The sequence below is a fragment of the Psychrobacter sp. NC44 genome (assembly GCF_904846655.1).
Classification (GTDB): Bacteria; Pseudomonadota; Gammaproteobacteria; order Pseudomonadales; family Moraxellaceae; genus Psychrobacter.
In genome coordinates, this window is sequence record NZ_CAJHBN010000010.1 from 1 (window position 1) to 114617 (window position 114617).

The following is a 114617-nucleotide window of genomic DNA, read 5'->3' on the forward strand; positions in this document are numbered from 1 at the left end:
CAGAAGTGAAACATCATTGCGCCAATGGTAGTGTGGATTCGTCCATGTGAGAGTAGGTCATCGTCAGCTCTCTATTCAAAGTAAAACCCCCCAACGTTAATTCGTTGGGGGGTTTTCTTTGTTTGCTATATACTACTTCTTTCAGAAATTATTTTTCGTTCAAGAGTTATCCATATCTTAAAGTCTCCTTTACCAACCTATGGGTATACCAATCTATGAATGAAGTATTTGGCGCAACACCTGCATCAGTCCGTATTCGATAGCGTGATGGAGTTGTATGATCCTTTCCTGAACTCAGAAGTAAAATATCGTAGCGCCAATGGTGATGTGGCTCTGGCTATGTGAGAGTAGGTCATCGTCAGTTATCTATTATAGATGGAGCCCCCAACGAATAAACGTTGGGGACTTTTTTTGTTACTAATAACATCTTCAACAATTCTCATTTAATATATTATCAACAAGTGTAGGATTATATATGGTATAACTTCTCCTATAGGATTAATAAACTTTACAATTAATTCCAAATTCATAAAATAATCCTAAACATGTATAGGAAAACTTATGACGCCAATATTTGATCAATATGCAGAGCTATCAGGTTGGTTCGATGGAGAAGATGTTTTTGATTTAAACTTACATTGAGTTGCTTTCTTAAGCGACGGTAATTTCTTTGCGTCGAATTCATTGCAGTGGTTAGGTCCATTTAATAGAGGTTCGCTACTTGATCGCAATGGTAAGCCTGTTTTATGGCTTGATGGGACTACTCCAAGTGGTGCTTTAAAACCATTTACTCCTTTGAGGCCGTTAAAGCCGTTACAACCACTTCGTCCACTGAAACCTTTAAATCTACTTCAACCTCTAAAACCATTAAATCCTTTAGGTGGATGGTCAAAATTAAATTGGAATCAGTGGCTGAATGCTTAGAAAAACTACGTTAATAGATACTTTTTTAATCAGTTATAAATAGTTTCTTTAATAGTTATTTTTTACATTATGATGGTACATATAGAGTGAGAGGGAAAATTGAACGGAATTTATTATAGAAATACGCAAACTAATATACCTAGATGGATAGATAATTTGCATGAAAGAAATGCTCTAGGTTATGCCTACGAAACAGACTCACATTTAGTTCATATTTACGGTAAAAATTATGATTTCAATGTTATTTCTGTCGGTTTGACCGCAATTGAAGGTAAAAGCGGTAGTTTGCGTGATTGGGTAATTAGAGTATTTGGGGCTCAAGATGTAAAACCATTACAATTACCCATTGGTAGTTCTATAGAAAACGTTTGGAGGCCATCCTTATATTATATACAGGACATCCATGACGCTTTGAAAATCAATGCTTTTGAACAACGTTCAGCCGAGCAAGCATTGAGGGTATTGATAGAAAAATTAGATGATTTGTTACTGTACATTGAACCAGATCAAAATGGATTAAAATCTTACGGACATAAATCCAGAGAGCTACTTATTTTGGCATGTACAGAGGTAGAAAACTCATGGGTATCGATTTTCAAAAACTCAGGAATATCACCTCAAAATAATCGAATGTTTACCACAAACGATTATGTAAAATTATTGTCTAAAGCTCGCTTGAATGAATTTCAAATTACTTTCAAAAATTATGATGATCTACGGAATTTTATACCATTTTCTCAATGGGATGTATCTCAACCTACAAAATCCTTAAAATGGTATGACTCTTACAATAAGACGAAACACGATCGCAATTCTTCATTTAACGAAGCAACATTAGAAAATGTTTTAGATGCAGTTTCAGCTAATATAGCTATGTTTTGCGCAAGGTTTAGTCCATTTAGCCTGCTTAATAATAACAATACATTATCTTCTTTAATTAATCAGCATTTTAAAATTAGTCTTATCGCAAGTGATCCATCAACATATTACATACCAAAAATAGAACTTCCTGCTGATACAAGAACAGATTTATTAATCTATGATTGCTATGAGCAAAAACACAATCTTGCTTGGAATATTGTTCCGCTTGTATTGTAAAACTATCTAAAAAGCATCATATTATTTTGAATTTAAACCGTAATATGTATAACTTTAAAACAACTCACCAGTCTCAACCACTTCTTCAAAATCAAATCCTAACTGCTCGTCTTTACGATCTCTCATTTGCTCTATACGCAGCTTACGTCCTGCGATAAGCCTTAGCACATCGCGCTGTTGTTCTGTCGTCATATCATGCCATCGTTGGCGCTCAGGACGACTACGCAGGCAACCGAAGCAATAGCCTTTTTTATTGCTTTGGCAAAGACCAATACATGGATTGGCAATCTCAAACAGCTCAAACTGTTGGTTCATGGCGACTCCATTGCTATTATCGTCATTCCTTTGACTTGCATAAAACTATTATGACAATATTATTATGTCGCAAATACTGACTAATGGTGTGCCGTTTTATTGTTATTATTTTTGTTTGGCGGGTGCTATGCTTAGCGTCACTAGCCTATATAAGATAATCATAACAAAATTAATAAGTGAGATGATACGTGAACTTGATTTATATCCATGGACTGGACAGTGATGCGAACTCTACCAAGGGAATGCTATTAGAAAAATACTGCCAGCATCATCATCCTGATATCAATGTACTGCGTCCCGATTTGAATAAATCGCCACAAGACGTGTTTGATAAACTGATAAGTCTAGTTGAGGAATGGGGCAGCGACTCAAAAGTTGTATTCGTTGGTAGCTCATTGGGTGGCTATTTTCCTACCTTGGTGAGCAATCATACAGGCTGTGCGGCTTTACTATTAAATCCTAGTACTCAGCCACATGTGACATTACAGCGCTTTGCTCATGACTTACTGCTAAATAACGATAGTAATGAAGGTCAAGGCGAAGATGAATTGCCAAAGAATCAAATTCTCTATACGACCACTGGCGGTTGGGATATTACTTCTGCGGATTTGCAATGGTTTGCAGATCATCAGTTATCAGAAATTCATTATCCTAAAAAAATTGCTGTATTTATCAAAGAAGGCGATGAGTTATTAAATCCTGAATTGTCTAAAGCCTTTTATCAACAGCAAGGGAGTACGGTTATTTTACAAGCGGGTGGCGATCATCGGTTTAGTGACTTTGGTGAGCAGTTGCCGATGGTGATAAATATGCTACAAGATTTAGTACGAGCCTAAATTAGTTGACCACTACAAACAGGCGACATTATATGACGTGAGCGATGGACTATTAACCTTAACGTCGCTATTTTTGGTTATAATGGTTGAATAGAATTAATCAGACATGAATCGTTAAGGATGCATTTGTGAGTCAATATAATGCGCAATCGTTAGAAGTTTTAGAAGGGCTTGAGCCAGTACGTCGTCGTCCAGGTATGTATACCGATACCACGCGCCCCAATCATTTGGCGCAAGAGGTTATCGACAACTCAGTTGATGAAGCGTTGGCGGGTTATGCTAAAACCATCAAGGTGCAACTGCATAGTGATGGCTCGTTGTCTGTCGAAGATGATGGGCGTGGTATGCCGACTGATATTCATCCTGAATTTAATCAATCGGGTATTGAGCTGATTTTAACTCGTTTGCATGCCGGTGGGAAGTTTTCGACTTCTAATTATGAAGTGTCAGGCGGTCTGCATGGTGTGGGTATCTCTGTCGTCAATGCGTTATCAACACGTGTTGAGGTGACGGTATGGCGTGATAGTACACAGTTTGATATGGCGTTTGAAAATGGCGCACCAGTTACGCCGTTGACTGAAGCAATCAGCTCAAACAAACGCAAACGTGGTACCAGAGTACATTTTTGGGCAGATGGTCGCTTTTTTGATACGCCTAAATTTAATGTAAAACAGCTCAAGCACAATCTAAAAGCCAAAGCAGTATTGGCCGCTGGATTGACGATTGAATTTGTCGATGATATTAATAATGAAAAGGTGGTTTGGCAGTTTACTGACGGAGTGGTCGAATATCTAAGCGAACAGTTGGATGGTTTAGAAACCTTACCTGAAGCACCGTTTTATTATAATTACGATGCAAAAGCGGGCGAACGTGCTGCTATTACCTTTGCCTTGTCTTGGTTGCCTGATGGTGGCACGCCGATTCAAGAAAGTTATGTGAACCTTATCCCTACGGCTCAGGGCGGTACGCACGTCAATGGTCTGCGCACTGGTATATTAGAGGCATTGCGTGAGTTTTGCGATATTCATAATTTGCTGCCGCGTAGTGTCAAGCTAACGGCAGAAGATGTCTGGGATGGGGTGAACTATATTCTGTCGCTTAAATTTTCTGAACCGCAGTTCTCTGGGCAAACCAAGGAGCGTCTGTCTAGTCGTGAAGCTGCTGGGGCAGTACAGACGTTGGCAAAAGATGCCTTTAGTCTGTGGTTAAATCAGCATGCCGATATGGGTACTCAAATCGCAGAGCTGGCGATTAATAAAGCTGGACGTCGTCTCAAGTCTGCCAAAAAAGTCGCCCGTAAGAAAATCACGCAAGGTCCTGCATTGCCGGGTAAGTTGGCAGACTGTCGTGGTGATTTGCGTGATGGTGCTGAGCTGTTTTTAGTAGAAGGGGATTCTGCGGGTGGTAGCGCCAAGCAAGCACGTGACCGTCATTATCAGGCGATTTTACCGCTGCGTGGTAAGATTTTAAATACGTGGGAAGTGTCTTCTGATACGGTGTTATCGAGCCAAGAGATTCATGATATCGCTATTGCTATCGGTGTCGATCCGGCATCTGACGATTTGTCTGAGCTGCGGTATGACAAGGTATGTATCTTAGCGGATGCGGATTCTGATGGTCTGCATATCGCCACGCTCATCTGCGCTTTATTTGTGAAGCATTTCCCTGCGCTAGTGGATGCGGGTCATTTATTTGTCGCCATGCCGCCGTTATATCGAGTAGACGTGGGCAAAGAGGTGCATTATGCGTTAGATGAGCCTGAGCTTCAGCATATTTTGGCCAATGTGCCGGGCAATAAAAAAGCGCAGATTACCCGTTTTAAAGGCTTGGGTGAAATGAGTGCAGAGCAGTTACGTGAGACGACCATGAACCGTGATACTCGGCGTTTAGTTCAGCTAGATATGGATGACATGGTGTTGACTAATAGCGTGATGGATATGCTGTTGGCTAAAAAACGTGCTGCTGATCGCAAGGTTTGGCTTGAGAATAAAGGCAATTTGGCTGACATATCCTAATGGGCTCGATGGATATGTCCATCAATAGCTATATATTTATATAAGTTTATAAACCGGTAAGCTGGCAAGCAATAAAAGCCTATAAAATTCAATTTAGTTGTATAAGCTTAATGTTATTATGTAGGTATCTTTTATTATGTGGTGCCGTCATGACATCAAAGTTATTTAATCGCTCAAAAGCTGCTGCTTCTCAGTCTGTAAACTCTAAAATATTGCCCAAGCTTAGTAGAAAGCAGCTGGGTATTTTAGTTCCGAAACGCGGTAATAAAATTGCGCCAGTGATTGCCTCAGCTATGCTAAAAGCTGCGGGTTGGCGTACGGTTGGAGAGATTCCAAATATTTCACAAGCTGTAGTTTTAGCGCTGCCGCATACTTCGAATATCGACGGGGTTTATGCGATACCCAGTTTATTTGCCCTAGATTTGAAAATCAGTATTATGGGTAAGCATACGTTATTTAAAGTGCCCGTATTTGCTCAGCTATTAAGCTGGATAGGGGTGATTCCCATTGATCGTAGTGATAAAGGCTCAGTGCTGCAAGCAAGTATTGATAAGTTCAAAACAGGTAAGCCACTATTTTTGGGTTTAGCACCAGAAGGCACTCGTCAATATACTGAAACTTGGAAATCAGGTTTCTATTATTTAGCAGTGGGCGCTGGTGTACCTATTTTGCCGGTAGCGATGGATTACAAAACCAAAGAAATACGCTTTATGTCGTTAGTTTATCCTAGTGGTGATATCGAAGCGGATTTACCAAAAATTTATGCTCAGTATAAAGGGGTGATACCAAGACATCCCGAGCGCTTATCTCAACCATTACAAGATATCAATCATTCAGCTGAATAAAGTTTTTAAATGAGTTATGAGTATCTGTATTATATTAAGACCCCCTGACTGATTAATGTCAGGGGGTCTTTTGTTTGCGGTGATGAGTTTTAAGAATGGCTAAAAAACTAAGCATTGAGTTAGCTGTTGAACGTACTCACCCCACCATCGACAGGTAAATTCATACCAGTAATGATGGCAGCGTCATCACTGGCTAAAAACATCACAGCGGCGGTTACATCAAACGGTGTCGCTGTCTTCCCTAGTGGAGAGTGGGTAATAAATGGATTTGGACTGATATCCGTTGCCACCAATCCAGCAGATACGGCATTAATACGTACATTATTTGGTATATTCTCTAATGCCAGCTTCTTTGTAACATCAGTCAAATTCTTTTGTCTAGCTTTATAGGTCTCTATATTCCAGTCTGCTGATATCTCCGTTAGCGTTGACACATTAACGATATTGCCTTGTGTTTTTATCAGTTCTGGAATAACTGACTGATGAATGCCAACCGCAGTATCTATATTGACCATCACATCAATATGTTTATATTTATCGCGTACATGCTCTATTAATCTTGCCGTTTGGGTCAGATCATTAATATCACTGGTTACGGTAAGGTGGTTACCTGTATTGATCCATGTATGATCCTGTGGCAGCTCCTCGTAGATGTATTCTAAAATATCGTTATTAATACCAACGATTATACAGTTCGCCCCTTCTTGTGCAAATCTAAGCGCCGTTGCACGACCAATATCAGAATCTGCACCTGTTATAATGACAGTTTTTTCTTTAAAGCGCTTCATAACGTTCAATCCTTTTTATTATATGATGGTCATTAAATAATTTTAATAAATGACTCTAAAAAATGTAATCAAAGGCAGCCCATAAGCGATAAGTTTGACTGCAAATCATGCTACTTTGCTATTATCATAACAACTCATTGCCCTGAAAGCGACTGCATTTAATAAGGCTTATTTTGTTAAGTTTTTCGTTGGTAGCCTGTCGTTATAGCAAAAACATTTGCGAATATTCAACATGCTCTAGTGTTATGCTCATCAATAGCAACTTACCATACAACGCGTCCATTCGATAATAAAAGGTTAACACTGTGTCTGACTCATCTATTACCCTATCTGATAATGATTGTCTTGTTAATGAGTTGACCTGCTATTTGCAGAAAGAGGCTGTAGATATTGCTTTGACCAATATGCAGCATCTTGAGCATAAATATGACGCGTATTACCGTGCTCAGCAGTATCACTATCAATTGCCACTGGGTAACCTATCATTACTTGAGCTCATATTGTATTTGCCTGCTAAAAGTAGTCTGGTCGATATTGAAGCTGCGCGTGTGGCGGTAGTAAAGGCCGCGCTCATATGGCACAAGACATATCTCACTCAGTATAAAAATAACGCCAACATGAGCCATAATGTTTTAGTTTTTGATATTCAGCTCACCGATAAAGCTGAAGAAATCAATAAAATTAAGATAAATAACCAGCAACGACAACTTCTAAAACGGCTCACTCATGGTTTTGGTGTCCGCTATTTTATGGAAGATTTGGTTGTGGATATGAGCGACAGTATGCAGCAGCTACAAGTTTTTAGCTGGCATGACTGGCAGGCGATATTAGTAAGCCTACAAGCACCATGCGAGTTATGGCGATTTTTGCATTATCGTTTAGGGCAATTACAGTCTTCAGCCAGTAATCATGTCATTAGCTTTGAATCAGAAGCAGATCTAGTCACTCAGTTTTTACATAGCCCGACTTTATTTACGGATGCTATCGCAGTAGATAATGCACTCATCAAGTACGAGGTGCAAGATGAGCCCAATCCTGCATTAGTCGCTATGACACTTGCCTACAAAAACAAAAGCACGACTGCGCAGATGTATCATCAGCATATGGTGCAAGCGGCAGCTCTGTGGTCGCAGCTAAGCACCCAAATGATAGAGATGCTCGATGAAGAAGTACTAGACAATGCTGATAAAGAGACACTAGGAATAAAACGCTGTTATTGGCAACAGCAGCTATTGGACGAGTCTTTATTTTCGCGCCATGAGCTGGTTCGAACTCTATATAGGCATCCTAAACAAGCACATGGTCTGCAAAAAGAAGGTTATGTCGTCCATCAGCACTCTTATGAGAGCTTGGGACGGCATTATGTATTGATCTTCTATGGGCAAGATGTTGAGAGCCAGCACAGTAAACAGGCTATTCAGCCAAACTTAGCAAAGATTGCACAGGATGTTGCGAGCCGCCTGCCAATAACCGAGCTGCATCATGTAATTGTGTTGGGCATTGATTTTATTGACGAGTCTAATGACACCTTTATTGATATCGATTTATGGATTCAACCGGTTGATCCGATGACCCAGCGTGAGCGGCAGCTGACCAAGCAACTACAGCGCTTAAACCAACAGCATAAAAAGCAAACGAAAAATAACTTATGAGCAAGTAACAATGAGTCAGTGCGAATGCAATTAAATTTGAATATACCTGCACGGAAGACCAAGTCCTGAGTATGATTTTGTAGCGATGTTTTCATAGAAACTAAATTTACGCCATAAAAAAAGACAGCCTAGGCTGTCTTTTTTTCAAATTAAATCGTTAACGATGACTTATTTTAAGTCGTTATTATCAATATCAGTAAAGCCTTTATTACTTGGCGCTAGATTTGAACCAGTGTCGATATCGTCATCACTTGTTTCAACATGAGTGATATCTACATGACCCGTACTAAGATTGTTGGTATCGACAGTGCTAGTAGGGAAGTCACTAGTCATTGTACCTGAAGCAGCAGGAGTGTTCTCTCGAACTGAGTCAGCAACTTTTTCTTGTGTACTTGAGCTAGTATGAAGAGCAGATTTCGCTTTAGCTTCTTCACGTTCTTTGTCCATTTTATCCTGCATTTTACGTAGGAAACGGGCAGCGGCTTCTTGACCACCAAGACCAAATGAAAGGGCAAAGGCTACTGCTACGGCACCTAGTGTTAGACCAAAGGCTAGGTTAACGATAGAATCAGCAATACCCATCGCTTTTAGACCCATGGCAAGTACTAAACCCATGATTAGTACACGGACGATGTTTGCTAAGAATTGTGAGCCTTGCTCAGAACGCTCAACGACACCTGCAATGATATTGGCAAGCCAGAAGCCAATAAATAGGATAATTGCGCCCAAGATAATGTTGGCACCAAACGCAATAAACATGGCGATAATGGCTGAGATAGGCTCAAAACCTAGTAAGTCAGCGGCGGCAATTGAGGCAAATAACATTGCAAAGAAGATAATCGCATAACCAACAAGGTCAGAGACTCTCTTGTCGCCCATCGTTTCTTGTAAACCAACTTTCGCAGGCAATTGGTTAATCTCAGTGTTTTCGATCAAACCTTTGATGATATTGGCAACCATGCGTACCACATAGAAGGTCACGACTAAAATTGCAACTGCCATAAAGATGTTTGGCAATGCTTCCATGATTTTGTTCAGCATGTTTGTCGCAGGACGAGCAATCACTTCAATTTTTAATGCATTTAATGCAGCAATAATAGTTGGAATGATCACTACTAAAAATGCCAATGAACCAGCGATATTAGGTAAGCTATTTTTTTCGCTTAAACCTGCTTTTGTAGCCAATTCTTGAACATTAAAAGTAGAAACAAGATTAGTCACAATGCCGCGTACCACTTTGGCAATGATATAACCGACGACAAAGACAACACCTGCAATGAGGATGTTAGGAATAAAGCTAAAGATTTTATCAACCATGTTAGTCAATGGAGCAAATAAACCATCAAGCTCTAATTTCCCCAATACCATCGTTAAAACAACCAACAAGATGAACCAATAAACCATATCGGCAATCGTGCTACTCATCGGTTTTACACCTGCTTGAGCACTTAAACGCTCATCCATTGACGTTTTCGCCAATGCCGCGTTGATAGCTGTGCGTGCAACAGTAGCCAAGACCCAACCAATAATACCCACAGCGATAGCGCCGATAAGATTAGGGATAAATGCTAGGACTTGATTGACCATATTTGCAAACGGTGTCGAGATTGAGTTCAAATTCAATTGATTCAGCGCCCCAGAAATCGCGATGATAAAGATGAACCAAAATACAATCTTAGAGATAATACCTTCTAAATCGTAGGTCTTACCCGTTGAAGAGTTCATGCGTTGGTTCAGATTGACTCTAGATAATACATTACGAACCAGTGCTGCGATACCCAGTGCCACTAGCCAACCAATAATAAATATTAAAATAGCACCAATAATAGAGCCGATAGGCCCACCAAGATAACCGTTAAAAGATGTGTACATTGGATTCATCTTATCCTCCTTTAATCATCATACGAAAGCCACTCAACAATATCATCAGTACAGCTAGTGTTGAGCGAAACCAATACATAGATGGTTATAATTAATAGTATTTTTAAAATAAGTTATGCGGTGATATTATAATTTTTGATTAGGTAACCTTATCAAAAAACCTTATCAAAAAACGTTGGTTTCCCTCGTGTTGATTACCTTACTGCCAATGTTAATCATCCATGATAAAGACGTACACTCGGTTACTTATCACCTTAACTAATTTAGCTTAGCTGATGTATTAGTGGATTTAAAGATAGAAAGCTTAACGTGTTACTGTATTTGTGTGATAACTTGTTATTATGATGAGAAATATTAACATAGACTGTACATTCGCCCGATAATTTGACGGCAAACATGGTTCCTAAAACTAAGATTTGTTATTATAGGAACATGTGACATCTCGCCACTATCCTTACAATTTGAGAGTACTTTATGAAAAAAATCACTACTTTAAGCATTGGTGCACTTGCTAGTGCTATGTTGTTGGTAACAGGCTGTAGCACAAATAACGGTAACCAAGAGACCGCTGCTAAAAGCGTTTCAATCACCGAGCAAAGCTCAGCAAATGAAAAAGTAGGTTATAGCTTAGGCTTCATGATGGCTGAAGGTAACAAAGAAGCGGTCGGTGACCTGAATCTTGATACCTTTGAAAAAGGCTTCCGTGATGGTTATGAAGGCAATGAATCAGCATTGACCCAAGAACAAATGCAGGAAGTATTAACGACTTATCAAAAAGAGCAAGAAGAAAAGTTCGTTAAAGACATGGAAACAAAAGCTGGAGAAAACAAAACCAAAGGCGCTGCATTCTTAGCAGAAAACGCTAAAAAAGAAGGCGTCAAAGAAACGGCTTCTGGCTTACAGTACAAAGTTATCACCGCAGGTACGGGTAAATCACCAAAAGCGACTGACGTGGTTGAAGTAAACTACGAAGGTAAGTTAATCGATGGTACGGTATTTGATAGCTCTTATGAGCGCGGTGAGCCAATTGAGTTCCCGTTGAACCAAGTCATCGCTGGCTGGACAGAAGGTCTACAGCTGATGAAAGAGGGCGGCAAATATGAGTTTTATATCCCATCAGATATTGCTTATGGCGAAGCGGGTAACGCAGGTATCGAGCCTAACAGCACGCTTATCTTTACGGTTGAGCTGTTAAAAGTAAAATAATACTTAGTACGCACCCTAGTTAACAGTGTTAAAAAATAAAATCATAAAAAAGCCCTCATAATATTATGAGGGCTTTTTTATGACTAGAGATTGAGCATCTAAAGAGTTTTTTGAAAGACTTTAGAATTACGACCATTATGGTATTTTTCTTGACGCGATGCAGGTAACGCGCTGGCCTCGACTTCGGCAAAGCCTTGCTCGACGAACCAATGTGCCGTCCGTGTCGTTAACACAAACAACTTGTGCAGACCATGACTGCGCGCTTGTTGCTCTAAAAATGCCAGTAAGTCTGCACCGCGACTACCGCTACGATAATCGGGATGTACGGCGACACAGGCAACTTCTGCTGATTCTGCATCCAATGGATATAGCGCCGCGCAGCCCAAAATCATACCATCACGCTCGATGACACTATAATTATCAATCTCTTGCTCTAAGCGTTCGCGTGAGCGGCTGACTAATATGCCTTGCTCTTCTAGCGGTGATAATAGCTCAATCAGTCCGACCACATCGTCAATATTGGCACGACGAATCTCTTCGTAAGGGTCATGGCTGATAAGAGTGCCAGAGCCATCACGAGTAAATAACTCTTCTAATAAGGCACCGTCTTTGGCGTACGAGATAATATGGGTGCGATGGACGCCTTGGCGGCAAGCCAAACTGGCGCAATTTAAGAAATAATTGATCTCGCAATTTAAATCACGATCACGTAAGAAGCGATCGACTTCATTAGGAATCATCTCCCTTAGTAAGCGATCATCGTCATTGATGCCTGCTTCTTCGCCCAAGAAGATAAGCTTATCAGCACCCAGTGCCACAGCCGCACTGAGCGCCACGTCTTCAGCCAACAAATTAAAGACTTCACCAGTCGCTGAATAACCCATTGAGCCTAAAATCACAATATGGTCGTGTAGCAGGTTGTTTTTGATGGCTTCAACATCGATAGAGCGCACTTCGCCAGTCATTTGGTAATCGATACCATCACGAATACCGTAAGGACGTGCGGTCACAAAATTGCCTGAAATGGCATCGATGCGTGAACCATACATAGGTGAATTGGCCAGTCCCATCGACAGCTGTGCTTCGAGTTGCAGGCGAATAGCGCCTACCGCTTGTAAAATAGCAGGCATCGCCACGCGCGGTGTAATTCGAATGTCTTGATGCAGTGGGGAGGTAATGTCAGCATCTTTTAAGTTCTTTTCGATTTGCGGTCGCGCTCCATGTACCAATACCAGCTTGATACCTAAGCTATGCAGTAGCGCAAAATCATGAATAAGGGTGCTGAAATTTGGATGATTGACCGCCTCACCACCAAACATAATCACGAACGTTTTGCCGCGATGGGTATTGATGTAGGGGGCAGAGTTACGGAACCAATGGACATATTCAGGGTTAATTTGGGGCATGGCGCTAGTAGTCATAATAAGGGCAATAGTAGTGAGAATAAGAAAAGGGGCGTAGCAAAAAATGCCTATCGCTAAAGAATTACCATAGCAAAAAACGCCGTTATGAGCTATCTTTTATTTCAGTAGTATCAATCAATTTTTATCACTGATCGATGATATACACAACCTCAACACGGGGTTAGTGTACGTACAAACACTTTTTGCTATGCTAAACGCTATTGCTTTACAGGCGATGAACGAAGATAATCAATAAAAATAAAAACTTTATACGCTAAGATTACCAGCTATGACAAGATAGACACCAGCAGCATAGACGTATGCAGCGCTTGCCATTAGCTGTCACTACAATCAGCAGCGATACTAGGTCTGCCAGTACTATAACAGTCGACCATTTATAGTGAGTTATGTTTCTTATAGCATGTTTCTTATAAGTGGGTATGTTCCGTCTAAATTGTGCTGCCTGTAAAAGATTCAATATACACCAAAAGTCATTCAATTTTTACCAGCTGCGTTTTACCGACATATTAACCAGGGATAATGAAAACCATGAAAAAAAGTAACCAATTTGCTAGCCCATTTAGTGCTTGGAGCGGACATCGCTTATTCCACGTTGTGGCTGGTACGCTCATCGGTGCGATGGTAGTGACGCAAGCCTCGGCAATGCTACCGACGCCAGAACAAGCCGTCGATAGTTCGGCAGCTGTACAGACCAATGCTACTAAAAGCAGCAACTCGAGTGCACAAGCCGTCAATAGTAAAATTACCGCGTCATTGATTAGCGTTGATGCAAACGGTCAAGAGGTTTTGGCTCCGGTGAATGCTAGTACGCGCCTGCAATCAGGTAATGTCTTGGAGTACCAAGGTTATTTTACCAATACCAATGCAGATCGCGTCCGTAAAATGACTGTGACGATGAGTATCCCTGAGCAGGTAGAGTTATTGCGTACAGTATCACCTGAGTTTCCATACGGCAGTGCGGACGGCCATACTTTTGCCCGTATGCCATTACGTGGAAAAGTGGATAACCAACTACAAGAAATTCCATTAAAGTATTATAAAGCGGTACGCTGGGATTTAGAGGGTGTTGGTCTTAATGACACCGTAGTGGTTAAATACCGTGCACGTGTGAAATAAGCCAGTCATTTAATATTAAGTATTTTATAAGTGTGATTTATTTAATATCGGCTTAATATTCGTTTAATCATAAAAAGCATCACGGCTCGTTGCTGTGGTGCTTTTTTATGGATTGTTAACAAGAAATTTTGGTACGCCGTTGCAAGGCGCTTAAAGCGTCGCGTATTTCTGGTTAGATTTTTCTTTGATTAATTGCTTGATGGCAGCCATCTGTGCGGTAGTGGCTTGCGAGCCTGCAGCGATGAGAGCACGGCGCTGGCTGGTATCTAGTGAGCTGATATGACTGACCGCAGGCGTAATCAGCACATCAGCACGATCTCGTTCACGCTGCATCGATGAGGCACGATTGGTGCTTGGCGGAGCTACAACATTACTCTCCAAAAATCCCCAAAAATTGCTTAATCCGTTGAGGTTTAATTTTTTATCAAGTGTAGACACACCGCTAGTATTATTAATACCAGTATCTGTCACATCAACGGCAATAACAATATCAGCGCCTAAATCACGGGCACTATCGACAGGTACTAGACTGACCACGCCACCATCGATATATTTTTTACCGACCTTTTCGGGGATACGCGGTGCAATAAAAATATTCGGTACGCTACAGGACGCTTGAACGGCAAGCCCTGCATCACCAGTGGTAAAAATGGCTTTTTTCAAAGTATGCTTCTCCGCCGCGACTGCTGCAAAGCGGATAGGGAAATCCTCTATTACTCGTCCATCGACTTTATCGTTGATAAAGTTCTTGAGTTTGATACCCTCGATGACACCTTGGTTGGATAAGACAAAATCTGTCAATTCGCTATCTGTAGTGGTCAGTGCCAGTTGCTCAAGTTGTACTGGTGTGTAACCGCTCGCATATAGGCTACCAACCAAGCTACCGACGCTGGTGCCAACGATGAGCGTGGGCTTAATACCATTTGCTTCTAGTGCTTTAATCACCCCAACATGGGCGAAGCCTTTGGCACCGCCGCCGCCCAAGACTAACGCCACATTAAGTGGCGCTATTTTTGGTGTTTCAGGTAACGGCTGCGCTGGCGTTAGAGAGCTACAAGCGCTAATAGATAATCCGAGTACGGCAATTAAGCTGGTGCATAGCACTCTCATACTATGTCGCACTCTTAGACTATTAAGAGGTTGTCGGTACTGGGCAGGAGCGAACATAAAAACACCTTATAAAATGACGATAATACGGAAAATAAGACATCAGTTATTGATATGATACAAATGAGCCGTTTGACTTTCAGGCTTTTTGACGCAGTATTACTAAATAGCTGAGCATAAGCAATTGTATTGTCAGCTATAATGAAATGAGTCGGTGTTTTGATGTGTCCTGTTGATGACAGCTGTTTTATAAAAACTGTCATCATATACGGTATATTGAAAATACTTGAATGAGTATATGAAAACTAAAAATAATATCGTTAGGATCTTTGATGTCAGTATCAGTGAACGCTTCTTTAACTAGCCCAACAGAGCACTTTGGGTCTGAGCTGCCACTCTCAGCGCTAGATATGCCAGTGACGGCGCTGGCGGGTGTGGGATTAAAAGTCGCAGAACAGTTGGCACAATTGAATATTAAACGAATATTTGATTTATTGCTGCATCTGCCACGTGATTATGAAGATCGTAGCCGACTGCTGTCTATAGCAGAGGTGGGGCACGGGCAGTCTGCGTTAATTACTGGGCGTGTGGTACACGTTGACACCAAGCGCAGCGGTATGACGGTCGTGGTAGATGATGATACGGGCACCATATCGCTACGGTTTTTTAAGGTTTATCGTGGCCTTGCACAAACCATGAGCTTAGGGACACAGCTGCAATTATTTGGCGAAGTCAAAGTGAGCCGTTATGGTAAGCAAATCCACCATCCTGAACATCAAATTATCAGTAGTAATGAGACGGTAGTAAATACCGGTTTGCAGCCCATTTATCCAAGTGTTAATGGTTTACATCAAAATAAGCTGCGCACCTTAATTAAGCTGGCATTACAGACGGTTCGTAGTGAAGGCTTACCAATGACGCTGTTTACTCCTACAGATTTTGCAGTCGTGGCTGACTTGCCATTAGCGCCTTTTGAACCGACGAAGACAGTAATAACAGAGGCAGAGTATCCAGAAGATATATTCTCGACACTGGCGCGTAGTGTGCCAGATAATACGACTGGTCATAGCGTTAGTAGTGTCAATAAAGCCAATGTCTATGATGCCAATAATAATACAAACAGTGATATCCATACAGTCGCTACTAGAACAGTTAATAACAACGTCTATAATCTGACGATATTTGAAGCCTTAGTATTACTGCATACGCCGCCGACTTATACTGACGCAGGACGACAATATCAGCTACTCACCCAGTTAAGTGCCCGTACTCATGCAGCATGCCAGCGTTTAATTATTGAAGAATTAACCGCCCATCAGCTCAGCTTGTTATATCGTCGTCAGCAACTGCATCAGCATAAAGCACCCAAATGTGCCACTCAAAGTCCATTGGCTGATAAGTTGTTTGCCGCATTGCCATTTGATTTAACGGGTGCACAGCAACGAGTCATGAAAGATATTACGGCTGATATGGCAACGTCCATCCCAATGCTGCGGTTGGTGCAAGGTGATGTTGGCGCGGGCAAGACTCTGATCGCAGCGGGTGCGGCGGGTTATGCGCTTGATAGTGGCTGGCAAGTGGCGGTAATGGCACCCACAGAAATTTTAGCAGAGCAGCATTTGTTTAACTTTAAGCAATGGTTTGAGCCGTTAGGTATCGGTGTCGGCTGGCTTGCTGGGAAACAAACGGCAAAGCAGCGCCGCGAAGCGTTGGAAGCAGTCGCAGAAAACGCGGTGCAAGTGGTCGTCGGGACTCATGCATTATTTCAAGAGCAGGTGCAGTTTGCCAAATTGGGCTTAGTTATTATCGATGAACAGCATCGCTTTGGTGTTGAGCAGCGTATGGCACTAACCAATAAAGGGGTGGCCAATAGCACGCCGCATCAGCTGATTATGACCGCTACCCCGATTCCGCGCACGCTCGCAATGAGCGTTTACGGTGATATGGATACCTCGATTATCGATGAATTGCCACCGGGGCGTACGCCAATTACTACGGTGACCATTGACCGTAATCGACGCGATGAGGTGATCGAACGTATTGCGGTTAATTGTGAAGCGGGTAGACAAGCGTACTGGGTTTGCTCGTTGGTCGAAGCGTCTAGTGTGCTGGATGCGCAAGCTGCTGAAGCCACTTATGAGGACTTAAATGAGCGCTTGAATATTCGCATTGGTCTTGTCCATGGCAAGATGAAATCCGTTGACAAACAAGCCATCATGCAAGAATTTAAAGCTGGCAATTTGGACTTGTTGATTGCCACAACGGTCATTGAAGTCGGGGTCGATGTCCCTAATGCGTCGTTAATGGTTATCGAAAATGCCGAAAGATTAGGTCTATCGCAATTACATCAGCTGCGCGGGCGAGTCGGGCGTGGCTCAACCAAAAGCTATTGCGTACTGTTATACCAAAAGCCATTATCAGAGACAGGTACAGAGCGCTTAAAGGTCCTGCGTGATAGCACTGATGGTTTTGTCATTGCCCAAAAAGATTTGGAATTGCGTGGTCCCGGTGAGTTATTAGGCAAACGTCAAACGGGTAACGTCGGTTATTATTTGGCTGATCTGATACGTGACGAGCAGCTGTTTGCCATTGCTCAGCGTTTAGCCAAACATTTAATTGCAGATCCTACGCGCAAGGCAGATGTCAGCCAACTGATTCACCGCTGGATGCCTGAGGCAAGTCGTTATACCAATGCCTAAGGCGTGTCCTCAATTCAATCGATTATCGTCTAAATGGGCTGAAAATGGCTAAATTAATGGTAAAAAAGAGGACAGCCAACGCTATCCTCTTCTGTTTTTTGACGTAGAGCCATCATCTGGAAACAAAGCTATTTGGCTTTTTTCGACTTTTTCAATGACTTCTTAAGATCTTTGAGGTCTTTCTTTTTCTGCTTAATTTTTGCTTTGGTATCTTTAATTTCTTGTTTAAGCTTCTTTACGTCTGATTTATTAGCCATGATGGATTTCTTTATTAGTAGAGTTATCTTAATAATGACAAATTACCCCATAAATACAAGTCTAAACTGTAGGGCGTATGTATCATTAATTTTTACGAGTGATTGTTCCAACTATAATGGTCGTATCTTAATGCATTCAATATGACAGCATATTTGGTCATTTTTTCATTGGCTGAATAAGTTTTAAGCAAGGGATTTTGTGTGAAGAAGACTTATGCAATGAACTAGGAATACGCTGTCTTTTGTCTTTACTTATCGTTCACCTGATAATCTTTGCTACTAATACCTTTATTAAGTTCAATGTCTTACTATATCTTGATTGTTATGTCTTGATTACTATCAACACTTGACTATGTAGATACTTAACACAATTGACCCAATGACGAGATAGTCTACAATGATAAAAGACTATTTTGACAAGCTCTGCCTGCATCATTTTGTTTCCCTTATATCTTTTACGGCGTTAGTACCGTGCTTATTTATAGAGACCGACTATGAGTGATTTTGAACACCCTAATAATAAGCAAGCACTGACTAGCGAGCAAGAAACCAACATTGAACCACCTCAACCATCTGAGCTACCACCGTATCGCCAGTCTGATACATTGTCTAAAAAAACCGCTTCAAAATTACCATTATGGTTGTTACCCGTATTGGCAGCCGTGCTTATCATTGGTGTGCTACTTGGAAAGTATTGGGGCGGAAGTGATAAAGCCGCGACCGATGAATCGCCAGTTTCTAGTCGTACTTCAAGTGATGGTGCCACTGCAAGCGCTACAAGTACTGAGCAGGCGGTGTTATCAGTAGAGACGGTTAGCCCAAGCCAAGATGATATTGGTAACACACTCAGTGCTGATGGCACCATTGATGCCAAAGATACGGCGAATGTCAGTGCTAAAGTCAATGGCGTGGCTATCGAACGTATATTGGTCGAAGAAGGTGATCGCGTCAAAGCGGGTCAAGTATTGGCGATATTTGATACCGATGCTATGGAGCAGCAAGTCTTGCAAGCAGAGGCAGATGTTGCCGAAGCAGAAGCGACGCTTGCCAATGCCAGCGCTGATGCTGCTCGTGTATTGCCATTGATAGATATTGATGCCATTAGTAAACAAGAAGCCGATCGCTATCGCACTGCAAAACTTCAAGCACAGGCTGCGCTACAAGCCTCCAAAGCGCGTCTGAGCACTCAGCGCTTGAGTGTAGATAATGCAACAGTGGTCGCACCAGTCAGCGGTGTCATCAGCGAGAAAATGGCGGAGGTCGGTATGGTTGCTGGTGGCGAGCCATTATTTACTATCATTAAAGGTGGTATTTTGGAATGGCGTGCAGATATTGATCCCAAGCTTGTCGGTGAAGTCAGTGTCGGAACACCAGTACGGGTGAGCTTACCAGATGGTGATACGGTAATGGGGAAAGTGAGCCGCATAGCACCAACGGCGGACAACAACCGGCAGATTACCATCTATGCGAGCTTGGCAGCCAATGCAAAAGTACGCGCGGGTATGTATCAAACGGGTGAGTTCCTATTAGGCAGTGCCAGTACGCAAACGGTGCCCAATAGCGCTATCGTCAGCAACGATGGCTATGATTATGTGATGCTAGTAACCAATGTGACGACTCAAAATGGTCAGACCATGGGTCGTATCAAGCAACAACGAGTGACATTGGGCGAGCGACTTGGCGAAAACGTGGCAGTGCTAGAGCCATTGCCTAGTGACAGTCAAATTGTCAAACAAGGCGGCAGCTTTTTAAATGATGGAGATTTGGTGCGTATCGTTGATGGTGTTAGCCAAACGAGTACAGCAGCGCAGGCACAACCATGAGTTTAAATGTTTCTGCTTACTCGATAAAAAATCCTTTAGTTGCCATTTTGCTATTCATACTACTGACGTTAGGCGGTATTTATGGCTTTATGAAAATGAAGGTGCAGCAGTTTCCTGATATTGACTTACCTGCAGTCGTGGTCACGGTGACTTTACCGGGTGCCGCGCCATCACAGCTCGAAAACGACATCGCAAAAAAGATAGAAAACAAGCTCACCAGTATTGAGGGTATCAAGCATATTCGCACCACGTTACAAACGGGTGCTGCCACCATGGTCACAGAGTTTGTGTTAGAAAAGGATATTCAAGAAGCGGTCGATGATGTGCGCTCGGCAGTAGGCGAGGTACGCGGCGATTTGCCTGCCGCTGCCAATGACCCTATTATTACTAAAGTTTCAACCGCAGGATTCCCCGTTGTCACTTATTCTGTGGCTGCTGAAAACATGAATGTGGAAGACTTGTCTTGGTTCGTCGATGATACGGTCACCAAGCTTCTTTCTGATATACCGGGTGTCAGTACGGTAAGCCGTATTGGTGGTTTGCAGCGTGAAATTACCGTCGCAGCTGACCCGATTACCTTGAGTGGTCTTAAGCTCTCTATCACACAACTATCCAATCAAATCACGGGTATTCAGCAGGACAGCTCTGGTGGTGAAGCAGAAGTGGGCAAAACCACCCAGACGATTCGTGTCCTTGGTGCGGTGGAGCGGGCAAGTGAGCTCAATGATTTACAAGTGGCAATCCCAGCAGGCGGCACGCAAGCGCTTGGACGTATGGCACAAATCACAGATGGCGCGGCTGACCCAAGCTCTATTGCTAAGCTTGACGGGCAAACGGTAGTGGCATTTAACATCACCCGCTCGCGTGGTGCCAGTGAAGTCGAGGTCATGGAGCTGGTTGATGCAGAGCTTGCCAAGCTGTCAGCCGATGTAGGTAATATCACGATTGAAAAGGTCTATGATCGGGCAACGCCCATCGCTGAAGATTATCAAGCTTCTTTACGGATGCTGATCGAAGGTGGTCTGTTAGCAGTCGTCGTCGTATTCTTATTTTTGCGCAATATTCGGGCGACGATAGTTGCTGCTGTCGCCTTGCCATTATCAGTGATTCCCACCTTTTTAGGTATGTACTTATTTGGCTTTAGCCTCAATATTATATCTTTGTTGGCATTATCGTTAGTGATCGGTGTATTGGTCGATGATGCGATTGTCGAGGTCGAAAATATCATACGGCATTTACGCATGGGCAAGACACCGTATGAAGCAGCGATGGAAGCGGCTGACGAGATTGGCTTGGCAGTAGTCGCCACCACATTTACTTTGATTGCCGTGTTTTTACCCACCGCCTTTATGGGCGGTATCGTTGGACAGTTTTTCCGTCAGTTTGGCTGGACGGCTGCATTATCGATTTTTGCGTCTTTGATGGTCGCGCGTCTTATCACACCGATGATGGCAGCGTATATATTGCGACCAGAGAAAAAACACGTTGAGAAGCAAAGCGCGCTGATGGGTTGGTATCTCAAAATAGTGGCATGGACACTGCATCATCGCTGGCTGACGATGGGTGCAACTTTAGTGTTATTCGTGGCATCACTGATGCTTGTCAAATTACTACCAACGTCGTTTATTCCTGATAATGACATTGACCAAACTCGTGTGGCGATTGAGTTGACACCTGACGTTGCACTGGAAGACACAGAGCGCGTTGCTGCGCTGGCAAGTGAACGTATTTTAGCAATGTCTGAAGTCACCAATATTTTTACCTCAGTCGGTGAGGCTCAGGCTAGCATGGACTCAAACTCTAGTGGTGGCAAAGCCGAAAATATAGCAGGTCTAGATATCGTGCTAGCACCGCGTGCAGAGCGCGGCTCTAAGCAAGAGATTGAACGTCAAATAAGTAGTTTGTTGGCAGAAGTCCCAGGTGCGCGCTTTACCGTTGGTTTGTCGAGTGGTGGAGAGAGTGGTTACAACTTCTCTATGACCAGCACCAATCCGCAATTGCTTGAACAAACCGCTCAGCAAATCATGTCAGAGATTCGAGGGCTGCCCAGTGCTGGCTCCGTGACCAGTGACCGCAGTTTGCCGCGTCAAGAGTTAACGGTGACACCAGACAGACTGGCGATGGCGGATAAAGGGGTGACCACGCAAGACATCGCTACGACGTTACGAGTGGCGACGGTGGGTGACTATGAGCAGCGTTTATCCAAGCTCAATTTGGATACGCGGCAGATTCCTATCGTCATTCGTCTACCAGATGTTGCCAAACAAAATGTCAGTCAATTAGAAGGTCTATATGTACCGAGCTCGTTACCCGCAGGACAGGGTGTACGTGTGGGTGAAGTCGCGTCATTGGACTTTGGCACTGGGCCTGCGCAGATTAGCAGGCTCGATCGGGAACGCGCCATCAGTATCACGGTGCAACCTGCGAGTGGCGAGCTTGGAGATTTGGTACAAGCGGTTAAATCAGTACCTGCCATGCAACAACTACCGCCTTCCATTACCATTATTGACCAAGGTCAAGCAGAAAACATGGCTGAGCTATTCAGCGGTTTTGTGATTGCGATGTCGGTCGGTGTGGTTTGTATTTTAGGCGTACTTATTCTATTGTTTGGGCGTATATTGCAGCCTTTTACCATTTTGATGGCATTGCCTTTATCGATAGGCGGCGCTTTTGTGGGCTTGGTTATTACCAATAGCAGTCTTTCTATGCCATCGATGATCGGCTTTATTATGCTAATGGGTATTGCTACCAAAAATTCTATCTTACTGGTCGATTATGCACTGATTGCACAGCGTCGAGGTTTGGCGCGTTTTGAGGCTATTATCGATGCTTGCCGCAAGCGGGCGCGTCCTATTATTATGACCACCATTGCGATGGGCGCGGGGATGTTGCCCTTAGTCTTCGGTTGGGGTGATGCTGATCCAACCTTCCGTCGTCCGATGGCCGCTGCGGTATTGGGTGGTCTGGTGACTTCGACGTTATTAAGCCTTGTGGTAATTCCCGTGGTTTATACTTTGATGGATGATTTGTCAGGATGGTTTGCTAAATGGCTCGTACCTAGTGGCAAAGAGCAGACAACGACAGATAGTAAAGTATGATTTAAAGGATTTATTTGATCATACTTATCACATAGCGTTAGCAGTGATAATGCTATGTCTAAAATAGACAAGCCTATATTTATTGATTAAGTATGGGCTTGTTGTCATTATATAAGAGAGTAATTATAAGAGCACAATCACAAAGGATGTGATTGCTCTATCATTTATCCAGCAAAGGAATGTTACTATGAATCAAATGTCCCTCTCGACAGTCATACTGTCCTCGCGGAAGCCGCTACTAGCCTTATTCCTAAGCATGTTAGGTATCGCCAGCAGTCAGGCGATGACTTACGATATTGATCCCACTCATACCAATGTACGCTTTGCTATTGACCATTTTAATACCTCTACCAACACAGGTGGCTTTTATAATATCACTGGGCAGCTAGATTATGATCCAGCGGCTAAGACCGGTAATATCTCGCTAGTAATTCCTCTGAATAGCCTAAATACAGGCAATACAGCATTTGATATTACGTTAAAAAGCGCAGATTTTTTCGATATTGAGCAGTTTCCACTGGCGCAATTTGATTCTACCAAATGGTATTTTACGACTGATGGTAGTGGCTCAAATGTCAGCAAGGTTGATGGTATGTTGACACTACATGGCAAGACTAACCCCATTACGCTGACGGCTACCAAGTTTAATTGCTATCTAAACCCAATATTGAAAAAGCCAGTTTGCGGTGGGGATTTCACAACGACCATTGATCGAACGAAATGGGGCATCAGTAAATATACATTATTAGGTATTACTGAAAAAGTTCAGCTAAATATTCAGATTGAAGCTGCAAAGCGCTAACACAATCAATAGAAAGTAATTTTCTATTTATATTATCAAAAAAAAGGGCTGAGACTTAGAAAATAAGTTTCGACTTTTTTAATGAGAGAATCCTTAGATTCGTTAGTTAGTTTATCGAAATTTTCTTTATGCTTTCTTTAGCGTAGCTCATTTTTCTACAGGCTTATTTTTTGCTGAATGATGCTATCGAGTAAGTCGTAAAGTCTCCGCTATCCAATCTCATGTCATACCATAACTTCATTAACATGAATTATATTCATTTTATATTTAAATAGTATCGTTTTTATTCATGTAATAGTTTAGGTATGATTCACCTCATACACAAATTTGGTTTTATCTCAAATAATGAGATTAGATTAGGGTAGCGGATTATCATGAGTAAAGAATTTAGTTGTGCAATTAAGCGCATTCGTTTTGATGAAAACTATCATCCTGCAAATAGCACGCGTCTCACGACGAACTTTGCGAATTTGGCGCGTGGCGAGCATCGTCAAGAGAACTTAAGCAAAACGTTAAGAATGATAAATAATCGTTTTAATGCATTGGCACATTGGGATAATCCCACCGCAGATCGTTATTCTGTTGAGGTTGATATTATTTCTGTCGACATGGATGTGGCAGGAAATGGCGATACTTTCCCTATCATCGAGATGCTGCAAACAACGATTGTGGATCATAAAGAAAACACCCGTATTGACGGTATGATTGGTAATAGTTTCTCATCTTATGTGCGCGATTATGACTTTAGCGTGGTCTTATTAGACCATTTCGATAAACATCCATCATCTGCGCCACCAGTAGATTTCGGTGACTTACATGGCAAACTGTTTCAGTATTTATTGAATTCAGAAGCTTACCAAGCTAATTTCACCAAGAAGCCTGTGATTTGCTTGAGTGTTTCCACCAGTAAAACCTATCAACGTACGACCAATCAGCACCCTTTATTGGGCGTTGAATACAAACAAGATGGCTGCTCTTTGAACAAAGGATCACTAACCGATGAGTACTTTTCCAAAATGGGCTTAACCGTTCGCTACTTTATGCCTACGGGTAGCGCCGCGCCATTAGCATTTTATTTTGCGGGTGACTTGCTGAGCGATTACACCGACCTTGAGCTGATCAGTGCGATTGCTACCATGGAGACTTTTCAAAAAATCTACCGACCTGAGATTTATAATGCCAATTCGGCAGCCGCTCAAGTTTATCAACCTAGTTTGAAGTACCAAGATTACTCCCTAACGCAAATCGTCTATGATCGCGCAGAGCGTAGTCAGATGGCAGTGACACAAGGTAAATTCACCGAAGAGCAGTTCATCAAGCCATACCAAACCATTCTTAATGAGTGGGCAGCAAGCTATGATGTAAATGAGCACGCGGCAGAAGCATGTACGAATAAAGAATACGCTGCCTAAACACGCTCAATCTGGCTGAAATGAGAATACCAATAAATAAGAAGATGAATCGTATGACAATATTATTACCGACACAAAAGTTATTACCGACGTCAACGGCTGGCAGCTTACCGAAACCTTCTTGGCTTGCAGAACCTGAAAAAATCTGGTCACCTTGGGCATTAGAAGGTGAGCAACTGCTTGAAGCCAAACAAGACGCGCTACGTTTGACATTGCAAGAACAAGTGCATGCAGGCATTGATATTGTCAGTGACGGCGAGCAAACTCGTCAGCATTTTGTGACCACCTTTATTGAACATCTGGATGGCGTCGATTTTGAGAAGCGTGAGACCGTGCGCATTCGTAATCGTTATGATGCCAGTGTGCCGTCAGTCGTGGGCACGGTAAGTCGTCAAAAGCCTGTATTTGTTGATGATGCTAAGTTTTTACGTGCACAAACCGATCAGCCAATCAAATGGGCACTGCCTGGTCCGATGACCATGATTGATACCTTGTATGATGGTCATTATAAAAGCCGTGAAAAATTGGCGTGGGAATTTGCTAAAATCTTAAATCAAGAAGCCAGAGAATTAGAAGCGGCTGGGGTGGATATTATCCAGTTCGATGAGCCTGCATTTAATGTGTTCTTTGATGACGTCAACGACTGGGGTATTGCCACGTTAGAGCGTGCTATTGAAGGTCTAAAGTGTGAAACGGCGGTGCATATCTGCTACGGTTATGGCATCAAAGCCAATACTGATTGGAAAAAGACACTGGGTTCAGAGTGGCGTCAATATGAGCAAGCATTCCCTAAATTGCAACAGTCGAATATTGATATTGTCTCTTTAGAGTGTCAAAACTCACATGTTCCCATGGATTTGATTGAATTGATCCGCGGTAAAAAAGTGATGATTGGTGCCATTGATGTGGCAACCAATACCATTGAAACCCCTGAAGAAGTGGCCAATATACTACGCAAAGCATTGCAATTCGTCGATGCGGATAAGTTGTATCCTTCAACCAACTGTGGCATGGCACCGTTGTCTCGACAAGTGGCACGAGGTAAGCTGCAAGCGTTAAGTGCAGGCGCAGCAATCGTGCGTCAAGAACTGACCGCTTAGGGTTCATTGACTAAACTGATGCAAAATTTAGCTTTTATAGGTTGGGTTTTTAACCCCGTCTATACTAGCTTGTTTAAACTCATGAGTGACCTCAGTTATCAATGAACTTAAAGATTTAAAATTTAGGAGTTAAGTCATGATTGAAGCCACCGATTTTAGAGACGGTATGTCTTTGTTAACAACCGCGGTCAATGTCATTACCACAGAAGGCAGCGCTGGTACTCATGGATTTACCGCATCTGCGGTGTGTAGCGTCACCGATACACCGCCAACCTTGCTGGTTTGCATGAATCAGACATCTCGCTCACATGCCCATTTTATTGAAAATAAAACGTTAAGTGTCAATGTTTTAGGCGCACAGCACGAATCAATATCTAACGCTTTTGCCTCCAAATTGAGTTCACAAGAGCGATTTGAATATGGCTCTTGGTCACCGCTTAAAACAGGCGCTCCCGTTTTAGAAGATGCGTTGGTCAGTTTTGATTGTGAGATTGAGGACATTCAGCAAGTGGGCACGCACAGTGTTTTCATGTGCCGGGTGGTCGCCATTAGACAAAGTGAGCAAGAGGAGAGTTTGGTGTATTTTAATCGTGCCTATTCTCGGGTTGGTCAAGTGGATCAAGTAGAAATCGCTTAAGTTGGCTTTTTAACTGATTGATTGTCACTGAACTAAAATAACCATCGTACTAACTCTACATAAGAAGTAAATATCCCGTGGAATTAATCGTTTTTTTAATCATAGGTGCGCTAGCAGGATTTGCTGCGGGGCTATTTGGTGTGGGCGGTGGCACAATTATCGTGCCATTATTATTCATCGTCTTTACGCAAATGGGTTACAGCCCTGACAATATCATGCATTTGGCATTGGGGACGTCACTGGCGACCATCATTGTCACCTCTATCAGCTCGCTCATGGCACACAATAAAAAAGGCGCAGTCATGTGGCCTGTCTTCAAAAATCTGGCACCAGGCTTAGCGATTGGTTGCTTTTTAGGGGCAGGGATTGCAGGGCAGATATCTGGGCTGTATCTTCAACTCATTGTTGGGGTGTTTTTGCTGTGGGTCGCCTACAAGATGTTTTTCGGTGGCAAAAAACAGGTTGTTAATCATGCTACCAATTCTAGTAGTGCCGATGATGCTAATACACAACTGCCTTCAAAACCTAAGCAGCTCGCAGCAGGTGGGGTTATCGGTATCGCTTCTGCCATTTTCGGTATTGGCGGCGGTAGCTTAACCGTGCCTTATCTCACGCGTTATGGTGTAGTCATGCAAAAAGCCGTTGGCACCTCAGCAGCTTGTGGTCTGCCGATTGCTATTGCTGGGGCATTAGGTTTCATGTTTTTTGGGATGCAGCAACGAATTGATGTGCCTAACACCATTGGCTTTGTGCATATTTATGCCTTTTTAGGGATCAGCATCATGAGCTTTTTTACCGCCAAGCTAGGCGCGAAAGTTGCTCATATACTATCACCAGAGCTTTTAAAGAAGTGCTTTTCGGTGTTATTAACGGTTGTGGGGTGTTATTTTCTTTATAAGGGGTTGGTTTAAGTATTTATATTGGCGCGTTTACACTGCAACGTTTAGATCGTTCAAAAGTTTATTTTGAGTGGTTCTCTTATATCAATCTACTTTAAGTGGTCTATTAATGGGTCTAAAGTGTGAAATATCTGGTTCCCTCGGGGTATACTCTTTTGTTTTTCAAAATGATCTTTGGAAAAAGAAAATCATTTGTCCTAAAGTCTGATAGCAACTTAGAGGTTAGTAGCACAAGTGCTGGTAGGTTATTCAAAGAAGGTTTGCTAACCTCTCTTTCTAACCCAAAATCTATCTTATTTTTTATGGCTGTATTTCCGCAATTTATCGATACTGAACAAGCCTAGCTTTCTCAATTTCTGATTTTAGCTTCAGCTTTTTGCCTCTTGGTCTTACTAATCCATTTTTGCTACGCAGAAGCATTTGCTTTAGCCAGTCGATATCTATGGAAAGCTCAAGATAATCTATAGTTAATTACAAAAATAGGCGGTGCAATATTAATGCTCATTGCCGTTCTATTGTGTGTAAGTGTGGTGCTCGCTCTCTAAAAGCATCCTATGGTTAATACGAGATTGTCATAAAATTTTTTTAAATATAATAATCAGCCATAACTTCCTAGGCCAACTACATGACTCCTATATACACTGCATTGGCTGTACTTGTTACTTTTATTTGGGGTGTGAACTTTACCTTTATTGCATGGGGACTTGAAAGCTTTCCACCGCTAATGCTCACCGCCCTGCGTTTTTTCTTTACCGCTGTGCCACTGGTTTTTTTTCTAAAACCGCCCAAATTTAACCGTACATTATTTATCTATGCTATCGGTACGTTTGTCATGCAGTATGCTTTTGTATTTACTGCCATGCACTTAGGGGCATCAGCAGGATTGACGGCACTATTGCTACAAATTCAAATTTTTATTACCGTATTGTTGGCGTATTTTATACTGGGTGAGGCAGTGAGTCGCATGCAAATCATCGGTATGCTGGTCGGTGTGCTAGGGCTTAGCGTCATCGCGTTGAACCTTGGTGGTGATATGCCTCTGGCTGGGTTTGTCTGTATCTTGATTGCGGCCATAGGCTGGAGCTTTGGTAACATTGCTTCAAAACAGGCGTCAACACAAGTGACGCAGCAAGGATCAGACAGGGCTATTATTTCGTCTAATACTGGAAGGAATAAGGCATCCGCGTTGTCTGCTCTCGCTCTCGTGGTTTGGGGTGGTCTGATCGCTTGCGTGATTTTAACGCTATCTTCTCTCATATTTGAGACCGAGGCATGGCAGCTGGCGACGTTTACCGAGGCATCGCTTAAGTCTTGGTTATCACTTGGGTTTATCGTGTATGTCTCAACGCTGATAGGATTTGGACTGTGGGCGCATCTGCTGAGTCAAAATACGGCTTCTAAGGTTATGCCGTTTGCTCTATTGGTGCCAGTATTCGGTATGACAACCTCAGTGCTGCTTACAGGAGAGGTCGTGACATGGTGGAAGATGCTGGCAATGATATTGATATTGTCGGGGTTGGTGCTAGCGAATATAAAAATGAAACTGGGAAGAAAGCGCCAGCCAATACGATATTAGCTGTTCTTATTCCTATAACAGCGCTTACGGCAAATAAAAATCCAAACGCTCATAGCCGAAGGTTCAAGTCCTTACTAGGGTACCGAACCTTCATATCTAGCATCAGTATGTCGACTTCTTTGATATGACTATCTAAGATAAAACCTTACGCTGTTTAATCTTTAGCGCTGTCCACCCAAGAAAACTCTTCTAAGATACGCATCCATTGGTCATCTAATTTAGCTTTTAGCAATAATGGCTCACCAGTGACGGGGTGGCTGAGCGCTAAAGTCTGAGCATGCAGCAACATGCGCGTACAGTCATAATGAGTACGAAAAAATCGTGTGTGCCGTATATCACCGTGGCTAGTATCACCCACGATATGATGGAATACATGTCGCATGTGCCGACGCAGCTGATGCTTGCGCCCAGTCTCGGGTGTCAAGCGCACAAGACTATAGCGGCTCGTGTCATGCTTTTTTGATACGGCAAATGGTAGCTCGACTTGTGCCAAACTTTGCCAATGGGTCACCGCCTCTTGAGCGGGTTTGTCCAAATCAGCAAACTTATCGGCGATGGCATCGGGTTGAAAGCTCAACGCATAATCAACGGTGCCTTGTTCTGACATATAGCCGCGCACCACGGCTAAATACTGCTTGGTAACTTTGTGTTCAGTAAAAGCCTCGCCAAGGCTGCGCGCCACGGCTGAGCTCTTGGCAAACAATAATACGCCTGACGTAGGCTTGTCTAACCGGTGCACCGGAAATACATGACAACCTACCGCATCACGGGTGAGTTGCATGGCAAAGCGCGTCTCGCCTTTATCCAGCCAACTGCGATGCACCAATAGACCAGCCTCTTTATTAATTGCCACCAGAAATTCATCTTCATAGATTATTTCTATTTGACTAGCGATTTGATTGGCGGTGTCGCTTTCGATATCCATGTTCTCATTGTCCATACTGTAGATACAGTAACTATATAAGTGATTGAATTATATAAATTACTGATATTTTTCTATTTCGTTATTCACAAAAAAATCCTTCGCTATCTTATTCGTACCAGATAGCGAAGGACTCGGTGCAAAAAGCAACTGATTGATGATAGTTATATTAAAATCAGATATTTATATTATTCAACAGTCACTGATTTAGCAAGGTTACGCGGCTGATCGACGTCTGTGCCGCGCATTACGGCGACATGATATGACAATAGCTGTACGGGTACGCTATAGACGATAGGGGCAAGCGTTTCACAAACATCAGGCACATAGACCACATGTAATCTGTCTTCTGCGACCATTTGACTAGATTCGCTGGCAAAAACGAACAGCTCACCATGACGCGCGTGTACTTCTTGCATATTGGCTTTTAGCTTATCAAACATGCTGTCTTTTGGCGCTAGTACGACGATGGGCATGTCTTTATCGACCAAGGCCAATGGACCGTGTTTCAGCTCGCCTGCCGCATAACCTTCGGCGTGGATATAAGAGATTTCTTTCAGCTTTAACGCGCCTTCTAGCGCTATTGGAAACTGCAAACCACGACCTAAGAACAAGCAGCTCTTTTTATACTCAAAATGCTCACTCATGGCTTTGATAGGCGCATCGAGGTTTAAGCTGGCATGTAGTTGACCACGTAGTTCTTGTAATTGACCAAGCAAGGTACTCAGGTTTTCGCCAGTCATGCGCTCCTGAACGACACCCACTTTTAAGACCAATAGCATTAAAGCGGCGAGCTGAGTGGTGAATGCTTTGGTAGAAGCAACACCAATCTCGGGACCAGCAAGCGTTGGTAAAAAGATATCCGTCTCACGTACCAAAGACGATGTCGGTACATTACATAAGGCTAAGCTGACTAGACCTGCTGGCGTGTGCTTTTGAATATCACGTAGCGCCGATAACGTGTCTGCCGTTTCGCCAGATTGAGAAATACAAATGACGAGTGTGTTGTCGATGACGACAGGATTACGATAGCGGAATTCACTAGCGACTTCAACGGAACAAGGCACACGAATAAGGCTCTCAAACCAATATTTTGCGACCAAGCCTGAGTGGTAACTGGTACCACAAGCGATGACTTGGACATGCTTAATGCCTTTTAATTGCGCTTCATGACGCTGTAAAAAATCATCACGCAGTTTAGACGGCTCATCGCTATCTACAGCCATCTCAACAGTACGGGCTACCGCGTCTGGCTGCTCATAGATTTCTTTGAGCATATAATGCTTAAACTCGCCTTTATCCGCATTGTGCTGTGCCGCATCAATTTCATGTATCTGACGTTTTACTTCGACACCATCGGCATAAACCTGAATGCTACTGCGCGTCAATTTGGCGATATCACCTTCTTCTAGGTACATAAAGCGATTGGTGACCGGTAGTAAGGCTAACTGATCAGAAGCAATAAAATTCTCACCGATACCCACACCAATCACCAGTGGAGAGCCCAAACGAACAGTAATCAGCTCTTCTGGGCAGTCGATATGTAGAATACCGAGAGCAAATGCGCCATGTAATAACGGAATAACGGCACGAACCGCTTTTAGTAAATCAGGCGTTGTTTTGTAGATATCATTGATTAGATGAGCGACGACTTCGGTATCGGTCTGCGACGTAAATACGTAACCTTTAGCAATCAATTCTTCTTTTAACTCGGCATAGTTTTCAACGATACCGTTATGTACTACAGCGATTTTTCCTGATACGTGCGGATGGGCATTACGCTGTGCCGGCTCGCCATGGGTTGCCCAACGTGTATGCGCAATACCAATGTGACCATCGAAAAATTCAGGATTAACTGCCACAGCATCGACCAATGCTTGCACTTTACCCACTTGGCGCTCGCGATGGAGTTCGCCATCACGAATGACGGTCAGACCGGCAGAATCATAACCACGGTATTCTAGACGCTTAAGACCCTCAAGTAAGATATTAGCGATATTACGCTCAGCGACTGCTCCAACGATTCCACACATAACTATTCCTTAAATTCGATGTTTCATGTTTTGATTTTTAAAGGCTTAAATGTTTCAATGCTTAACCGCTCAAATGCTTTGAGAGGCGATAATGTTCAGTCAATAAATAATAGAAGTCTATACTGGCAGAGCTTTTATACTACCAATTTTGACGTTATAAATATAAGGAAGCAGCATCACAAAAATTGTCATGCTGCTTAGTATTACTTCAATAGATACTGTTCAAAATGCTTGTGATTGACCATTGCTATTTTGACTTTTTGGTCGGACGCTGAAAGTCGTTTTTCTGAGTTTGTCGTGCCCGTCCAAAGGCTAATGCTTTACTATCAACGTCTTTAGTAATCACTGAACCTGCGGCAACCGTAGCGGTATCACCAATAGTCACAGGTGCCACTAAACTTGAGTTCGAGCCAATGAAGGCATTGTCTTCAATAATGGTTTGTGATTTATTGACACCATCATAATTACAAGTAATGACGCCTGCACCGACATTGACATCTGTACCAATGGTCGCATCACCGATATAACTCAAGTGATTAACCTTGCTGCCATGACCTACTGTTGATTTTTTAATCTCGACGAAATTACCAACTTTACTGTTATCAGACAGTACGGTTTCAGGACGCAAATGGGCGAAAGGACCGACATCAACACCTGCCCCAATCTCAGCGCGATCAATCACGCAATAAGGTTTTATGTGGCAGGCATTACCAATGTGTGCGTTTTTGATGACACAGCCCGCTTCGATATAAACATTGTCACCTAAGACACAATCACCCTCGAATACCACACCCACATCGACAAACACATCTTGACCCGCAGTCAAGGTACCGCGAATATCAACGCGACTTGGATCAGCAAACTGCACGCCCGCTTCTTGCAAATCGGCAACCAGTTTGCCTTGCCAAGTGCGCTCTAAGCTAGCGAGCTGTTGGCGGTTATTGACGCCTTCAATCTCAAAGGTATGCTCAGGCTCAATCGCGACAATATTAATGCCTTCAGCGACCGCCATTTTGACGATATCCGTCAGATAGTATTCTTGCTGCGCATTGTCATTAGACAGTTTTGGCAGGTATTTATGCAATAACGCATTATCGACGCAGTAAATACCGCTATTAATCTCTTGGATTTTCTGCTCATCGGCGCTGGCATCTTTTTGCTCGACGATAGCTTCGATATTGCCGTCTTTGTCACGTTTGATACGACCGAGACCAAAAGGATTGTCTACGGTCAATGTCAACATCGACATGCCGTCAGTATTAGCCGCTTGTAGCGTTGCTAATGTCTGGCAGCTGACTAATGGCACATCACCATAGAGAATCAGGCTTTGCCCTTCTTTGGGTAATTCCGACAGGGTTACTTTCACCGCATGTCCAGTACCTAATTGCTCAGTCTGAGCAACCCAAGTAATAGGCAGATGCGCATATTGAGCATTGATATCTGCTTGGACTTGCTCGCCACCAAAACCATGAACAATAATAGTGTCGTCAACCGTTAATTGATGACACGTATCAAGGACATGACCCAATAACGATTTACCAGCCAATGTCTGTAGTACTTTTGGCTTGGCCGACTGCATACGCGTGCCTTTGCCCGCAGCGAGGATAATTACCGAAAGAGGAGATGTCATAATAGCCTACAAATGTAACAAAATATAATTTAGAATTATAGCGCAAACTGTCATTTAACTAAAACGCTATGTCGTGACATCTTTGTAACTTACGTTGCTTGTCATGGGCTTACCATTTACTGGTGGCTTGCTGATAAATTGGCTATCGTCACAAACGCATTACTAAAAAAGTGGGAGAGTTAAAAAAATGCTGGACTATAAACGACAATCGGTTATGAAAGACCGTCGCTTATATAAAAGCGAGGCTAATTTAACAATTAAAGGATGGTGATATAAATAATGATCCAAACGGCTGCTGCCATGATACCTGCGATGATGTCATCAAGCATGATACCTAGGCCGCCTGCGACTTTTTTATCTGCCCAGCCAATCGGTGGTGGCTTAATAATGTCAAAAAAGCGGAACAATATAAAGGCGATAATAATGGCAACAATAGAAGAGGTTTGGGCGATATTTTGCCAAAAATTACCGTCAGCGATACCCATATAAGACAGCGGAAGTAGGGTAAGCCATATGCCTGCCCATTCATCCCAGACGATATGTGGGTTATCATGACCACCCATTAGCTTTGATGTACGACCGCATATCCAACTACCAATCACACAAGAGAGACTAGTAATAATCAAAAATGGCACGAATCCTAAGCTTAGCAATGGTATCGCGATGATTAAGCCACCAACCGTGCCCCAAGTACCGGGTGCACGGCGAGGCAGACCACTACCCAAACCCAACCCAAGCCAATAAACTACGCGGTCAAGCATATTGGCATCGATGGGAAGAGGCGGGCAATCATTGGCTTTACGGATATCAGGCTTAGATAGGTTGTGATCAATCATGGGTTAACCTGCAAAATGTTGGTAACCCGTCAGATTGGGCCAAGTAGTAAAGGGGGCGGGATGGGTAGGTGTGATGGGCTGTCCTTGATAAAAAAGCTCTGGTGGCAAATTTTTGATAGAATCTGGCTCATTTATGGTTATGACTTCGCCGATACAGGTAACAGGCGTGCTGCTACTGTCATTGACAGGTGGTTCAATATGAGCAGGCAAAGTAAAAGCCAATTCATAATCATCACCGCCAGTCAGCTGGCACAACAAGCGCTCGGTTAACTCAGCGTTTGCCAATGCTTTGCTAGTAGGTAGCTGATCAAGATGAATGCGCATACTAACGCTGCTTTGTTGGCAGATATGTCCAATATCTTGAGACAGACCATCTGAGATATCTATCATCGCAGTCGCACCAATTTTTGCCAATGCTGCACCCAGTGCAATACGTGGCGTTGGCATATGTAGACGATGCGCAAGCTCAATACCGATAGCAGTATCAGGATGCTGTAGCGCATAAGCGGCATCGCCAAGCGTGCCTGAGACATAGAGTTTGTCGCCAACTTGCGCGCCTGAACGGTAGACGGCTGGCGTCTCTTTGGTGAGTAACCCTTGCGCGCTGATACTAAGCACTAAATTGTCGCTGCGCGTGGTATCACCCCCAATCAGCGTCACCCCAAATAGCTGGCAAGCATGAAATAAGCCTTTAGCAAATTCACTTAACCAGTGCTCATTTGCCAAGCGCTGAGGTAAGGCTAACGCCAGTAGAATACTATGCGGAGTTGCACCCATAGCAGCAATATCTGAGACGTTCACTGCCACGGCTTTATAACCGATGGTAAATGCCAGCTTATTCACTTGTTGCCAATCGGCGCTGAAGTGTCGACCTTGAACCAGTGTATCAATACAGCTTACCAAGCGCGCGCCTGCAGGCAAGCTCATCACCGCCGCATCATCACCAATGCCTTTTTCGACAATGCCTTTGTCGACAATGCTAGACAATGACTGCGCAGCTTGCATTTGGGAGAATATACGCTCAATCAGCTCAAACTCATTCATGATTAGTCTTTGCTGTCTGCATCAGTGCGGTCTGTTTCAATCGCTTTTTTACTCGCTTTAAAGTCACTAATATTGGCAGTAGCTTTACTAGCACTATTGCGTTTGACAGTAGCATTATTGGCGCTAATACGAGGCTTGTTTGAAGCAGTTGATTTTCCTTCAATGGCAGCTGTATCAGCACTACCTTCTATATCAGCGTTATCGTCAGCATTGGTAGCAGCTTTTATTACAGGTTTAGCAGCCGCTTTTTGTGAGGTGCGTAAATTGGCTTTGCTATCAGCTTCTACTTCAATAGCACGCAGCTCTACCGCCATTTTATCAAGGACGGCATTAATCAATTTATGCGCGTCAGTAGCGCCAAAATGATTATTCAGCTTCATCGCTTCATCAAGTACCACTTTATACGGAATCTCTAAGCGGTTTTGTAGCTCGTAAGCACCAATCAAAAGAATAGCGTGCTCAACGGTGTCCAATTTATCGATTTCACGGTCAAGATGCTGAGAGATAAGGACATCTAGCGCCTCGATTTGCTCTGGAATATCACGCATCATTTCATGATAATAGCCAATATGTACGGTATGCATGGCATTGGTCGCGCGTGTACGAGCGGCGATATCGTGTGGGGCATTGTCTTTCCAGCCAAGCTTACCATCGATATCGAAGCGGCGGTCAGTGACGAGCCATTCGTATAGACCTTGCATCGCAAAGCGTCGCGCTTTACGAATAGCGGTGTGACTGGTCTTGTAAGAAGACTCACTCATATCGAAGATTTGATCACCCGCACTGCTGCTCGCGATGCGCGTGGCTTCAGCTTGTTTATCATTGGTTTGGGCGGTTTTCGCAGCGCTGATAGCGCGCTTGAGTTGGTCAGTCATAGGGGGTCTATACCTAGTTGCTAAGATAAAAAGTTTTTAAGATAAAAAGTTTTAAAATAAAATGTTAAATAGTAGTTAGCTGGCAGGCTTTGCCAGTCGAGTTTTGTAGCGTACTTGGTAACAGTCTTTGTAACACTGACGCTGTGGCTCTCGATAAAAACGAAAGCTCATAAGAACCACAGCGCTCATTAAATAACAAACAGCCTATCAAATGATGGCTTGATTAAGCGTCTTCACTGTCATCTTCAATATCTAACTGTGATAGTACAGCAAGCATTTCCAGTACAACCATTGCCGCTTCTGAGCCTTTGTTACCCGCTTTTGTGCCAGCACGCTCAATCGCTTGCTCAATGCTGTCAGTGGTCAAGACGCCATTGGCAACTGGGATATTATAATCCATAGCTACCGCGCTTAAGCCTTTTGCAGATTCGCTTGCAACGAAATCAAAATGCGGTGTGCTACCACGGATAATCGCACCTAAAGCAACGATGGCATCAAAGCGATCAGACTCAGCGGCGCGCTGTGCAACCAATGGCAATTCAAAAGCACCAGGCACGCGGATAACGGTAATGTTGCTACCCAATACACCATGACGTAGTAGCGCATCAATTGCACCATCTACCAATGATTCAACCACAAAACCATTAAAACGACCGACGACGATACCAATACGAACATCTTTGTTTTGATGTAAATTACCATCGATGTGAGTCACGTCATTGCGCTGCTGTTGTAGATTTGACATAAAAAATCCTTTGCCGAATGGGCTTTTAATTAAAATGTAGGAATAAATAATGCGCTAAATATATCGCTAGGTTCAAATGGCTTATTATCCGTTAGATAATCAGTTAAATGAACGAAAATAAGTGGTTAGCGCTATGATAACATTTTTTTCTGTTTTATTTGTACTTTACGAGCGTACTATAGACGCATTTGTATGCCTTGCGCTGCCATATACGCTTTGGCTTCTTGAACCGTATACTCACCAAAATGGAAGATGCTGGCAGCAAGTACGGCATCGACGCCGCCTTCCAACACCCCTTCGGCTAAATGTTGCAAATTGCCGACGCCGCCTGAAGCAATAACAGGCACATTGACGCGGTTAGTGATTTGCTTCATCAATGCCAAATCATAGCCTTTTTTGGTGCCATCGCCATCCATCGAGGTGACCAGTAATTCACCAGCGCCAAGCTCAGCCATTTTGCTCGCCCAAGCAACGGCATCGATACCCGTTGGTTTGCGACCACCGTGGGTAAAGATCTCCCAACGCGGCATGATAATGCCATCAACATTAATGTCTGCAACGCGTTTGGCATCGATAGCCACGACGATACATTGGTTACCAAATTTCTGCGCCGCTTCACCGACGAACTCAGGGGTAAATACCGCTGCTGAATTAATCGCTACTTTATCCGCACCTGCATTGAGTAAGTTGCGGATATCCGCAATCTTACGCACGCCACCACCAACTGTCAGCGGAACAAATACCGTCTCCGCCATACGCTCAACGGTATGATAGGTGGTATCGCGCTCATCATTGGTCGCAGTAATGTCCAAAAAAGTAATCTCATCAGCGCCTTGTTCGTTGTAGCGCTTTGCGACTTCAACAGGGTCTCCTGCGTCTTTGATATCGACAAACTGTACACCTTTGACCACACGGCCATTATCAACGTCCAAACAAGGAATGATACGCTTTGCTAACATAGGGACTTTCGCCTTATAATCAATTCATTCTATAAGCGCTAGTCTAGCAAAATCACCGCCATCTCAGGCAGGTTTTCGCAAGATTATTATGCTTTTAGCCAAAGTTTGCTCATGCACGGTACAATCACTGTGATTACCGTCAATATTTATCCTATTTACCTTCTTTTAATTGCCATAAGTGAGATGTCATGTCCGTCTATACCCAGTTAACCGATGACCAGTTTGCCGCTTTTTGCCAGCGTTTTGGCGTGTCATTCGCGCGTGCCATTCCGATCACCCAAGGTATCAAAAACTCTAACTGGTTTATTCAGACGACTGACGATGTAGATGGCGCACACTCTTATGTGTTTACCTTGTTTGAAGAGCGTCCACCAGAAGATATCGAAAAAATGGCGATTATCTTAAATCAACTGGACGGTAAATTACCGGTCGCCGCGCCGTTATCATTGCTTGATTTAGGCGCTGATAGCGCAGAAAAATGCTATGTCATACGCTATGACAATAAAGCGATTACCTTAGTGCCATGCCTAGCAGGCTCGCATCCACAGCAAACCACACAAGCGATGTGTCATGAAATTGGCGCCGCTTTAGCGATGCTGCATGAGACATTGCAAGCACTACAACCTGCGGAAGAATATGGCGTACCTTTATATCCATGGGCGGATGTGCGCGATCGTGAAAGGCAGTTTATGCCAGCTGACGAAGCCAAATTGATGAGTGATATTTGGCAGTCTTATACGGATTTGCCGCTTGCGACATTACCAAAAGGCTTGTGTCATTTAGACATGTTTGCCGATAACACGCTATGGAACTTATCGTTAAATAATAGCCAAAAAGGTGAAGAACGTCTGACAGGGTTGTTAGACTTTACCGAAGTTAGCGTCGAGCATTATGTGATGGATATTGCCATTACCATTAATGATTTTTGTACCACGTGGGGCGATGCTGAGCAGGGTGAGTCGGTGAATTTTGACCGCAGCAAAATGGCGGCTTTCTTGCAAGGCTATGAGTCGAAACGCATGCTCGGTGAAGATGAAAAACGCGCGTTACCAGTGATGCTCGCCAAAGCGGCGGTGATTTTTTGGCTATTACGTCTCAACGTTATTCACTACAACCGTACCGAAGGTCGTACGGGCGATAATATCATGGTCAAAAATCCTGACCTGATGAAACGCCTTGCCGCTTATCATTGGTCACATGTTGAAAAAGCGCAAAGTACCGTATTTGTACTAGAGCATGCACGTTATAAAGACGATGATAAAAATAACGATGTCGAAGATTTTAAGATAATCGGTGTGTTTGCGACTGAGCAACAAGCACAAGCTGCTATTGAGCAATTAAAATCACAATCTGGCTTTAAAGAGTATCCAAACGGTTTTCATATTGATGCTTATCCGTTAAATCAAATTCATTGGTCACAAGGTTTCGGTTGCTAATAGAATGATAGCAACGAGTTATATTTATAAATATTTAAAAGGAATTTATCATGACCGATCAAGTTGATAACTGGCACAAGCTGGCACGCTACGACACCAATATGCAAGGTGAACTGCATGCCAATCTGCTTCGTAACAATGGTATTACGGTGTCTCTGCAACCGCTGAGTGCGATGCCCGGTATGAACTCTGGGATTGTGCTGTGGGTACAGGATACTGATTTGGCGCATGCACAGCGCATTTTGGCAAATATTGACACCGATGGGGCAACGCCTTATGAGGTGTTTGATGAAACGTCAGCCGCCAAAATTAACCCTACTTTAAATTCTGCACAAGACGACAATAACGGCGGTGAAGTATAAATGTGTCAACTCTTAGGAATGAACTGTAATACCCCAACGGATATTGGTTTTAGCTTTGCAGGGTTTCGTCGTCGCGGTGGCATGACTGATAGTCATGAAGATGGCTTTGGTATTGCATTTTTTGAGCGTAGCGAATGCACTAATAGTGATAAACCAGAGAATGCTTCAACTGGTCTACGCTTATTCCATGACAATCGCCCAAGCCATTTATCGCCCGTGGCTGATTTGGTTAATAACTATCCAATCAAAGCCATGAATGTCATCGCTCATATTCGTAAAGCGACCCAAGGGCAGAATTGTTTGGCAAACACCCATCCTTTTGTCCGCGAAGTCTGGGGTGAGCAGTGGGTATTTGCGCACAATGGGCAAATGAATAGCGAATTTATCAAACGCTGTCAGCGCTTGCAAGACAACGGCAATGCCTCACATTGCCAGCCAGTCGGTTCAACCGATTCTGAGATGGCGTTTTGCTACCTTGTTAATCGTTTAAAAAGTAGCTTTAAATCGCGTCCTGATGACCAAACGCTGTTTAATTTTTTGACCACCCAATGTCGTTATTTATCTGCCAATGGCTTGTTTAATTGCTTGATATCGAATGGTAGCTGGCAATTGGCTTATGCGGGGAGTTTATTGTTTTATCTCACGCGTCAAGCGCCGTTTGGCGAGGCGAAGTTGGCAGATGATGATTTAGCCATTAACTTTGGCGATGTGACGACAGATACGGATAAAGTTACTATCTTAGTCACTGTTCCGCTCACTGAAAATGAGAAATGGCAGCAGTTGGCTGTCAATGAGTGCTTAATATTCCAAGATGGTGATGTTATTTATAAAGACAGCCCAAGTCAGCGTAAGTTTTTGACGATTGAGGAGGGGATTGCGGTGGCACGGTCAGTTGGGGCGAGCGTTTAGAGTTAACATAGGTTAAATATATATCCCACAACACCGCTTAAATTTCTCACCCGACCCGCAAACACACGGTTGCTTTTGGCTGACAGACATTGAAACAGTTGGATCTAAGAAATACCAGCGTGCATCATTATTGATTTTGTCTGTCACCTTCACAAAGGCAGACAATTCATGATGCGCCTGCACTTTCTCTTCTAAAGTACTTGCATTATTAGTTGGCTTGAAATAAGCCTTAAACTCAACTTGCGCATGGCGTTTGCCTAGCTTTGGCGTGTGCGCTACGATTGCTAGTCCTGCCCAATTTGTCTCTTTTGCCCACGATTCAATCGCCTTGATATCCAATAAGTTTTGCTGTGCTGGCAGGGTGGTCTTGATGATATAGTCTGGCTTAATCAAAACAAAGGCACTATAGCGCGTGCGCATGAGACGTTCGGCTGTCTCCGCTTTTATACCCTCTGCTTTGCCAACTTCACCATTATAAAGAGCATCATTATAAACAGCCTCATGATAAGGCTGACAGCAATCTTTATACAGTAGGGGTGAGCTGATAGCGCTTGATGATGGATGAATTTGGCAAGGGCAAACGTGTAGATTAGGTTGCATGTTTTATTCTCATTTTCGCTTGGGTTTTACTGCTTTACCGTATCTTTATCGCAGCATGCTTTTTATCAGTTCTGGCAATATGCCGACTTTTAGCTGTGCCCATGGTGCTGGGTCGCGCAGCTGCTGCCAAAACGCATCAAACGGCGGGGCAAAATAGACCAACATGGCGAGCAGTGTATATAGTAATAAATACCACCACTTATCTTTAGGCTGATAAAACTTCATCGCTGTACCTGATGAGCGCTTCATTTTCATATTCGATAAGTTAACACTATATAGCTCGTCCAATGTTAAATGCACTAGCGCGCCACCGAATAAAAATAAACCGTAAAACCAGCTTGCCGTCAGTGGAAGGTGCAAGACGTAGTAGCTTAAATAAGTCAGCCCCAAACCCAAAATTGCCATATAAGGCACGGAGTGAATCACACCGCGATGCACGGTCATGTTGGTAAAAATAGAGAAAACCACATAACGCATAAAGCCGTAGCCTGCTAGCCATAATGCAATCAGGGCGAGCAAACTCAGTTCACTGCGCCAATGCATGACCAAACCAAAGGCAAAAATAAATGAGGTGATATTAAAGCCAAGTTTAATCGGTGTCGAATTATCAGAATCCAAATCAGGCAGCAGCCCACCGATAGTGCCGAGCGCCACGCAAACTAAAAACCCCGAATCATCAATCAATCCCGCTTTATAAACCGTCAAACTGAGCGTACCACTGACCATGAATGCAACATTCAGGTGGGTGTTAAAATTTGCCATAAAAACTCATCAATAAATAGCGCGCGAAACGATTGTTTCGAGGCGTTTGCCTAGCGGTAAAAAAGCGCACCATAATAGCATAGCGCAGCCAAACGTCTAATAGATAAGGCTCGTATGCCGCGACCGGTTTACCCACTACCTTTGATTCTAATATTTCTTTGGAAAATATATTGATACTTAATAATAGAGCGTTAAACCCTTGTTACGTTTACGATTATGCCACGATTTGACAACGTCTAGACGTTAACAAAGCGCCGCCGTTTTGTTATGGTAAAAGAGCGTTATTGTTAAGTCCTAAAGAGTCGCTTAGCTATTTTGTTAACTCAACTTTATATTGTATTGTGTCAAATAATAACGATTTTGAATGCAACTCGTACAATCATCTATCTAGCCACCAATCCTCAGCATAAACCTATAACCGTTTAGGCTTAGGATCTATAACAACGATAAGGAAGCTACCATGAGTGATATTTTTAATGTAAAAGACACCATTACGGTCGATGGCAAGGAACATGCCTATTACAGTTTGCCAAAGCTGACCGAAACTTTCGAGCACATCAGCAAATTGCCATTTTGCATGAAAATCGTCTTAGAAAACCTATTACGTAATGAAGATGATGGTCAATCTGTCGGCAAAAACCATATCGAAGCGGTTGCTAACTGGGATGCAGGCGCAGAAGCGTCAAAAGAGATCGCCTTTATGCCAGCCCGTGTGGTCTTACAAGATTTTACGGGTGTACCGTCAGTTGTCGATTTGGCAGCGATGCGTGATGCCGTAGTAGAGCTTGGCGGTCGTGCTGAGCAAATTAACCCATTTATCCCGAGTGAATTGGTTGTCGATCACTCTGTACAAGTCGATGCTTATGGCCGAGAAGATGCACTAGACTTGAACGAAAAAATTGAATTTAAACGTAACAATGAACGTTATGAATTCCTGCATTGGGGTCGTAATGCGTTTAAAAACTTTGTGGTCGTACCACCAGCGACGGGTATTGTGCATCAAGTTAACCTTGAATACTTAGCTCGTGTTGTAATGGCTGCTGATGTCAATGTTGATGGTAAAAGCGAGTTGACGGCTTATCCTGATACGGTATTTGGTACTGACAGCCACACGACGATGATTAATGGTATTGGCGTGCTTGGTTGGGGTGTCGGCGGTATTGAAGCGGAAGCGGCAATGCTTGGTCAACCGTCATCAATGCTGATTCCACAAGTGGTCGGCTTTGAGCTAAAAGGTAAACTCACTGAAGGCGTTACTGCGACGGATTTGGTATTGCGTGTGGTTGAAATGCTACGTGCGCATGGTGTGGTTGGTAAATTCGTTGAGTTTTATGGCGAAGGCTTACACAGTATGCCACTGGCGGATCGTGCGACGATTGCCAATATGTCACCAGAATATGGGGCAACCTGTGGTATTTTCCCGATTGACCAAATGGCGATTGATTATTTGCGTCTATCAGGTCGTGAAGAAAGCCAGATTGAGTTGGTCGAAAAGTATGCCAAGGCGCAAGGCTTATGGCACGATGCCGATACGCCAGCAGCGACTTATTCAAGTAAATTAGAGCTAGATTTATCATCAGTACAGCCCGCACTTGCCGGTCCGAACTTGCCACAGCAGCGTATCAATTTATCCGATATGCACGAAAAATTTGGCGAAGCTTTAGAAAAAATGACCAAAGACCGCAAGTCAGAAGTCGAAGGCAAGGTACGCTTTGATGAAGAAGGCGGCGAGCAAGAGCAAGCGGATAGACTCTATGCTAAGCCTAATGTTTTCTCTGACGTCAATATCGATGATAAGAGCCATAAATTGCGTGATGGTTCTGTCGTTATCGCAGCGATTACCTCATGTACCAATACCTCAAACCCTGCGGTGATGATTGGCGCGGGCTTGGTGGCGAAAAAAGCCGCTGCAAAAGGTCTAAAAGCCAAGCCTTGGGTCAAAACCTCATTGGCACCCGGTTCGAAAGTCGTCACCGATTATCTTGAAAAATCTAAGCTAATGGACGAGCTTGAAAAAACAGGCTTCTATTTAGTGGGTTATGGTTGTACCACTTGTATCGGTAACTCAGGACCGCTCTTAGAGTCGATTGAAAAAGGTATCGAAGAAAAAGACTTAGTCGCTGCTGCCGTGTTGTCAGGTAACCGTAACTTTGAAGGTCGTATCCACTCGCACGTAAAAGCCAGTTATTTGGCGTCACCACCACTCGTAGTTGCTTATGCACTAGCCGGGACAGTGGATATTGACCTGACCACGCAGCCGTTAGGACAAGATCAAGATGGCAATGACGTATTTTTAAAAGATATTTGGCCAACGTCAGATGAGATCAATGAGCTGATTGCCAATAATATCGATGCGGATATGTTCCGCAAAAATTACGGCGAAGTGTTTGACGGTAGTGCCGCATGGAACGCTATTAGCTCAGCCGATAGCCAGTTGTATCCGTGGAGCGAAGCGTCTACTTATATCAAAAACCCGCCGTTCTTTGATGGTATGACCATGGAGCCAGAAGGTATTCCTGATATCGAAGGCGCGCGTATCTTGGGTCTGTTCGGCGATTCAATCACCACTGACCATATCTCACCAGCGGGTAATATCGATCCAGACTCGCCAGCAGGTAAGTACTTGCAAGCGCGCGGTGTAATGCAAGCCGACTTCAATAGCTATGGCTCACGCCGTGGTAATGACGCGGTAATGACGCGCGGTACTTTCGCCAATATCCGTATCAAAAATACCATGATGGCTGGCAAAGAGGGCGGTTATACCTATTACTTTAACGGTGATAGCGCCACGCTTCAAGACGGCGAAGAAATGGCGATTTATGATGCGGCAATGAAGTATAAAGAAGATAAGCGTCCGCTCGTGGTACTTGGCGGTGCAGAATATGGTTCTGGTTCTAGCCGTGACTGGGCAGCGAAGGGTACGATTTTGCTTGGCGTAAAAGCAGTATTGACTAGCTCGTTCGAACGTATTCACCGCTCAAACCTCGTCGGTATGGGTGTGTTGCCATTGACCTTTAAAGACGGTGAAAATGCAGAAACTTATAATCTAGACGGCTCTGAAGTGCTTAGCATCACTGGTCTAGATAATGGCGAAAGCAAGACCGCCAAAGTTACGGCTACACGTGCCGATGGTTCGTCTGAGAGCTTTGATGTCAATGTCATGCTACAGACGCCAAAAGAGCGCGAGTACGTGCGTCATGGTGGTGTATTGCACTATGTGCTACGTCAGTTAGCTGCTGAGAGCAAAAACGCAGCGTAATAGTCAATTGAGCTTAGTATGACAAAAAGCCCAACCCCAGTCAAAGTAGGGGATTGGGCTTTTTTATGGACTTTTCTTCTGCTTATATTTATCGTCTTTACCAATCTCAATTAGTTCAGTATATATATATCTTAATTTACTCTCGTTAACTGAAAGCTCTAAACCTGCTTTATCAAACAATATACAAGTAGAAAGTATAGTGCGGTAAGCTAATTGAAACGGATTAAAATCTAGTGGTAAGCTATATGATTTATATAGACTTCGAGAACCGTGGACCAAGTTTGATCTGAGGTCATATATTTTGCTCAAATCACTCTTCCATCTATCTAGATCACCATGATAAACAGCAATGGTACAAGCTATACGATTACAGAAATTATTTGTTATATCTTTATCAGATAAAGTGACTAATCTTTCCATCGCAGTGACAAGTTTAATAATTTGAGAGTTTTCATTATTATCTTTTGCTGCCTCTCCAAACCAGTAGAATGCGTCAATTAAGCGGTCTGCTAAGCACTCTTTGCTATTGATAGAGCTTGCATGATTAGCAAGCTTGCTTATAACAGTTCCTATATCAGACTTTAAGTCTTCTTCGAATAAATCCCAAAATTCCTTTAAATCCTCATTGAACAAATAGGAGCCTTCAATCCAGTAATCATCATTGCTACTAGCTATATAATGAGTAGTATCTTTATGAAAAGGATGATTCAACAATATTATTTGATCGGCTTTATAGTGATAGGATGTGGTGAAAACTCTAATAACACCATATATGAAATTTGCGACATTCTCTGCTCTGTGCTTACTAAGATTACTAGAGCTCTCTGGTATAGGTATATGTAATAGACAATTGAAGATATCTTCATTACTCTTTATAAAGAAACGATAATGGTCATCCTCTTTGACTTTAGCGTAAATGCTATCTTTATGAATTATTTTTAAATTCCCAATATTTATTTCTTTTTCAGGGCTCAAACCAACTGCATTAAACGGAAAGAAGTAAGTAATCTGCTTCCTACTTCTCTTCGCTCTTTTCTGTGCCCTTGCGAGTAATTTCATACAGCCGGGTGAATCAAAACTACCATTATTCTTTAAATGTATATATATGGAGTTTCTAATCTCAGTTTCTAAATCAAGTACTGTTACACCTTCAGTAAGTCTATATTGCCTTTTGGCTATATTTTCTAATACTTTCTGAGCAGCTGATGAAAAATTGAATTGGATTAACGTGTGATCAATTTCACCTATGTCTTGGGGTGGTTTTAAAGAAGAAACTATACAATCAATATCATTGTAAAAATCACTTTTATATAACTCAGGATCTAGTCTAGATAATTTATTAAGTCTTATTGCTTCAGTTATAATGAAGTTCAAGTCTTCAATATCTTGATTAGCAGCGCTCATAGATTTATACCTTAGCTAATATGGATGACTAGCATGCCTTAACCCACATAAATAATTTAAAAACGTTTATTTAACCCTTCTCAGTCAACAGCCTAATTCCCAAGCCAATAAATACCACACCGCTTATCTTGTTTAAAATGGCTTCGATAGAGGGCTTTTTTCTCAGGTTCTCACTGAATTTTGACGCCAATAATGCTAAGCATAAGCACCATATAAAGCCAGTGACAGCAAAGGTCAGTCCTAAAATGACGAACGACACCATGCTATAAGCATAACTGGCATCGATAAACTGAGGGAAGAACGCCAAAAAGAATAATGCAACTTTTGGATTAAAGGTATTGGTGAGCACACCTTGCTTATATATCTGCCAGTGATCTAAAGGCTGAACGGGCTTTGGCTTCTCGTCATCCTGCAAACTCGCGGCTATCAAAGGCTGTTGTTTACTTATGAGCATTTTGACGCCTAGATAGCACAAATAGCTGGCACCAATATATTTTACGAGCATAAATGCCGTAGGGGAGTTAGCCAGCAACACGGACAATCCTAGCGAAGCCAGTAGCGTATGCACCAGAATGCCTGAAGTAATACCCAACACAGAATAAAACCCTGCCGTTTGCCCCTGCGAAATACTACGGGTAATGATGTACATGCTATCCGTGCCTGGGGTCAGGTTTAACAAAATAGCTGCCATGATAAACCCTAGATAGTTCTCAATCCCGAACATGGTTAAAACGTCCTTGTGTTAAGCCTAAAAATTTTTACGTTATAAAGTATTTATACATTCTATAAAATTCTTATAGGATTGATGGTAGCGAGGATCTTACGGGTTGGCAATAGAATAAATCATTCAATAAATACTGATATTAAAAACCATAAAGCAGGTTATGGCTTCAGTCTTTATCAAAATCAATAAAACGTAAATATCTTATAAAATCGCAGATACCGCAATGTGAACTCTGATAAGATATCAGAGATTAATAAGACATTTGTTGATAATAAGGATTTAAGATGAAACGTTTGGCTTATACCATTGCTGTATCTGTTTTGGCCACGACGGTTGGGATAAATGCCGCGCATGCCGAGAGAGTTTGCAAAGTAACAGATCCGACGGGTACTCCATTAAATATTCGTGATGAACCTAATGGCAAGGTTATTAATAAGCTGCGTAATGATCGCGAGGTGTATGTCACAGATACCACTTATGATAATAAAAATCGTCCGTGGGTATATTTAGAAGGCTATTACAAGGGCGAATACAGGCATTGGGGCTGGGCGATTAGAGAGTTTGTCTCTTGTTATGATCGTTGATATATTAATTTCAGCTTATCCAAACTATAATGAACTGGATATAACAAAACCAATAGACATAAAAAAGCCCAGTCACCGTATGATGACTGGGCTTTTTTATTGTTCGCTTACTAGTCTAATCTGATGCTAAGCAAAAGTGCTAATAAGTGACGCCGAATAGTGGCGTCCCCAGGGGGATTCGAACCCCCGTTACCGCCGTGAAAGGGCGGTGTCCTAGGCCTCTAGACGATGGGGACGCATAGAGTGTTATAACCAATGGTTACAACGGTATTTCACAATATCAGATAGCTTAATAAATAAGCATTGCCTAGGTGCTGATATCGTCCTACTAGCGAGTATTTATGATTACGTTTCAGTAGTACTGAGCGTTGCAATAAATAGTATGGTGGAGCTAAACGGAGTCGAACCGTTGACCCCTTGCATGCCATGCAAGTGCTCTACCAACTGAGCTATAGCCCCTCGCTAAGAGTGTGCGTATTTTATGCAAGACCGGCAGTCCTGTCAACTACTATTTTAAAAATAATGCATAAATATTTGAAAAAAAGCGTTTAAAGCTATTTTAGCTGCTTAATATGCCCAAATTAGCGTGGATTTTGCTTAAGAGAGATCTCTTTGATGGCTTTATCGGTGAAAAACTCTTCTTCGCTGCCATCAGAAAAGATAATAGCACTGCATTCAGTCGGTATGTATTGACCGCCTTTTTCTCTGACGGTTCTTATACCTTTAAAGCCAGTGATGTCAAACTTGCTTAATTTGTCTAGATTATGATTGGTATAACCACAGTAAGTAGTATATATCCATTTCAAATCTTCGAAATCTTGACCCTTTGTCAGGGTAAGCTGTGCATCATAAAGCTCTTTTACGATGGCGTCATAATATTTCTGTGCTTCTTTGAGCGTGTTAAAGACATAATCTTTGCTTTCTATCGTGACGGTTTTGGCGGCCATGTTAGCATCCAGTAAATATTCTAATGTAGTTTGGATTATCGAATTCATAATACTTCTCTTTCGGTAAAGCTATTTTTACAACTATAATTTCACCTAATGATAGTTAGTCATCTTTGACATAGCTAGGATCTCTTCTGCATCGTGGACAAATTATCTCTACATCACCTTCATCAGTCCATACAACTCTTCGTAAATCATCAGAAGGCCATGTGATACCACATATTGTACAATCACTTTCTATATCATCACTATATTCGTTATCGCAGTAAACGCACCGATATCCTGTTTCACTATTCTTTTCAGGTATCATGCTATCACTAGAGCATTCTACACAATATATTATTTGCTCATCATTAGGTGAATGACTCTCGTACCTTTCAAATTCATGGCTCTGTTTGTGGCGTTGGAGTTTTAGAATCCCCTTTATTTTTCTCAAATATGATTCAGATTGTAGAATACGCTCAGCTTGTAGATTACTCTGAGCTTGACTATTTATAAGCTGGTTCAATAGTATTCTTGTTTCACCTGCCTCCTGCAAAGTTTCTTCTGAAACACTCGCTTTTAGGTAATCTCTAGAATATTTAAGGAAAAACTCTGCGTCATACATTAGAAAATTTTTGACTTCTGCATGGTTATACATATCATCAAGTAGTTCAGGTCTTGGCTGTCGATGCTTTGTTTGAGAGTTACCGTTAAATACAGCAACTTCTAACCACCAGTCTGCCTTATTATCATCCGTTACAAAGATAATATCCTTTAGTTCTACTTCTTTTACATGGTCCAATATCTGTTGCCATATAAGATAGTCAGCATACTTTTTCTGATAAACAATTTGATTGTCTACACAAACTTCATCTTTTTTTTCATCTAAATAGCCTGGAGATATTTTTAGTTTATATTTAACTTGAGCATTTTTGTACAAAGTATCTATTTTTTCTTGAGTGTAAGCTGCGCTCCCAACTCTATTATCAAAAATCGTATCTATCTTTTCTTCAAGAGGATCGGCTTCATTAATTTTTTGTTGATCGTTGATAGTGTTATTAATTTCTCTTATTAGTTCATCACCTAACGATTTAAATTTTTCTTTAATATTGTCAACATCAATTGGCGAGTGTACTTTCTTTATCTGTAATTTATTTAATTCCGATACTAAAGTGCTTTGCGATTTATTTATGGCTTCTTTTGCTTCTATAAGTAAATTCGTTCTGCTTCTAATAGTCGTTAATCTATTACGTTTGAATTCGAGAGCTACATGGTGAGGAATCCATATTCTATCATCCAGACTTTCTAGAATTTTTATAAATTCATCTCTACTACTATCTTGGTATCTATAAAGATTGAGTAATATATTGGTATCAAAAATAAATAAAGAATTTTCCCAAATATGACGGTATTCTTGCTCTGTAAAATTATAATCATACTGTTTAAACATATTTTTCATGGCATATTACCTTAACCGATTTTTAATTGAAAAGTAGTATTTTTTATAATGGAGGTAATGAAAGTTTAGAATGCATATTTCTATTATTAGAATATCAACTTCAATAGATAATTTAATTTTTATAAATTTCAGATCTACTTATGATTAATTGCAATATCATTACTGACACGCACCAGAAACTATCTAAAAACGAGAGGTTGTAACTTAGTTTTATTATTAATTAAATATAGAATATTTTATTTAAAATTTTTTTTGGTAAACTAAGTAAGTGTTTACCAAAAAAAAGTTATCCTAATCGTATATTGATTAGGATAACTTGAACAGCTGTTATAAAATTATTTTTTAAATCGACTCATGTATCGCTACTCAGCTGCCAAAAAGTCTGGCAATTCAGCTGCTTGTTTCTCAAGTTTTTTTAGCTTCTTTTTACCTAAGCCGCCAAGCACGTCAACTGCATGGCGCAAGCGAGTCAAGGTCATATCAGCGCCGATAATTGCCATAGAATTCATGACAGGCGTCGATGAGGTGCTACCAGCGATAGCGATAAAGAATGGTGCCATAAAGTCACGCATTTTAATATCAAGATGGGCGGCAAGACCTTTTAAGGTGGCGTAGATATTTTCTTCTGACCACGTTGGCAAGGTTTCTAGCTGCCAAAGCGCTAGTTGCAGCATCTCAGTAATTTGCTCAGGGGTGAGCGATTTATGGGTAAAGCTTTCCGCAGTGATAGCAGGTAAGTTTTGGAAATAGAAGCCACCCCAATTAACTGCATCAGATAACAGCTCAATACGAGGCTGAATCGCCGCTGCGATAGCCGTAAGCTTGTCACTGTTATTTGCCCAATCGAGGATTTTATTTTTTAACTGTTCAGGAGTAAGCGCGCGTAGCCATTCTGCGTTGAGCCAGTTTAGTTTTTCGATATCAAAGATAGGGCCGCCGAGCGACACACGCTGGATATCAAAGCTCGCAATCATCTCTTCTAAGGTAAATTGCTCAGCTTCGTCAGGCATCGAGTAGCCCATACGACCGAGGTAGTTGAGCAACGCTTCAGGGAGCACACCAGCATCACGATAGTAAGTGATAGAGGTTGGGTTTTTACGCTTAGACAGTTTTGATTTATCTGGGTTACGCAGCAGTGGCATATGGCAAAGTACAGGCATCTCCCAACCAAAATACTCATAGAGCAGCTGATGCTTGGGCGCAGAGTTAAGCCACTCTTCACCGCGTAGCACATGGCTGATGTCCATCAAATGGTCATCGACAACGTTGGCTAAATGATAAGTCGGCATGCCGTCGGTTTTTAGCAGCACTTGCATGTCGACTTGTGTCCAAGGAATCTCAACCGTACCGCGTAACATGTCATGTACTTGACAGACGCCTTCGGTAGGCACACGCATACGAATGACATGCGGTTTGCCCTCACTGACCAATTGCGCAGTTTTCTCAGGTGCTAAATGGGCACAGCGACCGTCATAACGTGGCGTTTCACCATTGGCCATTTGCGCAGCTCGCATGGCATCGAGCTCTTCGCTGGTACAAAAGCAGCGGAATGCATGATCGTTTTCTATGAGCTGTTCGGCGTGCTTTTTATAAATATCACTACGCTCGCTCTGACGATAAGGCGCATGCGGGCCTCCAATATCTGGACCTTCCGCCCAGTCGAGACCGACCCAGCGCAGCGCATCCAAAATCATTTTTTCAGATTGTTCGGTTGAGCGCGTTTGATCCGTATCTTCGATACGTAAAATAAATTCGCCGCCGTGGGCTTTAGCAAAAGCTAAATTGAATAGGGCAATATAAGCGGTGCCGACATGCGGAAAGCCAGTAGGCGATGGCGCAATGCGGGTGCGGACAGGGCGCGTGCTGTTAGTTGAAGTCGATGATTGCATCATAAAATTCTCAGAATAGGGTAGTTAATGAATATGGCAGTGAAAAATGAAAAAAATAGCAGTTAAAAATGCTAATGATAAATATGAATGACAAGTTTGAATAAAAAATACGGCACAAACAATAGCCGTCAATGTAGAAAAATAGCGTAAAATATAGCGCTAGTATAACAGAGAGATGGAATATTTTTAACGAAATGCCCGTCTAGCGCTTGACTACCCGTGTATCCTTGCGATAATAATGTTAGACAAGTCATAACTTGTTTATTTTCATCTGATTTTTCACTCTTACTGACCAAAATGGTCGTCATCTACTGAGTCGTTTGTGTCCATATTGAATAATAAGCCAAAAAATACGCCGAATACTAAGCAAGATTCTAAAATGAATTCTTCTTTAGCCACTGTTAATGCTGCATCAGTGGCTGAGCTGTCTGCTGTAGAAAACGATTTTGTGGTAGAGAGTGACTCTACTAATCAGCTGAATCAAGAGTCTGTCACGGATAAAGCCAACTCTGATGAATTGAGCTTTGTCCATGATGCGGTGCTGTTACAAGAAACCGTTGCAGCAGTGCTGGGTGTCAAAGCGCTACCTAAGCAAACAGACGATGCAGAACAAAGCAGTGACAACCAAAATAGCTTGCAGATGAGTGGCGTCTACGTTGATGCTACCTTCGGGCGTGGTGGTCATAGTCGATTATTATTAAGTCAGTTGGCCGATGATGCAACCTTGATTGTTTTTGATAAAGATCCAACGGCGATTAGCGTCGCGCGTGAATTGGCAAAGACCGATAGTCGCGTAAAAGTGGTGCACGATAGTTTTGCGACGTTGACGGATAGTCTAACGGCAATGGGAATCACTCAAGTTGATGGCTTAATGGCAGATTTGGGTATCTCATCGCCGCAAATTGATGATGGCAGTCGTGGTTTTAGTTTTATGCGTGACGGTGCGGTCGATATGCGTATGGACACCAGTCGTGGGCAGTCGGTCGCTGAGTGGCTAGAAAAAGTCGATGATGAAACCTTGGCCAATGTGCTTTATGATTTTGGCGAAGAGCGTCATAGTCGCCGTATCGCCCGTGCTATTAAGCAGATGGACAGTTATGACTCTACTTTGGCATTGGCTGAAGTGATTAAAGTGGCGCATCCTAATTGGCAGCGTGGTAAGCATCCAGCGACTCAGAGCTTTCAGGCGATGCGCATTTTTATTAACAATGAGCTTGGCGATGTTGACGACTTTTTAGAACAAAGCATTCCGATTTTAAAGTCAGGCGGGCAGCTAGCAGTGATTAGTTTTCACTCGTTAGAGGATCGCCGTATCAAGCAGTTTTTGCAGCGTCATAGCAAAGGGCAATATCCAGAGGATGAGAATTTGCCGATGCCGCCGAAGCGTCCACGCTACTTTAGCAAGCCTAAACGCGTGGGTCCAAGCAAAGCTGAAACCAGTCAAAACCCACGCGCGCGTAGTGCGTGGTTGCGCATGGCGACTCGTACTGATACCGAATATCTACCCAGTGTCGAGCAATAGCACAGGTAGCGTGATGTTATAGAGAGGGTGTTTGGCTGCGTTGCTGGTGATTGGTTGCTGGCAATTAGTAGGATAAAAGTCTGAATACTTACGCGGCTGTTAAAAATCTGTAAACATTATCTGCTAGGCTCGGCTGTTCCTTTTTCGTTTGGTTTTACTTTATTGATGGTGCTGTACAAAGCGTCTTACCGCTCTAAAACAGTTGCCAATTTTCATACTTGAAGTCCACTTTTTGAGAGCGTCATGGCAATATCTGACAAACCCGCAAACCGTCGCGCTGCAATGCCGCATAACACCGATATCGGCGAGCTATTTGTGCGCCGATTTAATGTGGTTAGTATCTATGTAGTGGTGCTATTGCTGTTAGCAGTGGCGATTGTGTGGAGCGGTATCAAAACAGCCGAAGGCGTTCAGCAATATCATCAGGATTATAAAACCTTGCAAGACATGAAAAAACAAGAGCGTAATCTGCAAGTCGAACATCAGCGTTTGCTCATTGAACAGCAGACTTTTAGTGCGACGCCGCAAATTGCTAGCCGTGCGGTGGCTGAACTGGGTATGTTTTCACCGACGCTAAAAGATAAGCTCATTATCCAGCCGGGTGTTGCCACAGCACAGGTGCCAGTCGTCGATACTGACTCAGATGAGGATAAGTCTGACGTTATCGAACCACGGGCTTCTACGGATATATCGCCTGATGCTCCTATCACCGATACCACGGTAGCGGAGGCAGGACAATGAGTGATAAAAAACCTAATGCCAATAGCGGTAAAACGACCGCGAAAAATGCGAATAAAAAGCCAACTAGCGGTAAGGTCACTAAGCCCTTACGTCCTGCCAGTGCAGCCAAATCGGGACAAACAGGCAGTACGGCTGAAAAAAAATCCTCTGGCAACCGTAAGGCTAAATTGTTTGATCGATTGAAAAAAAGTGAAGAGCAAGGCGCTTATACCAGTGTCAAAAACCTGAAAAATAAAAGAGGGTTTTTGGGTAAAGCGTCTGGCGCTTCCTCTCGCGGCGGTTTTGAGCAAGACAAAAACCGTTTCCGTACTATTTGGGTCATTGCATTGGTTGTCTTGGGTTTGCTGATAGCCCGTGCTTATTATTTACAAGTTGCCAATGCCCAGTTTTATCAAGACAAAGGTGATGAGCTCATCACTAGCGTGCGCACGCAAAAATCCTATCGAGGTATGATTACCGATCGCAATAATTTGCCACTTGCAGTCAGTGCACCACTGGCGACGGTCTCTTTTAGTCCGCATGATTACGCGCGCGAATATTATGAGCTTAAGCGTATTATTATCACCAATCCTGAGAGTCCACAGCTCGTTGCGCGTATGCAAAAGCGTTTGGATAATATGGATCTGACCACGCTTGCAGCTGCTGCGAATATTTCGGTCACTGAGCTGAAAAAAGTTACTGCTATCGACGATAGTATTGATGTAACCGATGAAGCAGCAGTTAAAGCAGCGCTGCCATCGGGTGCAGGCTCGCACTATTTGCCGCTACTGAATAAAGTAACGCCTGAGATTGCCCAAAGTGTCAGCACCCTTGATTTTCCTGGCGTCTATGAAAAAAACTTTTTCCAACGTTATTACCCGCAGCCACAACCAAACTCGCAGCTATTGGGTTTTATGGGTCAAAATGTCAGCGATCCTGAAGGTGGTTACGAAGGTCGTGCTGGTATCGAACGCCAATATGAGACTGAGCTGGCAGGTGATGATGGCAAAGTGTTGGTGCTAAAAGACGCCAAACAAAACAGTTTAAAAGAAATTAAACAGATTGAACCAGAAATACCAGGTAAAGATGTGGCGTTGACCATTGATTCGCGCTTGCAGTATTTGCTTTATAAAGAACTAGAGAAAGCAGGGCGTTTGCAAAAAGCGCGCTGGTCAACAGGCATGATTGTTGATGTGCAAACGGGTGAAGTGCTTGCCTTGTCAACATGGCCATCTTTTAATTCTAATAACCTGAATGAGATGACTGGTGAGAATCAGCGTAACCGTGCGCTGCTCGATGTCTTTGAACCCGGTTCAGTGATGAAGCCATTCACCGTTGCAGCGGCTTTAGACTCAGGAAAATATACTGCCACTACCTTGATCGATACCAATCCTGGCTCTATTCGTGTCCGTGGTTATACCATTCGTGACCATAATAATTTAGGGCGGATCACGATGGCAACGCTATTACAGAAATCTAGTAACGTCGCCTCGACTAAGATTGCTTTGTCTTTACCAGCTGATGGCATTACCAATATGCAAAAGCAATTTGGTTTTGGTTCAAAGACACCGCTACAGTTCCCAGGGGAAGGTAGTGGGCTGGTTGTCACACCAAAAGAAAAAGAAACATCAAGACGTGCAACGGTCAGTTATGGTTATGGTCTACAGGTAACACTGGCTCAGGTCGCGCAGGCTTATTCGGCGCTGGCGGCAGGCGGTGTGATGCACCCATTGACCCTCATTAAAGATGACAAGCCGCAGCCAAGCAAGCGTATCATGGCACACGAGCAAGCGATGTCTATCGTACAAATGATGGAAAGTGTCACCGAACCGGGTGGTACGGCTAAAGGTGCTGCTATTGACGGTTATCGCGTCGCTGGTAAAACAGGAACGTCGCGCCGTATCAATCCAAAAGGTGGCTACTATACTGACCAATACCGCAACGTTTTTGCGGGTATGGCGCCAGCATCCAACCCTAGGCTGGTCGGCGTGATGCTCATCGAAGACCCACGTGGTCAGATTTATGCTGGTTTAACAGTCGCGCCAGTCTTTCATAATGTCATGAAAGAGGCGCTGCGTTTATACAATGTACCCTTAGATAAGCCGTTAAAAACGGAAGATTTATAGGCTTAAACGTAAGTTTTTTAAATGTTCAGTTTTTAACTATTTGATGTGTTTTAACCGTATAGGATTTGCCAATGACCCTGTCACCCTCGTCGCCAAGCATTACCCCAGTCACCTTGCAGCAGCTGACTGAATCTAGTAGTAGCAATAGCAGGCATGGTGTAGGTATAGAGCAGGCATTGCAAAAACTATCGACTCAAACGACATCGATTGGAACGGATTCAAAACCAATCAATTCGTTTCTTGATATTCCATTCCTGCAGTTTCGTTTAGACAGTCGTCAGCTAGAGCCGAATGATGTGTTTGTGTTATTAAAAAGCCACATACCAAACTGTCAAAAAAGCCGTGACTACCTCTATCAAGCCGCTGAACATGCGGCTTTTATCCTATCAGAAATAGATCTCACGGCTTTACTTAACACGACTAGTGTATCAAATCATGCCGATATCACTTTACCAAATGATAGTACTGCTAAAGCGCAGCAGCAATTAGCAGCACTGCCTTGCCCTGTTTTACATGTGCCCAATATTCGTGATTTTTTAGGGACACTCATTCAAGCACGTTTGCAGTATCAGCAGCCCGTGACTTTGCCAACGGTGGTCGCAGTGACGGGCACCAATGGCAAAACCACCATCAGTCAGTTGGTGGCGCAGTTGACGCAGCTGACAGGTATGAGCAGCGCAGTTATGGGCACGGCAGGTAATGGTAGGCTTGGTGCTTTGGTGCAAGCGAGCCATACCACGGGCGATGCTTTAGCGGTTCAGCAATTTTTATATCAAATGGGTTCAGAGAATGCTGAGTTATTGGCATTGGAAGCCAGCTCACATGGGTTGGATCAGCAGCGTTTACAAGGTATGCCAGTGTCGGTGGCGATTTATACCAATCTTAGCCGTGACCACTTAGACTATCATGCCGATATGGCAGAGTATGCAGCAGCAAAAGCTAGACTGTTTGATAAAGCGCATTTTCCAGATCTAACCCATGCCATTATCAATATCGATGATGAACATGCCCAGATTATGCTCGACACCGCACATGCCAGTGATTTAACGGTCTGGACGTATAGTTTAGAATCATCAAAATCTGCGACCTTTGTTGCGGCTGAAATCAAACCAAGCTTACAAGGTGTTGAGATTAGCCTACGCACTGATTTAGGCGATGGCGAAGTTAATCATTTAGGTATCGTCAGTCCATTACTCGGGCGCTTTAATGTTGCCAATTTGCTTGCCGCCATCGCTGCTGCCGTCGCTTTAGGTATTAGCCTTGAGCGTGTTACCGCAGTGGTGCCGCAGCTACAAGGTGCGATTGGGCGTATGCAGCGTGTGCCGTCTAATGATGGCTGCTTTATCGTTGATTATGCGCATACGCCAGATGCGTTAAGCCAAGTGCTTGCCAGCCTAAAGACCCATTGTAAGGGTCAGCTGTGGGCAGTGTTTGGTTGTGGTGGCGACCGTGATGCGGGCAAACGTCCTTTGATGGCGCAAGCAGGATTGGCAGGCGCGGATAAAGTTGTGTTAACGGCAGACAATCCACGCACCGAAGATCCCAATATCATTTTGCAAGATATGCAAGCTGGTATGACGAGTGAGCAATATCAGCGTACCTATATTGAGCCTGCGCGCCAAACCGCCATTGAATATGCGGTCAATAAAGCAGCGCCTGATGATATTGTCGTTATCGCTGGCAAGGGTCATGAAACCTATCAAGAAATTAACCATGTTCGTTATGATTTTGACGATAGTGTTATTTTGCAAAACGCCTTAAAACAAGCAGGGCGCGTATAGCCTTGATAAATAAATAGTAGCGCCGAACATCCATTTTATATGCTTCTTAAGAAGCATGAGTCGTTAACGATAAAAAATAAATAAGTAGTCATCATATATAAGGTAATCATTATGACAGCCGACAACGATAACAGCATTCAGTCGCAAGGGCTGTATGTTTGGCAAGCAGAAAATCTGCTCGCAGCAACCGCAGCACTCGATGGGCATTGGCAGCTGAGTGACGGAGAATCCGACTCAGAAAACACTTCAGTAGATGATGTAATGAGCACTCGTATCGCCACCGATACCCGTACGATAAAACCTGGTGATATATTTTTAGCGTTATCGGGTGATAATTTTGATGGTCACGACTATATCGATACTGCCATCGCGCAAGGTGCGGTTGCGGCTATCGTCGCCCGCCCTATTGCTACCGCTGATGCAAATAGCATTCCGCAGCTAGTAGTGAGCGACACCCGTTTGGCGCTAGGACAATTGGCTGCGTATCGTCGTCAACAGCATCAAAATTTGACCGTGATTGCCATCACAGGCTCTAGTGGTAAGACTACCTGTAAAGAGATGCTGGGTAGTATCTTTGGCAGACTTGCCCCAACGCTTATCACGCGTGGCAACCTAAATAATGACTTGGGTGTGCCGATGATGTTGCTCGAATTATCCGACCATCATCGCTATGCTATTCTAGAGCTTGGCGCAAACCATATTGGCGAAATTGCTTATACTACCGAGATTGTAAAGCCAGATGTCGCGTGTATCTTAAATATTGGCACGGCGCATTTGGGTGAGTTTGGCAGCCGTGAAGGGATTTGCCAAACCAAGGCTGAGATTTACCATACCTTGAATGACAGCCAATTTGCGATCGTTCCTGATAAAGATGATTTTACCAATCAATTACGCCGTATCGCTGAAAAGTATACGTCACACGTGATTGGCTTTGGTAATACTGATGTCAGTGCCAGCCATTTAGATGTCGAGCCTGAGCGCAGTGAATTTAAGCTGCATATCGGCAATCAAGTCCATGATATCAACTTGCCACTAGCGGGCGAGCACAATGTCAATAATGCTTTAGCCGCTGCTGCTTGTGCTCATGCACTAAATATCGATGTTAGTGATATCGTCGTCGGGCTTGAAAATGCACGTCCTGCTAAGGGGCGCTTGAACAGTCAATTACTGGGTATGCATCGCTTGATTGATGATACCTATAATGCCAATCCGCATTCGGTGCGAGCGGCAGCAAAAGTACTAGCGGCGCAAACGGGCACGCAAGTCATGGTGCTGGGCGATATCGCAGAACTGGGAGAGGCGGCGGTTAGCGAGCATCAAAGCTTGGGTCGTACCATTGCAACAACGGGCATCAATGTACTGCTGTGTGTTGGTGAATACGCGCCTTTTACCGTGGCGGGTGCACAAGAGGTTTCTGACATCAATGCCCATGCGTTTACCGATAAAGACAGTTTATTGGCGTATTTGAAGCCGTATTTGCAAGCGCAGCAGGCGCAGCCTTGTACGGTGCTGTTTAAAGGTTCTCGTTCCATGCAAATGGAAACCCTTATCAATGCGCTAATCGAGGAGTAGGCGGTGTTAGTTTGGTTGTTTGGCTGGCTTGGCCAGTATTACACGCCGTTTTCTGCGGTTTCTTCGTTGACACTGCGAGCGTTACTCGCGGTCATTACCGCCCTCGCATTTAGCATGTTTTTTGGTGGGCGTGTCATTCGACGTCTGCGAGCACTGAAATATGGTCAAGCGATTCGCAATGATGGTCCACAATCGCATTTGGCGAAAACTGGTACGCCGACCATGGGTGGAGTACTGATTTTAAGTGCGATTGGCGTGTCCACTTTACTATGGGCGCGTTTGAATAATCCGTACGTTTGGATTTTGCTCATTGTCATGATTATCTTTGGCGCGGTCGGCTGGGCAGATGATTGGCTAAAAATTAAGTATAAAGATCCCAAAGGCTTAATCGCTCGCAAAAAATACTTTTGGCTTTCTATGGGTGCTTTGTTCGTCGGTGTGTCTTTATATTATATCGCCACCTTGCAGCCAGATATCGCGACCACGCGTGAGATGCAGGATTTGCTGCTACCGATTTTTAAAGATTGGATGATTCCTTTTTCGGCAGTGCCGTTTGGTATTGGCTTTATTATCTTTACCTACTTTGTGATTAATGGTGCTTCTAACGCCGTCAACTTAACCGATGGCTTGGATGGTTTAGCCATTTTGCCCGTGGTCTTGGTCGCGGCAGGTTTGGGCGCGATGGCTTATGTATCAGGTGATGTACGCTTTGCTGATTACTTGCATGTGCCTTATATTGCCTATAACTCCGAGGTTCTCATTGTCTGTGGTTCGATGATTGGTGCAGGGCTAGGTTTTTTATGGTTCAATGCCCATCCAGCCCAAGTATTTATGGGCGATGTGGGGGCGCTTGCTCTTGGGGCGATGCTTGGTACGATTGCCGTTATGACCCGTCAAGAGATTGCTTTTGCAATTATGGGTGGTCTATTTGTCGCCGAAGCACTGTCGGTCATGCTACAGGTTGGCTCGTATAAGCTGCGTAAAAAGCGCGTCTTTCGGATGGCACCATTGCATCATCACTTTGAAGAAATTGGCTGGAAAGAGACGCAAGTGGTGGCAAGGTTTTGGATTATTGCCATTATTCTCGTCATCCTTGGGCTCATGACCTTAAAACTGCGTTAATACAGCCACATCGCTCGAACATTAATATGAATATCATGTATGCAAAAGCCATCTCACTTTAGTTGAGGTGGTTTTTTTTAGTTGCTGATAGTTTGGTTGCTGATAGTTTATTTTTCGCATTTTCTTTCCTGCATTGTTTATCGCGCCTTTTATCACGCAGTAAGCCTGAATTTTGTTAAAATGGCAGCCATATTGCGATGACGTTGAGATACTTGTGAGCTTATTTATTTGTCCCCTTTGCCAATCACCATTACAGCCTGCCGCAGATACGTGGCGCTGCGATGGCAGCTTGCACCCAAAACACATGGCTCATCCATTTGATGTGGCACGTCAGGGTTATGTTAATTTATTGCCCGTGCAACAAAAAAAATCCAAAGCACCGGGCGATAGCCAGCAATCAATCGAGGCGCGCAAACGGTTTTTAAACGCCGGACATTATCAGCCATTGCAGACGCTTATTTGCCAAAAGATGAGGGAGTTGTTGGCGAAAAATGAGTCGGTCGCTGATTCAGCAATTGAGCCGATAACTACAAAGGATAGCAAGGCAATCAATTGGTTGGATATTGGCTGCGGTGAAGGATATTACACGCAGGCAATGGCACAGACAGGCATGGATACTCTCATCGCCGCAGATATCAGTAAACCGGCTGTGGTAGAGCTTGCGAAAACAAGCAAAGCGGCGGGGCGTCTTTGGTATCAGCAAGTTAAAGACAGTGTTACTAATGCGACAGCCAAGTCGGCAGTCATCTATCCGCTTGTTACCAGCGCTGCCCATTTGCCGTTACGCGCGCATAGCATAAAGGGCATTAGCAGTATCTTTAGCCCTATCTTGCCAGACGCGTTCAATGAGGTATTGACTGCAGACGGTTATTTAATCATTGCCAAGCCAGATATCGGGCATCTAGCGACGATGCGCGAAGCGTTATTTGACAACGTCCGGGAGCATGATTCGGATAAGTTTTTGCATGAATTGGCTCCATATTTCACGCTAATGGGTACGGAGCATGTCAGTACCGAGATGACGTTGTCAGCCGCTGATTTGGCTGATTTGATGACCATGACGCCTTATGCTTATCGCGCGCTTAATGAAAAAAGACAGGCGCTACTAGCAGCGGTCGAAACAGAACCCTTTACGACACAAGCTAAGTTTGTCATCTATATTTTGCAGAAGACAGCAGCTGAATAGAATGGCTTAAGGTCATTAGTATTTTTTCATGACATTTATCTCATTTTTAGCCCGTTTAGATATGATCAATTGAATTGAGGACACGCCCTAATAATGGGTTACAAAACAGGTCCCATCGTGGCGACAATGTTATTCCAGATTTTATAAGATAACGGCCAGTTTTCAACTTGCTCACGAGTGACTTCTTCAGAATCAGCGATATACTGGTATTGTCGCTCAATGATGGCCGCTGTGAGCGTTTTATCGCTAAACACAATGTTGTTTTCATAGTTCAAATCAAAGCTACGCAAGTCTAAATTGGTCGAGCCAATCAGACTGATTTCGCCATCGATGGTCAAGGTTTTTGCGTGTAATAGACCGGGTTTATATTCGTAAATATTGACCCCCGCTTCAAGCAGCTGCCAGTAATAACTGTGGCTGGTAGCAGCCACGACTATTGAGTCGTTATTCTTTGGGAAAATCATGGTTACTTGTACACCGCGATAAGCGGTCGCACACAAAATGCTGACGAGCGAATAATCAGGCACAAAATAAGGCGTTGAGATGATCAGGGTTCGCTTTGCCTGACCAATTAAGACACCTAAAAATTGCGGCGTGGTGCTGCGTCGTTGGGTAGGACCATCAGAAAAAACCTGTGCAGCAAAGCCTTTTGGCGGCAATGTGACTGGTAAAGGTGGCGGTGATGTTATTGGTAAAGGCTCATCAGTTTCTGGCTGTGGGGATTTTTGTTGCTTTAGTTGTGGGTCAATAAAATAAGGAAAGCTGTCAAGCGGCGTATCAGGATTTTCAGTCAGCCAATCACTGGCAAACAACATCTGATTCTGTGCCACCACTGGTCCTTCGACCCGCAGCATAATGTCTACCCACGGCGCAAATTTTGGCTTTACACGAAACTCAGGATCGGCGCAGTTGCGACTGCCACAGTAGCCGATTTTGCCGTCAATAACCGTAATCTTGCGGTGATTTCGCAAGTCAATCCGGCTAAACATGAGTACCTTTAAAATATTACTAATTGGTAGGGCAACACTGACTTGTACGCCAGCTTCTATCATTTCCTGCCATATCTTTGAGCCGACCATTTTTCGTGAGCCCATACCGTCAACCATTGCTCGGCATATGACGCCGCGCCTTGCTGCTCGTATGAGCGCTTGAGCAGTATCGATTCCCATACCATCGATTAGCCAAATATAATACAGCACATGAATATGATCGGTCGCTGCATCAAAGTCGGCAATCATACGTTTGCGCGTCTCAGCCGCATCTGCCATTAGCTCTGCGTGATTGCCCACCGTTGTATGATAGCCAGTTGCATTGGCAGAGTAGGCAAAGGCCGCTTGGTATTCAGGTTTGATAGCCTCCGACAAAGCGATGTCATCACCAAGTACTTCGGGACTATGTGCGCTTAATTTATCGATGATCTCTTTACGTTTGCGCGTAAAATCGCGTCCTAGATGCACCTCACCAAACATCCAATAAATTACAACCCCCAGATAAGGCAAAATGAACAATATGACGAGCCAAGCAAGCCGAGCGGGCGAGGTCAGATCATGGCGTGCAAGCACTCGCAAAGAGATCAGTATCAGCAGCATGAAATGAACAGTTAAAAAGATATCCAATAGCATAATGCGCTCCATCATTATTATTTTTATTTGCAGTATTTATCAGTGGTTCTTACTGATTATAACGCACTGTAAAATTACCACCGTTTTGATTGGTAAAAACAGCAATGCGGCAACGCTGGAGCTATGATACTTAGCAGTAAGCTTGTTCAAGCTGGTGAAATATACACCTCCATCAATACTCTCCTAACAGCCAGCCACTGACAAAGGCAAAATACTCGCGAAACCAAGCGTTGTAACGAATGGATAAAGGTGTCGGACTGGCGACGGTGATCGGTTGTTTATAGCCCTGATGTCGCGCAATGCTGGCCGCGCGAATGCTATGGAAATCACTGGTAACGATGGCGATAGGATCAGTGATAGACAGCCCTTTTTCTTCTAACAACGCTCGGCTGTTAGCGAGGTTTTCTTCCGTACTGGTACTTTTACCTTCTTGTAAAATGCGTTCGAATGGCACGCCATGTGCCTCATGCAAATATGTGGCCATGATATCGGCTTCGCTACGTGTACGCTGAAAACCAACGCCACCACTGGTCATCACCAAAGCATCTGGTTGTGTCTCGATAAGGGGCACAGCGGTGTCCAAGCGCTTGGCGAGCGTCGGTGTCGGCTTACCTGCAACCGTGCCTGAGCCTAATATAATAATCGCTGCCACTGTCGGTGCAGGCTGCTGGCTAAGCGTAATCTGCTGTCTTAATGACCAAATAAATAGAGCGAAGCTTAACAACCAAAGTATAAATACAGCCCATAACCCATACCAAAGGCGGTTAAAGCCATAATGTTGGCTGCAAAACCTGCGTATTGCATGCCAAAAAATTCCATGTATGACAAAAACCATGCCGACTAAAAAAGGTACAACCGAGCCGAAATTAACTTTACCGACGACCATCAATGCAGCGCAATCGATGATAAGTATGATGCCGATAACAGATAAGAGGCCACGAGTAACGGAAATTAAACCTTTAGACATAGTGAAAGACGCTTTTATTCAAGTGAATGGAGTTTCTGATAGTGGCTTATAAAAGTAGGCGGTAGTGAGGTATGTTTTAACCCATTATTAATCTATTTTTAACCTGTCTTTATAAAATATAGTGATTCTGGACATACTGAATGCACAGTTCATGAAACGCTTGTGCTGGCGGTGAAATCGTTTTATTTGCCAATTTAAAAATACCAATTTGTCTGTCTAAGGCAGGTTCAAGTAAGTCGAGCCATACCAATTCTGGCTCATTCGACGGAAAGGCGAGCTTGGGTAGGGTGGTTATGCCAAGATCATTGCGTAATAATGAAAATAAGGAAGTAATATTCTCGACCGTGTAACGCGCATTGCGGTTGAGCACCTCGGCGGGTGTGTTTTCGAGCAGTCGACAAGTGCCATTATAAATAAAAGGCTGGGTCATCAGTTGTTGCCATTTAAGCCCTGCTTTTTGTTGGTTTCTTGACGGTTTTACTGGTTGATTTAACGAATTGCTTCTTAAGCAGACCACGCCAATCGGGTCAGATATGAGCAAGGTGAAATCTATATTTGATTGGTCGATACTGGTGCAGTTGCCCAATGCCAAATCGATTTCACCTGCCAATAAACGATTGGCCACACCGACAGAGTTATCATCTATTAGTACAATCTCGACATCAGGATATTTCTTGGAGTACTCAACCAACACGCTAGGCAAGAGTTTTGTCACCAGTGATGGCACGCTTGCAATCCTTATTTTGCCTTTATCGCCAGCGGCTGCTCCTTTTAAATCATCCTCTAGCGCTTGATAAACCGTCATAAACTGCTCGATTTTGGGTAAACAAGTCTCGCCAAAAGGCGTGAGTGTTGCTTTATTTCCTCCTTCAAATAAGCGCTGACCCAGTGTTTTTTCCAATTCCTTTATCGAGGCAGACAACGCCGCTTGCGAGCGATTGGCGCGATCCGCCGCCGCCCGAAAGCCGCCTTCCTCTACCACGCATAAAAAGTGACGTAATTGCTGTAATTTCATAGGCTTATTCTTCACCACTATTAATATATAAGATATCGTCTATGATAGATTAAATCTATCATATTCTAAATTTAATTAGTTAGATTTATCGTTAGTACTTGGGTAGGATAACTCTATAGCAATCGCTGCCCAATCATTGATCAAAGGATATGACGACATGACGACTCATTCAACCAAACAATCCATCAAAACCTCACTTTATGCGTCTAAAGCCCCTCTAGAATGGGCGATCACTTGCAATGGTACGTTGTACACCGCGCAGATTCCTATCGATGAAAATGGTGATGTGGTTGCAGGTGGTATCGAAGCGCAAACCCGTCAAACATTAGACAATCTCAAGCACACACTAGAATGTGCCAATGTTGGTATGGATTCGGTACTACAGGTCATGATCTATGTGACCGATCGCGACTATCTAAAAACGGTCAATCAAGTTTATGCTGAATACTTTGAAGCACCCTATCCAAATCGGGCAGCGCTCGTGATAGCAGGACTGGCTCGTGAAGAAATGCTGGTTGAGCTGGTTGTATATGCCGCTGTGCCTTAAAACTAATTTTAATATTCCATCTTTTAATACTTTATCAAGGAAGCTCTTATGTCAGCTCACACCGCCCAACAGATATTGCAGCAAGACCCAACCAAATCACTTTATATCAATGGTGAATGGCAGGCAGGCGTAAATACCGTTGCCAATATTAACCCATCTGATATCACTGACACTATCGGTGAGTTCGCACAGGCCAGTGGCGATCAAGTCAAAGATGCCATTGCTGCTGCCCGTCACGCTCAGCCAAAATGGGAAGCAACTTCTTTAGAAAAAAAGCAGTCTATCCTACAAGCGATTGGCGATGAAATGATTGCTCGCTGTGATGAGCTAGGTACGCTGTTGTCTCTTGAAGAAGGTAAGCCATTTGCCGAAGGACGTGGCGAGATTTACCGTGCGGGTCAGTTCTTTCATTATTATGCCGCTGAAGTATTGCGCCAAATCGGTGATAACGCCGCCTCAGTACGCCCTGGTGTCAAGGTTGAAGTCACCCGCGAAGCAGTCGGTGTGGTCGCTATTATCTCACCTTGGAACTTTCCAACGGCCACCGCTGTATGGAAGATCGCGCCAGCGCTAGCGTTTGGTAACACTGTCATTTGGAAGCCTGCGAATTTAACGCCAGCCAGCGCAGTAGCATTGGCTGAAATCATTCACCGTCAAGGCATGCCAGAAGGGACATTTAACCTGCTACTGGGTGGCGGCTCGTCAGTCGGTGATGCACTCATCAATTCTACAGATATCGATGCCGTTAGCTTTACGGGTTCTGTACCAACAGGTCGCAAAGTTGCTGCTGCGACGGCACCGAACTTTATTCGCTGTCAGCTTGAGATGGGTAGTAAAAACGCCTTGGTCATCGCTGATGATGCTGATTTGCAAGTTGCTATCGATGCGGCAGTGGCTGGTGCGTTTGGTGGTTCAGGGCAGAAATGTACGGCTTCTTCACGCCTCATCGTAATGGACAGTATTCATGATGCCTTCGTCGAAGGTGTGGTCGCAAAAATGAAGACTTTAAAGGTCGGTCATGCGCTTGATGAAGGTATCTTTATGGGGCCTGTCGTCGATGACAAGCAGCTGGCATCAAACATGGACTGGATCGAAAAAGCCAAGCAATCCGGTGCCAATTTAGCCTTTGGTGGTGAGCGTTTAGAGATGCCGCATGACGGCTACTATATGTCGCCGACGTTATTTACCGAGACGGACAACAGCTGGGATATCAACCAAGAAGAAGTATTTGCGCCGCTCGCTTGCGTCATGCGTGTCAAGGATTTGGACGAAGCGATTGCCATGACCAATGACACGCGTTTTGGTCTGACGGGCGGCATCATTACCCAGAGCTTGCGTAGCAGTGCGATGTACAAAGAGCAAGTGCAAGCAGGTTGCGTGATGGTCAATCTAGCGACTGCGGGAACTGACTACCACGTGCCGTTTGGTGGTCGTAAACAGTCAAGCTTTGGCCCGCGTGAGCAAGGTCAATACGCTAAAGAATTCTATACCATCGTCAAGACCGCTTATCAAAAAGCGTACTAGGCATGTCTTAACAAGCATACTCGCCGCTATCGAAGTGACACGGTGTGAAAAAGCACTTAATAGCCAATGATAGCGGCCACTGATAAAAGTATTAAAGGGAATTGATATGTACCAAGATCATATCGTCATTGACGGATTACAGTATAGCCATTGGGATCGTGACTACTTTAAGATGCTACAAGCCAGTGGTATCAATGCGGTACATGCCACCTTGGTCTATCACGAAGATGCCCGTCAGACCATGACCCGCTTTAGCGAGTGGCACACACGCTTTGAGCAAAATAACGATCTTATCTTGCCAGTGTACTCAGTAGCTGATATAAAAACGGCAAAAGAGCAGGGCAAAGTGGGCATTTTCTTTGGCGCACAAAACTGCTCACCAATCGATGATGAAATTGGTTTGATTAGCGTGATGCGTCGTTTAGGTTTATTGATTATGCAGCTGACTTACAACAACCAGAGCTTACTAGCCACTGGTTGTTATGAGCAGAATGACAGCGGCATCACACGTTTTGGTCAGCAGGCGATCAAAGAGATGAACCGTGTCGGTATGATCATCGATATGTCTCATAGCGCAGAGCGCTCCACGCTTGAAGCGATAGAAATCTCATCGCGTCCGATATGTATCAGTCATGCCAATCCAACCACAGCACACGATGCCCTGCGTAATAAATCGGATACGGTCATCAGTGCCTTGACCCAAGCAGGCGGGTTGTTAGGTTTTAGCTTATACCCGTTTCATTTGCCAAATGGTAGTGCATGTACGCTTGATGACTTCTGTACGATGATTGCTAACTGTGCTGACAAATATGGCGTTGAGCATTTATCCATTGGTAGTGACTTGTGTCTCAATCAACCGCAAGCCGTGCTTGAATGGATGCGTAATGGGCGTTGGTCAAAAGCGATGGATTATGGTGAAGGCAATGCCAATAATTCAGGTTGGCCTGACACGCTGCCGTGGTTTGCTGGCAAGGACGGTATGGAAAACATCTATAACGGTCTGCTCAAGCACGGTTTTAACGAAAGTGATGCTGGAAAAGTCATTGGTCAAAACTGGTTCGATTTTTTAGAGCAAGGCTTAAAGCCTTTGGCTTGAGCAGCCACTTCTAAAGATTTTTTAGCCAGTTATTGTGCGAAACCGCTATAAAATGACAGGCGTTTTATAGCGCACAGCCATTTGAAATAGACAGTTTTGAAATAGAGAGCTTTAAAGTAAATAGCTTTGAAGTAAATAATATGGTGAGGCTATGTGGTTATATCCTCATTGCGATACCTCTGATTTAAAACGCAACATTAGCCTTAGCATATGGAGCCACATCATGGCCGATTTAAAGGGACTTAATCAAGTTGAGCAAGGACGCTCAAACGCTGCCAATAGCACAGCAGATAAGGTCAGCGCTGTACCAGCTGCTGCCGATATTGATGCGTTGGGGCTAAAAAATCCTGCCTTTTGGTATAGTGGCGGGTTTATTACAATTTTTGTGCTCATGGCGATTTTTGCAGAAGCACAGTTAGCAACGATTGTGGATGTTGGTTTTAAATGGTCGGCCAATATCTTTGGCCCTTTTTGGCAAATTTTGCTTCTCGCTACTTTCGTCATCGCTTTAGCGGTTGGTGCAGGTCGCACGGGTCGTGTTATTTTGGGCAACTTACCAAAGCCTGAAATGGACAATTTCAAATGGATGGCTATCCTGTTTTGTACATTGTTGGCTGGCGGCGGGGTTTTTTGGGCGGCGGCAGAACCTATTGCTCATTTCGTGTCAGCGCCTCCCTTATACGGTGAGTCACCAGACTTGCAACAACGAGCATTTAACGCCTTATCACAATCTTTTATGCATTGGGGATTTTTGGCGTGGTCGATTGTCGGTAGTTTGACCGCGATTGTGGTCATGCATCTGCATTATGACAAAGGCTTGCCGCTGAAACCTCGCACACTTCTTTATCCTATGTTTGGTGAGCGCGTACTTACTGGTCAAACGGGCGCGATTATCGATGCTTGTTGTATCGTTGCCGTTGCCGCTGGTACGATTGGTCCTATCGGTTTTCTGGGTCTACAGACCAGCTATGCACTCAATACCTTGTTTGGTATTCCTGATACTTTTGCCACCCAGCTTATCATTATCATATTCGCGATTGGGCTTTATACCTTATCAGCGATCAGTGGTCTTGCTCGAGGCATGCAATTGCTCAGCCGCTTCAATGTCATATTGGCAGTTGCGCTGATGGTCTTTATTTTGATATTTGGACCGACCAATTTTATCGTCAATGGTTATATTCAAGGTGTCGGCACGATGGTCGATAACTTTATTCCAATGGCCACTTTTCGCGGTGATGAAGGCTGGCTTGGCGGTTGGACCGTGTTCTTTTGGGGTTGGTTCTTAGGTTATGGCCCGATGATGGCTATCTTTATCGCTCGTATCTCACGTGGTCGTACGATTCGTCAATTGATTACCACGGTTTGTATCATTGCGCCACTCGTTACTTGCTTTTGGTTCACCGTCGTTGGTGGTTCGGGTCTGGCGTTTGAGATTGCCAATCCGGGCAGTGTCAGTAGCGCATTTGAAGGCTTTAACTTACCTGGTGCACTATTAGCCGTTACCCAGCAATTACCCTTTCCTTTAATTACCTCGATATTATTTCTAATTTTAACCACCGTTTTTATCGTCACGACAGGTGATTCGATGACCTATACCATCAGTGTGGTCATCAGTGGCGAGCGTGAGCCAAACGCCATGATTCGTACCTTTTGGGGCATTATGATGGGGGTGACAGCGATTGTTTTAATCTCGCTTGGTTCAGGTGGCGTGACAGCATTGCAGTCTTTTATCGTGATTACCGCTGTGCCTGTCTCCTTTATCCTGCTGCCATCGCTATGGAACGGGCCACAAATTGCCCAGCAAATGGCGCGAGAGCAAGACTTGTATCGACCTAATCAGGTAGAGGTAAGACATAAAATTAGCGAAGAAAAGCTCGCTAAGGAAAAGCTTACTCAAAAAACTGATTGACTACCAAACGGTCAAGGTCAAAACAACGATCCTAAAAACGGCTGAATACTTATTTACCAATAGATATCATCATTGGCATTATTAACAAAGCTGCTGGCTCAATATATTAGGTAAGGTAGTGAAATTATGAATATGATTCATGCAAATAATGAAAGAATTAATGTCAAGCCGCCTCAACTTAGCACTAAATTTCGTACTCGTGACGTGATTATGAATGCAGAAAGGTTGGGCGCGATGCACCAAACTCGCATTAGCTTTGTGCGCACGTTACTGCGTAAGATTGATAGAGAGCAATGGACGCTCAGTACCCATTTGTGGGATTTGGATGAGCAAGGCTATGGCACGGTTATTTATCGCCTCAATACCCCAGAGCATCTGTATCATCTGGTGGTATTTTGTAATGAGCTGGCTGATGAAGAGCGTAATGATAGGGTGATTGCCCAAAAATGGGATGTGACCTTTGGTTTGGTCTTTGGTGAGATAAGTGAGGAGCTACTGGGTAACCTACAAGCCAACGTACCGCTGCAAGAAGCAGGTCGAAACTCTAATATGGTGATGGTGCTGGCACGAGCAAATAAGAGCGTACGGGTCTTTGATCATATCGTTAGCTCGCTCGCCGTTGGTCAGCAACCAAATTTAGATATACTCGCGCAGGTGGGTTATATATTGCGTACCACGGCGGTCTATGGCAACGGTAAGTTTGGTATTTATGACTTCAAACCGTTAGATCACAGTGCAGATTTTGATCAATCGTTTCGAGCGCAGATGTGTGCCGTGTATTTGCTGCGTGAGTTTAGCTTAGATTGGGTCGATTATTTGGCAAAGCAAAAAGGCGGTAGCAACGCCGCTGCACTGCATCCAGAGATTAAGCGTTACTTGGGAGTTGGTAACGCCACCGGTTTGGGCATGGCACCGTATCTAATCAACCATCCTTGTGTCGTCGATCAATGGCTAACTACCCGTGAAGAAGCGTTGCAAGTGACACTGATCTGCCAGATTGAACCCAAAAAAACCGTATATTTTGCCAGTTTAATCAAACGTGCTATTCAGCATTTTAGCGAGATTGTTACCATCAATGAGTCGCAAATCAAACTCAATGAAGCGGTCGTTGCAGAATTAGCCGTATTACAAAATAATTTGATGGTAACCATTAATCAATACAGTACATGGGCAGAGTTCTTACAAGCTCACCATCATCTAAGCCTTGAGAGCCAAGAAGTGATTATCTCTTGCTTGATGGAGCTTTATCCTGAGCGTGTCGATGCGTTTCAAGAAAAAATAAATGCCGATGAAACGCTGTCGCTACCGAAAGGCAAGGTGATCCAAGATTTAATCGATGTATTAGAGCGATATTATCAGTGGGTGATTAATATTGATTTTAGCCAGCCCGATAATAGCCATTGGTTTTGGTATCGCTCGGTGGATAAAGAAGAGCCAAGGATGGGCGTGCGCGGGCAAGAACCGGGTGCTGATCGTGAGCTTGCATTAGACATCGCACGGCAAGCAAATAAGCTGTATCTCGCGTTGAAACCCACCGATCCAAAGCAGCTCATTTCAGAGTTCATCTTAAATCAGCCAAAATATCGCTCGATTGCGCGCCGCGTTTGGACGATGGGACATAAGCCACTGGGCGATATTCAGATGAATGTCTTGCATAAAACCGCATTACCCATGCACCTGTTACGGTGTAAATTATCGATGTTTGGTGCCACCAAGTTCGATCCCAGATCAGATCGCTGGGTGCGGATCACCTTGTTTCAAGGTGCGCCTTTGTTTGCAGAAGTGCATAGTGATGAATGGCTGTTTCCTTTATTACCCGATTTATCGAAAGAGCAGGGAGGTTTGACTCATGATCGTATCGCATAATGAAATCGTGACGATAGTACACAAAGCCTTTACTGGGATGCACCGTGAAGTAGGCGAAGCGGATGTGATTGCTACCATGGTCGCTGAATTACAGATGGCGGGCTTGGACGGTATCAGACACTTTAACAATGCCAGTCCGTATATCTTAACTGAGCACGATACGCCAATCGATATCGTCCACCAACAAGACGGCGCTATTCGTTTAGATTTGCATGGTAGCAGCTTGGCTTGTCACTTGCCGACTATCATTGACTATGCGCTTGAAAAAATGGGTGATTTGGCGCATTTTCATATTTATTTACAGAACTGTCATAACCGCTGGTTGGCTTATAGCGAGCTGGTGGGGCTGGCTGCCAAAGGCTTTGCTTGCTTGGCTAAATGGGACAATGGCTCTGTGCCCAAGCATACATTATTTACGTTAAATCAAGGTTTTGTGTATCCTGATTTATACTTTTTTGACCAAGCACAAGCCAATTACAATACCAATGATATGATTATTGAAATTGCGACCCAAAATTTTGATATTGAACAGGACATACAGCATTTCAATCATAAAATATCGACAGATGAGCTATTTGAAACCCATCAGCGCGCATGGAAAGAAGGCATCTATGTCGACGATGAACAGTGGGTGATACTCAAAAAAACGGCTGCGGCGATGTTGGTAGAAAATAGCGAAACATCAAGTAAAGGTGCGGGAGGGGCGTAAGCGACAGGAATGTAATAAATAAAAGGTTACAAAATGACATAGGCAAATAGATTAAGCCAGAAAGAGGTTTGTAATTAAAAATTTCAGAAAGTATTTTGGATTAAAAGGTATTTCGGAGTTGTTTGAATAGATGGGAAAAGCTAGAGGCTTTGATTAAGCAGAATAAGATTGGCGGTGAAGGAGGGATTCGAACCCTCGATACGCTATTAACGCATACACACTTTCCAGGCGTGCGGTTTCAGCCACTCACCCACTTCACCGTTTTTAGACGGCTCAGTATAGCGGATACTGTCTAGAATGTCACGACTTGCACCTTATCTTTCTTTATTTACAAACGCCTGCTACGATAGCGTATACGTAATGACAAGCATAGATGGTTGAAAGTTGAATGATAAGTTTCGGTAGGCTCAATGCTCGTTTGAAAAACAGTATTACAATGACCGTGATGGCGGTGGTCGTAAGTATAACTTCAGCGCATGCTGATGACTTTACTCAGTGTAGCGAGTCCTTTTATGGCGGTGTCTATCCTGAGTTTATTAATACCAAGCTAAGCAACAAAACCCAAGCTTTATGCATGGATGGTTTTGCCGTTATGTATTCTGGTGTGTCGCGTACACCGCTTTGGTCAGCAGAATATTTGGATCGCAAGCGTTTACAACAAGCAAAAGAAATTGATCGTGAAGACAGCTTTCATGAAGAAAGTAGGTTACCAAAATCCGCACGCGCCTCATTGTCCGACTATTCAGGCTCTGGCTATGATCGCGGGCATTTAGCGCCCAATGCCGATATGGCGAATCGTAGTCAACAATATGATAGCTTTAGCCTTGCCAATATCGCCCCGCAGTCACCGCGCAACAATCGCTATATCTGGCGTAATATTGAATCAGCCACTCGCTATTTGACCCAGCAATATGGAGAGGTTTATAGCATTACAGGGGTAGCATTTACTGGCAAAACAACCAAGCAACTGGCAGATCGTGTACTGGTGCCCAGTCATTTTTTTAAAGCCGTCTATATACCAGCGATTAATCAAGCAGGGGTCTATTATGCACCCAATGATGAGTCAGAGCGCATAGAGGTTATTAGTGTTGATGAACTCTCGACCAGGATTGGTATCGATGTGCTGCCCGTCTTGGATGCCAAAACCAAAACACAGGCATTTGATCTGCCATTAAAGGCGGGTGAAAGCTCCGAGTTGCCGGATGAGCCAACAGAAGAGCCGGCTTGGATGCTGTTTGTTTGGGCGATTCTTGAGTGGGTAATCGCCCAATTGCAAGCATAATGCCTTTGTGACACAAGTCTATATATAATAAAAGGCACAAAAAATCCAAAAATTACGCAAGGTATTAATAAAAAGGAGAATCAAATGATTGATCCATTTGCCAATGACCACCAAAGCATGCAAATCGGTGAGCTTATCATCGAAAACCAAACAGATAAAATTATTATATATGGCGATATTGATTTGACTCTTGATGCTACTGGATATAAGCAAGCACAACAGTTACATGAACTAACAAGCAAGATTCTTCAGGCATTTGAAAATGATGCTATTTACAATAATAGTCAGCATAAGTCAAAAGAAAAAGATGACCGGCTGGATAAAAATATTGACAATCCTTTTTTATAACTATTTGATATAGTTCAATTTTTATAGAAATAATAAACTATAAAAAAATTACTAGGCAAAAGCTTAAAATTGCTTATAATGAGTCAAGACATCGCTTATGTCGTATAAAATTTTGATGAGCAGTTTTTTTAGATGCGCTAATCACTTCCAAAGAGTAGAAAGTCGCATAGCTGTTAATAGGAATTTTAGCGAAGGATAAGCCTAGGAGATCAGAAACATAACGTTTCGAGTAATCATTGTATGAAGGGAATCAGTCTATGAAATTATTTACCAAAACCACTCTAGCTGTTGCAGGTATCAGTTTAGCAAGCATGGCATTCGCCGCTGATCCTTTGGCCAATACCACGTGGCAGACATTTGATGAAGGTAAGCCAAAAGGTACCGTAAAGATTACTGAGTCAAACGGTGTACTAACAGGTACGCTTATCGCTACCAACTCAGCCAAAGGCAAAAAGCACGTTGGTACGACCATTATTAAAGGTTTAAAGTCTGATGGTGGTGGCAAATATAGTGGTGGTACGATTACTGATCCTGAAAAGGGCAAAGACTATCGTATGACCGCAAACTTGAGTGGCAACACCTTAAATCTAAAAGGTTATATCGGTCCATTCTCACGCAGTCAAACGTGGAAAAAGAAATAAACCTATCGTTTATTTTTAGTATTAGACCTAATATTGATAAATAAAAATCCCGCAATACCTTTTGGTAATGCGGGATTTTTAGTACATATATTTTAATATTGGCTTCAGAGCTTATCTCACAAACTCAGGATATGCTTCCATACCACACTCTGCTATATCCGCACCTTCATACTCATCTTCTTCAGATATACGCAGACCAATCACTAATTTGATAACCGCCCAAGTGATTAAGCTGGCGATGAATACCCAAGTAAAGATAGTGGCTGCACCAGCAATCTGACCTACGAACGATGCTGCTGGGTTGGTAATTGGTACGATAAGCAGACCGAACAGACCGACTACACCATGAACTGAGATAGCACCCACTGGATCATCTATTTTTATTTTATCCAATGCTAAGATAGATAGCACAACGATAACGCCAGCGATCAAACCAAACAGTGTTGCTTGTAATGCAGATGGGGTTGAGGGTTCTGCCGTGATAGCGACTAATCCTGCGAGTGCACCATTTAAGAGCATGGTTAAGTCAGCTTTGCCAAAGATGATGCGTGCTATTATTAAAGCACCAATTGCACCGCCGGCCGCTGCTGCATTGGTATTCAAAAAGACCATAGCAACCGAGTTGGCGCTGGCAATATCACCCAGTTTTAGCACCGAGCCGCCATTGAAACCGAACCAACCCATCCAGAGAATAAGTGTTCCAAGCGCTGCCAGTGGTAAGTTAGCACCTGGAATGGCGCGTATTTCACCATTAGGGCCATACTTGCCTTTACGTGCACCTAATAATAATACCCCTGCTAATGCAGCCGCAGCACCCGCCATATGGACGATACCAGAACCTGCAAAATCAGAAAAACCCATGTCGCCTAAATTGAACATACCAAATACATCATTGCCACCCCACGTCCAGCTACCCTCTAATGGATAAATGACACCAGTCATCACCACAGCAAATAATAAGAACGACCACAGCTTCATGCGCTCAGCCACCGCTCCTGAAACGATCGACATACAGGTTGCAACAAACACCACTTGGAAGAAAAAATCAGACGCAGCGGAGTAAACAGAATCACCATCAAAGCCGTTTTCAGCGGAGGCTGCTAGGGCATCTGCTACCAGCGTTTCATTACCCGCGATACCGCTCAAGAATAGGTTGCCACCATACATAATGGCATAGCCGCATATCATGTACATGGTACAAGCGGTGGCAAAAAGTGCGATATTTTTGGTTAAAATCTCAACGGTGTTTTTTGAGCGGACAAGTCCAGCTTCTAACATAGTGAAGCCTGCTGCCATCCACATGACGAGCGCCCCGCACATTAAAAAGTAAAACGTGTCAAGTGCGTACTGGAGCTCGAAGATTTGATTTTGCATGTTAATTCCCCCTTGAATTGATGCAATACAGCTATCGGTATGATCTATAAATCTGTGTCTATATGGCCTTGAGCGTTAGATAGCGTCAGGGCCTGTCTCGCCCGTACGAATACGAATGACTTGCTCGAGTGCAGTGACGAAGATTTTTCCATCACCAATCTTGCCCGTGCTAGCGATGCGAGTGATGGCTTCGATAGCAGGTTCGACCATCTCATCAATAACAGCCACTTCGACTTTTACTTTAGGTAAGAAGTCCACCACGTATTCTGCGCCGCGATAGAGTTCTGTGTGACCTTTTTGGCGACCGAAACCTTTGACTTCAGTAACAGTGACACCTTTAACACCGATGTCAGAAAGCGCTTCACGTACATCATCGAGCTTAAACGGTTTTAAGATCGCAGTGATTAGCTTCATAAAATATTCCTTATTTGTGTGATGCCGCAGGTTGATAGAAGCATTGTGGTGCATTGTATCGCTGCCATGCTTACTATTAGTCATTCAAGAACTGTGCCAATTTACTCAAGGGGGATAGGTAAGATTGGATTTGTTTGTTCAAAAACAGCCATAGTTATGGCAAAAAATACTGGTTATGCTGCAATGGTATAAACCACCGTTATGAGCATAGAGAATGCGAATTAACCTTTAGCGTTGAACTGACGAAAACTTTATTATAACCAACTTTTTAGGTGCTTGGGGAGACCATCCATCTATTTCCTGTGATGATTTGCTAACCTAGTTTGGTATATGAAACGAATCACTTGAGGAGAAAGTAGGGAAAATTGTGTAATACGGTAAGCGGCAGAGCTTAACATGGATGTATAGGCTCTGCGCTCAAAGAGAGAGGAGTGGCTGTGTAGATCGGCTAAAGCCTATACCTTTGGGAAGAGTAGGTAGGGGGTTTTGGTGCTACCGAGCAGCTTTTTTGTGTCGCTACCTTTTAGAAGTTCACGCAGACGAGATTGGCCAAAGGCACCGGTCATTAGCATACCGATATTATTTTCATTTTGATAATAATTCAAAGCCGAAGTGACATCGCGGCAGTCCAGCAAGGCTTTTTTAGACTTGATGCCTGCTTGTTTGAGCCGCGCATAAGCTTCGCGTAGCGCATCGCAATTTTCAGAATTTTCTTTACCGACCATCACGATATGAACGGTTAATGCGCGCACCAGTGAGGTTTTGCAGAGCCAATTGAGCAATTTATGTGAAGTAGGACTGTTGTCAAAAGCAAATAAAGCGGTCGTAGGGTGCAAAAATGGTGCATGAGTCACCAAAATGGGGCAGTGACTGACTCTAATTAACTGGCTCAATGTCGATTTGCAGGTGACATTGTGACCTATAACGATCAATTGTGCTTTGTCATCGACGTAATCGATACTTTCATTGAGGTGTTCATGGCGATGCAGGGTATATGTTTTTAGTTTTTGTCGCTGCTGTTCGCAATAGGTGGTAGCTTGATGAAGCAAAAGCTTGCCTTGGGCTTTTAGCTCACAATTACTCAAGTGCTCCTTGGTGGTGAATTGCTCAAGCAGCATGTTTTCATCATCGATATTTAGGCAGCCTGAATAATTCACAGCCGCTTTTTGTTGTAAGCTCGGTACAGAATGCAACAGTCCAACAGGTGCTTGTAGACGAGTCGCGGCCCACATGCTGGCTTCTAACACTGCTTGCACGTGGTCTGGGCAGTCCAAGCAGGCAATCACACTATCTGGTTTCAAATTACTCATAAGACCACCACATTATTCCAATATTAAAAAGACAGAATAAAAAGACAGCTGCTTAGCTCAAGGGTGGGGCGATAATGCTTATGCCCAACCCTTTGCACCAATGCAGCTGTTTATTCAACTGTTTATTTATGAGCGGTTAATCAATATTAGCTCAATAAATAGACGTGGCTTTGTTTAATCCAATAAGCCAATATCTCGGCGATCGTGGATAGAGAAGCGATCAATCAGTGTTCGGCTCGCATTATTGAGTCCCACCACTTTGACATCAATGCCCTCACGTTGCAAGCGCATGACCAGTTTGTCCAAGGTGTCTACGGCACTGACATCCCAAAAATGCGCTTGGCTGACATCAATTTGAATACTGTCCAAAGCTTCTTTGGTATCGAAGCTGTTTAAGAACTGAGTCGTAGAAGCAAAGAATACTTGTCCTTGCACATAATAATAACGGGTATTAGTACTCTCATCATACTCACTAAATACCGTTAAGAATTGACCAATTTTATTGGCAAACGCCAGCGCCGATAGCAGCACGCCCACGCCCACGCCATAAGCTAGGTTGTGCGTAAATACTGTGGTCAAAACAGTCGCTAGCATGACAATGTTAAATGACATCGGATGCGTTTTAAATTCGCGAATAGACTGCCAGTTAAAAGTACCAATAGAGACCATAATCATCACAGCGACCAGTGCCGCCATTGGAATTTGACTGACCCATTCACTTAAGAACACTACCATAATGAGCAGTACGATACCTGCCATCAAAGTGGACAGACGCGTACGTCCGCCAGATTTGACGTTGATCATAGATTGACCAATCATGGCACAGCCTGCCATACCACCGAAGAAACCTGATACGACGTTGGCAATCCCTTGACCACGACACTCGCGGTTTTTATCGCTTGGCGTATCTGTCAAATCATCGACGATAGTCGCTGTCATCATCGATTCTAATAAACCAACGATGGCAAGTGCGATAGAGTAAGGCGCGATGATCAGTAAAGTATTTAGGTTCAAGGGAATGTCAGGTAATAAGAACATCGGTAATGAATCAGGCAAATCGCCCATACTGCCGACATTACGAATATCAAGATTCATATACATGGCGACAGCGGTCAAACCAACGATACAGATCAGCGGTGACGGAATCACGCGACCGATTTTAGGAATCAGCGGAAACAAGTAGATAATCGCTAAACCCGCCGCTGTCATGATATAAACCGTCATGCCAACGCGTTCGGTCATGGGATTCAACTCTGGTAGCTGAGCGGCAAATATCAATATCGCGAGCGCATTGACGAAGCCAATGACTACCGAGCGCGACACAAAGCGCATCAAGTTACCAAGCTTTAAAATACCCATTACAATCTGAATCCCACCGCACAATAAGGTGGCAGCTAGCAAATACTGCAAACCATGCTCGGCGACTAAGTCAACCATCACCAGTGCCATTGCCCCAGTTGCTGCCGAAATCATGCCTGGACGACCACCGACGAAACTGATCACGACCGCGATACAAAATGAGGCATACAAGCCGACTTTTGGATCAACACCCGCGATAATAGAAAAGGCAATGGCTTCAGGAATCAGCGCTAAGGCAACAACCAAACCGGATAAAACGTCGCCGCGAACATTGGAAAACCACTCGTCACGTAAGTTATCAATAAAAGATGTCATAAGTAAACTGCATAGGGTTAGAGGCAAAAAAAGTAATCATTACTCATTCATAAAATGATCGCATCGATATAAAAGTAGCTATTCATCTTTCTTTTACGGCAACATGTGCTGTGTCATATTGCGGTATTGAGTTATTAAAGATCAGTAATAAGTAGGTCTATTGATTTACTTACTGGTATCGCTAATACGCTCACCAATAATTGATATGATGATAAATTCAGTGAGATTACCTAAAAAAATAGTTAAAATAAGGTGCTTAAAGCAGGGCGTTTATAAGAGCACCTACAGTAACGAATAGCGTCAGCAATGATATGCTGCGGTAGAGGGTAATAAATAATTTATCAAATAAAAATAGCCGCTCGACATGACCCGTCTATAGTAGTAACTTTGCCAAACAGAAGTGACAATAGCGTGCTAACTGTGACAACATGCTAAACTAAAATGCTTGGGTAAATACCCAGTCACTTACAGATTAAGGCAACTATTATAGCATTAGCCACTTAATATAAAAACAGGCGCATAATAGCACATCGTCATAAAAAACCAGTACCGAAATCTGAACGATACCGTTATGATGCGTCTCATCTTGACGGCATCATTTTGCTTCTTTATATACTAGGTTTGTTTGATGCCATTTTGCTCGTCCAACAGAAGGAATAAATATGACCACCAACGCTGCAACAGACGCCTTACTTCACAAAGGCAGTGGTCTACAAGTCGTGGTCGGTTTGGGACAATCTGGGTTATCAGTTGCGCGCTATTTGGCCAATCAAGGCTATCAGGTTGCTGTTACTGATACTCAGGTAACACCTAGCTTAGCAGATCAACTACCCGCTGAGATTAGTATTCGCCAATTTGGTGCGATTGACGCCGAGCTCTTGCAGCAAGCGGCACGTATTGTTATAAGCCCCGGTATCTCTCTTGCTACCGAAGCCGTCGCCGCTGCTCGCCAAGCGAATATTCCAGTGGTTAGTGACATTCAGCTATTTTGTGAGGCTTGTACCGTACCGATAGTGGCGATTACTGGCTCTAATGCCAAGAGCACCGTGACCACCTTGGTCGGGCAAATGGCCGCGGATGCTAGTGTCAATGTTGGTGTCGGCGGTAATATTGGCGTGCCAGCGCTGACCTTGCTTGATAATCCTGATATGGAGCTGGCAGTGCTTGAGCTGTCGAGCTTTCAGTTAGAGACGGTGACCAATTTGGGTGCGCAAGTGGCGACGGTTCTAAATATGTCACCTGACCATCTAGATCGCCATGGCGATATGCTGGGCTACCATCAAGCCAAACATCGTATCTTTCAGGGTGCTAAGTCCGTGGTTATCAATCGCGAAGACGCATTGACGCGCCCGCTCGTGGCTGATAATTTGCCCAGAGTGAGTACCGGTATACATGCTCCTGATAAAGGTCAATATGGTCTTATTACTACTCCTGAAGGCCAGATTTATCTTGCCCACGGTACAGAAAAACTACTGTCGGCAGATAAACTGTTGATTAAAGGTCGTCATAATCTGCTCAATGCACAGGCAGCCTTGGCATTAGGCGAACTTGCTGGTTTGCCATTGGGCAGTATGTTAAATACCTTACAGCAGTTTACTGGACTTGAGCATCGTTGCCAGTATGTGGCAAATGCTGCAGACATTGATTATTTTAATGATTCAAAAGGCACCAATATCGGCTCAACGATGGCAGCTATCGAAGGGCTGGGCGCAGTCTATGCACCAAAGGATGGTAAACTACTATTGATTTTGGGTGGACAAGGTAAGGGTCAACAGTTTGGTGAATTGACGCCGTTTATCAATCAGTATGTTAGCCAAGTACTGTTTATTGGTGAAGATGCGCCGCTGATTGAACAGCATCTGCGCGCGGCTAAGATAAGCGCCGATGTGGCGTTACATCAATGCCAAACTTTAGAAAATGCCTTTACAACCATTCAACAAGTCACGACAAGCAGCCTATCGCAAGTGCAAGCGGTGCTATTGTCACCTGCTTGTGCCAGCTTTGATCAATATAGTGGCTACGCAGCTCGCGGTGAGCATTTCAGTCAGTTGGTTGGTCAATTAGCAACTGAGTCGTCAGATATGATGACTGCGGAATAAAAGGTTTGGTGATTTAAGCATTTGCATGATAAGTGCTTAGCGAATATCAGCATTTAATAAAGAGCTCATGTATTTAATAAAGAATAAGGGCAATGCAATAGGGTTGCCCTGAATTGACTTTTATGATGCGCGCGCATTTTCTGTATAAATGATTGTTTTGCTTATAGATTGCTGCTACTGTCAATCATAGCCAGTCAGCAACATGAATGGTCAGCTTATTTGCTTAGTAATCTGTCTGGTACTGTCTATTTTCTATTTTTTAAACGGTGGCGTTTAATAGACGCCGTGTTTTTTCGTTCGTTAGTGTATATAAAATTATGGCGCTCTCTTCTCTTTTTCGTTCCTCGTCCCAACCGAAGCAAGCATCTGGCTCAGATGGTATTCTTTCTATGCCGTCAGCACGCGCCATTCTCCTATCGAGTGTTGGCTGTATGTTGGTGCTCAGTTTATTGATGGTGGCTTCCGCTTCTATTCCTTTTGCCCTCAGTCGCGGCATGACAGAGCTGCACTTTTTCAAAAACCAGCTGCTGTATATGATGATCGGTTTGACGGTCGCTACGGTTTCTTATTACAGCGTGTCTTTGCGAACACTATATAAGACTGAAACCCAATTTATCCTATTGGGTATCACTGGCATGCTGCTAGTGGCAACCCTATTCAGTACGCCTATTAACGGCTCCAAGCGTTGGCTGAACCTAGGGGTATTTAATTTTCAGGTGGCAGAGTTGGCCAAGTTGGTGATGATTGTCTTTGTCTCTGATTTTGTGGTGCGTCGCTCTTTTGAAGTTCGTAACGGCTTAGACGGTTTTTTACGGATTATGTTGGTGGTGGCACTCATCACCATGCTGCTATTGTCACAGCCTGATTTTGGTTCTTTTGTCGTTATTTTAGGTACCATCTTTGCGATTTTTTATATCGCTGGTGCGCCTTACAAGCACTTTTTAGCACTGGGCGCGGCTGCCATCGGTGGTGCGGTATTGATGGTGACGACAGCGCAGTACCGATTGGTACGTGTGATGTCATTTATGGATCCGTTTGATGATGTGCAAGACACGGATTATCAGCTGGCACGCAGTTTGATTGCCTTTGGTCGTGGACAATTTACAGGCGTTGGTTATGGTGAGAGCGTACAAAAACTGTCGCATTTGCCTGAGGCACATACTGATTTTCTACTAGCCATTACAGGGGAAGAGTTAGGCTTTGTTGGGGTTACTATGGTACTGGTGCTCGAAGCGCTGATTATCGGTAGCGCGATGCGTATCAGTTATAACGCGCTCAAGCGTCGGCAGATGCGTATGAGTTATACCGCCTTTGGTATCGGTGTGGTGTTCATAGCGCAGACAATTATCAATGCGGCGATGAATATGGGCGCGATTCCAACCAAAGGATTGACCATGCCATTCTTCAGTTATGGCGGCTCTTCGATGTTGATTAGTTTGGTGATGGTTGCGTTATTGCTAAAAATTTATAAAGAAAGCCCTGAAATCGAAAAAAGCCAATGCCGTTATTATTGATAGGTTGAGCATTAGTGATAGGCTCGATGCATCATGACTGGCATTATCCAAAGAAGCGTCGCTAAATAGTGGCGCTTTTTGCTAGCTGGCTTTCTTTTATCCACTGTGCATATTTAACTGTTGCTTGCCTTGTAGCGGCGTACTGTCCCATTGAGCAATGGCTTGCTTTAACATACGAGTAGGTGTGTCTCTATCAACGGCTGGTTGCTGTAATAGTTGTAAAGCATCGGCGATAAGTTTACTTGGATCTCGTGTATCAATTGGTTGTGCTAGGTTTTGCTTGGAGAGTTTTTGTCCATCAGCATGACATATCAGTGGCAAGTGATACCAGTGATTGATGGCAGGCAAGCGTGCGGCATCCATGATGCTGATTTGCGCTGTCGTCATGGTTAGGATATCTAGACCGCGCATAATATGTGTCACCTGTTGCAGTCCATCATCAAGGCTGGCAGCCAAAATATAATTGATCATACCATCTTGGCGACGCACCACCATATCACCCAATGTCTGCTGAGGATTATCCCACTGCAATCCTTGAATACCGTCGTTAAAACCAATCTTATAATTCGGTAGCTGTATGCGTAGCTTATGTTGCTCTCTATCAAGGTCAGCGCTGACGCAGCAGCGTGGATAGCGCTTCCTGTTTGGTTGCAATGGCTTAGCATCATAAGCTGGGCTCAGCTCTTCTTGCGCCCAGTATTGCTCTAAATCTTTACGCGAGCACTGACAACCATAAGTGAGCGGATGCAGGGCTGAGTGTAGATAATCATTATAAATATCAATACGCTCAGATTGATAAATGATATCACCGTCCCAGTACAATCCAAGCGCTTCCAAATCAATCAAGATTTGCTCAGTAAATTGCTGATCACAGCGTTCGGTATCAGTGTCTTCAATACGCAGTAGCCATTTACCACCAATGGATTTTATATGGCAAAAGCTGGCAAGCGCGGTCGTCAATGAGCCAAGATGCAGTTCACCAGTCGGTGAGGGAGCAAAACGACCAATTGGCTGTACTGGTATGATTGGAGTGGGCATAGGAATAAGGTTAGTTTTCAAAGTAGGAAATTATCGGTAAAAAAGGTAGAAGATAGAATAATAAATATATCCGTAAAAAGATATTTGTGAAATGAGTCTGTTTTGTTAGCAAATCAATATAAGCAAGCTTAAAGCTCTGTATCAGCCATGATTCATTGACTAAAAACCAGCCAGCTAAAACGCAATAAGCGACCATATTTTGGTCGCTTATGCTTGCATTCTACTATTGAGATGAGTTGTAACTCGTTTAAGCGCCTTGATTTTGGCGTTCTTTAATCTCAGACAGTGTTTTACAATCGATACATTGGGTAGCTGTTGGGCGTGCTTCGAGACGACGCAAACCAATCTCTACGCCACAAGTTTCACAAAATCCATAATCATCATTTTCAATTTCTGACATAGATTTATCAATTTTGCGAATGAGCTTACGTTCACGGTCACGCGTACGCAATGCGAGGGCAAACTCTTCTTCTTGGGTGGCGCGATCATTAATATCTGGCATAGCACTGGACTCGTCTTGGATATAAGTCTTGGTGCGATCCGCTTCGCCAATCAGTTGGCTCTTCCAATCCAATAATATAGCCTTAAAGTGCTCTAACTGCGCATCAGACATGTACTCTTCGTCTTTGGCAGGCACATAAGGAGTAAACTTAGCTTCACTTGGATTCGTGGTCAGGGTGCTCATATGGGTATCCTACTTTTTTCAAATTAATTCAATAAAACGACGTATCAAAAGACAAGACGCTATCAATGTCATAAACGCTATAATTTGTCCCTTTATAAAACGTTTTACCACTTGGTAACACAAGTAACACAGCGGATCTAATAGTACAGTTATCTGATATGCTCAAAGCAATCTATCAATGGTCAGGTATATGGTTATGCATATTTTTATTTAAATAGCGTTGTCTTAATAATGCGACAAATCACTGACTGTGAAGACTTAGCTGTGATCGATTTAGCCATCCTAGCTATTATAATTCTACCTAATACCAGATACTAGGCAGTCCTCATTTCGTTTTATACGTTGTATCATTGTTTCTGACAATAATGAAGTAATTTTTCATCATCATGTCGTTTTTACCGTGCCAGTCATTGTATTCTGAACTCAGAAATATCAGTCAATAGCTTGCGATATAAGGGCTCACATCAGTATGGCTGCCAATAAATCTGGGCGTCAAGTATCCAGTCTTTCTACCCAGCTTGCAACCTTTCCATTGTTGGCTAATTGCAACCAACGGTAACCGGGCGGGACGCTTTTATCATAGGAGAAATCATTCTCATAAGGCTTGAACTGGTAGCAAGTAGATGGCGTGCTATAGACCGTGACTCCTTGACGATGGCGAACCTGCTCTTGGTGCGTATGACCACTGATAATGACCTTGAGATGGTCAAATCCTAACAGGCGCTGCCAAAAGGCCTCACTATTCTCTGCCATATGCGTGTCAATCCAGTCAGAGTCTACGGGAATGACATGATGATGTAGAGCAATCAGCGCAGGCTTATCACAGGCTCCGAGTCTTTCGTATAACCAGTCAATATCGGTAGGCGTTATCTCGCCCGCGACTTTACCCGTGATGGATGAGTCTAATAACAACAGCTGCCAACGATCAGTCTCAATGACATGCCGGCTTAGCAAGCGCGGGTCGGCAGGTTGAGCAATCAGTTCGCGCTCAAAGAAGGGCAAGTCACTGCCTATCTCATCCGTCACATCATGATTGCCTGCGATGCAAGCAAAAGGAATATGGGTGGCTTGCAATACCTCAAAAATATGATCGTAAATAGCGGGTTTGACTTCATTGACTAAGTCGCCAGTCACGATAATCAAATCGCAGCGAATGTCGCTACTCAATGCTTGCTGTAGTACTGTTTCAAAGCACTGCTGACAGACAGTGGCTTCGCTATTGTTAGTATCGCCATCAACACTAGAAGAAACGGGCGTTGATAAATGCAAATCTGTGATTTGTAGTATGTTTACCTGTTCATCTGGTGTGCTAATGTTATTAACAGGATAGCTTAGCATTGGGTCAGTCCCTCATCGAATCGAAACAAGTGATGCTGTTAAAACGAATGATAAATAAATGTCCTGCATCGAGTAGACTAATGAATTTTGGTCTGACCAATATGTTTTTTGGCTTGACGCCGCTAGTATGTCGATGGTATTAGGGCAAGTTTATAACATAAAGTAAATGAAAGCTCTATCATATTGATGAAATAAAGTTGGATAAGAGGATAAAAAAACCAGCGACTTTATGTGTATGATAATGTGTCTAACGGCGCGCTGACCAAATTTTTGCAGTGCTGAGCTTTGAGAAAATCAGCGCGATAAAAAATAAAATGGCTAATATTAATACGATAGCAAGTCCTGTCTGAATATCTAGCCAGATGCTGCCCCAAACGCCTAGTGTCACGCCAAGCTGTGCGATCAGTAGCGATATAACGACCATTTGTTTTGGCGATGATGACCATAAACGTGCCGTCAATGCTGGTAATACCAATAAACCGCTGATTAGTAAACTACCAACCGCTTGCAGGGCAATCGCACAAAATCCCGCCAATACGCCCATGAAGAACAGCCGCTGGCGTGTCGGATGAACACTTTGAATACGCGCCAGTGCTTCATGAGTGGCAAGCTTAATTTGTGCAGGCCATATATACATGAGTAGACCGAGCCCTACCAGCACGCTACCAGCAAGTAAGGGCAAGTCTGCCCAATCAAGCTCTAGCAAATTACCAAACAAAAACCCCAGTACGTTTGCTTGTTGGTCAGTCAACTGGGTCAAAGCCAATAAACCTAAGCATAACAAAGACACCGCCACGACCGCCAAAACCGCATCGACAGGCAGGCGCTCATCATCGATTAATACCAGCCCTAGCACTACCATGACGCTGACCAAGGCAATGCCAATGCCCATAGGTAATTGCCACCATACTGCTAAAGCCACGCCAAGCAAGGTACCATGTGCTAAAGCATCAGCAAAAAAGGCCATGCGTCGCCACAAGACTAAGCAACCTAAAGGCGCTGACAGTAACGCTAAAATACTGCCAGCGATCCAAGCGGGGGCAATGATGGCTAACCAAGCAGTCATAATAAATATCCGTAAAAGTTTTTATAAAGCTCGATATGTGTTTGATGCATCAAGCTTCGACATATTTTATATTTGTGAATGTTCAACGCGCCTTAATGATTATAGTTCGCTTGGGGCGTGATGCTCACAGGCATGTGGTTGATGCACATAAGGCTGCTCATAATGATGCCCAAATAGCTTTTGAAACTCACTACTAATGGCAAGCTCGCTTGGTTGTCCCTCACAGCAAATATGCTTGTTAAGACAAATCACGCGTCGACTGCCTTTCATGACCCAATGCAGATCATGCGATACCACCAGCATGGCACAACGCAAAAACTCTGGCAGCTCATCAATAAACTGATAGAGCCAAACCTCAGTATCAGGGTCCAGTCCTTGCATCGGCTCATCTAAAATCAATAAGTTGGGTTTGTCTAACAATGCGCGCGCGAGCAAGACCCTTTGTGTCTCACCACCCGACAGGTGCAGCATTTGTCGCGATAGTAAGTGCGTCAATGACAAGTTATCGAAGATAAATTGACGCTGCTCAGACGTTAAGCGCCTTTTATCCGCTTGTGCCAATAAATCGCAGACTCGTAATGGCAATATCGGCGGTACAGCAAAGCGCTGCGGCACATAGCCAAGCTGTAACTTTTGATGAGAGTTAATGTGCCCTTTAGTTGGCTCAATCAATCCCAAAATAAGTTTGACCAACGTTGACTTACCAGCGCCATTGGGTCCAATAAGACTGACTGTTTCATTAACCGCAATGTCAATATCAATATGTGAGAGTAAGCGTTGATGCCCTATATCGTAGCTGATATTGCTTAGGCTCAGCAGTTTACTCGCATTATTAATGGTGTTGCCATCAACAGCGGAAAAGTTCGGTTGATTAGACGGTGAGGTAGACAGGCTCATAGTATGACAACCAATAAGTGAATGAGTAATACAAATAAAAAGTGGATGACAAAGACTTATGCTTCAGTGGTTGAGGTGTGTTACTGGCACGCTTGGCAACGACCACTCAGCTCAATCACACTGCGTTCCACAATAAAGCCAACATCTTGCTCAGCAAAACTCATCATTTCCTGTACGGGCACACTGCTACATTCTTGTACACGCTGACACTGACCGCAGATTAAAAATGCTGCGGTATGCTGCGCGCGTGGGTGACAGCAGGGCACATAAGCATTGATAGAGGTCAATTGATGTATCAAGCCTTCACTCAATAAAAACTCCAGACTGCGATAGACAGTGGGTGGCGCGACATTTTTTGGCATTTGTTTTTTAGAGCTAATTTCTTTAGATGCCGCTTTCGTTGGGTGCTGTTGCGAGCTAAGCGCTTCGCTGCTGTCATCATTGTTATTGGGCTCTGATAAGCGCATTTGCTGCAATTGCGTGATCAAATCATATGCACCGATAGGTTTATTGGCTGCCAATACCAATTGATATATTTGCTGGCGCAATGGGGTAAAGCGTGCACCATTCAGGCGACATTGTTCTTTTGCTGCCATTAGGCGCTCGGTCACGTCATGCGGCGTAAAGTCCTGCACATCATGTAAATGTTCGCAGACTGATAAACTGGTGGACATGGTGCAAGCTCCTACGAAAAAAAATGGCACTGTTATTATAGTAATTTATAATGTTATAGTATAACATACTAAAAATAAGAGCAGATAAATGATCTTGGCTTATTTATTGATACCTTGATGATCACTCAGATACAACGGCAATAACGTCTAAATGTTTCCACTTATATTTTATCTTTCATACATTAAAGAATCTATTATGAACTCAGTTCTCAAATATTTTTTAAGCTCAACCATTATACTACAGCGATGGCTCATTACGGGCATAGTTGCATTAGGCATCTTTACTGTGAGTGCACAAGCGGCAACAGTCAGCGTGAGTAACTACCCACTGTTTTTATTGAGTCAAGCAGTGACTGAAGGTTCACCGCCCGCCAAGCAGTTATTGCAGGCAGGGGAGGTAGGTCATCATGGCAGTATCAGCCCAGGCGATATTAAAGCCATTCAGGACAGTAAATTTGTCGTGTGGTTTGGTGAGCCATTAGAAAATAACTTGGCGGCAAGCCTTAATACCGCACCCAATGCGATTGCCTTATTTGAATTTGATGCCTTTAATCGTCATCCGCTACGTGACGTCCAAGGCAAGCCTATTGCTGGCACCTTGGATCCACATATATGGTTAGATCCTGAAAATGCCAAAGCCATGACTCGTGCCCTTGCCGTGATTCATAGTCATGCCAATCCGCAATATAAAGCACTTTATCACGCCAATGCGCAAAAATTTGCTCAGCGAATGGATAGGGGAGTGGCATCTTTCGTAAAACAAGCTAAAGGCAAGCAGCAAACCCAACCTTATTGGGCCTATCATGATGCTTATCAATATATCGAATCCAGCACAAACCTAAAGCTTGTTGGCAGTTTAAGCACTGACCACCATCTAGCACCACGAGCAAGCCAAATACGCTGGCTAAATGAGAAGCGTCCAGCCAAGCAAATGTGTCTGGTTAGCCCAAGTCAACCAGCCAAAGGTCTACTCGCTAAGTTACAGCCTGTAAAAACCACTGTGCAACCTGAAGATATGAGCAATAGTAAAGACTTTGTGAGTGGTTGGCAGACGATGGCACAGCAAATCTATCAATGTATATTGTAGGATAACTGATTAACCATAGTGGCTTGCAACGCTTGAGCAGCCATTATGTAGTCATACTTTGGGTGTTATCCATTGGTCAGTAACTATGATGTCTATGAGTGATTCAGCTAGGTCACTGATAAAAGGTATATTTTTCTTGCTTAACGGTGGTATGCCCCTTATAATAAGTGGCGTTTTATTTTGGTTAAAAGGTAACACCTGTAGAGTGAGCCGTTCACGGATAAAAGTGTCGCGACGATGTTATATTGCCACCTTATCCCAATGCTGTAAGGCTATAGGATTGCATTACCGATGACCAAGCCTGCCAAACGCACACAAAAAGATAAAATTGGCATCTATATCAAACGCCAAGCGTGGATATTATTTATCCTTATTATTATTGCTTGGGCTTTAGATATCAGTTGGCTACATAGTGAGCTTACTGTCGCAAAAAGCGCCGCTATTGGTGCGCTACTCAGTTTCGCTACCCAAGCTGTATTTGCTTTTTTTATCTTTTGGTACACTGGATATCGCGCGCGCCAACATATTGTTAGCCAGCTATATCGAGGTCAAATGGCCAAATGGCTATTGACTGTGTTTGGTTTCGCACTAATTTTTATTACCGTACAACCCCTATCTGCGCCTGCGCTGTTTATCGGTTTTATGGTAATGCAAATTAGTCACAGTTGGATGTTGTGGCATATACGCTAGCATTAATAGACGATGACTATATCAATAGTTGAGTGCTTAATAGTGCTAGGCAAGTCACCCTGCCGTCCAGCTTCTCTATGACTGATTTCATAAGAAAGTCAAAACATACAAAACTGTCTAAAGACAGCGCCAATGATTATAAAGACTGTGATATGAGCGTTTAAATGAGTATAGCGTGTGATAATGGAGTCGATAGCCAATTATTAGCTATCAGTATTGCCTCTAATTAAATTCTTACAATTTAATTAATCACGCAAAGCTATGTTAGTAAACGTTAATAGTAGCTAACTTATTCATACAGTGCATAAAAAAGTCATAATTGACTTTACACGAATACAACGCTGCATTAATATAGGCAGCTAAATATTTTGCTTATGGACGCTGTATTAAGCGTCGATCGTGGAAACGCGGCAGTAAGTAAACACAGATATAATAATTTCGCGTACATATACAAGGGCTATTACTGAATCATCATAAGCCCTTTTTTGATAGCTAAAATTTATCTTAAGTTATCAAATTGCGTACTAGTAATAGAACTATGGGTTGGATGTTATTGATTACATGAGCGCTTTAGCATGGTTCATCGGCTTGCTAGCAGGTCAAATAGGATCGTTAAAACCTCATCAGATGACAACCATATTTTTGGTAGTTGATTAAATCGTTGATTAATAAGAAGCTGACATTATGGCAGGCGAGCAAACAACAACAGACTATATCTCTCACCACTTAACGAACTGGACGTACGGCTATCTGCCGGGCGAAGGTTGGAAAGTTGCCTATACTGCTGAAGAAGCTAGTGCAATGGGCTTTAAAGCCATCCACCTTGATTCTATGCTTTGGTCAATTGGTCTAGGCATTGTTTTCTGCGCCATCTTCTGGATGGTCGCTAGAAAAGTCACTTCAGGCGTGCCGGGTAAAACTCAGGCCGCGGTTGAGATGATCGTTGAGTTCGTTGATAACAACGTTCGTGATTCGTATAGTGGTACCTCAAAGCTGATTGCGCCTTTGGCGCTGACTATCTTTGTATGGATATTCTTAATGAACTTGATGGATTTACTACCCGTCGATTTTATTCCTATGATTGCTGGCCAAATCGGCGCAATGATGGGACATGATCCACATCATGTGTTCTTTAAGATCGTTCCAACGACGGATCCTAATATTACGCTTGGCATGTCTTTTTCTGTCTTTATACTGATTCTGTTCTATAGTATCAAGGAAAAAGGTTTGGGCGGCTTTGTTGGCGAGCTAACACTGCATCCGTTTAGTGCCAAAAACCCTATCGTACAAATTATTTTAATACCCATCAACTTTATCTTAGAGTTTGTTACTTTGATAGCGAAACCTATCTCTTTAGGTCTGCGTCTATTCGGTAACATGTATGCTGGTGAGTTGATTTTCATACTGATTGCTCTAATGCCGTTTTGGATTCAATGGGCGTTATCAGTACCGTGGGCTATTTTCCACATCTTAATTATTACACTTCAAGCGTTCGTATTTATGATGCTGACGATAGTTTATATGTCACTTGCATCATCAACTGAACATTAATTAGACATTCAATAGGTAAATGAGGATACATCCATGGATCCAGTATTAGGTGGTTACACAGTTATCGCAGTAGCACTACTTATCGGTTTAGGTGCACTAGGTACAGGTATTGGTTTTGCTATTCTAGGTGGTAAATTCCTAGAAGGCGTTGCGCGTCAGCCAGAACTTGGTTCACAGCTGCAAACTCGTATGTTCATCGTAGCAGGTCTTCTTGATGCTATTCCGATGATCGGTGTTGGTATTGCTATGCTATTGTTGTTCGCTAACCCTCTAGCAGGTTAATCAGAAAGCTCAGTTGTAAATGTTTGGTAGTCAAAGTTTGTATCTTAACCATAGCCAAAGTTTGGCTATCAAATATGATCAATGAAACTGATTTTTCATTAACAAAGAGGTGATCACGTGAATATCAATTCTACCCTCATCGGTCAAGCCATTGCTTTTGCAATCTTTGTGATGTTCTGCATGAAATTCGTGTGGCCACCACTTATTGGTGCCATCAATGAGCGTCAGCGTAAAATTGCTGAAGGCCTGAATGCCGCAGAGAAAGCAAAAGCAGATCTGGCGACCGCTGAGCAAGACGTCCAGCAGGAGCTTGATCTTGCAAAGACCAAAGCTGCTGCTTTAATCGAGCAAGCGAACAAGAGTGCCAACCAGCTTGTCGAAGATGCAAAAATGCAGGCCCAAGTGGAAGGCGAGCGCATTCGTCAACAAGCGCAAGCGTCTATCGACCAAGAAATCAATCAAGCGCGTGAATCATTACGTGCCCAAGTTGCTGAACTGGCTGTACTTGGTGCAGAAAAGATTTTGCAAGACAAAGTCGATGTGCAAAAACATGCCAGTATGTTAGACCAACTGGCGGCAAAGCTGTAACTGTGAGGATATAATGGCTGACTTATCAACCTTAGCACGACCCTACGCTAAAGCCGCGTTTGACTATGCCAACGAAAACGGGGCCGTAAACGAGTGGGAAAATTTCTTGTTTGTCGCCAGTGCAATTGTCAATGACAAAGCGTTCCGTACATGGCTAGAAAATCCAGCCGTTACGGCTGAGCATAAGTCAGCTGCTTTGGTTGATCTTTATGACTCACAAGTGGCTGGTGATAGCGACTCTGCTTTTAAACAGCTACTAGGCGAGAGCAAAGGCTCTCGTTATGGTAATAGTATTAGCTATCCTAAAGTGTCACCAGCGCTCAATAATTTTATTAAGCAGTTGGCGCAGCAAGAGCGTCTGGCGCTGCTTCCTGAAGTTTATGAGCATTATCGCCGCCACAAGGCAATAAGCTTAAAGCAGCTTGATGCTTACGTGACCTCTGCCTATCCATTGACTGACGCTCAGCGTGAAATGCTTCAAACGCGCCTTGCTGCATCGTTAAATGCTAGTGTGGTGATTCATGAGTCGGTCGATCCAAGTCTATTGGCAGGCGCTACCATCAAAGTCGGTGATAAAATCATTGATGATTCGATGCGCGGCAAGTTACAACAGTTAAAAACACAGCTAACGGCCTAATGCCATTTACCAGCGCAGTCATCTATGATCTGCGTGAAAGTAAGAGCATTTAAGTCAGTGGGCGGGTTATCATAAATTAAAGGAAACAAGGCAATGCAACAATTGAATCCAGCGGAAATCAGTAACCTGATTAAGCAGCGTATTCAAGACCTTGATGCGGGTGCAACTGCAAAGAATGAAGGCACGATTGTCAAAGTATCTGACGGTATCGTGCAGATTCATGGTCTTGAAGATGCCATGTACGGCGAAATGATTGAGTTTGAAGGCGAAATCTATGGAATGGCGCTTAACTTAGAGCGTGATTCTGTCGGCGCGGTAGTACTTGGTGATTACCTAAAGCTGCAAGAAGGTCAAAAAGCCTATTGTACTGGTCGTATTCTTGAAGTACCAGTAGGTCCTGAGCTGCTAGGCCGTGTTGTTGACGCCTTGGGAAATCCTATTGATGGCAAAGGTCCTATCGATGCCAAAATGACTGATAAAGTCGAAAAAATCGCCCCAGGCGTTATTGATCGTCAATCAGTAGATCAACCAGTAATGACGGGTTATAAAGCCGTTGATACTATGATTCCAATTGGTCGTGGTCAGCGTGAGCTTATCATTGGTGACCGTCAGACGGGTAAAACCGCGATGGCTATCGATGCGATCATCGCGCAGAAATCATCTGGTATCAAGTGTGTATACGTCGCAATCGGTCAGAAACGTTCTACCATTGCAAACGTCGTACGCAAGCTTGAGCAAACTGGTGCATTAGCATATACCACGGTTGTGGTTGCATCAGCATCAGAGCCTGCCGCACTACAGTATATCGCACCGTATTCAGGTTGTACGATGGGCGAATACTTCCGTGACCGCGGTGAAGATGCACTGATTGTATTTGATGACTTATCAAAACAAGCTGTTGCTTATCGTCAAATTTCACTATTGCTACGTCGTCCGCCAGGTCGTGAAGCGTATCCTGGTGATGTATTCTATTTACATTCACGTTTACTTGAGCGTGCATCACGCGTAAACGCGGCGTACGTAGAAAAGTTCACTAATGGTGAAGTAGTTGGTAAAACCGGTTCTTTAACCGCACTGCCAATTATTGAAACCCAAGCTGGTGACGTATCTGCATTCGTACCGACTAACGTGATTTCAATCACTGATGGTCAGATTTTCTTAGAATCAAGCCTATTCAACTCAGGTATCCGTCCAGCAGTTAACGCTGGTATCTCGGTATCTCGTGTGGGCGGGGCAGCTCAGACTAAGATCATCAAGAAGCTATCTGGTGGTATCCGTACTGCACTAGCTCAGTATCGTGAATTGGCCGCCTTTGCTCAGTTTGCATCAGATCTTGATGACGCGACTCGCGAACAGCTTGATCATGGTGAGCGTGTGACTGAATTGATGAAGCAGAAGCAGTATCAGCCAATGTCAATCTCTGAGCAAGCTGCAGTTATCTATGCATCGAATGAAGGCTTTTTAGCGGACGTTCCTGTCGAAAAAATCGGTTCTTTTGAAGAAGCTTACTTACGCTATATGCATGATGAGCAAAGTGAATTGATGCGTGAGATTGATGACACTGCGAATTATAATGATGATATCGCAGGTCGTTTGAAGTCATCTTTAGAGACCTTTAAACAAAATCACAGTTATTAATTTAACGGGTTAAGCCGAATTGGTTAAGGCTGTCTTTGATGGCTAATAAAGTGGCGCATTGTCTTGTATTTTTTTATTAAGACAGTAGCGCCACTGTTCTAACCATTGACGGTATTAGATCGCGTCATGCACAAAATATATAACATTAATTTGTTAGATCGATGTTATATACTAAATAATTGTCGCATGCGCCAATGCTTTTTAACCCTCTTATATTGGAATCATTATGGCAAGCTTAAAAGAGATACGTGCCAAAGTCACCAGTATTAAAAGCACCCAAAAAATTACTCGTGCTATGCAAATGGTTGCGGCAAGTAAAATGCGCCGTGCCCAAGAGCGCATGGAAGTGGGTCGCCCGTATGCTGATAGTATGCGCCGGGTTATTTCACATTTGGTGCATGCCTCATCAGACTATAAACATCCGTATATGGTCTCGCGTCCAGTCAATAAGGTTGGCTATATTGTCATTACCTCTGATCGCGGTCTGGCGGGTGGTTTGAATATTAACTTATTCAAAGCTTTATCTAAGAGTATCCAGCAGTATCAAGATCAATCTGTACAAACTGAGTTTGCAGTCATTGGCGCTAAAGGTGTGAGTTTTTTCAAAAACTTTGGTGGTAAAGTGACCTCGGCAGTAACCGATTATGGTGATAAGCCAACGTTTGAGCAGATAAACGCACCAGTTCAAGCGATGCTTGACGATTATACTAACGGTAAAATAGACCGCATCTATGTGGTTTATAATAAGTTTGTTAATGCGATGACTCAAAAGCCGACTGTCAATCAGTTGGTACCTTTACCAGACAGTGCGTTTGGTGAAGAAGAGAGCGGCATTCAAACAGAACTGAGCTGGGATTATATCTACGAGCCTGATATCAAAACATTGATTGATGAGTTGCTTGGCCGTTACATTGAGTCGATTGTGTATCAAGCGGTAATGGAAAACATTGCCTCTGAGCAGTCCTCACGTATGGTTGCGATGAAAGCGGCGACAGATAATGCTGGTGACCTAATTAACGATTTACAGTTGGTTTATAACAAGCTGCGTCAAGCGGCGATTACCCGAGAAATCTCGGAAATCGTTGGCGGTGCTGCTGCTGTTTCATAATTGAAACCCCTTATGAAACCCACTATATACAGAAGTTCAAGGAGAACGCAATGAGTAGCGGTCGTATTGTACAGATTATTGGCGCGGTTCTTGACGTTGAGTTCAACCGTAGTGAAGTTCCTCAGATTTATGATGCTTTGCAAGTAGATGGTACCGAAACCACCCTAGAAGTACAGCAACAACTAGGTGATGGCATCGTCCGTACTATCGCGATGGGTTCAACTGAAGGCTTAAAGCGTAACTTAACAGTCACTAACACTGGTGCGCCTATTGCTGTGCCTGTTGGTATTGGTACGCTTGGCCGTATCATGGATGTTCTTGGTCGTCCTATCGATGAAGAAGGTCCTGTAGAGGCTGACGAAAAATGGTCTATCCACCGTGAAGCGCCAAGCTACGCGGATCAGTCAAACAGCACTGAGCTGTTAGAAACTGGTATTAAAGTTATTGATCTACTTTGCCCGTTTGCTAAAGGTGGTAAAGTTGGTCTGTTTGGTGGTGCTGGTGTTGGTAAAACCGTTAACATGATGGAGCTGATCAATAACATCGCTCTAAAACATGAAGGTTTGTCAGTATTTGCTGGTGTTGGTGAGCGTACACGTGAAGGTAACGATTTCTATCACGAAATGCAAGAAGCTGGCGTTGTAAACACTGAAGACTTTAGCAAATCTAAAGTTGCCATGGTATACGGCCAGATGAATGAGCCACCGGGTAACCGCTTGCGTGTTGCGCTGTCTGGTTTGACCATGGCTGAATACTTCCGTGATACCAAAGATCCTGCCACTGGGAAAGGTCGTGACGTATTGCTATTTGTTGATAACATCTACCGTTATACACTAGCCGGTACTGAAGTATCAGCACTACTTGGTCGTATGCCATCTGCGGTTGGTTATCAGCCAACACTTGCTGAAGAGATGGGTATGCTGCAAGAGCGTATTACCTCAACTCAGTCAGGTTCTATTACTTCTGTGCAAGCAGTATATGTCCCTGCGGATGATTTGACGGATCCATCACCAGCAACGACGTTTGCGCATTTGGATGCAACGGTTGTATTGAGTCGTGATATTGCTTCACAAGGTATCTATCCTGCGGTTGATCCGCTAGATTCAACCTCGCGTCAGCTAGATCCATTAGTCATTGGCGAAGAGCATTATAACGTTGCTCGTGGCGTGCAAGAGATTTTGCAGCGCTATCGTGAGCTAAAAGACATCATCGCTATCTTGGGTATGGATGAGTTGTCAGAAGAAGATAAACTAGTCGTTTATCGTTCGCGTAAGATTCAGCGCTTCTTGTCACAGCCATTCCACGTTGCTGAAGTCTTTACTGGCGCACCTGGTAAATATGTACCACTACGCGATACCATTGCTAGCTTTAAAGCAATCATCGCGGGTGAATACGATGACCTACCAGAGCAAGCGTTCTATATGGCTGGTGGCATCGACGAAGTTGTTGCTAAAGCAGAAAAAATGAAATCTACTGCAGCGTAAGTTGTGTTAGCATTTGCTAAAGGGCAGATAGGCCATAAAAAGTCTATTTGCCAGTTAGTAACGCCTCGCAGTTTTGATTGTGTTTTGATCGTAAGGAGTTAAGTATGGCAACGTTACAATGTCGCGTCGTAAGTGCTCGTGAAGAGTTGTATTCAGGCGAAATTAGCATGTTAATAGCTACTGGTACCGAAGGCGAGATTGGTGTATTGCCAGGTCACACACCGCTTATTACTTTGTTAAAACCGGGTGCGATGCGAGTGCAAACACCAAACGGTGAAGAAGAAGTGATTTATGTATCAGGCGGTGTTTTAGAAGTACAGCCGAAGATGGTTACCGTATTGGCTGATACAGCGATGCGTGCACATAACCTTGATGAAAGCAAAATTGTCGAAGCACGTAAAAAGGCTGAGCAGATGCTTGTTAATCAATCGGATACTGTACAAACTAATGCAGCTTTAGCATCATTAGCAGAGTCTGTGGCACAGCTACAGACTATCCGTAAGTACAAAAACCGCGCTTAATTTTTTGTGGAAAATTTTAGAGTTTCTTTTTGACTTTTACCACAGATACAAAAAAACAGTCCATCATGGGCTGTTTTTTTATGTCTATTATTTAATATTCTATGATTTTTGGTCGAGGCTAAATACACGATTTATGATGCAATTCCGATCTCGACAGCCAGTTTTGTTATATATGAGTGTTAACTAACTATGCATTTACTAAACATGTATCTACTAATTGTGTATCGAATGATAATAAATAATACTGGGATAATAGATGAAAAAGTCACTGGCAGCAAAGGTGATATCTCGCTATATTAGACGTAACAAGAATACAAGTATCGTTATCAATCAAGTATTTTATCGCTGTGCGCTACATTAAGATTGGCTACTTATAGAAATTCAGGTGAGGAAAGGGTCGTAAAAAAACATTTCACTTGCTATTATTTGTATAAAGCTCATAATTTTTGGACGTAAACTAAAGTTTTAATGGGTATAGTTTATAGGTTTTGTTAACGACTATAAGCTATAGTATAGGAAGCTGTATGTTTAATAGTATACTGTGCTACCAAGTTTGTAACAGCTATACCAACATCAATTGTGCCACTTAATGGTGCTATTAATTTTACCGCTCTTACTTTTACTGCTTTTAAATGAGATGTATTAGAGGATATAACAATGACAACGAATGAAGAAGACAACACCCCCCGAATTTTGATTGTTGAGGATGATGAGCGTCTGGCCATGTTGACTCAAGATTACTTGGTCAAAAATGGTTTAGAAGTCGCTATCGAAACCGATGGTAATCGTGCTATTCGTCGCATCGTCAGTGAACAACCAGATTTGGTCGTACTTGATGTCATGCTTCCTGGTAGCGATGGACTGACGGTATGTCGTGAAGTACGCCCGCATTATCAGAATCCTATTTTGATGCTGACTGCGCGTACTGAAGATATGGATCAGGTACTGGGTCTTGAGATGGGTGCTGATGATTATGTCGCTAAACCTGCTCAGCCACGTGTCTTGCTAGCACGTATTCGTGCGTTATTACGTCGCTCAGAAAATGCCCCATCAGAAGATGTGCCACAGCGCCTAGAATTTGGTGAACTGGTCATCGACAATGGCGGTCGTTCAGTGAATTTAGGTGATGAGTTGGTTGATTTCACCAGTGCTGAATATGACTTATTATGGTTGCTTGCTTCTAATGCGGGTCGAATTCTTTCGCGTGAAGATATCTTTGAGCGTCTACGTGGTATTGAATATGACGGTCAAGATCGCTCAATTGACGTTCGTATCTCACGCATTCGTCCAAAAATCGGTGATGATCCAGAAAATCCAAAACGTATCAAAACCGTTCGTAGTAAAGGGTATTTGTTCGTTAAAGAAGGCAACTAAGTCAATTTTGCTCCGGCAACGGCTCATTGCTCATTAGCATGACCAAAGAAACCAGCAACTAGGCTGGTTTTTTTGTGGCTAAATTTTAATTTTTGAACTTAAATACAGCGTTATGTGGTTTAATTAAGCAATTATTGTGGGTGCTGCCTAAATGTACATGAGGTAAATGGATTTTAGGTGATGCTCAGTTATAAATTAAAATACAGCAGCCAGAATGGTTTTTTATTCAACAGTGTTTGATATCATTTATCACGCAGCGCTTGTTTGCTGAATGATGTCGGCAGTTTTTATTCATTAAGTTGGTTACGGCACGTATGTCATTAGTCTCTTCTTTAAAACACAGTATCTTTGTTCGTATTTATGCTGGGCTACTCATAGTCTGTTTGTGTGTGGCATTATTTGCTCAATTATTGATGGATACCATCAACAAAGAGCGCGTCCAATCCTACCGTGAAAACATGGCAACAGGGGCTTTTCATCTGGTGAGTGAAGGTATCGCTCATCAGGAAAGTGAAGAGCAGCGTGAATATTGGTTGTCTGATGCCAGTAGTTTATTTGGCTCAGAATTCAAAGTTTTGCCTATTGATGAAGTAGACTTTAATGCCAGTGAACTGCGGCGTTTTGAAAATGGCAATACGGTCGTTCGTTATACCGAGCAACCTGTCTATGCCGATGTTTATTATCGTCTACCGGACAATCAAAGCGTTTTGACCGCTAGAATATCGCAAGTGACTGAGCAGCAAGTACGGGCAATCGCTGTATTTTTATTGGATGATTTGTCTTACTATGTGACGTTATCTGACAAGCGTGCCCGTTTGGCTGAACTGGAAAAAAAGTTTTCCTTTCCTTTAGAGTTTAAAGCCGTCAATACACTGGATTTAGATACCGATCAGCTTGCACGATTACGCCGAGATGAAGTGGTTATTTCCTTACAAGATACCAATAGCAGTAAAAGTAATTCGGCTATTAGAGTAGTGGTGCCTTCTGAAATCAATGACATGGCGATATTGATTGGTCCGGTGCCATTATTCAACTGGTTCCCACTTAATCTGATTATTAGTATGATTCTTATCAGCATGTTTTTGATCAGCTTAGGCGTGTATGCGTTGATTTTTCCACTTGAGCGTAAATTGCAGTTGATTCAGGTTGGCGTCAATGAGGTGAGTAAAGGTAATCTTGAAAGTCAAGTTCAAGTCATTGGGCAGGATGAAATTGCCCGTTTAGCCGCGACTTTTAATGCCATGACCTCGCATATCAAGCGCCTTATTGAGTCGCAGCGAGAATTAACGCGAGCGGTATCACATGAGCTGCGTACACCAGTGGCTCGTATTCGTTTTGCCGTTGATATGTTGGCTGATACGGATGACGAAGACTCACGTTTTATGCAGCGTGATTTTATTGATGAAGATATCGAAGCGCTTAATGGCTTGATTGATGAGATTTTGACTTACGCTAAGTTAGAGGAAGGCTCACCAAAGCTGGATTTAGAACCAGTCAATCTTAGAGAGTTATTGGAGCAGATCGAGCGTGAAACCAATGCCTTGGGTAAGCCTATCAAAATAGTGACCAAGCTGCCGAATGCTAAAGTAACCGCTGTTGCAGATAGGCGTTATTTACACCGTGTGATTCAAAATTTGGCGGGCAATGCCTTACGTTATGCAGAGACCACGATTATCATTAGTGCTGGCGTCAGAAAGGGCAATGCTTTTGTTAGTGTTGAGGACGATGGTCATGGTATTCCAGAAGCAGATCGCGAAAAGGTTTTTATTCCATTTTCACGCTTAGATGACAGTCGCACACGCGCCTCAGGCGGCTATGGTTTAGGCTTGTCTATTGTATCGCGCATTGCCTTTTGGTTTAATGGTAGTATGAAAGTCGATGAGAGCCGAGAGCTTGGCGGTGCACGATTTGTCATGACGTGGCCTATCAAGCCACTGACACAAATTTTGGCTGCTGATGAACTGACGCAAGAAAAAAGCGAGCGTGGTTTTGAAGATAAATAATGCCATTGCACCAGATTGTCATTATTTTTTAGTATAAAAATAGCGGCATCAATTAAGCAGTGTGTGACAAATAAACTTGCTCAATTTCTAAGGAGTGTTCTCAATCTCATGTTTAGAATGAATACACCTTAGATAGAATTTTCGGTTAATTTTTATTATTAACGGTTTGAAGATAGCTTTAAATCAGAGGAGGGCAAAGGATGCCATATTTATTTGGTGGTTTGGTGGTACTAAATGCAATAACGTTGGGCTACTACTTATTCTTGCAGCAGCCATCGACGACGCAAACGTTGACAGCAGCGCAAGAAAATATTACTCAGCCGTTAGCGTTTACGAATAGCGCCAAATATATTCCACCTATCATTGGAAACAAGAACTAGGTGTTATAAAACTAAATAGTTGCAGCAAATTGTTTTGAGCATTTATTAGCTTTAGTGATGAACAGTTCAGCGGCTATCAGTCTTCTTTGTTCCATGTCTTGTGATTAGAGACAGGCGTTTTTTCTGTATCGGCTGCCATGGTCGTATCTCCAGCAACCTTGGAAAGTAGGGGAATACGCACACACACTTGTAAACCTCCGTCGGGATGGTTAATGGCTTCTACCGTCCCATGATGCAATCTGGCGATACGATCGACAATCGCTAGACCTAAACCACTGCCTTGTGTGGTACGTGCTGTCTCTCCGCGTTCAAAAGGCTGCATAATACGTTCTAACTGATCTTCTGCAACGCCATCACCACAGTCACGCACACATATCAGTAATTGTTCTTGCGCCTCTCTATTGACGACATTTTCACTGACGACATCGCTATCTTCCTCTTCAATGGTTTCTATAAAAGTTGGCACAACAGTCGCTGATAGGTAAATGGGCGGTTTGCCATAACGCTTGGCATTATTGACCAGATTGATCACAAGGCGTTTGATAGACATGGGGCGCACAGGAACCACTTTGTGACACTCTGATTGATAGATGAACTCCATTGGTGCAAATTGCACCATGATCTCATTAAAGATGGTATCCAAATTGGTTAGGCTGACTGGCTCATCGGAGCCATCTTTCATAAACGAGATAAACTGCTCTAAAATGGCATCCATGTCTTCAATATCATAAATTAATCCCTCTCGAAAAAAGTCATCAGGTAGCATCTCAGCAGTCAAACGCATACGAGTTAAGGGCGTTCGCAGATCATGCGAGATACCAGCGAGCATAATTGTACGCTCTTTTTGTGCTTGATTTAACGTCGTGAATAGACGATTGAATGCCATGTTGACCTGACGTATCTCCGTAGGTCCTTTTTGTGTTGGCAACGTAGTGGCATGACCGAGGCGAATATAGTTGGTCGCGGCACGCTGCAAATATCGTAGCGGACGATTTAATTGCCGCGCCAGTAGAATAATGGTCAGCAGCGATAAAATAGGCAATCCGATGAGGAAAAGCACCAATAATGCTGGACTATATTGCGAATAATAAACCACGGGTTCACGAATCCAAAAGCTGTCATCACGGCTGTCTTGTACCCAAAGCTGTGGTGTCGGTTTGAATTTAAAATAAACCTCGACAGGTCGACCCAATTGCGCACCGATTTCGCGTTGTAAGACATCAGTGAAGACGCCGACGAATGCCTTATCAGACACGGCTGGAAAGTCATTAGGGTTATTCACTACCACGACATGCGAGTGTTGATAAATCCATTGGCGTACTTCAGGACGATTTTTCCAGTCTTTGTTGACACTATTCATCAACTGCAGCTCGCTCGTCAAGTAACGCGCATGGTTTTTAAGCTCGGGTAAATATAGACTGCGCCAAAAAAACAGAATCGACAAGCTGACACTGATAAGAACAATGAAAGAGACCATCAAGGTTGTCAGCCAAGTGTTGGAGTAAGAGCGCGTAAACCGCCCTTTGCGACGTGGTTGCGATTTTGGTGTGGTCATATGGATCCAACATATTAAAAGATGCTTTATTGAGTTTAGTGTAAAAATGGTGCTTTTTTATGTCGTTCAAAAACAACGTGCCATACTTATGAGTAGCATAATAGCTAATACTCTTGAACGATGACACAATTCGGTAGGCGATAGCATCATTCACTCGCTGACTATGTCATAGAGTAGCATAATCAATGAATGACACGGATGGCTTTAAAACAGTAGGCAACAATTGAATACTCAAATTTGCACTAATATAGTACTGAGTAATACAGCACCGAATAATACAGCACCGAATAATACAGCAACGAGCCACTTGGACATGATGTAGAGGTAGTATCTTCAGTTAAAAATCAGTGGTTATGATCAATTGTATTTTACATCGATGGGCATTTAAGCTATTGTTAATAAATAATTAAATAAGCGCAGTTTATGTTTTCAATAAATCAAGACTGTGATATAATTATGCCCTTTTTGGTATACCTGCGAAAGAGAGAATTCACATGGTTGTTATTCGTTTAGCACGGGGCGGTGCCAAGAAACGCCCATTTTATCAAGTAGTTGTTGCTGATCAACGCCGCGCGCGTGACGGTCGCTATATTGAAAACATCGGCTTTTTTAACCCACTCGCTAAAGAGTCTGAAGAAGCAGTACGCCTAAATATGGAAGCGTACAATGCGTGGATCGCAAAAGGTGCACAACCTTCAGATCGCGTTGCTTCATTAGCAAAAGCTTTCAACAAGTCTGTCGCGCAAACTGAAGCAACTGCTTAAGTTTTGTGGTCACTGAGACGCTGATAGCTCGTCTATAAGCAGTCTCGATAGACTTTAGTAAAAAACATAGCGTAACTGGTCTAACTAGGTACGCCATTAATTGTTTATCGCTTTTAACTGCGTTTATCGTTTTTAATTGCTTTTTATTTATCTTCGCTGTGTTCATCATTGTTAGGTTAGCCGTTATGTCTTCTGCTCCAAACGCTAGTGCCCTTATGAAAATTGGTCAGCTCAAAAAGCCTTATGGCATCAAAGGTTGGCTTTGGGTATTTAGTGAGACAGATGATCGTACGGCGATATTTGACATTAAACCTTGGTGGATGAAAACCGCTACCGGCATGAAGCCTTTAACCGTTAAGGCTTGGCGTGAGCAAGGCACAGGAATTGTGGCTCAGTTTGAGCAGATTCCTGATCGCAATGTTGCTGAGACTATGAACGGGGTAACTCTTTGGGTCGAGCAAGACATCTTGCCAGAACCCGCTGAAGATGAATATTACTGGTCGGATTTGGTCAGCCTGCGCGTTGTAAATGAGCAGGATGAGTATTTAGGCGACATTACTGAGATGTTTGAGACTGGCGCTCACGCAATTATGCGGGTTGCGGCAAACTCAGACAGTTTAGATGCCGATGAGCGCCTGATTCCATGGCACAAGCAAACTGTAGTACAGGTCAGTCTGACTGAAAAAACAGTGCTAGTGGCATGGCCGAGTGATTATTGATAATAATTTTAACTTTGCGGTTAAGCTTTATCAGTAATAACACCGATTCATTTAGCCAATATTAGCCACTGCGCAAGTAGATACCTAATGTATTTTGCCGTTATTAGTATTTTCCCTGAGATGTTTGCCACGATTCGTGAGTTTGGAATCACGGGTCGAGCAGTCACTCAGAAACAAGTGACGATTGAATGCATTAATCCGCGTGATTTTACCAGTGATAATTATCGCCGTATTGATGAACGTCCGTATGGTGGCGGTCCTGGCATGGTAATGATGGCTGAGCCATTATCCCAAGCGATTGAGGATGCGCGCCTACGAGCAAGTCAGCACGGCTGCCGTGTCGACAAAGCACACTGTCCGGTGATTTATATGTCGCCACAAGGACAGACGCTGAGTGAGAGTAGTGTGGTCGATATGACTGAGTATGACGGCATGATTATATTATGTGGTCGTTATGAAGGTATTGATGAGCGCCTACTGTCGCAATATGTTGACATGGAAATATCGCTTGGTGATTACGTACTTACTGGTGGTGAGCTACCAGCAATGGTGCTAATGGATAGTGTGATACGTCGTCTGCCTGATATTATGGGTGATGATAAGTCAGCTGAGCAAGACTCGTTCGTCGATGGCTTGCTTGATTGTCCACATTATACTAAGCCGCATGAGTTTGCGGGTATGGCAGTGCCTGAAGTGTTACTTTCAGGTCACCATGCCAATATCGCGAAGTGGCGCTTTAGTCAGCAAGTCGAACGTACGCAAGCGCGTCGTCCAGACTTATGGCAAGCGTTTACGCCAACGGTAGAGCAAGCAAAGTGGCTAAAAGCATTGGCGAAAGCAGATAAAAAACAGCGTTGATAGCGGCTAAAAAGATAAACAGTTGAGCAACAGAATTTTGAGCAACAACAAAACGAGTCATAGCATAATGGCCGTTTGTCATAACCCACTTACGTTGTGTCTCATTAAAAAGATACGATCCATTATTACAAACAGGTGATATGCGTCAAGCCTCTATTATCTAATGTGAGGAGATAACTCTCATGAGCAACAAGCATCCATTGGTTCAGGTCATCGAAAATGCTCAATTGATTGAGCGCCCAAGCTTTGCACCCGGCGATACCGTTGTGGTTCAAGTAAAAGTACGTGAAGGTGAGCGTGAGCGTTTACAGGCTTTTGAAGGCGTTGTAATTGCTAAACGTAACCGCGGTTTAAACTCAGCGTTTACCGTACGTAAAATCTCAAGCGGTGTTGGCGTTGAGCGTGCATTCCAATTGCATTCACCAATCATCGATAGCATCGAAGTGAAACGCCGTGGCGCTGTTCGCCGTGCGAAACTATACTACTTACGTGAGCGCTCTGGTAAATCAGCACGTATCCGCGAGAAGCTTGCTCCGCGTGCACCTAAAGCTGTTAAGCCAAAAGCTAACGCTTAGATTATATCCAGTATCTGCTTTTAAGCATTGTGCTTAATATCGCTTTATTGCTGAACCGTCTATTATGCGATTCGGCAATAGCGAAAAGCCAGATACAAGCCCTTATTCATAGGTTTATCATATAAATAAGCGGGTAGTACCAAAAAAGACAAAACCCCAATCTGTGCGTATGCCAGATTGGGGTTTTTGTTTCTGTCGTTTTAATTAATGCGCTTTAATTAATATACTTTAAATCACAAATCTAGAGAACCGTTTTAAAAATTGCCTTTAAAGTTCTAACCATCGAGATTTTCGATACGGCTATTTTGGTCTTTAGATTTGCTGTACTTACGCAAGCGTATATAGAGAATTTTAGTGACGGTAGCGATAACTTTTTGTTGATCATCGACGATATCTGCTTGGTATTCCCGAAATACCGGCTCGCCTTCTTTTGCTAATTCTTGAATCGTGGTTATTTCATTGCTAGGAATTTTTAGGCGCGCAGTGACTTTGCTATTACCAGGGGCAATAAACTCAATATGTGAGCTTTTGTCCCAGACCACGTAACTGCTGCCCAGTTGGTGCATCAGCATTATCATATAGAATGGGTCCACCATCGAATACAGGCTGCCGCCAAACTGAGTGCCCACGATGTTTTTATTCAGCGTATTCAGCCCCATACTTACCACACACAAACCTTGATCGAGATTGAGGTGATCGATTCTGATACCAGCGCCTACGTATGGTGCATAAGTGTTGATACGCAGCTTCAGTAGGTGGGGTGTCAATAACGGCATGATACTTTGTTTGGCTCTGCGTTTTAGCGTCTCAAAATTGGTAGGTAGCAAACTCATAAATTCGTCCTATTGCTTCTTTTATATTTTTTAGTGATACCGTTTGAATCAAACTTTTTAGTGTACTTCTATCAAAGAGCAGTCACGAAAGGGCATTTATCATAAGTAAAAAATATCAAAACCGCTAGGCTTAAAGCGTAACTGACATGGATTTTCTATAGTTACTTAAAAGTTATAATAAACTATTTATTATAGCTATCTTTAATATTTAGTTATGTGATAACAAATATCTAGATACAGATAATTATTAAGAAAAAGGTCATTTATTCTAATTTAAAGCCTATATTAAGTGTGTTTTTTCCTCATGGTTTTCTATTAAGTTCAATTTTGTATTAAATGGAAACTTTAATTTATATATTATAATAGTGTATGGACTTTTTTAGTGATTCTAAGTTCGCATTTCGAGTTCTCATGTCATACAATGGCTTGCAATTTTTAATGGACGCTTTAGTCACATCAAATTTCACTATCAAATTATCAGTTAAATAAAGCCTCAGTCGACATAAGGAAATGTGATGAGTAACACTCAGATCCCTTCTTCAGGGTCTAATCAGCAGTCATCAAATCCATCTAATTACGACAGCGAGCCATCAGGTAGCTACCTTGATTTACACAAACCAAGCGCAAGCTTTGACAGTCGTGACGCTTATCTAAATCATGAATTACAAATCATGCAGCCAAAACGCTGGCGTCCCAATTTGCCGTTTCGTGATTATCGCTTTGAGTATGAAGATACTATTCCTGCAATGGCGGCAACGATTGGTAAAGTGGTGATGGTGGGTGCGATTGCTGCAACATTTGCAGGTCCACTTGGTTTGGGCGATGCGTTCGTTTTAGAAAACGTTCGTTATGAGCTATTAATCGTTTCATTTTTTATCATCTTATTTTCAGGATTTCTACTCCCGACAGCCAACCTTGCAGGTACTCACGGCCCCCTTATTCCGCTTATTCCTATTGTCGTGGCCGCTGGCGGCCATCCCATGGCCTTTGGTCTGCTCATCGGTGCCTTCGGCTTGCTATTGGCAATCAGTAAAGGGGGCAGTCTGCTGGCAAACTTGACCAGTAAAGGCGTGTGCGGTGGCCTCTTGATTTACTTAGGGTTTATCGGTACCACCTCACAGGTCAAAAACCTCTTTGCTTGGGCAGAAGGTATTGGCATGTCGCATATTGCCTTTTTCATTATTTTGGCCACTATCCTGCTATATGCATTACTTGAGCATTGGCAAAAACGCTGGCTTGCGGTTCCGCTAAGCTGTGTACTAGGTGGTGGTCTCGCTTTTGCATTGGGTGCGCCCTTTGAGTTCAAAACTGCACCAGGCTTACCAAATATGAATCCAATGTATTGGTGGGGCGAAAACACCGGTTGGATGCTAGGATTACCGACGGTTGAAAGCTTTATTGTCGTACTGCCGTTTGCTATTTTGGCGGTTGCTATGTGGTCACCGGATTTTTTAGGCCATCAGGTTTTCCAAAAAATCAGCTATCCTAAACGTACTGAAAAGGTACTCATGGATATCGATGATACAATGACCAGTGCTTCGTTTCGTCAGGTCGTCGGCTCTGTATTGGGCGGTGCTAACTTTGCGTCATCGTGGGGCACTTATATTGTTCCAGCAGCGATTGCCAAACGTCCGATTCCTGCTGGTGCCTTATTGACAGCATTGTTTTGTATTATCGCAGGGGTTTGGGGCTATCCAATGGATTTGGCTATTTGGCAGCCAGTGATGTGTGTGGCATTGATCGTTGGTGTGTTTATTCCATTGCTTGAAGCTGGTATGGAAATGACTCGTGAAGGTAAAACCACGCAGTCTGCCGCAATTGTGGTGTTTGCTTCTGCATTGGTGAATCCTGCATTTGGTTGGTCACTCACGTTGTTGCTCGATAATTTGGGCTTGATTGGCTCTAAAGAACGTAGCGCCAATTTGACTAAAATGAGCCGCTGGATCATACCGGGTATTATGTTTGTGGTGTTGACAGGTGTGATGGCTATTGTTGGTATGCTACCGGGTATTCCAGCACTGATGGCAAACTTCCGCCATTAATAGCATCTTGCTTACCTATAAAAAGTCAGCCTTGGTGCTGGCTTTTTTATGGGTGATGCTATGATAATAATTGGCTTGTAAAACAATGACTACCGCCCCATAACTAGCAGTATTACAAGACTTTTAAGAGCAAAAAAATCTATGGTCAATGTCTCAGAATCGAGTCCTGTCGATGACAAGAAAGCCCGTCTTAAGCATTTAATCCAGCGCCTACCAAATTTGCCAGGGGTCTATAAAATGCTGGGTAAAAATGGCGATATTTTATATGTCGGCAAAGCTAAGTCGCTTAAGAACCGTGTGAATAGCTACTTTGCTAAAACCATTGACCATCCAAAAACACGAGCGCTAGTGGCACGGATACATAATATTGAAACCATTATTACCCGTAGTGAGACCGAAGCGTTATTGCTCGAGCAAAACTTGATTAAAGAATATCGTCCGCCTTATAACGTGCTATTGCGTGATGACAAATCTTACCTTTATGTGTTTATTTCAGCGGATAAACCTTACCCGCGATTGGCTTATGGTCGCGGTAAAGGCAATCACCAAAAAGGTCGCTTTTTCGGTCCTTTTCCCTCTGCTCATGCTGCCAAAGAGACACTGGTGCTGATGCAGAAAATGTTTCAAATGCGCCAATGTACCAATACTTTTTTTAAGCAACGTAAGCGTCCTTGTCTTGAGTATCAGATTAAGCGTTGCCGTGCGCCCTGCGTGGGTTTGGTATTGCCTGAAGAATATATGGAAGATGTCAATAATACTATTCGTTTCCTAAAAGGCGACTCTAGCGATATTCATAGTGCTTTGATTGAAAAAATGGAAGCTTCTGCTGAAGAATTAGACTTTGAAAAGGCCGTGTTTTATCGCGATCAGCTGTCTATGCTGCGTGAAGTACAAGCTAAGCAAGCCGTTTATACCGTACAAGGTGAGGCGGATGTGATTGCTATCGCTAGTCAGGCGGGCATGACATGCGTCAACGTCTTGACCGTACGTGGCGGTCGTGTGTTGGGCGGTAAGAATTACTTCCCTGATGTGGATAGTAGCGAGCCTTTGGCGGACAATTTATCAGCATTTATTACCTCATTTTATTTTCAGGTAACGGATGACTTGCCACCTGAAATCATGTTGAGTCATGAATTACCGGATCAGGTGGCGGTCAGTGAAGCGCTAGCGAGCCATTTTGGCAGTAAAGTCGTGATCAAAACCAGTGTCCGTGAGCACCGTGCCGAATGGTTAGATTTAGCCAAACTCAATACCAATAATGCCCTAAAAACCAAGCTGGGCGACTATTTAGAGTTGCATGCGCGCTTTGGTGCCTTAAAAGATGTCTTAGCGGACGTCACTGATAGAACCATTGATCGCATAGAGTGTTTTGATATCTCCCATACCATGGGCGAGGCGACCATTGGTAGCTGCGTAGTATTTGACCAAGGTGGCTCGCGTCGCCGTGATTATCGCCAATATGCGATTCATGACATTGTCGGTGGCGATGATTATGCCGCAATGAAACAAGTGCTGACACGGCGTTATAAGAAGCAGCCATTGCCAGATCTGTTGCTGATTGATGGGGGTAAAGGTCAGCTTGGCATCGCTAAAGAAGTGCTAACCGAGCTGGGTATTCTTGGTGATACTTTGCTGATTAGCGTGGCAAAAGGCGAAGGACGTAAGGCTGGGCTTGAAGTGCTGCATTTTATCGATCATGAGCCGTTAGATTTACCGATGGATAGCAAGGCGCTGCATTTACTGATGCATATTCGCGATGAGGCACATCGTTTTGCGATTACAGCGCATCGTAAGAAGCGTGATAAGCGCCGTTCATCGTCAGTATTAGAGGTGATTCCGGGGCTGGGTGAAAAGCGCCGCCGTGATTTACTCAATCATTTTGGCGGATTGCAACAATTGCTCGGTGCATCGCAGCAAGAATTGGCAGGCGTGCAAGGTATTGGGCCAGTACTTGCAAAAACGGTTTATAAAGTATTGCACGAGTAGGCGTTTACATTCTACCTATCTATCTATCTGTCTATCTAAATTTTTAGTAGTAGGGTAAACAGTTTCTAATGTATTACATAGGTAATGGGTACAGTAACTTTTGTTGTAATAACCTCATTATCCTTAGTACCGGCTTTGAATATCATTTTTCTAGCATCACGTAGAGCACTTCGGTCTAATGACACGACGCCTGATGACTCAGTAACAGAAATGGAACTAATTTGACCAGATTTATCAATCAATATGCTCAGGACAACTTCATATTCCTCACCAGCTTTCAAACGTCTAGCTGCTCTGTGTGGAACTGTGAACTGAGGTTGGCGCAATATTTCAGCAGGCTTAATAACAGGCTCTCTTGTCGCTAGACTCTGACAGCCCGATAGTAATATGCCAGTAAAGATAAAGGGTAGTAGTTTCATAACCAGCTGACCTAGTCTGCTTTTATTTTATAAGTCACAAATTTAAAGTCTAAGTCACTTTTTTCATCGTGCATTTTCTCAGATTCTTCGGCCACTTCAAACTCATTTGGCAATTCAGGATAAAAGGCATCGCCATCCGTAATCTCAGTATCGACGTGGGTCAGTTCAATGCGATCGGTATACATCAACGCATCGCTAAACACGCGCTCGCCGCCAATCACCCAAATCGTATCAAGATGCGCACCATGTGCCAGACTTGCTGCTTGCGTTAATGCATCATCTAAATTATGCACCACATAAGCATTGCTTTTGCCGACCAAACCTTTTTGTTCGGCATAATCTAGCTGGGTGCTGATGATGAAGCTCACGCGTTTTGGTAAAGGCTTGCTGCCCATTGATTCAAACGTCTTACGACCCATAATGACGATACCTTGAATCGCACCGTCATTCTGTTTGGTCGTCATGCTTTTAAAATGCTGCAAATCTGCTGAGATATGCCACGGCAGCTCATTATCTTTGCCGATACAGCGGTTGCTACTGATAGCTGCGATTTGGGCAACTTCGGTGTGGGCATAACTCATAATGTATCCTTTTTATTGTCTTTAACATGCTACTTTCATTTGCTGCCTTTATTTAAAACCTTCAATCAGATAAAGGCTAGACTGCAACCTTTGCCCTAATCGCAGGATGCGACTCGTAACCATCAACGCTAATGTCTTCGTATTTGAAAGCAAAGATATCTTTCACATCAGGATTAAGCGTCAGCGTTGGTAGCTTATAAAGCTCACGCGTCAACTGTAATTCAACTTGCTCGCGGTGGTTTTGATAAATATGACAATCGCCACCCGTCCAGATAAATTCGCCCACTTCTAATCCGCATACTTGCGCGACCATATGGGTCAGCAAGGCATAACTGGCAATATTAAATGGCACACCTAGGAATATTATAACCCCTAATTTATGCACAAGACGCCTAATAACATAGCCTTAACAGCTATAATAGCATTGTGCACT

Annotated in this window: 97 protein-coding genes, 3 tRNA genes and 2 pseudogenes; 60 read left to right on the top strand and 42 right to left on the bottom strand. The window is 43.4% G+C overall.

What is annotated here, in order from left to right:
• Positions 1-654: 654 nt before the first annotated feature.
• Positions 655-924, top strand: a pseudogene (locus JMX95_RS13845) (4-fold beta flower protein); the annotation flags it as partial.
• 156 nt (positions 925-1080) lie between these two features.
• The gene (locus JMX95_RS08630; protein ID WP_227676013.1) at positions 1081-2022 is read left to right on the top strand and encodes a hypothetical protein; all 942 of its coding nucleotides are present in this window, start codon (positions 1081-1083) and stop codon (positions 2020-2022) included.
• Positions 2023-2076: 54 nt separating this feature from the next.
• On the opposite strand, the gene JMX95_RS08635 is transcribed toward JMX95_RS08630, so the two are convergent.
• Positions 2077-2337: a DUF1289 domain-containing protein gene (locus JMX95_RS08635; RefSeq protein WP_109592058.1), complete on the bottom strand. Its 261-nt coding sequence runs from the start codon at positions 2335-2337 to the stop codon at positions 2077-2079.
• Positions 2338-2525: 188 nt separating this feature from the next.
• On the opposite strand from JMX95_RS08635, the gene JMX95_RS08640 reads away from it, so the two are divergent.
• The 3 genes from JMX95_RS08640 to JMX95_RS08650 all read left to right on the top strand — a co-directional run bounded on the left by JMX95_RS08640 (position 2526) and on the right by JMX95_RS08650 (position 6033).
• Entirely contained in the window at positions 2526-3173 is a 648-nt protein-coding gene (locus JMX95_RS08640; protein ID WP_109592056.1) for a YqiA/YcfP family alpha/beta fold hydrolase, read from the top strand.
• 128 nt (positions 3174-3301) lie between these two features.
• A complete protein-coding gene (parE, locus tag JMX95_RS08645) occupies positions 3302-5188 on the top strand; it encodes a DNA topoisomerase IV subunit B (RefSeq protein WP_201555228.1) in 1887 nt (628 codons plus the stop codon).
• Between the two features lie 149 nt (positions 5189-5337).
• Positions 5338-6033 carry a lysophospholipid acyltransferase family protein gene (locus JMX95_RS08650; RefSeq protein WP_227676014.1) on the top strand — a complete coding sequence of 232 codons (696 nt, stop codon included), beginning with the start codon at positions 5338-5340 and terminating at the stop codon, positions 6031-6033.
• Between the two features lie 119 nt (positions 6034-6152).
• On the opposite strand, the gene JMX95_RS08655 is transcribed toward JMX95_RS08650, so the two are convergent.
• Positions 6153-6821, bottom strand: coding sequence for an SDR family NAD(P)-dependent oxidoreductase (locus tag JMX95_RS08655; protein ID WP_109592050.1), 669 nt, complete (start codon positions 6819-6821; stop codon positions 6153-6155).
• Between the two features lie 305 nt (positions 6822-7126).
• On the opposite strand from JMX95_RS08655, the gene JMX95_RS08660 reads away from it, so the two are divergent.
• Positions 7127-8473, top strand: coding sequence for a hypothetical protein (locus tag JMX95_RS08660; RefSeq protein WP_201560586.1), 1347 nt, complete (start codon positions 7127-7129; stop codon positions 8471-8473).
• A gap of 168 nt (positions 8474-8641) precedes the next feature.
• On the opposite strand, the gene JMX95_RS08665 is transcribed toward JMX95_RS08660, so the two are convergent.
• On the bottom strand, positions 8642-10354 hold the full coding sequence (locus JMX95_RS08665) for a mechanosensitive ion channel (protein ID WP_109592046.1): 1713 nt from the start codon (positions 10352-10354) through the stop codon (positions 8642-8644).
• Positions 10355-10828: 474 nt separating this feature from the next.
• Between JMX95_RS08665 and JMX95_RS08670 the strand changes: the two genes are divergently transcribed.
• Positions 10829-11560: an FKBP-type peptidyl-prolyl cis-trans isomerase gene (locus JMX95_RS08670; RefSeq protein ID WP_109592044.1), complete on the top strand. Its 732-nt coding sequence runs from the start codon at positions 10829-10831 to the stop codon at positions 11558-11560.
• 98 nt (positions 11561-11658) lie between these two features.
• Here JMX95_RS08670 and argA read toward each other — a convergent pair whose 3' ends face one another.
• On the bottom strand, positions 11659-12981 hold the full coding sequence (gene argA, locus JMX95_RS08675) for an amino-acid N-acetyltransferase (protein ID WP_055125407.1): 1323 nt from the start codon (positions 12979-12981) through the stop codon (positions 11659-11661).
• Positions 12982-13512: 531 nt separating this feature from the next.
• On the opposite strand from argA, the gene JMX95_RS08680 reads away from it, so the two are divergent.
• On the top strand, positions 13513-14100 hold the full coding sequence (locus JMX95_RS08680) for a hypothetical protein (protein ID WP_201560587.1): 588 nt from the start codon (positions 13513-13515) through the stop codon (positions 14098-14100).
• Between the two features lie 150 nt (positions 14101-14250).
• On the opposite strand, the gene JMX95_RS08685 is transcribed toward JMX95_RS08680, so the two are convergent.
• Positions 14251-15267 carry a patatin-like phospholipase family protein gene (locus JMX95_RS08685; protein WP_320157777.1) on the bottom strand — a complete coding sequence of 339 codons (1017 nt, stop codon included), beginning with the start codon at positions 15265-15267 and terminating at the stop codon, positions 14251-14253.
• A 272-nt stretch (positions 15268-15539) separates the two neighbouring features.
• On the opposite strand from JMX95_RS08685, the gene recG reads away from it, so the two are divergent.
• Positions 15540-17906, top strand: coding sequence for an ATP-dependent DNA helicase RecG (recG, locus tag JMX95_RS08690; RefSeq protein ID WP_227676015.1), 2367 nt, complete (start codon positions 15540-15542; stop codon positions 17904-17906).
• 128 nt (positions 17907-18034) lie between these two features.
• Here recG and JMX95_RS13765 read toward each other — a convergent pair whose 3' ends face one another.
• The gene (locus JMX95_RS13765; RefSeq protein WP_265088293.1) at positions 18035-18163 is read right to left on the bottom strand and encodes a hypothetical protein; all 129 of its coding nucleotides are present in this window, start codon (positions 18161-18163) and stop codon (positions 18035-18037) included.
• Positions 18164-18657: 494 nt separating this feature from the next.
• Here JMX95_RS13765 and JMX95_RS08695 point away from each other — a divergent pair, with 494 nt between their 5' ends.
• The 9 genes from JMX95_RS08695 to JMX95_RS08735 all read left to right on the top strand — a co-directional run bounded on the left by JMX95_RS08695 (position 18658) and on the right by JMX95_RS08735 (position 29510).
• The gene (locus JMX95_RS08695; protein WP_201560588.1) at positions 18658-19986 is read left to right on the top strand and encodes an efflux RND transporter periplasmic adaptor subunit; all 1329 of its coding nucleotides are present in this window, start codon (positions 18658-18660) and stop codon (positions 19984-19986) included.
• The gene (locus JMX95_RS08700) at positions 19983-23084 is read left to right on the top strand and encodes an efflux RND transporter permease subunit (protein ID WP_201560589.1); all 3102 of its coding nucleotides are present in this window, start codon (positions 19983-19985) and stop codon (positions 23082-23084) included. The genes JMX95_RS08695 and JMX95_RS08700 overlap by 4 nt, the downstream gene beginning before the upstream one ends.
• A gap of 187 nt (positions 23085-23271) precedes the next feature.
• Positions 23272-23886, top strand: coding sequence for a YceI family protein (locus JMX95_RS08705; protein WP_109592036.1), 615 nt, complete (start codon positions 23272-23274; stop codon positions 23884-23886).
• A 374-nt stretch (positions 23887-24260) separates the two neighbouring features.
• Positions 24261-25298: a DUF1852 domain-containing protein gene (locus tag JMX95_RS08710; RefSeq protein WP_109592034.1), complete on the top strand. Its 1038-nt coding sequence runs from the start codon at positions 24261-24263 to the stop codon at positions 25296-25298.
• 53 nt (positions 25299-25351) lie between these two features.
• The gene (locus JMX95_RS08715) at positions 25352-26398 is read left to right on the top strand and encodes a methionine synthase (RefSeq protein ID WP_109592068.1); all 1047 of its coding nucleotides are present in this window, start codon (positions 25352-25354) and stop codon (positions 26396-26398) included.
• A gap of 136 nt (positions 26399-26534) precedes the next feature.
• A complete protein-coding gene (locus tag JMX95_RS08720; RefSeq protein ID WP_045445770.1) occupies positions 26535-27035 on the top strand; it encodes a flavin reductase in 501 nt (166 codons plus the stop codon).
• Positions 27036-27112: 77 nt separating this feature from the next.
• Positions 27113-27946: a sulfite exporter TauE/SafE family protein gene (locus JMX95_RS08725; protein WP_201560590.1), complete on the top strand. Its 834-nt coding sequence runs from the start codon at positions 27113-27115 to the stop codon at positions 27944-27946.
• Positions 27947-28101: 155 nt separating this feature from the next.
• The gene (locus JMX95_RS13850) at positions 28102-28278 is read left to right on the top strand and encodes a LysE family transporter (RefSeq protein WP_227676022.1); all 177 of its coding nucleotides are present in this window, start codon (positions 28102-28104) and stop codon (positions 28276-28278) included.
• A gap of 281 nt (positions 28279-28559) precedes the next feature.
• Positions 28560-29510, top strand: a complete 951-nt coding sequence (locus JMX95_RS08735; protein ID WP_201560592.1) for an EamA family transporter — start codon at positions 28560-28562, stop codon at positions 29508-29510.
• Between the two features lie 154 nt (positions 29511-29664).
• On the opposite strand, the gene truC is transcribed toward JMX95_RS08735, so the two are convergent.
• The 8 genes from truC to hisF all read right to left on the bottom strand — a co-directional run bounded on the left by truC (position 29665) and on the right by hisF (position 38554).
• On the bottom strand, positions 29665-30435 hold the full coding sequence (gene truC / locus JMX95_RS08740) for a tRNA pseudouridine(65) synthase TruC (protein ID WP_201560593.1): 771 nt from the start codon (positions 30433-30435) through the stop codon (positions 29665-29667).
• Positions 30436-30620: 185 nt separating this feature from the next.
• Entirely contained in the window at positions 30621-32465 is a 1845-nt protein-coding gene (gene glmS / locus JMX95_RS08745; RefSeq protein WP_201560594.1) for a glutamine--fructose-6-phosphate transaminase (isomerizing), read from the bottom strand.
• Positions 32466-32712: 247 nt separating this feature from the next.
• Complete coding sequence (gene glmU / locus JMX95_RS08750) at positions 32713-34095, bottom strand: bifunctional UDP-N-acetylglucosamine diphosphorylase/glucosamine-1-phosphate N-acetyltransferase GlmU (protein WP_201560595.1); 1383 nt, start codon at positions 34093-34095, stop codon at positions 32713-32715.
• Between the two features lie 257 nt (positions 34096-34352).
• Complete coding sequence (locus JMX95_RS08755; protein WP_201560596.1) at positions 34353-34931, bottom strand: phosphatidylglycerophosphatase A; 579 nt, start codon at positions 34929-34931, stop codon at positions 34353-34355.
• A gap of 3 nt (positions 34932-34934) precedes the next feature.
• Positions 34935-35975, bottom strand: coding sequence for a thiamine-phosphate kinase (gene thiL, locus JMX95_RS08760; RefSeq protein WP_201560597.1), 1041 nt, complete (start codon positions 35973-35975; stop codon positions 34935-34937).
• A gap of 2 nt (positions 35976-35977) precedes the next feature.
• Positions 35978-36850 (bottom strand): transcription antitermination factor NusB, encoded by an 873-nt coding sequence (gene nusB, locus JMX95_RS13700; protein WP_227676016.1) that lies wholly within the window; start codon positions 36848-36850, stop codon positions 35978-35980.
• 223 nt (positions 36851-37073) lie between these two features.
• The gene (ribE, locus tag JMX95_RS08770) at positions 37074-37595 is read right to left on the bottom strand and encodes a 6,7-dimethyl-8-ribityllumazine synthase (protein WP_045445783.1); all 522 of its coding nucleotides are present in this window, start codon (positions 37593-37595) and stop codon (positions 37074-37076) included.
• Positions 37596-37771: 176 nt separating this feature from the next.
• Positions 37772-38554 (bottom strand): imidazole glycerol phosphate synthase subunit HisF, encoded by a 783-nt coding sequence (gene hisF / locus JMX95_RS08775; RefSeq protein WP_045452349.1) that lies wholly within the window; start codon positions 38552-38554, stop codon positions 37772-37774.
• Positions 38555-38742: 188 nt separating this feature from the next.
• On the opposite strand from hisF, the gene JMX95_RS08780 reads away from it, so the two are divergent.
• The 3 genes from JMX95_RS08780 to JMX95_RS08790 are packed head-to-tail and all read left to right on the top strand — an operon-like array spanning position 38743 to position 41261.
• Positions 38743-39990 carry a homoserine kinase gene (locus JMX95_RS08780; protein WP_201560598.1) on the top strand — a complete coding sequence of 416 codons (1248 nt, stop codon included), beginning with the start codon at positions 38743-38745 and terminating at the stop codon, positions 39988-39990.
• A 50-nt stretch (positions 39991-40040) separates the two neighbouring features.
• Positions 40041-40352 (top strand): putative signal transducing protein, encoded by a 312-nt coding sequence (locus tag JMX95_RS08785; protein ID WP_227676017.1) that lies wholly within the window; start codon positions 40041-40043, stop codon positions 40350-40352.
• Positions 40353-41261, top strand: a complete 909-nt coding sequence (locus JMX95_RS08790; protein WP_201560599.1) for a class II glutamine amidotransferase — start codon at positions 40353-40355, stop codon at positions 41259-41261. It begins immediately after the preceding gene.
• A 12-nt stretch (positions 41262-41273) separates the two neighbouring features.
• Here the strand turns inward: JMX95_RS08790 and JMX95_RS08795 are convergent, their stop codons facing one another.
• Together JMX95_RS08795 and JMX95_RS08800 are read right to left on the bottom strand one after the other, a co-directional pair.
• Positions 41274-41861 carry a YchJ family protein gene (locus JMX95_RS08795; protein WP_201560600.1) on the bottom strand — a complete coding sequence of 196 codons (588 nt, stop codon included), beginning with the start codon at positions 41859-41861 and terminating at the stop codon, positions 41274-41276.
• 45 nt (positions 41862-41906) lie between these two features.
• A complete protein-coding gene (locus JMX95_RS08800) occupies positions 41907-42623 on the bottom strand; it encodes a metal-dependent hydrolase (protein ID WP_193007540.1) in 717 nt (238 codons plus the stop codon).
• A gap of 460 nt (positions 42624-43083) precedes the next feature.
• Between JMX95_RS08800 and acnA the strand changes: the two genes are divergently transcribed.
• Positions 43084-45882, top strand: coding sequence for an aconitate hydratase AcnA (acnA, locus tag JMX95_RS08805; RefSeq protein WP_109592000.1), 2799 nt, complete (start codon positions 43084-43086; stop codon positions 45880-45882).
• Positions 45883-45945: 63 nt separating this feature from the next.
• Here the strand turns inward: acnA and JMX95_RS08810 are convergent, their stop codons facing one another.
• A complete protein-coding gene (locus tag JMX95_RS08810) occupies positions 45946-47286 on the bottom strand; it encodes a HEPN domain-containing protein (RefSeq protein ID WP_109591998.1) in 1341 nt (446 codons plus the stop codon).
• A 70-nt stretch (positions 47287-47356) separates the two neighbouring features.
• Entirely contained in the window at positions 47357-48010 is a 654-nt protein-coding gene (locus JMX95_RS08815; RefSeq protein WP_109591996.1) for a LysE family translocator, read from the bottom strand.
• 284 nt (positions 48011-48294) lie between these two features.
• Between JMX95_RS08815 and JMX95_RS08820 the strand changes: the two genes are divergently transcribed.
• Complete coding sequence (locus JMX95_RS08820) at positions 48295-48594, top strand: peptide-binding protein (protein ID WP_109591994.1); 300 nt, start codon at positions 48295-48297, stop codon at positions 48592-48594.
• Between the two features lie 160 nt (positions 48595-48754).
• Here the strand turns inward: JMX95_RS08820 and JMX95_RS08825 are convergent.
• The 5 genes from JMX95_RS08825 to gltX form a co-directional block, all read right to left on the bottom strand.
• Positions 48755-48830 (bottom strand) — tRNA-Glu (locus JMX95_RS08825).
• Between the two features lie 147 nt (positions 48831-48977).
• Positions 48978-49053: transfer RNA gene (locus tag JMX95_RS08830), tRNA-Ala, on the bottom strand.
• A 122-nt stretch (positions 49054-49175) separates the two neighbouring features.
• A complete protein-coding gene (locus JMX95_RS08835) occupies positions 49176-49589 on the bottom strand; it encodes a hypothetical protein (RefSeq protein ID WP_227676018.1) in 414 nt (137 codons plus the stop codon).
• Between the two features lie 55 nt (positions 49590-49644).
• On the bottom strand, positions 49645-50982 hold the full coding sequence (locus JMX95_RS08840) for a PIN-like domain-containing protein (protein ID WP_109591992.1): 1338 nt from the start codon (positions 50980-50982) through the stop codon (positions 49645-49647).
• A 362-nt stretch (positions 50983-51344) separates the two neighbouring features.
• Positions 51345-52874 carry a glutamate--tRNA ligase gene (gltX, locus tag JMX95_RS08845; protein WP_201560601.1) on the bottom strand — a complete coding sequence of 510 codons (1530 nt, stop codon included), beginning with the start codon at positions 52872-52874 and terminating at the stop codon, positions 51345-51347.
• Between the two features lie 319 nt (positions 52875-53193).
• Here gltX and rsmH point away from each other — a divergent pair, with 319 nt between their 5' ends.
• From rsmH to JMX95_RS08880, 7 genes are all read left to right on the top strand, one after another.
• Positions 53194-54393 carry a 16S rRNA (cytosine(1402)-N(4))-methyltransferase RsmH gene (gene rsmH / locus JMX95_RS08850; protein WP_227676019.1) on the top strand — a complete coding sequence of 400 codons (1200 nt, stop codon included), beginning with the start codon at positions 53194-53196 and terminating at the stop codon, positions 54391-54393.
• A 243-nt stretch (positions 54394-54636) separates the two neighbouring features.
• On the top strand, positions 54637-55134 hold the full coding sequence (locus tag JMX95_RS08855; protein WP_201560602.1) for a cell division protein FtsL: 498 nt from the start codon (positions 54637-54639) through the stop codon (positions 55132-55134).
• Positions 55131-57239 carry a peptidoglycan D,D-transpeptidase FtsI family protein gene (locus JMX95_RS08860; protein WP_087813660.1) on the top strand — a complete coding sequence of 703 codons (2109 nt, stop codon included), beginning with the start codon at positions 55131-55133 and terminating at the stop codon, positions 57237-57239. Before JMX95_RS08855 ends, JMX95_RS08860 begins: the two co-directional genes overlap by 4 nt.
• Positions 57240-57310: 71 nt before the next feature.
• The gene (locus JMX95_RS08865; protein ID WP_201560603.1) at positions 57311-59020 is read left to right on the top strand and encodes a UDP-N-acetylmuramoyl-L-alanyl-D-glutamate--2,6-diaminopimelate ligase; all 1710 of its coding nucleotides are present in this window, start codon (positions 57311-57313) and stop codon (positions 59018-59020) included.
• 111 nt (positions 59021-59131) lie between these two features.
• Positions 59132-60592: a UDP-N-acetylmuramoyl-tripeptide--D-alanyl-D-alanine ligase gene (locus JMX95_RS08870; RefSeq protein WP_201560604.1), complete on the top strand. Its 1461-nt coding sequence runs from the start codon at positions 59132-59134 to the stop codon at positions 60590-60592.
• 3 nt (positions 60593-60595) lie between these two features.
• Positions 60596-61714, top strand: coding sequence for a phospho-N-acetylmuramoyl-pentapeptide-transferase (gene mraY / locus JMX95_RS08875; RefSeq protein WP_055125376.1), 1119 nt, complete (start codon positions 60596-60598; stop codon positions 61712-61714).
• A gap of 214 nt (positions 61715-61928) precedes the next feature.
• The gene (locus JMX95_RS08880) at positions 61929-62900 is read left to right on the top strand and encodes a putative RNA methyltransferase (RefSeq protein WP_320157778.1); all 972 of its coding nucleotides are present in this window, start codon (positions 61929-61931) and stop codon (positions 62898-62900) included.
• A gap of 98 nt (positions 62901-62998) precedes the next feature.
• Here the strand turns inward: JMX95_RS08880 and JMX95_RS08885 are convergent, their stop codons facing one another.
• The 3 genes from JMX95_RS08885 to JMX95_RS08895 all read right to left on the bottom strand — a co-directional run bounded on the left by JMX95_RS08885 (position 62999) and on the right by JMX95_RS08895 (position 66504).
• A complete protein-coding gene (locus JMX95_RS08885; RefSeq protein WP_201560605.1) occupies positions 62999-64522 on the bottom strand; it encodes a phospholipase D-like domain-containing protein in 1524 nt (507 codons plus the stop codon).
• 172 nt (positions 64523-64694) lie between these two features.
• On the bottom strand, positions 64695-65489 hold the full coding sequence (locus JMX95_RS08890) for a YdcF family protein (protein ID WP_201560606.1): 795 nt from the start codon (positions 65487-65489) through the stop codon (positions 64695-64697).
• 109 nt (positions 65490-65598) lie between these two features.
• Positions 65599-66504: a LysR family transcriptional regulator gene (locus tag JMX95_RS08895; RefSeq protein ID WP_201560607.1), complete on the bottom strand. Its 906-nt coding sequence runs from the start codon at positions 66502-66504 to the stop codon at positions 65599-65601.
• A 157-nt stretch (positions 66505-66661) separates the two neighbouring features.
• On the opposite strand from JMX95_RS08895, the gene JMX95_RS08900 reads away from it, so the two are divergent.
• From JMX95_RS08900 to JMX95_RS08925, 6 genes are all read left to right on the top strand, one after another.
• Positions 66662-67051: a RidA family protein gene (locus tag JMX95_RS08900; protein ID WP_201560608.1), complete on the top strand. Its 390-nt coding sequence runs from the start codon at positions 66662-66664 to the stop codon at positions 67049-67051.
• 48 nt (positions 67052-67099) lie between these two features.
• Entirely contained in the window at positions 67100-68575 is a 1476-nt protein-coding gene (locus tag JMX95_RS08905; protein ID WP_201560609.1) for an aldehyde dehydrogenase family protein, read from the top strand.
• Positions 68576-68681: 106 nt separating this feature from the next.
• On the top strand, positions 68682-69671 hold the full coding sequence (locus tag JMX95_RS08910) for a membrane dipeptidase (RefSeq protein WP_201560610.1): 990 nt from the start codon (positions 68682-68684) through the stop codon (positions 69669-69671).
• 223 nt (positions 69672-69894) lie between these two features.
• A complete protein-coding gene (locus tag JMX95_RS08915; protein ID WP_201560611.1) occupies positions 69895-71580 on the top strand; it encodes a BCCT family transporter in 1686 nt (561 codons plus the stop codon).
• 126 nt (positions 71581-71706) lie between these two features.
• Positions 71707-73446: a hypothetical protein gene (locus JMX95_RS08920; protein WP_265089722.1), complete on the top strand. Its 1740-nt coding sequence runs from the start codon at positions 71707-71709 to the stop codon at positions 73444-73446.
• Positions 73430-74155 carry a DUF3726 domain-containing protein gene (locus tag JMX95_RS08925; RefSeq protein WP_201560612.1) on the top strand — a complete coding sequence of 242 codons (726 nt, stop codon included), beginning with the start codon at positions 73430-73432 and terminating at the stop codon, positions 74153-74155. Before JMX95_RS08920 ends, JMX95_RS08925 begins: the two co-directional genes overlap by 17 nt.
• Before the next feature lie 169 nt (positions 74156-74324).
• Here JMX95_RS08925 and JMX95_RS08930 read toward each other — a convergent pair.
• Positions 74325-74415: transfer RNA gene (locus JMX95_RS08930), tRNA-Ser, on the bottom strand.
• A 158-nt stretch (positions 74416-74573) separates the two neighbouring features.
• Here JMX95_RS08930 and JMX95_RS08935 point away from each other — a divergent pair.
• The 3 genes from JMX95_RS08935 to JMX95_RS08945 all read left to right on the top strand — a co-directional run bounded on the left by JMX95_RS08935 (position 74574) and on the right by JMX95_RS08945 (position 76426).
• The gene (locus JMX95_RS08935; protein ID WP_227676020.1) at positions 74574-75437 is read left to right on the top strand and encodes a DNA/RNA non-specific endonuclease; all 864 of its coding nucleotides are present in this window, start codon (positions 74574-74576) and stop codon (positions 75435-75437) included.
• Between the two features lie 84 nt (positions 75438-75521).
• A complete protein-coding gene (locus JMX95_RS08940; RefSeq protein WP_109591966.1) occupies positions 75522-75785 on the top strand; it encodes a hypothetical protein in 264 nt (87 codons plus the stop codon).
• A 257-nt stretch (positions 75786-76042) separates the two neighbouring features.
• The gene (locus tag JMX95_RS08945) at positions 76043-76426 is read left to right on the top strand and encodes a DUF2147 domain-containing protein (protein WP_045445845.1); all 384 of its coding nucleotides are present in this window, start codon (positions 76043-76045) and stop codon (positions 76424-76426) included.
• A gap of 111 nt (positions 76427-76537) precedes the next feature.
• On the opposite strand, the gene JMX95_RS08950 is transcribed toward JMX95_RS08945, so the two are convergent.
• The 4 genes from JMX95_RS08950 to JMX95_RS08965 all read right to left on the bottom strand — a co-directional run bounded on the left by JMX95_RS08950 (position 76538) and on the right by JMX95_RS08965 (position 81198).
• Entirely contained in the window at positions 76538-77800 is a 1263-nt protein-coding gene (locus tag JMX95_RS08950) for an ammonium transporter (protein WP_045452414.1), read from the bottom strand.
• 75 nt (positions 77801-77875) lie between these two features.
• The gene (locus JMX95_RS08955) at positions 77876-78214 is read right to left on the bottom strand and encodes a P-II family nitrogen regulator (protein WP_010197981.1); all 339 of its coding nucleotides are present in this window, start codon (positions 78212-78214) and stop codon (positions 77876-77878) included.
• 455 nt (positions 78215-78669) lie between these two features.
• Positions 78670-79524: a universal stress protein gene (locus JMX95_RS08960; RefSeq protein WP_201560613.1), complete on the bottom strand. Its 855-nt coding sequence runs from the start codon at positions 79522-79524 to the stop codon at positions 78670-78672.
• A 174-nt stretch (positions 79525-79698) separates the two neighbouring features.
• Positions 79699-81198, bottom strand: coding sequence for a SulP family inorganic anion transporter (locus tag JMX95_RS08965; RefSeq protein ID WP_087813692.1), 1500 nt, complete (start codon positions 81196-81198; stop codon positions 79699-79701).
• A 662-nt stretch (positions 81199-81860) separates the two neighbouring features.
• Here JMX95_RS08965 and murD point away from each other — a divergent pair.
• Both murD and ftsW read left to right on the top strand, forming a co-directional pair.
• Positions 81861-83297, top strand: a complete 1437-nt coding sequence (gene murD / locus JMX95_RS08970; protein ID WP_109591962.1) for a UDP-N-acetylmuramoyl-L-alanine--D-glutamate ligase — start codon at positions 81861-81863, stop codon at positions 83295-83297.
• A 389-nt stretch (positions 83298-83686) separates the two neighbouring features.
• Positions 83687-84811, top strand: coding sequence for a putative lipid II flippase FtsW (gene ftsW / locus JMX95_RS08975; protein WP_055125364.1), 1125 nt, complete (start codon positions 83687-83689; stop codon positions 84809-84811).
• A 96-nt stretch (positions 84812-84907) separates the two neighbouring features.
• Here the strand turns inward: ftsW and gluQRS are convergent, their stop codons facing one another.
• From gluQRS to JMX95_RS09005, 6 genes are all read right to left on the bottom strand, one after another.
• Positions 84908-85849, bottom strand: a complete 942-nt coding sequence (gene gluQRS / locus JMX95_RS08980) for a tRNA glutamyl-Q(34) synthetase GluQRS (RefSeq protein ID WP_109591960.1) — start codon at positions 85847-85849, stop codon at positions 84908-84910.
• 247 nt (positions 85850-86096) lie between these two features.
• Entirely contained in the window at positions 86097-86534 is a 438-nt protein-coding gene (gene dksA / locus JMX95_RS08985) for an RNA polymerase-binding protein DksA (RefSeq protein ID WP_045445865.1), read from the bottom strand.
• Positions 86535-87026: 492 nt separating this feature from the next.
• Complete coding sequence (locus JMX95_RS08990) at positions 87027-87872, bottom strand: metallophosphoesterase (protein WP_201560614.1); 846 nt, start codon at positions 87870-87872, stop codon at positions 87027-87029.
• Between the two features lie 247 nt (positions 87873-88119).
• The gene (locus JMX95_RS08995) at positions 88120-88938 is read right to left on the bottom strand and encodes a metal ABC transporter permease (protein WP_201560615.1); all 819 of its coding nucleotides are present in this window, start codon (positions 88936-88938) and stop codon (positions 88120-88122) included.
• Between the two features lie 99 nt (positions 88939-89037).
• Positions 89038-89835, bottom strand: coding sequence for a metal ABC transporter ATP-binding protein (locus JMX95_RS09000; RefSeq protein WP_201560616.1), 798 nt, complete (start codon positions 89833-89835; stop codon positions 89038-89040).
• 80 nt (positions 89836-89915) lie between these two features.
• Complete coding sequence (locus JMX95_RS09005) at positions 89916-90509, bottom strand: Fur family transcriptional regulator (RefSeq protein ID WP_201560617.1); 594 nt, start codon at positions 90507-90509, stop codon at positions 89916-89918.
• 193 nt (positions 90510-90702) lie between these two features.
• Here JMX95_RS09005 and JMX95_RS09010 point away from each other — a divergent pair, with 193 nt between their 5' ends.
• From JMX95_RS09010 to JMX95_RS09070, 13 genes are all read left to right on the top strand, one after another.
• On the top strand, positions 90703-91596 hold the full coding sequence (locus tag JMX95_RS09010; protein WP_372815823.1) for a metal ABC transporter solute-binding protein, Zn/Mn family: 894 nt from the start codon (positions 90703-90705) through the stop codon (positions 91594-91596).
• 291 nt (positions 91597-91887) lie between these two features.
• Positions 91888-92286 (top strand): ATP synthase subunit I, encoded by a 399-nt coding sequence (locus JMX95_RS09015; protein WP_201560619.1) that lies wholly within the window; start codon positions 91888-91890, stop codon positions 92284-92286.
• 684 nt (positions 92287-92970) lie between these two features.
• On the top strand, positions 92971-93837 hold the full coding sequence (gene atpB / locus JMX95_RS09020) for a F0F1 ATP synthase subunit A (RefSeq protein WP_055125357.1): 867 nt from the start codon (positions 92971-92973) through the stop codon (positions 93835-93837).
• A 33-nt stretch (positions 93838-93870) separates the two neighbouring features.
• Complete coding sequence (gene atpE / locus JMX95_RS09025) at positions 93871-94119, top strand: F0F1 ATP synthase subunit C (RefSeq protein WP_010197960.1); 249 nt, start codon at positions 93871-93873, stop codon at positions 94117-94119.
• A 117-nt stretch (positions 94120-94236) separates the two neighbouring features.
• Positions 94237-94707 carry a F0F1 ATP synthase subunit B gene (locus JMX95_RS09030; protein ID WP_045452424.1) on the top strand — a complete coding sequence of 157 codons (471 nt, stop codon included), beginning with the start codon at positions 94237-94239 and terminating at the stop codon, positions 94705-94707.
• A 13-nt stretch (positions 94708-94720) separates the two neighbouring features.
• Positions 94721-95344, top strand: coding sequence for a F0F1 ATP synthase subunit delta (locus JMX95_RS09035; RefSeq protein WP_045445877.1), 624 nt, complete (start codon positions 94721-94723; stop codon positions 95342-95344).
• A gap of 93 nt (positions 95345-95437) precedes the next feature.
• A complete protein-coding gene (gene atpA, locus JMX95_RS09040; RefSeq protein WP_055125356.1) occupies positions 95438-96982 on the top strand; it encodes a F0F1 ATP synthase subunit alpha in 1545 nt (514 codons plus the stop codon).
• A gap of 226 nt (positions 96983-97208) precedes the next feature.
• Positions 97209-98090, top strand: coding sequence for a F0F1 ATP synthase subunit gamma (gene atpG, locus JMX95_RS09045; protein ID WP_045445883.1), 882 nt, complete (start codon positions 97209-97211; stop codon positions 98088-98090).
• Positions 98091-98140: 50 nt separating this feature from the next.
• Positions 98141-99574: a F0F1 ATP synthase subunit beta gene (atpD, locus tag JMX95_RS09050; protein ID WP_045452427.1), complete on the top strand. Its 1434-nt coding sequence runs from the start codon at positions 98141-98143 to the stop codon at positions 99572-99574.
• 104 nt (positions 99575-99678) lie between these two features.
• Positions 99679-100095, top strand: a complete 417-nt coding sequence (locus JMX95_RS09055) for a F0F1 ATP synthase subunit epsilon (protein WP_021812807.1) — start codon at positions 99679-99681, stop codon at positions 100093-100095.
• A 657-nt stretch (positions 100096-100752) separates the two neighbouring features.
• Entirely contained in the window at positions 100753-101469 is a 717-nt protein-coding gene (locus JMX95_RS09060) for a response regulator (protein ID WP_045445894.1), read from the top strand.
• Between the two features lie 314 nt (positions 101470-101783).
• Positions 101784-103472 carry an ATP-binding protein gene (locus tag JMX95_RS09065; RefSeq protein WP_045445985.1) on the top strand — a complete coding sequence of 563 codons (1689 nt, stop codon included), beginning with the start codon at positions 101784-101786 and terminating at the stop codon, positions 103470-103472.
• A 200-nt stretch (positions 103473-103672) separates the two neighbouring features.
• Positions 103673-103852, top strand: a complete 180-nt coding sequence (locus JMX95_RS09070; RefSeq protein WP_201560620.1) for a hypothetical protein — start codon at positions 103673-103675, stop codon at positions 103850-103852.
• A 76-nt stretch (positions 103853-103928) separates the two neighbouring features.
• Here the strand turns inward: JMX95_RS09070 and JMX95_RS09075 are convergent, their stop codons facing one another.
• Entirely contained in the window at positions 103929-105407 is a 1479-nt protein-coding gene (locus JMX95_RS09075; RefSeq protein WP_201540625.1) for an ATP-binding protein, read from the bottom strand.
• Between the two features lie 494 nt (positions 105408-105901).
• On the opposite strand from JMX95_RS09075, the gene rpsP reads away from it, so the two are divergent.
• From rpsP to rplS, 4 genes are all read left to right on the top strand, one after another.
• The gene (gene rpsP, locus JMX95_RS09080) at positions 105902-106171 is read left to right on the top strand and encodes a 30S ribosomal protein S16 (protein WP_045445900.1); all 270 of its coding nucleotides are present in this window, start codon (positions 105902-105904) and stop codon (positions 106169-106171) included.
• A gap of 185 nt (positions 106172-106356) precedes the next feature.
• Positions 106357-106890, top strand: a complete 534-nt coding sequence (gene rimM, locus JMX95_RS09085) for a ribosome maturation factor RimM (protein WP_045445903.1) — start codon at positions 106357-106359, stop codon at positions 106888-106890.
• Positions 106891-106977: 87 nt separating this feature from the next.
• Positions 106978-107748, top strand: coding sequence for a tRNA (guanosine(37)-N1)-methyltransferase TrmD (trmD, locus tag JMX95_RS09090; protein ID WP_087813637.1), 771 nt, complete (start codon positions 106978-106980; stop codon positions 107746-107748).
• 182 nt (positions 107749-107930) lie between these two features.
• Entirely contained in the window at positions 107931-108323 is a 393-nt protein-coding gene (gene rplS, locus JMX95_RS09095) for a 50S ribosomal protein L19 (protein WP_045445905.1), read from the top strand.
• 275 nt (positions 108324-108598) lie between these two features.
• On the opposite strand, the gene JMX95_RS09100 is transcribed toward rplS, so the two are convergent.
• Positions 108599-109156, bottom strand: a complete 558-nt coding sequence (locus JMX95_RS09100; protein ID WP_201560621.1) for a DUF4442 domain-containing protein — start codon at positions 109154-109156, stop codon at positions 108599-108601.
• Positions 109157-109671: 515 nt separating this feature from the next.
• Here JMX95_RS09100 and JMX95_RS09105 point away from each other — a divergent pair.
• Both JMX95_RS09105 and uvrC read left to right on the top strand, forming a co-directional pair.
• On the top strand, positions 109672-111198 hold the full coding sequence (locus tag JMX95_RS09105; protein ID WP_045452432.1) for a DUF3360 family protein: 1527 nt from the start codon (positions 109672-109674) through the stop codon (positions 111196-111198).
• Between the two features lie 141 nt (positions 111199-111339).
• Entirely contained in the window at positions 111340-113184 is a 1845-nt protein-coding gene (gene uvrC, locus JMX95_RS09110; protein ID WP_201560622.1) for an excinuclease ABC subunit UvrC, read from the top strand.
• 65 nt (positions 113185-113249) lie between these two features.
• On the opposite strand, the gene JMX95_RS09115 is transcribed toward uvrC, so the two are convergent.
• The 3 genes and pseudogenes from JMX95_RS09115 to thyA all read right to left on the bottom strand — a co-directional run.
• The gene (locus JMX95_RS09115; protein WP_201560623.1) at positions 113250-113603 is read right to left on the bottom strand and encodes an energy transducer TonB; all 354 of its coding nucleotides are present in this window, start codon (positions 113601-113603) and stop codon (positions 113250-113252) included.
• Positions 113604-113614: 11 nt separating this feature from the next.
• Entirely contained in the window at positions 113615-114184 is a 570-nt protein-coding gene (locus tag JMX95_RS09120) for a dihydrofolate reductase (protein ID WP_201560624.1), read from the bottom strand.
• A 76-nt stretch (positions 114185-114260) separates the two neighbouring features.
• Positions 114261-114548: pseudogene (gene thyA / locus JMX95_RS09125) on the bottom strand (thymidylate synthase); the annotation flags it as partial.
• Positions 114549-114617 lie beyond the last annotated feature (69 nt).

Bases quoted from the DNA above. Each gene is read 5' to 3' on its own strand.
- JMX95_RS08635 (WP_109592058.1), bottom strand. From the start codon at position 2,337: ATGAACCAACAGTTTGAGCTGTTTGAGATTGCCAATCCATGTATTGGT.
- JMX95_RS08650 (WP_227676014.1), top strand. From the start codon at position 5,338: ATGACATCAAAGTTATTTAATCGCTCAAAAGCTGCTGCTTCTCAGTCT.
- JMX95_RS08655 (WP_109592050.1), bottom strand. From the start codon at position 6,821: ATGAAGCGCTTTAAAGAAAAAACTGTCATTATAACAGGTGCAGATTCT.
- JMX95_RS08665 (WP_109592046.1), bottom strand. From the start codon at position 10,354: ATGAATCCAATGTACACATCTTTTAACGGTTATCTTGGTGGGCCTATC.
- JMX95_RS08670 (WP_109592044.1), top strand. From the start codon at position 10,829: ATGAAAAAAATCACTACTTTAAGCATTGGTGCACTTGCTAGTGCTATG.
- argA (WP_055125407.1), bottom strand. From the start codon at position 12,981: ATGACTACTAGCGCCATGCCCCAAATTAACCCTGAATATGTCCATTGG.
- JMX95_RS08680 (WP_201560587.1), top strand. From the start codon at position 13,513: ATGAAAAAAAGTAACCAATTTGCTAGCCCATTTAGTGCTTGGAGCGGA.
- JMX95_RS08685 (WP_320157777.1), bottom strand. From the start codon at position 15,267: ATGTTCGCTCCTGCCCAGTACCGACAACCTCTTAATAGTCTAAGAGTG.
- recG (WP_227676015.1), top strand. From the start codon at position 15,540: ATGTCAGTATCAGTGAACGCTTCTTTAACTAGCCCAACAGAGCACTTT.
- JMX95_RS13765 (WP_265088293.1), bottom strand. From the start codon at position 18,163: ATGGCTAATAAATCAGACGTAAAGAAGCTTAAACAAGAAATTAAAGAT.
- JMX95_RS08695 (WP_201560588.1), top strand. From the start codon at position 18,658: ATGAGTGATTTTGAACACCCTAATAATAAGCAAGCACTGACTAGCGAG.
- JMX95_RS08700 (WP_201560589.1), top strand. From the start codon at position 19,983: ATGAGTTTAAATGTTTCTGCTTACTCGATAAAAAATCCTTTAGTTGCC.
- JMX95_RS08705 (WP_109592036.1), top strand. From the start codon at position 23,272: ATGAATCAAATGTCCCTCTCGACAGTCATACTGTCCTCGCGGAAGCCG.
- JMX95_RS08710 (WP_109592034.1), top strand. From the start codon at position 24,261: ATGAGTAAAGAATTTAGTTGTGCAATTAAGCGCATTCGTTTTGATGAA.
- JMX95_RS08715 (WP_109592068.1), top strand. From the start codon at position 25,352: ATGACAATATTATTACCGACACAAAAGTTATTACCGACGTCAACGGCT.
- JMX95_RS08720 (WP_045445770.1), top strand. From the start codon at position 26,535: ATGATTGAAGCCACCGATTTTAGAGACGGTATGTCTTTGTTAACAACC.
- JMX95_RS13850 (WP_227676022.1), top strand. From the start codon at position 28,102: ATGATCTTTGGAAAAAGAAAATCATTTGTCCTAAAGTCTGATAGCAAC.
- JMX95_RS08735 (WP_201560592.1), top strand. From the start codon at position 28,560: ATGACTCCTATATACACTGCATTGGCTGTACTTGTTACTTTTATTTGG.
- truC (WP_201560593.1), bottom strand. From the start codon at position 30,435: ATGGATATCGAAAGCGACACCGCCAATCAAATCGCTAGTCAAATAGAA.
- glmS (WP_201560594.1), bottom strand. From the start codon at position 32,465: ATGTGTGGAATCGTTGGAGCAGTCGCTGAGCGTAATATCGCTAATATC.
- glmU (WP_201560595.1), bottom strand. From the start codon at position 34,095: ATGACATCTCCTCTTTCGGTAATTATCCTCGCTGCGGGCAAAGGCACG.
- JMX95_RS08755 (WP_201560596.1), bottom strand. From the start codon at position 34,931: ATGATTGATCACAACCTATCTAAGCCTGATATCCGTAAAGCCAATGAT.
- thiL (WP_201560597.1), bottom strand. From the start codon at position 35,975: ATGAATGAGTTTGAGCTGATTGAGCGTATATTCTCCCAAATGCAAGCT.
- nusB (WP_227676016.1), bottom strand. From the start codon at position 36,850: ATGACTGACCAACTCAAGCGCGCTATCAGCGCTGCGAAAACCGCCCAA.
- ribE (WP_045445783.1), bottom strand. From the start codon at position 37,595: ATGTCAAATCTACAACAGCAGCGCAATGACGTGACTCACATCGATGGT.
- hisF (WP_045452349.1), bottom strand. From the start codon at position 38,554: ATGTTAGCAAAGCGTATCATTCCTTGTTTGGACGTTGATAATGGCCGT.
- JMX95_RS08780 (WP_201560598.1), top strand. From the start codon at position 38,743: ATGTCCGTCTATACCCAGTTAACCGATGACCAGTTTGCCGCTTTTTGC.
- JMX95_RS08785 (WP_227676017.1), top strand. From the start codon at position 40,041: ATGACCGATCAAGTTGATAACTGGCACAAGCTGGCACGCTACGACACC.
- JMX95_RS08790 (WP_201560599.1), top strand. From the start codon at position 40,353: ATGTGTCAACTCTTAGGAATGAACTGTAATACCCCAACGGATATTGGT.
- JMX95_RS08795 (WP_201560600.1), bottom strand. From the start codon at position 41,861: ATGCAACCTAATCTACACGTTTGCCCTTGCCAAATTCATCCATCATCA.
- JMX95_RS08800 (WP_193007540.1), bottom strand. From the start codon at position 42,623: ATGGCAAATTTTAACACCCACCTGAATGTTGCATTCATGGTCAGTGGT.
- acnA (WP_109592000.1), top strand. From the start codon at position 43,084: ATGAGTGATATTTTTAATGTAAAAGACACCATTACGGTCGATGGCAAG.
- JMX95_RS08810 (WP_109591998.1), bottom strand. From the start codon at position 47,286: ATGAGCGCTGCTAATCAAGATATTGAAGACTTGAACTTCATTATAACT.
- JMX95_RS08815 (WP_109591996.1), bottom strand. From the start codon at position 48,010: ATGTTCGGGATTGAGAACTATCTAGGGTTTATCATGGCAGCTATTTTG.
- JMX95_RS08820 (WP_109591994.1), top strand. From the start codon at position 48,295: ATGAAACGTTTGGCTTATACCATTGCTGTATCTGTTTTGGCCACGACG.
- JMX95_RS08835 (WP_227676018.1), bottom strand. From the start codon at position 49,589: ATGAATTCGATAATCCAAACTACATTAGAATATTTACTGGATGCTAAC.
- JMX95_RS08840 (WP_109591992.1), bottom strand. From the start codon at position 50,982: ATGAAAAATATGTTTAAACAGTATGATTATAATTTTACAGAGCAAGAA.
- gltX (WP_201560601.1), bottom strand. From the start codon at position 52,874: ATGATGCAATCATCGACTTCAACTAACAGCACGCGCCCTGTCCGCACC.
- JMX95_RS08855 (WP_201560602.1), top strand. From the start codon at position 54,637: ATGGCAATATCTGACAAACCCGCAAACCGTCGCGCTGCAATGCCGCAT.
- JMX95_RS08860 (WP_087813660.1), top strand. From the start codon at position 55,131: ATGAGTGATAAAAAACCTAATGCCAATAGCGGTAAAACGACCGCGAAA.
- JMX95_RS08865 (WP_201560603.1), top strand. From the start codon at position 57,311: ATGACCCTGTCACCCTCGTCGCCAAGCATTACCCCAGTCACCTTGCAG.
- JMX95_RS08870 (WP_201560604.1), top strand. From the start codon at position 59,132: ATGACAGCCGACAACGATAACAGCATTCAGTCGCAAGGGCTGTATGTT.
- JMX95_RS08885 (WP_201560605.1), bottom strand. From the start codon at position 64,522: ATGCTATTGGATATCTTTTTAACTGTTCATTTCATGCTGCTGATACTG.
- JMX95_RS08890 (WP_201560606.1), bottom strand. From the start codon at position 65,489: ATGTCTAAAGGTTTAATTTCCGTTACTCGTGGCCTCTTATCTGTTATC.
- JMX95_RS08895 (WP_201560607.1), bottom strand. From the start codon at position 66,504: ATGAAATTACAGCAATTACGTCACTTTTTATGCGTGGTAGAGGAAGGC.
- JMX95_RS08900 (WP_201560608.1), top strand. From the start codon at position 66,662: ATGACGACTCATTCAACCAAACAATCCATCAAAACCTCACTTTATGCG.
- JMX95_RS08905 (WP_201560609.1), top strand. From the start codon at position 67,100: ATGTCAGCTCACACCGCCCAACAGATATTGCAGCAAGACCCAACCAAA.
- JMX95_RS08910 (WP_201560610.1), top strand. From the start codon at position 68,682: ATGTACCAAGATCATATCGTCATTGACGGATTACAGTATAGCCATTGG.
- JMX95_RS08915 (WP_201560611.1), top strand. From the start codon at position 69,895: ATGGCCGATTTAAAGGGACTTAATCAAGTTGAGCAAGGACGCTCAAAC.
- JMX95_RS08920 (WP_265089722.1), top strand. From the start codon at position 71,707: ATGAATATGATTCATGCAAATAATGAAAGAATTAATGTCAAGCCGCCT.
- JMX95_RS08925 (WP_201560612.1), top strand. From the start codon at position 73,430: ATGATCGTATCGCATAATGAAATCGTGACGATAGTACACAAAGCCTTT.
- JMX95_RS08940 (WP_109591966.1), top strand. From the start codon at position 75,522: ATGATTGATCCATTTGCCAATGACCACCAAAGCATGCAAATCGGTGAG.
- JMX95_RS08945 (WP_045445845.1), top strand. From the start codon at position 76,043: ATGAAATTATTTACCAAAACCACTCTAGCTGTTGCAGGTATCAGTTTA.
- JMX95_RS08950 (WP_045452414.1), bottom strand. From the start codon at position 77,800: ATGCAAAATCAAATCTTCGAGCTCCAGTACGCACTTGACACGTTTTAC.
- JMX95_RS08955 (WP_010197981.1), bottom strand. From the start codon at position 78,214: ATGAAGCTAATCACTGCGATCTTAAAACCGTTTAAGCTCGATGATGTA.
- JMX95_RS08960 (WP_201560613.1), bottom strand. From the start codon at position 79,524: ATGAGTAATTTGAAACCAGATAGTGTGATTGCCTGCTTGGACTGCCCA.
- JMX95_RS08965 (WP_087813692.1), bottom strand. From the start codon at position 81,198: ATGACATCTTTTATTGATAACTTACGTGACGAGTGGTTTTCCAATGTT.
- murD (WP_109591962.1), top strand. From the start codon at position 81,861: ATGACCACCAACGCTGCAACAGACGCCTTACTTCACAAAGGCAGTGGT.
- ftsW (WP_055125364.1), top strand. From the start codon at position 83,687: ATGCCGTCAGCACGCGCCATTCTCCTATCGAGTGTTGGCTGTATGTTG.
- gluQRS (WP_109591960.1), bottom strand. From the start codon at position 85,849: ATGCCCACTCCAATCATACCAGTACAGCCAATTGGTCGTTTTGCTCCC.
- dksA (WP_045445865.1), bottom strand. From the start codon at position 86,534: ATGAGCACCCTGACCACGAATCCAAGTGAAGCTAAGTTTACTCCTTAT.
- JMX95_RS08990 (WP_201560614.1), bottom strand. From the start codon at position 87,872: ATGCTAAGCTATCCTGTTAATAACATTAGCACACCAGATGAACAGGTA.
- JMX95_RS08995 (WP_201560615.1), bottom strand. From the start codon at position 88,938: ATGACTGCTTGGTTAGCCATCATTGCCCCCGCTTGGATCGCTGGCAGT.
- JMX95_RS09000 (WP_201560616.1), bottom strand. From the start codon at position 89,835: ATGAGCCTGTCTACCTCACCGTCTAATCAACCGAACTTTTCCGCTGTT.
- JMX95_RS09005 (WP_201560617.1), bottom strand. From the start codon at position 90,509: ATGTCCACCAGTTTATCAGTCTGCGAACATTTACATGATGTGCAGGAC.
- JMX95_RS09015 (WP_201560619.1), top strand. From the start codon at position 91,888: ATGACCAAGCCTGCCAAACGCACACAAAAAGATAAAATTGGCATCTAT.
- atpB (WP_055125357.1), top strand. From the start codon at position 92,971: ATGGCAGGCGAGCAAACAACAACAGACTATATCTCTCACCACTTAACG.
- atpE (WP_010197960.1), top strand. From the start codon at position 93,871: ATGGATCCAGTATTAGGTGGTTACACAGTTATCGCAGTAGCACTACTT.
- JMX95_RS09035 (WP_045445877.1), top strand. From the start codon at position 94,721: ATGGCTGACTTATCAACCTTAGCACGACCCTACGCTAAAGCCGCGTTT.
- atpA (WP_055125356.1), top strand. From the start codon at position 95,438: ATGCAACAATTGAATCCAGCGGAAATCAGTAACCTGATTAAGCAGCGT.
- atpG (WP_045445883.1), top strand. From the start codon at position 97,209: ATGGCAAGCTTAAAAGAGATACGTGCCAAAGTCACCAGTATTAAAAGC.
- atpD (WP_045452427.1), top strand. From the start codon at position 98,141: ATGAGTAGCGGTCGTATTGTACAGATTATTGGCGCGGTTCTTGACGTT.
- JMX95_RS09055 (WP_021812807.1), top strand. From the start codon at position 99,679: ATGGCAACGTTACAATGTCGCGTCGTAAGTGCTCGTGAAGAGTTGTAT.
- JMX95_RS09060 (WP_045445894.1), top strand. From the start codon at position 100,753: ATGACAACGAATGAAGAAGACAACACCCCCCGAATTTTGATTGTTGAG.
- JMX95_RS09065 (WP_045445985.1), top strand. From the start codon at position 101,784: ATGTCATTAGTCTCTTCTTTAAAACACAGTATCTTTGTTCGTATTTAT.
- JMX95_RS09070 (WP_201560620.1), top strand. From the start codon at position 103,673: ATGCCATATTTATTTGGTGGTTTGGTGGTACTAAATGCAATAACGTTG.
- JMX95_RS09075 (WP_201540625.1), bottom strand. From the start codon at position 105,407: ATGACCACACCAAAATCGCAACCACGTCGCAAAGGGCGGTTTACGCGC.
- rpsP (WP_045445900.1), top strand. From the start codon at position 105,902: ATGGTTGTTATTCGTTTAGCACGGGGCGGTGCCAAGAAACGCCCATTT.
- rimM (WP_045445903.1), top strand. From the start codon at position 106,357: ATGTCTTCTGCTCCAAACGCTAGTGCCCTTATGAAAATTGGTCAGCTC.
- trmD (WP_087813637.1), top strand. From the start codon at position 106,978: ATGTATTTTGCCGTTATTAGTATTTTCCCTGAGATGTTTGCCACGATT.
- rplS (WP_045445905.1), top strand. From the start codon at position 107,931: ATGAGCAACAAGCATCCATTGGTTCAGGTCATCGAAAATGCTCAATTG.
- JMX95_RS09100 (WP_201560621.1), bottom strand. From the start codon at position 109,156: ATGAGTTTGCTACCTACCAATTTTGAGACGCTAAAACGCAGAGCCAAA.
- JMX95_RS09105 (WP_045452432.1), top strand. From the start codon at position 109,672: ATGAGTAACACTCAGATCCCTTCTTCAGGGTCTAATCAGCAGTCATCA.
- uvrC (WP_201560622.1), top strand. From the start codon at position 111,340: ATGGTCAATGTCTCAGAATCGAGTCCTGTCGATGACAAGAAAGCCCGT.
- JMX95_RS09115 (WP_201560623.1), bottom strand. From the start codon at position 113,603: ATGAAACTACTACCCTTTATCTTTACTGGCATATTACTATCGGGCTGT.
- JMX95_RS09120 (WP_201560624.1), bottom strand. From the start codon at position 114,184: ATGAGTTATGCCCACACCGAAGTTGCCCAAATCGCAGCTATCAGTAGC.